General features: G+C 68.4%; 90 protein-coding genes, 2 tRNA genes and 1 pseudogene. 49 read left to right on the plus strand and 44 right to left on the minus strand.

Going from position 1 to position 95,515, the window contains the following annotated elements; genetic code table 11:
• Window positions 1–41: 41 nt before the first annotated feature.
• From G5C66_RS19890 to pknB, 7 genes are read left to right on the plus strand one after another with little or no spacing between them, the layout of a single operon-like run.
• Entirely contained in the window at window positions 42–749 is a 708-nt protein-coding gene (locus tag G5C66_RS19890; RefSeq protein WP_165112673.1) for an FhaA domain-containing protein, read from the plus strand.
• On the plus strand, window positions 746–1,222 hold the full coding sequence (locus tag G5C66_RS19895) for an FHA domain-containing protein FhaB/FipA (RefSeq protein WP_165112674.1): 477 nt from the start codon (window positions 746–748) through the stop codon (window positions 1,220–1,222). The genes G5C66_RS19890 and G5C66_RS19895 overlap by 4 nt, the downstream gene beginning before the upstream one ends.
• Complete coding sequence (locus G5C66_RS19900; protein WP_165112675.1) at window positions 1,219–2,553, plus strand: protein phosphatase 2C domain-containing protein; 1,335 nt, start codon at window positions 1,219–1,221, stop codon at window positions 2,551–2,553. Before G5C66_RS19895 ends, G5C66_RS19900 begins: the two co-directional genes overlap by 4 nt.
• Window positions 2,550–3,977: an FtsW/RodA/SpoVE family cell cycle protein gene (locus tag G5C66_RS19905; RefSeq protein WP_165112676.1), complete on the plus strand. Its 1,428-nt coding sequence runs from the start codon at window positions 2,550–2,552 to the stop codon at window positions 3,975–3,977. The genes G5C66_RS19900 and G5C66_RS19905 overlap by 4 nt, the downstream gene beginning before the upstream one ends.
• Window positions 3,974–5,440 carry a penicillin-binding transpeptidase domain-containing protein gene (locus tag G5C66_RS19910; RefSeq protein WP_165112677.1) on the plus strand — a complete coding sequence of 489 codons (1,467 nt, stop codon included), beginning with the start codon at window positions 3,974–3,976 and terminating at the stop codon, window positions 5,438–5,440. Before G5C66_RS19905 ends, G5C66_RS19910 begins: the two co-directional genes overlap by 4 nt.
• Entirely contained in the window at window positions 5,437–7,002 is a 1,566-nt protein-coding gene (locus tag G5C66_RS19915) for a serine/threonine-protein kinase (RefSeq protein ID WP_165112678.1), read from the plus strand. The genes G5C66_RS19910 and G5C66_RS19915 overlap by 4 nt, the downstream gene beginning before the upstream one ends.
• On the plus strand, window positions 6,995–8,806 hold the full coding sequence (pknB, locus tag G5C66_RS19920; RefSeq protein ID WP_165112679.1) for a Stk1 family PASTA domain-containing Ser/Thr kinase: 1,812 nt from the start codon (window positions 6,995–6,997) through the stop codon (window positions 8,804–8,806). Before G5C66_RS19915 ends, pknB begins: the two co-directional genes overlap by 8 nt.
• 25 nt (window positions 8,807–8,831) lie before the next feature.
• Here pknB and G5C66_RS19925 read toward each other — a convergent pair whose 3' ends face one another.
• Complete coding sequence (locus G5C66_RS19925) at window positions 8,832–9,620, minus strand: DUF881 domain-containing protein (protein WP_165112680.1); 789 nt, start codon at window positions 9,618–9,620, stop codon at window positions 8,832–8,834.
• Between the two features lie 43 nt (window positions 9,621–9,663).
• On the opposite strand from G5C66_RS19925, the gene G5C66_RS19930 reads away from it, so the two are divergent.
• A complete protein-coding gene (locus G5C66_RS19930; protein ID WP_165112681.1) occupies window positions 9,664–10,125 on the plus strand; it encodes a cell division protein CrgA in 462 nt (153 codons plus the stop codon).
• Window positions 10,126–10,272: 147 nt separating this feature from the next.
• Here the strand turns inward: G5C66_RS19930 and G5C66_RS19935 are convergent, their stop codons facing one another.
• The 7 genes from G5C66_RS19935 to G5C66_RS19965 form a co-directional block, all read right to left on the minus strand.
• Window positions 10,273–11,079 (minus strand): rhomboid family intramembrane serine protease, encoded by an 807-nt coding sequence (locus G5C66_RS19935; protein WP_241248698.1) that lies wholly within the window; start codon window positions 11,077–11,079, stop codon window positions 10,273–10,275.
• 105 nt (window positions 11,080–11,184) lie between these two features.
• Window positions 11,185–11,700, minus strand: coding sequence for a peptidylprolyl isomerase (locus G5C66_RS19940; protein WP_165112683.1), 516 nt, complete (start codon window positions 11,698–11,700; stop codon window positions 11,185–11,187).
• A gap of 78 nt (window positions 11,701–11,778) precedes the next feature.
• A complete protein-coding gene (locus G5C66_RS19945) occupies window positions 11,779–12,111 on the minus strand; it encodes a DUF3817 domain-containing protein (RefSeq protein ID WP_165112684.1) in 333 nt (110 codons plus the stop codon).
• Complete coding sequence (locus G5C66_RS19950; protein WP_165112685.1) at window positions 12,108–12,917, minus strand: SURF1 family protein; 810 nt, start codon at window positions 12,915–12,917, stop codon at window positions 12,108–12,110. Before G5C66_RS19950 ends, G5C66_RS19945 begins: the two co-directional genes overlap by 4 nt.
• 67 nt (window positions 12,918–12,984) lie before the next feature.
• Window positions 12,985–13,887, minus strand: coding sequence for a hypothetical protein (locus G5C66_RS19955; protein WP_165112686.1), 903 nt, complete (start codon window positions 13,885–13,887; stop codon window positions 12,985–12,987).
• Between the two features lie 115 nt (window positions 13,888–14,002).
• Entirely contained in the window at window positions 14,003–15,007 is a 1,005-nt protein-coding gene (locus tag G5C66_RS19960) for a TauD/TfdA family dioxygenase (RefSeq protein ID WP_165112687.1), read from the minus strand.
• A 302-nt stretch (window positions 15,008–15,309) separates the two neighbouring features.
• Window positions 15,310–15,729, minus strand: a complete 420-nt coding sequence (locus G5C66_RS19965) for a MarR family winged helix-turn-helix transcriptional regulator (protein ID WP_338144247.1) — start codon at window positions 15,727–15,729, stop codon at window positions 15,310–15,312.
• 171 nt (window positions 15,730–15,900) lie between these two features.
• On the opposite strand from G5C66_RS19965, the gene G5C66_RS19970 reads away from it, so the two are divergent.
• The 5 genes from G5C66_RS19970 (at window position 15,901) to G5C66_RS19990 (ending at window position 18,703) form a co-directional block, all read left to right on the plus strand.
• Complete coding sequence (locus tag G5C66_RS19970; protein WP_165112688.1) at window positions 15,901–16,299, plus strand: DUF1304 family protein; 399 nt, start codon at window positions 15,901–15,903, stop codon at window positions 16,297–16,299.
• Between the two features lie 36 nt (window positions 16,300–16,335).
• Window positions 16,336–16,896 (plus strand): hypothetical protein, encoded by a 561-nt coding sequence (locus G5C66_RS19975; RefSeq protein ID WP_165112689.1) that lies wholly within the window; start codon window positions 16,336–16,338, stop codon window positions 16,894–16,896.
• Window positions 16,897–16,943: 47 nt separating this feature from the next.
• Window positions 16,944–17,282: a metalloregulator ArsR/SmtB family transcription factor gene (locus G5C66_RS19980; protein WP_165112690.1), complete on the plus strand. Its 339-nt coding sequence runs from the start codon at window positions 16,944–16,946 to the stop codon at window positions 17,280–17,282.
• Entirely contained in the window at window positions 17,279–17,878 is a 600-nt protein-coding gene (locus G5C66_RS19985; RefSeq protein WP_165112691.1) for an SRPBCC domain-containing protein, read from the plus strand. Before G5C66_RS19980 ends, G5C66_RS19985 begins: the two co-directional genes overlap by 4 nt.
• Window positions 17,879–18,181: 303 nt before the next feature.
• Complete coding sequence (locus tag G5C66_RS19990; RefSeq protein WP_165112692.1) at window positions 18,182–18,703, plus strand: hypothetical protein; 522 nt, start codon at window positions 18,182–18,184, stop codon at window positions 18,701–18,703.
• A 537-nt stretch (window positions 18,704–19,240) separates the two neighbouring features.
• On the opposite strand, the gene G5C66_RS19995 is transcribed toward G5C66_RS19990, so the two are convergent.
• From G5C66_RS19995 to G5C66_RS20015, 6 genes are all read right to left on the minus strand, one after another.
• Window positions 19,241–19,426, minus strand: a complete 186-nt coding sequence (locus G5C66_RS19995; protein WP_165112693.1) for a hypothetical protein — start codon at window positions 19,424–19,426, stop codon at window positions 19,241–19,243.
• Window positions 19,427–19,663: 237 nt separating this feature from the next.
• Window positions 19,664–19,972, minus strand: coding sequence for a hypothetical protein (locus G5C66_RS20000; RefSeq protein ID WP_165112694.1), 309 nt, complete (start codon window positions 19,970–19,972; stop codon window positions 19,664–19,666).
• 183 nt (window positions 19,973–20,155) lie between these two features.
• Window positions 20,156–20,926: a protein phosphatase 2C domain-containing protein gene (locus G5C66_RS20005; RefSeq protein WP_338144248.1), complete on the minus strand. Its 771-nt coding sequence runs from the start codon at window positions 20,924–20,926 to the stop codon at window positions 20,156–20,158.
• A gap of 212 nt (window positions 20,927–21,138) precedes the next feature.
• A tRNA-Ala gene (locus G5C66_RS20010) sits at window positions 21,139–21,211 on the minus strand.
• Window positions 21,212–21,228: 17 nt separating this feature from the next.
• On the minus strand, window positions 21,229–21,348 hold the full coding sequence (locus G5C66_RS26145; RefSeq protein ID WP_241248699.1) for a DLW-39 family protein: 120 nt from the start codon (window positions 21,346–21,348) through the stop codon (window positions 21,229–21,231).
• 80 nt (window positions 21,349–21,428) lie between these two features.
• Window positions 21,429–22,376: a hypothetical protein gene (locus G5C66_RS20015; RefSeq protein ID WP_165112695.1), complete on the minus strand. Its 948-nt coding sequence runs from the start codon at window positions 22,374–22,376 to the stop codon at window positions 21,429–21,431.
• Between the two features lie 72 nt (window positions 22,377–22,448).
• On the opposite strand from G5C66_RS20015, the gene G5C66_RS20020 reads away from it, so the two are divergent.
• Together G5C66_RS20020 and G5C66_RS20025 are read left to right on the plus strand one after the other, a co-directional pair.
• On the plus strand, window positions 22,449–23,378 hold the full coding sequence (locus G5C66_RS20020) for an MBL fold metallo-hydrolase (protein WP_165112696.1): 930 nt from the start codon (window positions 22,449–22,451) through the stop codon (window positions 23,376–23,378).
• Window positions 23,379–23,493: 115 nt separating this feature from the next.
• Complete coding sequence (locus tag G5C66_RS20025; protein ID WP_165112697.1) at window positions 23,494–23,826, plus strand: hypothetical protein; 333 nt, start codon at window positions 23,494–23,496, stop codon at window positions 23,824–23,826.
• A 124-nt stretch (window positions 23,827–23,950) separates the two neighbouring features.
• Here G5C66_RS20025 and G5C66_RS20030 read toward each other — a convergent pair.
• Window positions 23,951–24,024 (minus strand) — tRNA-Ile (locus G5C66_RS20030).
• 153 nt (window positions 24,025–24,177) lie between these two features.
• Here G5C66_RS20030 and G5C66_RS20035 point away from each other — a divergent pair.
• Window positions 24,178–25,161, plus strand: a complete 984-nt coding sequence (locus G5C66_RS20035) for a type IV toxin-antitoxin system AbiEi family antitoxin domain-containing protein (RefSeq protein WP_206444348.1) — start codon at window positions 24,178–24,180, stop codon at window positions 25,159–25,161.
• A 65-nt stretch (window positions 25,162–25,226) separates the two neighbouring features.
• Here the strand turns inward: G5C66_RS20035 and G5C66_RS20040 are convergent, their stop codons facing one another.
• The 5 genes from G5C66_RS20040 to recF all read right to left on the minus strand — a co-directional run bounded on the left by G5C66_RS20040 (window position 25,227) and on the right by recF (window position 32,693).
• Window positions 25,227–25,805: a DUF3566 domain-containing protein gene (locus G5C66_RS20040; RefSeq protein WP_165112698.1), complete on the minus strand. Its 579-nt coding sequence runs from the start codon at window positions 25,803–25,805 to the stop codon at window positions 25,227–25,229.
• Window positions 25,805–28,504: a DNA gyrase subunit A gene (gene gyrA / locus G5C66_RS20045; protein WP_165112699.1), complete on the minus strand. Its 2,700-nt coding sequence runs from the start codon at window positions 28,502–28,504 to the stop codon at window positions 25,805–25,807. The genes G5C66_RS20040 and gyrA overlap by 1 nt, the downstream gene beginning before the upstream one ends.
• Window positions 28,505–28,553: 49 nt before the next feature.
• Entirely contained in the window at window positions 28,554–30,617 is a 2,064-nt protein-coding gene (gene gyrB / locus G5C66_RS20050; protein WP_165112750.1) for a DNA topoisomerase (ATP-hydrolyzing) subunit B, read from the minus strand.
• A gap of 356 nt (window positions 30,618–30,973) precedes the next feature.
• Window positions 30,974–31,552, minus strand: coding sequence for a DciA family protein (locus G5C66_RS26150; RefSeq protein ID WP_338144249.1), 579 nt, complete (start codon window positions 31,550–31,552; stop codon window positions 30,974–30,976).
• Window positions 31,545–32,693: a DNA replication/repair protein RecF gene (gene recF, locus G5C66_RS20060; protein ID WP_165112700.1), complete on the minus strand. Its 1,149-nt coding sequence runs from the start codon at window positions 32,691–32,693 to the stop codon at window positions 31,545–31,547. The genes G5C66_RS26150 and recF overlap by 8 nt, the downstream gene beginning before the upstream one ends.
• 29 nt (window positions 32,694–32,722) lie before the next feature.
• Between recF and G5C66_RS20065 the strand changes: the two genes are divergently transcribed.
• Window positions 32,723–33,169 carry an NINE protein gene (locus G5C66_RS20065; RefSeq protein ID WP_165112701.1) on the plus strand — a complete coding sequence of 149 codons (447 nt, stop codon included), beginning with the start codon at window positions 32,723–32,725 and terminating at the stop codon, window positions 33,167–33,169.
• A complete protein-coding gene (locus tag G5C66_RS20070; RefSeq protein WP_165112702.1) occupies window positions 33,144–33,590 on the plus strand; it encodes a DUF2752 domain-containing protein in 447 nt (148 codons plus the stop codon). The genes G5C66_RS20065 and G5C66_RS20070 overlap by 26 nt, the downstream gene beginning before the upstream one ends.
• Before the next feature lie 66 nt (window positions 33,591–33,656).
• On the opposite strand, the pseudogene gnd reads toward G5C66_RS20070, so the two are convergent.
• The 3 genes and pseudogenes from gnd to dnaA all read right to left on the minus strand — a co-directional run.
• Window positions 33,657–34,577: pseudogene (gnd, locus tag G5C66_RS20075) on the minus strand (phosphogluconate dehydrogenase (NAD(+)-dependent, decarboxylating)); the annotation flags it as partial.
• Window positions 34,578–34,619: 42 nt separating this feature from the next.
• Window positions 34,620–35,759, minus strand: coding sequence for a DNA polymerase III subunit beta (gene dnaN / locus G5C66_RS20080; RefSeq protein WP_141791053.1), 1,140 nt, complete (start codon window positions 35,757–35,759; stop codon window positions 34,620–34,622).
• A gap of 608 nt (window positions 35,760–36,367) precedes the next feature.
• Window positions 36,368–38,098: a chromosomal replication initiator protein DnaA gene (gene dnaA / locus G5C66_RS26155; protein WP_165112703.1), complete on the minus strand. Its 1,731-nt coding sequence runs from the start codon at window positions 38,096–38,098 to the stop codon at window positions 36,368–36,370.
• A gap of 543 nt (window positions 38,099–38,641) precedes the next feature.
• Between dnaA and rpmH the strand changes: the two genes are divergently transcribed.
• From rpmH to G5C66_RS20110, 5 genes are read left to right on the plus strand one after another with little or no spacing between them, the layout of a single operon-like run.
• Window positions 38,642–38,779: a 50S ribosomal protein L34 gene (rpmH, locus tag G5C66_RS20090; RefSeq protein ID WP_165112704.1), complete on the plus strand. Its 138-nt coding sequence runs from the start codon at window positions 38,642–38,644 to the stop codon at window positions 38,777–38,779.
• Window positions 38,780–38,804: 25 nt separating this feature from the next.
• Complete coding sequence (gene rnpA / locus G5C66_RS20095) at window positions 38,805–39,158, plus strand: ribonuclease P protein component (protein WP_165112705.1); 354 nt, start codon at window positions 38,805–38,807, stop codon at window positions 39,156–39,158.
• Window positions 39,155–39,433 (plus strand): membrane protein insertion efficiency factor YidD, encoded by a 279-nt coding sequence (gene yidD / locus G5C66_RS20100; protein ID WP_165112706.1) that lies wholly within the window; start codon window positions 39,155–39,157, stop codon window positions 39,431–39,433. Before rnpA ends, yidD begins: the two co-directional genes overlap by 4 nt.
• Window positions 39,434–39,482: 49 nt before the next feature.
• Window positions 39,483–40,472, plus strand: a complete 990-nt coding sequence (gene yidC, locus G5C66_RS20105; RefSeq protein ID WP_165112707.1) for a membrane protein insertase YidC — start codon at window positions 39,483–39,485, stop codon at window positions 40,470–40,472.
• 11 nt (window positions 40,473–40,483) lie between these two features.
• Complete coding sequence (locus G5C66_RS20110; RefSeq protein ID WP_338144250.1) at window positions 40,484–40,978, plus strand: Jag family protein; 495 nt, start codon at window positions 40,484–40,486, stop codon at window positions 40,976–40,978.
• A 153-nt stretch (window positions 40,979–41,131) separates the two neighbouring features.
• Here the strand turns inward: G5C66_RS20110 and G5C66_RS20115 are convergent, their stop codons facing one another.
• Window positions 41,132–41,884 (minus strand): L,D-transpeptidase family protein, encoded by a 753-nt coding sequence (locus tag G5C66_RS20115; RefSeq protein ID WP_338144251.1) that lies wholly within the window; start codon window positions 41,882–41,884, stop codon window positions 41,132–41,134.
• Window positions 41,885–42,281: 397 nt separating this feature from the next.
• Window positions 42,282–42,587 carry a GIY-YIG nuclease family protein gene (locus G5C66_RS20120; RefSeq protein ID WP_165112709.1) on the minus strand — a complete coding sequence of 102 codons (306 nt, stop codon included), beginning with the start codon at window positions 42,585–42,587 and terminating at the stop codon, window positions 42,282–42,284.
• 330 nt (window positions 42,588–42,917) lie between these two features.
• Between G5C66_RS20120 and rsmG the strand changes: the two genes are divergently transcribed.
• The 4 genes from rsmG (at window position 42,918) to G5C66_RS20135 (ending at window position 45,931) form a co-directional block, all read left to right on the plus strand.
• Window positions 42,918–43,655, plus strand: coding sequence for a 16S rRNA (guanine(527)-N(7))-methyltransferase RsmG (rsmG, locus tag G5C66_RS20125; protein WP_338144252.1), 738 nt, complete (start codon window positions 42,918–42,920; stop codon window positions 43,653–43,655).
• A gap of 279 nt (window positions 43,656–43,934) precedes the next feature.
• The gene (locus G5C66_RS20130) at window positions 43,935–44,741 is read left to right on the plus strand and encodes a ParA family protein (protein ID WP_165112755.1); all 807 of its coding nucleotides are present in this window, start codon (window positions 43,935–43,937) and stop codon (window positions 44,739–44,741) included.
• Window positions 44,738–44,872, plus strand: coding sequence for a hypothetical protein (locus G5C66_RS26580; RefSeq protein WP_277602207.1), 135 nt, complete (start codon window positions 44,738–44,740; stop codon window positions 44,870–44,872). The genes G5C66_RS20130 and G5C66_RS26580 overlap by 4 nt, the downstream gene beginning before the upstream one ends.
• An 18-nt stretch (window positions 44,873–44,890) precedes the next feature.
• A complete protein-coding gene (locus G5C66_RS20135) occupies window positions 44,891–45,931 on the plus strand; it encodes a ParB/RepB/Spo0J family partition protein (RefSeq protein WP_165112710.1) in 1,041 nt (346 codons plus the stop codon).
• A 120-nt stretch (window positions 45,932–46,051) separates the two neighbouring features.
• Here the strand turns inward: G5C66_RS20135 and G5C66_RS20140 are convergent, their stop codons facing one another.
• Entirely contained in the window at window positions 46,052–47,368 is a 1,317-nt protein-coding gene (locus tag G5C66_RS20140; RefSeq protein WP_165112711.1) for an aminotransferase-like domain-containing protein, read from the minus strand.
• A 67-nt stretch (window positions 47,369–47,435) separates the two neighbouring features.
• On the opposite strand from G5C66_RS20140, the gene G5C66_RS20145 reads away from it, so the two are divergent.
• Complete coding sequence (locus G5C66_RS20145) at window positions 47,436–48,092, plus strand: GNAT family N-acetyltransferase (protein ID WP_165112712.1); 657 nt, start codon at window positions 47,436–47,438, stop codon at window positions 48,090–48,092.
• 225 nt (window positions 48,093–48,317) lie between these two features.
• Here the strand turns inward: G5C66_RS20145 and trxA are convergent, their stop codons facing one another.
• The 5 genes from trxA to G5C66_RS20170 form a co-directional block, all read right to left on the minus strand.
• Entirely contained in the window at window positions 48,318–48,647 is a 330-nt protein-coding gene (gene trxA / locus G5C66_RS20150) for a thioredoxin (protein ID WP_045547254.1), read from the minus strand.
• Between the two features lie 95 nt (window positions 48,648–48,742).
• Window positions 48,743–49,720 carry a thioredoxin-disulfide reductase gene (gene trxB / locus G5C66_RS20155; protein WP_165112713.1) on the minus strand — a complete coding sequence of 326 codons (978 nt, stop codon included), beginning with the start codon at window positions 49,718–49,720 and terminating at the stop codon, window positions 48,743–48,745.
• Between the two features lie 91 nt (window positions 49,721–49,811).
• The gene (locus G5C66_RS20160; protein ID WP_165112714.1) at window positions 49,812–51,551 is read right to left on the minus strand and encodes a protein kinase family protein; all 1,740 of its coding nucleotides are present in this window, start codon (window positions 51,549–51,551) and stop codon (window positions 49,812–49,814) included.
• A 55-nt stretch (window positions 51,552–51,606) separates the two neighbouring features.
• On the minus strand, window positions 51,607–53,244 hold the full coding sequence (gene murJ / locus G5C66_RS20165) for a murein biosynthesis integral membrane protein MurJ (RefSeq protein ID WP_165112715.1): 1,638 nt from the start codon (window positions 53,242–53,244) through the stop codon (window positions 51,607–51,609).
• The gene (locus G5C66_RS20170) at window positions 53,241–55,418 is read right to left on the minus strand and encodes a DUF6049 family protein (protein WP_165112716.1); all 2,178 of its coding nucleotides are present in this window, start codon (window positions 55,416–55,418) and stop codon (window positions 53,241–53,243) included. The genes murJ and G5C66_RS20170 overlap by 4 nt, the downstream gene beginning before the upstream one ends.
• A 101-nt stretch (window positions 55,419–55,519) precedes the next feature.
• On the opposite strand from G5C66_RS20170, the gene G5C66_RS20175 reads away from it, so the two are divergent.
• The gene (locus G5C66_RS20175) at window positions 55,520–56,926 is read left to right on the plus strand and encodes a CCA tRNA nucleotidyltransferase (protein ID WP_338144254.1); all 1,407 of its coding nucleotides are present in this window, start codon (window positions 55,520–55,522) and stop codon (window positions 56,924–56,926) included.
• 111 nt (window positions 56,927–57,037) lie between these two features.
• Window positions 57,038–57,493 carry an SRPBCC family protein gene (locus G5C66_RS20180; RefSeq protein ID WP_165112717.1) on the plus strand — a complete coding sequence of 152 codons (456 nt, stop codon included), beginning with the start codon at window positions 57,038–57,040 and terminating at the stop codon, window positions 57,491–57,493.
• A gap of 7 nt (window positions 57,494–57,500) precedes the next feature.
• Here the strand turns inward: G5C66_RS20180 and G5C66_RS20185 are convergent, their stop codons facing one another.
• Window positions 57,501–58,715 carry a helix-turn-helix domain-containing protein gene (locus G5C66_RS20185; RefSeq protein ID WP_165112718.1) on the minus strand — a complete coding sequence of 405 codons (1,215 nt, stop codon included), beginning with the start codon at window positions 58,713–58,715 and terminating at the stop codon, window positions 57,501–57,503.
• Window positions 58,716–58,867: 152 nt separating this feature from the next.
• Between G5C66_RS20185 and G5C66_RS20190 the strand changes: the two genes are divergently transcribed.
• The 3 genes from G5C66_RS20190 to G5C66_RS20200 are packed head-to-tail and all read left to right on the plus strand — an operon-like array spanning window position 58,868 to window position 61,910.
• Window positions 58,868–59,986 carry a permuted SH3 domain-containing protein gene (locus tag G5C66_RS20190; RefSeq protein ID WP_165112719.1) on the plus strand — a complete coding sequence of 373 codons (1,119 nt, stop codon included), beginning with the start codon at window positions 58,868–58,870 and terminating at the stop codon, window positions 59,984–59,986.
• Window positions 59,987–60,015: 29 nt separating this feature from the next.
• Window positions 60,016–60,690 (plus strand): ATP-binding cassette domain-containing protein, encoded by a 675-nt coding sequence (locus G5C66_RS20195; RefSeq protein ID WP_165112720.1) that lies wholly within the window; start codon window positions 60,016–60,018, stop codon window positions 60,688–60,690.
• Window positions 60,687–61,910, plus strand: a complete 1,224-nt coding sequence (locus tag G5C66_RS20200) for an ABC transporter permease (protein WP_165112721.1) — start codon at window positions 60,687–60,689, stop codon at window positions 61,908–61,910. The genes G5C66_RS20195 and G5C66_RS20200 overlap by 4 nt, the downstream gene beginning before the upstream one ends.
• 46 nt (window positions 61,911–61,956) lie before the next feature.
• On the opposite strand, the gene G5C66_RS20205 is transcribed toward G5C66_RS20200, so the two are convergent.
• A complete protein-coding gene (locus G5C66_RS20205) occupies window positions 61,957–63,039 on the minus strand; it encodes an inositol-3-phosphate synthase (protein ID WP_165112722.1) in 1,083 nt (360 codons plus the stop codon).
• 48 nt (window positions 63,040–63,087) lie between these two features.
• A complete protein-coding gene (locus tag G5C66_RS20210) occupies window positions 63,088–63,738 on the minus strand; it encodes a PadR family transcriptional regulator (protein ID WP_165112723.1) in 651 nt (216 codons plus the stop codon).
• 564 nt (window positions 63,739–64,302) lie between these two features.
• Here G5C66_RS20210 and G5C66_RS20215 point away from each other — a divergent pair.
• Together G5C66_RS20215 and G5C66_RS20220 are read left to right on the plus strand one after the other, a co-directional pair.
• The gene (locus G5C66_RS20215) at window positions 64,303–66,858 is read left to right on the plus strand and encodes a transglycosylase domain-containing protein (RefSeq protein ID WP_165112724.1); all 2,556 of its coding nucleotides are present in this window, start codon (window positions 64,303–64,305) and stop codon (window positions 66,856–66,858) included.
• A complete protein-coding gene (locus G5C66_RS20220) occupies window positions 66,855–68,300 on the plus strand; it encodes a glycosyltransferase 87 family protein (protein ID WP_165112725.1) in 1,446 nt (481 codons plus the stop codon). The genes G5C66_RS20215 and G5C66_RS20220 overlap by 4 nt, the downstream gene beginning before the upstream one ends.
• Here the strand turns inward: G5C66_RS20220 and G5C66_RS20225 are convergent.
• Complete coding sequence (locus tag G5C66_RS20225) at window positions 68,258–69,310, minus strand: alanine racemase (protein ID WP_165112726.1); 1,053 nt, start codon at window positions 69,308–69,310, stop codon at window positions 68,258–68,260. The two genes, G5C66_RS20220 and G5C66_RS20225, sit on opposite strands and share 43 nt — an antisense overlap.
• Before the next feature lie 7 nt (window positions 69,311–69,317).
• Complete coding sequence (locus G5C66_RS20230) at window positions 69,318–70,481, minus strand: peptidoglycan bridge formation glycyltransferase FemA/FemB family protein (RefSeq protein WP_165112727.1); 1,164 nt, start codon at window positions 70,479–70,481, stop codon at window positions 69,318–69,320.
• A gap of 207 nt (window positions 70,482–70,688) precedes the next feature.
• On the opposite strand from G5C66_RS20230, the gene G5C66_RS20235 reads away from it, so the two are divergent.
• The 4 genes from G5C66_RS20235 to G5C66_RS20250 all read left to right on the plus strand — a co-directional run bounded on the left by G5C66_RS20235 (window position 70,689) and on the right by G5C66_RS20250 (window position 75,781).
• Window positions 70,689–71,288, plus strand: coding sequence for an RNA polymerase sigma factor (locus tag G5C66_RS20235; protein ID WP_338144255.1), 600 nt, complete (start codon window positions 70,689–70,691; stop codon window positions 71,286–71,288).
• Window positions 71,289–71,362: 74 nt separating this feature from the next.
• A complete protein-coding gene (locus G5C66_RS20240; protein WP_165112728.1) occupies window positions 71,363–71,800 on the plus strand; it encodes a hypothetical protein in 438 nt (145 codons plus the stop codon).
• A gap of 13 nt (window positions 71,801–71,813) precedes the next feature.
• Window positions 71,814–73,334 (plus strand): S8/S53 family peptidase, encoded by a 1,521-nt coding sequence (locus tag G5C66_RS20245; protein ID WP_165112729.1) that lies wholly within the window; start codon window positions 71,814–71,816, stop codon window positions 73,332–73,334.
• Window positions 73,335–73,591: 257 nt separating this feature from the next.
• Window positions 73,592–75,781 (plus strand): CHAT domain-containing protein, encoded by a 2,190-nt coding sequence (locus tag G5C66_RS20250; RefSeq protein WP_165112730.1) that lies wholly within the window; start codon window positions 73,592–73,594, stop codon window positions 75,779–75,781.
• A gap of 581 nt (window positions 75,782–76,362) precedes the next feature.
• On the opposite strand, the gene G5C66_RS20255 is transcribed toward G5C66_RS20250, so the two are convergent.
• Both G5C66_RS20255 and G5C66_RS20260 read right to left on the minus strand, forming a co-directional pair.
• Window positions 76,363–78,402: an acyltransferase family protein gene (locus tag G5C66_RS20255; RefSeq protein ID WP_165112731.1), complete on the minus strand. Its 2,040-nt coding sequence runs from the start codon at window positions 78,400–78,402 to the stop codon at window positions 76,363–76,365.
• Window positions 78,403–78,605: 203 nt separating this feature from the next.
• Window positions 78,606–79,400, minus strand: a complete 795-nt coding sequence (locus G5C66_RS20260; RefSeq protein WP_165112732.1) for a deoxyribonuclease IV — start codon at window positions 79,398–79,400, stop codon at window positions 78,606–78,608.
• 73 nt (window positions 79,401–79,473) lie between these two features.
• On the opposite strand from G5C66_RS20260, the gene G5C66_RS20265 reads away from it, so the two are divergent.
• From G5C66_RS20265 to rplI, 7 genes are all read left to right on the plus strand, one after another.
• Entirely contained in the window at window positions 79,474–79,794 is a 321-nt protein-coding gene (locus tag G5C66_RS20265; RefSeq protein WP_165112733.1) for a metal-sensitive transcriptional regulator, read from the plus strand.
• A 35-nt stretch (window positions 79,795–79,829) separates the two neighbouring features.
• Window positions 79,830–80,033, plus strand: coding sequence for a heavy-metal-associated domain-containing protein (locus G5C66_RS20270; protein ID WP_165112734.1), 204 nt, complete (start codon window positions 79,830–79,832; stop codon window positions 80,031–80,033).
• Window positions 80,034–80,038: 5 nt separating this feature from the next.
• A complete protein-coding gene (locus tag G5C66_RS20275) occupies window positions 80,039–83,209 on the plus strand; it encodes a heavy metal translocating P-type ATPase (RefSeq protein ID WP_165112735.1) in 3,171 nt (1,056 codons plus the stop codon).
• Between the two features lie 103 nt (window positions 83,210–83,312).
• A complete protein-coding gene (gene rpsF, locus G5C66_RS20280; protein ID WP_165112736.1) occupies window positions 83,313–83,600 on the plus strand; it encodes a 30S ribosomal protein S6 in 288 nt (95 codons plus the stop codon).
• 107 nt (window positions 83,601–83,707) lie between these two features.
• A complete protein-coding gene (locus tag G5C66_RS20285) occupies window positions 83,708–84,292 on the plus strand; it encodes a single-stranded DNA-binding protein (RefSeq protein ID WP_165112737.1) in 585 nt (194 codons plus the stop codon).
• A 97-nt stretch (window positions 84,293–84,389) separates the two neighbouring features.
• Window positions 84,390–84,626: a 30S ribosomal protein S18 gene (gene rpsR / locus G5C66_RS20290; protein WP_008355445.1), complete on the plus strand. Its 237-nt coding sequence runs from the start codon at window positions 84,390–84,392 to the stop codon at window positions 84,624–84,626.
• An 11-nt stretch (window positions 84,627–84,637) separates the two neighbouring features.
• A complete protein-coding gene (gene rplI / locus G5C66_RS20295) occupies window positions 84,638–85,090 on the plus strand; it encodes a 50S ribosomal protein L9 (protein ID WP_165112738.1) in 453 nt (150 codons plus the stop codon).
• A gap of 69 nt (window positions 85,091–85,159) precedes the next feature.
• Here rplI and G5C66_RS20300 read toward each other — a convergent pair whose 3' ends face one another.
• Complete coding sequence (locus tag G5C66_RS20300) at window positions 85,160–85,735, minus strand: DinB family protein (protein ID WP_165112739.1); 576 nt, start codon at window positions 85,733–85,735, stop codon at window positions 85,160–85,162.
• A 148-nt stretch (window positions 85,736–85,883) separates the two neighbouring features.
• Here G5C66_RS20300 and G5C66_RS20305 point away from each other — a divergent pair, with 148 nt between their 5' ends.
• Window positions 85,884–86,192 (plus strand): helix-turn-helix domain-containing protein, encoded by a 309-nt coding sequence (locus G5C66_RS20305; protein WP_165112740.1) that lies wholly within the window; start codon window positions 85,884–85,886, stop codon window positions 86,190–86,192.
• 134 nt (window positions 86,193–86,326) lie between these two features.
• Window positions 86,327–86,998 carry a hypothetical protein gene (locus G5C66_RS20310; RefSeq protein WP_165112741.1) on the plus strand — a complete coding sequence of 224 codons (672 nt, stop codon included), beginning with the start codon at window positions 86,327–86,329 and terminating at the stop codon, window positions 86,996–86,998.
• A 34-nt stretch (window positions 86,999–87,032) separates the two neighbouring features.
• Here G5C66_RS20310 and G5C66_RS20315 read toward each other — a convergent pair whose 3' ends face one another.
• Entirely contained in the window at window positions 87,033–88,388 is a 1,356-nt protein-coding gene (locus tag G5C66_RS20315; protein ID WP_165112742.1) for an MATE family efflux transporter, read from the minus strand.
• A gap of 472 nt (window positions 88,389–88,860) precedes the next feature.
• Between G5C66_RS20315 and dnaB the strand changes: the two genes are divergently transcribed.
• Window positions 88,861–90,291, plus strand: a complete 1,431-nt coding sequence (gene dnaB / locus G5C66_RS20320; protein WP_165112743.1) for a replicative DNA helicase — start codon at window positions 88,861–88,863, stop codon at window positions 90,289–90,291.
• A 122-nt stretch (window positions 90,292–90,413) separates the two neighbouring features.
• Here the strand turns inward: dnaB and G5C66_RS20325 are convergent, their stop codons facing one another.
• The 4 genes from G5C66_RS20325 to G5C66_RS20340 all read right to left on the minus strand — a co-directional run.
• Window positions 90,414–91,082, minus strand: a complete 669-nt coding sequence (locus G5C66_RS20325; protein WP_165112744.1) for a class F sortase — start codon at window positions 91,080–91,082, stop codon at window positions 90,414–90,416.
• The gene (locus tag G5C66_RS20330) at window positions 91,082–92,404 is read right to left on the minus strand and encodes a sortase domain-containing protein (RefSeq protein WP_165112745.1); all 1,323 of its coding nucleotides are present in this window, start codon (window positions 92,402–92,404) and stop codon (window positions 91,082–91,084) included. Before G5C66_RS20330 ends, G5C66_RS20325 begins: the two co-directional genes overlap by 1 nt.
• Window positions 92,401–93,906 (minus strand): FAD/NAD(P)-binding protein, encoded by a 1,506-nt coding sequence (locus G5C66_RS20335; RefSeq protein WP_165112746.1) that lies wholly within the window; start codon window positions 93,904–93,906, stop codon window positions 92,401–92,403. Before G5C66_RS20335 ends, G5C66_RS20330 begins: the two co-directional genes overlap by 4 nt.
• A gap of 98 nt (window positions 93,907–94,004) precedes the next feature.
• Window positions 94,005–95,515, minus strand: a 1,511-nt coding sequence (locus G5C66_RS20340) for a hypothetical protein (protein WP_420901749.1), incomplete at its 5' end; no start/stop codon positions are given.

Below are 95,515 nucleotides of genomic sequence, written 5' to 3' on the forward strand. Positions count from 1 at the left end.
CCAACCCGACCCACCCCGGCACCTGAGAGGAGCGCAACAACGTGAGCGGCCTGCAGAAGTTCGAGCAGAAGCTGGAGCAGCTCATCTCAGGCGCTTTCGCCAAGGCGTTCCGGTCCGAGGTGAAGTCGGTGGAGATCGTCGCCGCGCTCCAGCGCGAGATCGACAACAACGCCCAGGTGCTCAGCCGCCAGCGGCGCCTGGTGCCCAACGACTTCTTCGTGGAGCTGTCCTCCAGCGACCTGAGCAAGCTGGAGTCCTACGGACCCCACCTCAAGGAAGAGCTGAAGCGCCAGCTGATGGACCACGCCGAGGCGCAGGGGTTCGTCTTCCCCGGCCGCGTGAACATCGAGTTCGGCGAGGCGAAGGACCTGACCATCGGCCGGTTCCGGGTGCGCAGCCGCGCCCAGGCCGCCGTCTCCGGTGGTGACATGAGCGACACCCAGGTCAGCCGTGCGCAGGCCTACCTGGAGATCAACGGCACCCGGCACCCGCTCCACGGCAACCTCGTCGTGGGACGAGGCACCGACGCCGACCTGCGCATCAACGACCCGGGCATCAGCCGTCGCCACATCGAGTTCCGCTCGAAGCAGGCCGGCGACCGCGTGCGCGTCGAGGTCTACGACCTCGGCTCGACCAACGGCATGCTGGTCAACGGGCAGAAGATGGCGAGTGCAACCTTGGATGACGGCTCTCAGGTGCGCATCGGCACCACCGTCATCACCGCGCACATCGTGGAGGAGCGCCGTTGAGCGAGCTGACCCTTTTCCTCATCCGGGTCGCCTATCTGGCGATCCTGTGGATCTTCGTGCTGGCCGCGTTGTCGGTGATCCGCTCCGACATGTTCGGCGCGCGGGTCACCAACGCCTCCGCCGGCCAGCCGGCGGCGCCGGGTCGCGGCAAGTCTCCTGCGGCGCGGGCACCTCGTCGCGGCGTACCCACGCATGTCGCGGTCACCACCGGTTCCAACGCCGGCGTGACCGTGCCTCTCTCGCAGGCACCCATCGTCATCGGCCGTGGCAGCGATGCCGCGATCATCCTCGACGACGACTACGCCTCCACCCGCCACGCCCGGATCGCCGTCTCCGGCGACCAGTGGTTCGTGGAGGACCTCGGATCGACCAATGGCACCTACATCGGGTCCGTCCGGATCAATCAGCCGACCGCCATCTCTCTCGGAACCCAGGTGCGGATCGGTAAGACAATCCTGGAGCTGCGCAAGTGACCGCTGCGACCGACCCCACCCCCGATCCCGCTCCTGTCCGTGGCTCCGGCGACGGACGCCCGTTTCGCCTCGAGTTCGCGGCGATCTCGGACGTCGGCCGGGTCCGCAAGGACAACCAGGACAGTGGGTACGCCGGCCCCTGGCTGCTGACCGTCTGCGACGGTGTCGGCGGCGCCGCGCGCGGTGACATCGCCTCCAGCACGGCCGTCCAGCAGCTGCGCAAGCTCGACGAGGAGCCGGCTCCGGGCCTGGTCGACGACGACCTGATCGGCCTGGTCTCCCACGCGCTCCACATGGCCCATGACGAGATCGGCCACCTGGTCGACCACGACCCGACGCTCAACGGCACCAGCACGACCTCGACCGTCGGTCTCTTCGACGGCTCCAAGCTGACCGTCGGACACGTCGGCGACAGCCGTGCCTACCTGCTGCGCAACGGCGCGATCCACCAGGTCACCCACGACCATACCTTCGTGCAGACGCTGCTCGACGAGGGGAGGATCACGGAGGAGGAGGCCAAGACCCACCCCCACCGCAACCTGATCCTCAAGGCCCTCGACGGCACCCGCGAGCTCGAGCCCGACCTGTTCATCGTCGACCTCGCCGCCGGCGACCGGCTGATGTTCTGCAGCGACGGTGTCTGCGGCTACGTGGACGACCCACGCATCGCCGACATCCTCGCCACCGGCACCCCGGAGTACGCAGCCGTCGAGCTGGTCCGGGTCTCCCTCGACTCCGGCAGCACCGACAACGTGACCTGTGTGGTCGCCGACGTGGTGCCGAGCGACACCGTCCCGTCCGCCGGCCTCGAGGCCCAGATGGTGGGTGCCGCGGCCGAGCTCAAGAAGAAGACGACCCGCACCGGCCAGATGACCGCCCTGTTCCGCGGTCACCGGATGGGCGACACCGGCGAGCTGGACCCGATCGACGAGGAGATCCCCGACGGCGCGATCGCGGCTGACCCGGAGGAGATGCGCTACGCCCTCCAGGCGCCCGCCAAGCACCCGCGGCTGCGCTGGACGTTCGGCCTGCTGACCGTCCTCGGTGTCGTCTGGATCGCGGTCGCGACCGCCTTCGTCTGGTCGCAGAACCAGTGGTACATCGGCGAGCAGGAGGGCAACGTCACGATCTTCCGTGGCGTGCCCACCACGATGGTCGGCTTCGACCTCTCCGAGCCCTACCAGACCTCTGACCTGAAGGTCTCCGACCTGGCCGAGACCTACCAGAACCAGCTCGAGGACGGGATCCACAGCAAGGACCTGGCCGGCGCCCAGGAGAAGGTGCAGTCCCTTGCCGACCAGAGCGCCGCAGACGCGGGAAGCGGGTCATGAGCGGCTTTACACCGGCGAGCTCGATGCCCGTCTTCGTCCACCGGTCACGCCGAGGGGCTGAGCTGGTCCTGCTGATCCTGGCCCTGGCGGTCGGGATCGGGGCCTACGCCGCGGTCGGCCTCGGGGTGCAGGAGAAGATGCCGGTCGACCTCGTCGGCTACGGCACGTGGCTGGTCGCGCTGCTGGTGGCGGCCCACATCGGCGTACGTCTGATGGCTCCGTACGCAGACCCCGTGCTGCTTCCGCTGGTGGCGATGCTCAACGGGTTCGGTCTGGCGGTCATCCACCGGCTCGACCTGGCCATGAAGGCCGGTGACGGCGTCTTCGCGCGTCAGCAGCTGATCTGGATGACCATCGGCATCGTGCTGTTCCTGATCGCGCTCTTCGTGGTCCCCGACCACCGGATGCTGCAGCGGTTCACCTACACCGCCGGCCTCGCCGCGGTGGTCCTGCTGATCCTGCCGATGCTCCCGCTCATCGGCAAGGAGATCAACGGCGCCCGGATCTGGATCAACATCGGTCCAGTGGGCTTCCAGCCCGGTGAGGTCGCCAAGGTCCTGCTGGTGATCTGCTTCGCCGGCTACCTGGCTGTCCACCGCGACGCGCTCGCCCTGGCCGGACGCCGCTTCGTCGGCATCGACCTGCCCCGCGGCCGCGACCTCGGTCCGCTGCTGATGATGTGGGTGATCAGCCTCGCGATCCTGGTGCTGCAGCGCGACCTCGGCTCCAGCCTGCTCTTCTACGGCCTCTTCGTGGTGACGTTGTACGTCGCGACCGAGCGCAAGGGCTGGATCGTCGTCGGCGGTCTGCTCTTCGCCGGCGGGGTCTTCGCCGCGATCAGTCTCTTCAGCCATGTCCGCGTCCGCGTGCTGACCTGGCTCAACCCGTTCGACTACTACCCGGAGCCGCTCAACGGCACCTCCTCGGGGCAGCTGGTCGAGGGGCTGTTCGGGATGGCCTGGGGAGGCATGATCGGTCGTGGCTTCGGCTCCGGCGAGCCCTGGCGAGTCCCTTACGCCAACTCCGACTTCATCATCCCGGCGATCGGCGAGGAACTCGGCCTGACCGCCCTCCTTGCCCTGCTGCTCTGCTACGGCCTGATCGTCGAGCGCGGCCTGCGCACGGCGATCGTGGCCCGCGACGACTTCGGCAAGCTGCTCTCGGTCGGTCTGGCCACCTCGGTCGCACTGCAGACCTTCGTGGTCGTCGGTGGCGTGACCGGGCTGATCCCGCTGACCGGTCTGACCACACCGTTCCTCTCGTATGGTGGATCCTCGCTGGTCGCCAACTGGGTGATCGTGGCCCTCCTGTTGCGCGTCTCGGACCAGTCCCGCCGCCCGCTGCCGACGGCGCCGTCCGACGAAGACCTCGCTGCTGAGGAGACCCAGATCGTCAAGCTCGACAAAGGGGCGATGACCAAGTGAACCGCCCCATCCGCACGTTGAGTGTCGGCTGCCTGATCCTGTTCGTGGCGCTGATGCTCAACCTGACGTACGTCCAGTTCTTCAAGGCCAGCTGGTACAACAGCCGCGCCGACAACCGACGGGTCACCGAGGAGGCCTACTCCCAGCAGCGCGGCGACATCCTGGTCGGCAAGAAGGCGATCGCCACCAGCAAGCCGAGCGACGACAAGTACGAGTGGCTGCGCACCTACCCCGGCGGCAAGAAGTACGCCCCGATCACGGGTTTCATGTCCTACTCCTACGGCCAGACCGGGATCGAGAGGACTCAGGACTCGGTGCTGTCGGGCAAGGACAACAAGCTCTTCACCAACCGCCTGGTCGACCTGGTCACCAACTCCGAGCCGGCCGGCGGCAACGTCGAGCTCACCATCGACCCGAAGGTCCAGGACGCTGCGTACGAGGGTCTGACCGCGCTCGGCGAGGACGTCCAGGCGGCCGCGGTGGCGATCGACCCGAAGACGGGCCAGATCCTGGCGATGGCGTCCACCCCGACCTACAACCCGGACCGGCTGGCGACCCACGACTTCGGCGCTGCGGGGAAGTCCTACAACCAGCTCTCCAAGGACGACGACGAGCCGCTGCTCAACCGTGCCATCCAGACCGCGCTGCCGCCGGGCTCGACCTTCAAGCTGGTCACCGCCGCGGCTGCGATCGAGAAGCTCGACATGGACGGCGACAGCAAGGTCTACGGCGGCGCTTCCCTCGACCTCCCCGGCACCACCACCGACCTGCCCAACCTCAACGGCAGCAGCTGCGGTGGCGAGGAGATCACCCTCACCCGCGCTCTCGAGGTCTCCTGCAACACCGCCTTCGGCCAGCTCGGCATGGAGCTCTCCGACGAGGAGATGCAGGAGCAGGCGGAGGCGTTCGGGTTCGGCCAGGACTACCTCGACGACCTGCGTCCGCTGGCCAAGAGCCAGTACCCCGGCAACGACGGCAAGGCCGAGCAGGCCCGAGCCGCGATCGGCCAGCAGAGCGTGATCGCGACCCCGCTGCAGATGGCGATGGTCTCCGCCGGCATCGCCAACGGTGGCGAGGTCATGAAGCCCTACCTCGTCGACCGGGTCACCTCCTCGTCGCTCGACGTCATCGACCAGGGCAACCCGACCCCGATCGACAACCAGCCCGCGGTCTCGCAGGAGACCGCCGAGATCCTGACCCAGATGATGGTCAGCACCGTCGACAACGGCACCGCCGAGGCCGCCGCGATCGACGGCGTCAGCGTCGCCGGCAAGACCGGCACGGCGCAGACCACGCCGGACAAGCCGCCGTACGCCTGGTTCACCTCGTTCGCCCCGGCGGAGAACCCGTCCATCGCGGTTGCCGTGATGGTCCAGAAGAGCGGCACCGAACGCAGCGAAATCGCCGGCGGACGGCTGGGCGGCCCAATCGCGAAGGCCATGATGGAGGCAGCGATCTCATGAGTCGTTACGTATTCCACGAGCTCATCGGCACCGGCGGGATGGGCGAGGTGTGGCGGGCGACCGACACGACCCTCAACCGCGAGGTCGCGATCAAGCTCCTCAAGCCCGAGCATGCCGAGGACCCGATCGGACGGTCCCGCTTCGAGTCCGAGGCGAAGCATGCCGCGGCCCTCCACCACCCCAACGTGGTGGCTGTCTACGACGTCGGCGAGATGCCGACCGCCTCTGGCCTGATGCGCCCGTTCCTGGTGATGGAGCTGGTCGACCACAAGCCGCTCTCCGAGCTGCTCCGTGACGGCCGTCCACTGGCCCCCGAGGTCGTACGCGACCTCCTCGGTCAGGCCGGCGACGCGCTGGCCGCCGCCCACCGGGCCGGCATCGTGCACCGCGACGTGAAGCCGGCCAACCTGCTGATCACCCCGCAGCGGAAGGTGAAGGTCACCGACTTCGGCATCGCGCGCGCCCAGGCGTCGACCGGCATCACCGGCACCGGCCAGGTGATGGGCACGCCGCAGTACCTGAGCCCCGAGCAGGCGCGCGGCGAGAAGGCCACGCCGGCCTCCGACGTCTACTCCCTCGGTGTCGTCGCCTTCGAGTGCCTCGCCGGCTACCGGCCGTTCCAGAAGGAGACGCCGGTCGCGACCGCGATCGCCCACCTGCACGACCCGGTGCCGCCGCTCCCCGACCACGTCCCCGCCGACCTGGCCGCGGTCGTGATGCGGAGCCTGCAGAAGGACCCGTCCCTCCGTTACGCCGATGCTGCCGCGTTCACGACCGCGATGATCGGTCACGGTGCCGCCGCTGACGCCGATGCCGACGCCACCACCGTCGTAGCCGCCGCGCCCGGTGACGCGACCGCGACGTCGGTCATGGACCCGGTGCCCTCGCCCACCCAGAACTTCATCGGCATGCAGGGCGGTGCGGGCGGCCCCGAGGGCCCGCCGCCGCCTCGCTACCAGGACCCCTACGACCGCTACGACGAGGACGAGGACCAGCGGCCCTGGTACAAGAAGCCGTTCAACATCGTCGTGCTCGTGATGCTCGTCGCCGTGATCATCGCGATCATCTGGATCATCTCGACCCTCGCCGCCGACCCGGAGACGTCTCCGGCCGACAGCTCCTCGAACACCCCGTCGGTCACCGCTACCCCGACCCCGTCGGAGGAGCCCGAGGAGGAGCCGAAGCCCGTCGAGATCGACGAGGACGACTACATCGGCCGCAACGTCGATGACGTACGTCGTGAGCTCCAGGACCTGGGCCTCGAGGTCGATCCGACCGTGCAGGACAACGACGGCAGCTTCGAGCCCGACACCGTTTCGGGTCTCGACCCGACCCGCAACCTCTACGAGGGCGACACGATCACCATCCGCTACTACGGCGAGCGCCCGGTGGTCGAGCCCACTCCCACCGAGGAGGAGCCTGACGAGGAGGAGACCGACGAGGAGGAGCCGACCGACGGCGAGTCTTCCGGCGACTGGGGTCTCCCGGACCTTCCCGGCGACGAGAACACCGACGGCGGCGGCAACGGGGGCGGCAACGGCAATGGGGGCGGCAATGGCTGATGGAGCGCTCCTCGCCGGTCGCTACGAGGTCGGCGAGCTGCTCGGCCGCGGCGGGATGGCGGAGGTCCGCAAGGGCACCGACCACCGGCTCGGCCGCGTGGTCGCGATCAAGCGGCTGCGGATGGACCTCGCCAGCGATGCGACCTTCCAGGCGCGCTTCCGGCGCGAGGCACAGTCCTCGGCCAAGCTCAACCACCCCTCGATCGTGTCGGTCTACGACACCGGCGAGGAGAAGACCGACGACGGTGTCGCCCAGCCCTACATCGTGATGGAGTACGTCGCCGGCCGCACGCTGCGCGACGTGCTCCGTGAGGGTCGCAAGATCCTGCCCGAGCGGGCGCTGGAGATCAGCTCCGACGTTCTCAGCGCGCTGGACTACAGCCACCGCAACGGGATCATCCACCGCGACATCAAGCCGGGCAACGTCATGCTGACGCCGGCCGGTGACGTGAAGGTGATGGACTTCGGCATCGCTCGGGCGCTCAACGACGCCCAGTCCACGATGACCCAGACCGCGGCCGTCGTCGGCACCGCGCAATACCTCAGCCCCGAGCAGGCCCGCGGCGAGCAGGTCGACGCCCGCTCCGACGTCTACTCGGCCGGCTGTCTCCTCTACGAGCTGCTCACCGGCCGTCCGCCGTTCGTCGGCGACTCGCCGGTCTCGGTGGCCTACCAGCACGTACGCGAGCACGCCCAGCCTCCCTCGGTCCACGACCCGTCGCTGCCCCGTGAGCTCGACGCGATCGTGATGAAGTCGCTGGCGAAGCGGGTCGAGGACCGCTACCAGTCCGCGCAGGCGATGCGCACCGACATCGAGCGCTACCTCGCCGGACGTCCGGTCCAGGCGACCGTGCCGCCGAGCATCGACCAGACCCAGGTCGCCCAGAACCGTGCCGTCGCCGGCGCTCCCTACGGCGACCCCACCAACGGCGGCTACTACCCGCCCCAGGACGACCGGCCCGACGGTCCGCGTCCCTGGGTGCTCGTCCTGCTCGGTCTGGTCATCATCGGCCTGATCGCGGTGGGCGCCTACTTCCTGCCGACCGCGCTCGGTCCGCAGACCACGCCCGCGCCCGACGTCACCGGCCTGACCCAGGAGAAGGCGATGGCCGGGCTCAGCACGGCCAAGCTCAAGGGTTCGGTCAAGCAGGAGTCGAGCGACACGGTCGCGGTGGGCGTGGTGATCTCGCAGGATCCGCCCGCCGGCCAGGACGTCGAGGAGGGCAGCACCGTCACGCTGACGGTCTCCACCGGGCCACCCAACCGGGAGATGCCCAACGTGATCGGATCACCGCAGAAGACGGCCAAGCAGCTGCTGGAGAGCGATCCCTACAACTTCACGGTGAAGATCGAGACGGAGGACTCCGACCAGCCGAAGGGCACCGTCATCGAGTCCGACCCGGTCGACGGGGAGAGCGTCACCACCGGCAAGTCGACCGTGGTCACGCTCACCGTCTCCAAGGGCCCCAACAAGGTCCCGAACGTCGTCGGGAAGACCGCTGAGGAGGCGAAGGAGATCCTCCGTGCCGCGGGCTTCACGCCGGTCGTCAAGGACGAGCCCAACACCGACAAGCCCAAGGACACCGTCGTCGAGCAGTCCCCTGACAAGGGCACTCCGCTCGCGCAGGACGGCGAGGTGATCATCTTCGTCTCGACGAAGGAGGAGGCCCTGCCGAGCTGTCAGACGCTCGTGCCAGGGACGGACCCGGCCAACCCGACGGCCTCGGCCACCCAGACCGCCGAGCCGGGCGACCCGCCGACGTGTGACCCGACGCTGCCGCCGAGCAGCCCCGCGGCCCCGTAGCCCGGACCTCGCCGAAGCCCCTGTCTCACTTCTCCTGAGGCAGGGGCTTCGCGTACTTCACCTCGAGCAGACCGTCGTAGGCCGGCGCGGTGAGGTAGGTCAGCGGCTTGAGGGACCAGCCGATCTGGACGTTGGGGTCGCGGGCGTCGGCCCGGTAGTTCTGCACGTGGTTGTCACGGTCGATCGCCGCCTGCAACCGGTCGGGGTCGCCGACCGCCTCGATGACGTACGGCTGGGGGTAGGGGACGCCGTCGAGCTGCACCGTGCTGCCGGAGCACTTGATGCCGGTCGTGGTGATGATCCGCTTGCCGGCGATCGTGATCGCCTCGGCGCCACCGGCCCACAGCGCGTTGACGACGGCCTGGATGTCCTGCTGGTGGACGACCAGCGAGTTGGGGTCGTCGCCGGTGTAGCTCTCCTGGACGTCCGAGGGCGCGTCGCCCAGCACGATCTGCATGCCCGCTCCGCTGTGGTCGGAGGTGCCGGCCGGATCGGCGAGCTTCGCGGACTGGTTCTGGAGCTTCTTGACGTCCTTGTCGGTGACGCCGCTGGTGAGCTGGTCGACCTCGCCCTGCAGGTCGGTCAGCTGGGCCTCCAGACGGTTGTAGCGGGCCCGCTCGCCGTCGACGAGCGTCGCCAGGTCCTCGTAGCGTCCCGGACGCAGGTCGGTGCCGTCCGCGTTCACGAAACTCACCGCCAGCAGACCGCCACAGAGCAGCACCACGACGGGCGTACCGACCTTCCAGGAGGTGGCACGGGACCAGCGCTTTGGTTTAGAGGTGGGGTTAGCCTGGGTTCCGGAGCTCACGACCATTAGGGTATGCGCAGCAATCACATTTGTCTGAGGAGCATCACCCGTGGCCAAGCTCAAGCTCTCGAAGAAGAGTGATCTCGACCTGCCCAAGGATCCGATCTTCACTCCCCGCTTCGGGATCGCCCTGTTGCTGATCGCCCTCGGCATCGGCTGGATCGCCTACTACTACACCGGGGTGCGCCCCAACGAGGTCGGAGGCGACTTCACCGGGCCGAAGCCGGTGCAGAAGCTCGAGGGGTGGAACTACCTGATCGGCTTCGTCCTGCTCTTCCTGGGCCTGGCCGTCGCCGCCCACCCGAAGACCCCGCTGGGCCGCGGCCGCGGCGTCGTGGTCGGCATGCTCGGCTGCTTCCTGATCGGCCTGGTCTGGATCTGCGTCTTCTACATCTTCGCCAACGACCACCTGGACAAGATCTGGGTCTTCAACGACCTGGGCCAGAAGAACCTTCTGGTCGGTATCGGCTTCATGGCGGTGGGCTTCACCTTCGCCACGAAGTGGGAGTGAATCCCCCGCGGGAGACCACCGAAAGAGGCGCAACCCTTGGGGTTGCGCCTCTTTGCGTTACACGGGTGTAGTTCTCCACAGGGTCTTCCACACCTGTGGATTTGTCCACGCCGTGAAAACGCCCCGAAAACACCTGTTCCGAAGGCGTCAGAACAGCATCATTCGTACGCCGACAGCAGCAAGCAGCAGCAACGCGAACCCGCCCAGGGCAGCCCACTGCAACGGCGCCTTCCGGTCGGCCCGGAACTGGGTGAAGATGCCCGCGACGACGAGACCGCCGACGAAGCCACCGACGTGCCCCTGCCACGAGATGCCGTTGCCGAAGAACGTGATCGCCGCGTTGATCAGGAGGACCGGCAGCAGCGGGGAGAGCGACTGGCCCGCCCGGACGAAGAGCACCACGAGGACACCCAGGAGCCCGAAGATCGCCCCGGACGCGCCGACGGTCGAACCGGCTGGTGCGGCCGCCCACACCACCAGGGCCGAGCCGGCCAGCCCGGAGATCAGGTAGAAGACCAGGAACCGCAGCCTGCCCACGATCGGCTCGAGGAACGAGCCGAGCATGTAGAGCGACAGCATGTTCACGACCAGGTGGATGATCGAGACGTGGGTGAACATCGACGTCACCAGCTGCCAGACCGCGCCGTCGTCGACGCCTGGCATCCAGGTGTAGCCGCTCGCCCCACAGACGCCCTCGGGCACCGCGAAGCCGCCGTCCGGCGTGAGGCAGTAGCCCTGCAGCCGGATCGCGAGGAAGTCGGCGATCCTCGAGCCGGCGCCGCCGGTGAGCATGATGCTCAGCCAGACGAGAACGTTGACGCCGATCAGCGAGAAGGTGACGGGCAGCGCCCGGAAGCCGATCCGCGCGCCGGTGAAGCGCTTGGGCTGGCGTACGGACTTGTGGCCCTCACGCACGCACTCGGGGCACTGGAAGCCGACGGAGGCGCTGGCCATGCAGTCAGGGCAGATGGGACGCCCGCAGCGCTGGCAGCTGATGTGAGTCTCACGGTCGGGGTGGCGGTAGCAGACCGGCACCCCGACCGGGGTCGTCTCGGACAATCAGCCCTCGACGATCTCGACCGTCTCGATGACGACCGGCTCGACCGGGCGGTCCATCGCTCCGGTCTTGGTGCCGGAGATCGAGTCGACGGCCTTCTTCGACGCCTCGTCGGCGACCTCGCCGAAGATGGTGTGCTTGAAGTTCAGCCACGGCGCCTGGCCGGTGGTGATGAAGAACTGCGAGCCGTTGGTGCCGGGGCCGGCGTTGGCCATCGCGAGCAGGTAGGGCTTGTCGAAGGTGAGCTCGGGGTGCGGCTCGTCCTTGAACGTGTAGCCCGGGCCGCCCGTACCGGTCCCCAGGGGGCAACCGCCCTGGATCATGAACCCGTCGATGACGCGGTGGAAGCCGAGACCGTCGTAGTAGGGAACACCGGAGCGGCCAGCGTCGTCCGTGTACTCCTTGGTCCCCTTCGCGAGGCCGACGAAGTTGGCGACCGTCTCGGGAGCGTGGTTGGGGAACAAGGTGATCGTGATGTCACCGTGGTTGGTGTGGAGGATGGCCTTCTGGTCAGCCATGACCTGCCCTTCCGACATTGGGATTGGTACGGGATGTAGCTCCTCGATCCTCCCACAGGGTCGGTCGCATGCCCGAGGTCAGGAGGCCGCGTCAGCGAGCTTCGGAGCGATCCGGTCGGCGACGCGGCGCTCGACCCAGAAGATCAGCCCGGGGATCAGGCCGGCGATCATCATCAGCAGGAACTCGGGGATCGTCCACTTGGCCTTCTGGGTGAGCAGGAAGGCGACGATCACGTAGACGATGAAGATCCAGCCGTGCGCGACCCACAGCGGCGTCATCGCCTCGCCGAACGACTGCAGGGCGGTGCCCTCGGGGAGCAGGTACTTGAACAGCGAGGAGATGGTGCCGACGAGCAGCAGCACACCGACGACGTACGCGAGCACCTTGTAGGTGCCGAACAGCTTGTTCACGCGTCTGAGCGTACGCGCAGATCCTGAGTGGTTTTCTCAGGGTCTTCTTCGCCGGCCTCGTCGCTCTCGTCCACGTCCTCGGGCCGCGGGTGCAGGGTGTCGCGCACGTAGCGCCACCAGACGTAGATCCCGAAGACGCCGAACAGCCACCACTCGATCGCGTAGAGGAGGTTGCGCAGCCCGGTCGTGGCCTCCGGCTCGGGCAGCTGCGGCGCAGGTACGTCGGCGACGTCCGTGGAGCCGTCGTTGACCGGCATCGAGCTGGCCGGCCAGTCGTCCTCGACCGGCGAGCGCACCATGTAGGCGCTGTAGAGGTCGTAGCTGGTGCGCGAGATCAGGTCGGAGACGTCGAGCTGCGGGAAGACGTTGTCGGACTTGCGGTCGTCAGCGACGTTGGTCCAGTCGCTGGGCTGCAGCCAGCCGGTGACGGTGACGTGTCCGCGCGGCGCGGGCGGAGCGGTGCCGACCTCCGGGGTCCAGCCACGGACGACGTAGACGGCCGACTCGGTGTCGTCGACGAGCACCGGCGTGACCGCCCAGAACCCCACCTGAGACCCCCGCTCCATCCCGTCGATGAAGATGGTCTCCTCGGGCAGCCAGATCCCGGAGACGGTCACCGGACGGCCGATCTGCTCCCACGGGAACGCGTCGTTGGGCCCGATCAGGTCGGTGAACGCCTTCGGCTTCGCATGCACCAGCTCGGCGACCTGGTCCTGCTTGTCCTGCTGGCTCGACTGGTACTGCCAGACCCCGAGCAGCACCGCGCCGGTCACGAAGACGACCATCAGCGCGTGGGCACCCCACATCCTGGGAGAGAAGATGCTTCGCGGGGGTCTGGTCTGGGCGGCCATAGCACTCCCAGAGTACGGCCCCTCAATCACAGACGGCGAATGGGACGGGCTCGCTGGTGACCAGCGTGGCCGCCGTCACCGGGTTGGTCACCCGGAAACCGATCCGCCCCGTCGACGGGTCCGCGACGCCGTTGGTGAAGACCTTCTTGTACGCAGCCGCCTGATCACCCAGCTTCAGCCGGTAGAACAGGTCGTCGCGGTCCTCGCCCAGACGGAGCGTCGCCAGCCCGCCGCCGAACTCGACCGAGTAGGCCTCGACCGGCGCCAGCCTGGTCTTCTCCTCGGGCCCGCCCTCGGCGCAGCCCTTGACGACGTACGTCGAGGTGGCGGGGCCTCCGGCGACCGCGATCAGGGACTCCTGGGATGCCCAGTTCTCGGCGTCCGGGGTCGCGGTGTTCTTGGTGATCAGGTGGGTCTTCGGATCGAACTTCGCGCCCTTGAGCGGGCCGACGCCGGCCTTGATCGCCTGGCCCGGCTTGACCCGGTCGGCGACCTTGATGACGAACCCTTCCTTGCCGCCGCCGGTGAACCTGGCCTCCCAGATCACGTCGGCAGCGCCCCACGCGTAGTCGTCGCGCAGGCGCTGGTCGACTCCACGCAGCAGCCCGCCGCTGACCTGGGCGGCCTCCTTGTCGGCCCGGCTCCACAGGTCGCTCTGGTCCGTCGGCTTCGATCTGCTGGTGACGTCGTCGAGCCCGAAGAGCGACTTCACCTCGTCGTAGTCGGTCACCGCCAGCGTCGTCGCGTCGGCAGGCACGAACGTCATGGCGGCCGTGGCAGGGTCCATCGTCGCGGCGTACACGGGGTAGGTCTCCTCCGTCGCCGATGCCTCCGGCTTCTTCGGCTCGCTGTCGTCGCCACACCCGACCAGCGCGAACGCCAGTCCCACGGCCAACGCGCCGATGCCCCATCGCGTCACGTTCACCCCAACGAGTATTCCCGATCCCCGTCACGGTATGCGGTACATCTGTCCCGGCGAGACGAGGCGAAATAGATGGAGGCCGCAGGCAGACTGCCTGCGGCCTCCGGGATCCCGAGCGTCAGCGACCAGCGCCTGTGAGCTCAAGGGATGAGGGGAGCGGCTCGAGCACCGGGTCGATGATCCGCGACGAGGCCTCCGACCGAGCGACCCGGCTGCGGCGCAGGTCCTTGACGGTGGTGAGGCGGCGGAGCCAACGGTCGGTGCCGTCGTAACGAGCCTTGAACGGCTTGCGGCCGTGCAGCGCACGGTGGTTGTCGACGATGAGGACCTCGCCCGGAGCGAGCGCGACGTCCTCGACGTTCGCGGAGAGCTCCATGATCAGCAGCTGGAGCGCCTGGTCGGCCTCGACGTCGCCCGGCAGCGCCTCCATGTAGGGCGGGTCGAGCCGGACGTCGGGGGCCTGCGGCGAACCGGAGAGCACCGCGGTCGGCGCGGCGAGCAGCTCGCCCTCGTTGACGCCCGCCTCGCGGAGGTTGCGCAGGTGCTCGTCGTCGGGGCGGATCACGTAGCGCGGCTCGAACAGCGGCGCGTACTCCGGGCCGGTCACGTCGATCGAGCTGATCCCCACCGCGGTGGTCGGGATCAGGTCGTCGTTGCGCAGCGAGATCAGGCCGAGGTGGTCGCAGCGCAGGTTGCTGAACGCGTCCTCGATGTGCAGGTCGAGCACGACATCGCTGCTGTGGCCGGTCTGCAGGCTCTCCTGCTTCTGGATCGGCAGGATGTTGTTGACCAGCTGGCCGCCCTGCAGCGAGGACCAGGAGACGGCGTCGCCGAGCTGAGCCATGATCAGGGCCAGCCAGAAGTCGGCGGCATGGGGCGCCTGGGCGTCCGGGTGGTTCCAGTGGGGCGGGGTCGGCCCGGCGGTCACCGGAAGACCACTGATCACCAGAGCGTCGGTCGCATCGCCGTAGCGGAACGCGCGGATCGCCCGGGCGACGCTCTCGGGAAGCTCGCCACCGAGAAACGGGGCGGTCTCGAGGAACTCCGAGGAGACCGGGTCTCCGAACCGGGCGAGCAACGACTCCGCCAGCGTGGCTGCGGCCTGGGACTCAGCGGGGGTCATCTCGACCCGGGTGACTACGGACTCTGCGCCCACAACATTGACCTTTCGGACTTTGTGGTGGAGGGGTTCGTCAGAAGCGTTTTCTGTGACCCACACCAAAGGGTTTCCTAAGTTCGGGACCACTTTGTTCCGCCGTACGGAATTCAAACGAGTGATAGGTCCAAATGACGAGACGATAGGTATTAGGCCCCTTGCGCAAACGGCCTGAACCTGTTTAGGGAATGTATCTCTCTTGCGGTATCCCAGTTACCAGAGATTTGCCCGTCCGGCTGGGCTTTCGGAGAGGTCGGCCGGCCGATGATTCACCGGTACGGATCGACGAGCTCGCGCAGCGACGTCAGCGCCTCGCGGAGGCTGGTCGCGAGGTCAGGCCCGAGGTGTTCGTTCCACTCCTCCTCGACGCCCATCACCACCTCCCGCGCGTGGTCGGCGGCAGCCTGACCGGCTGCGGTGAACCTGATCAGCCGCGCCCGGCCGTCGGTCGGGTCGGGGACCCGCTCGACGAGTCCTTCTCGCTCCAGCGCGGCGACGAGGATGCTGGCGGTCTGCTTGGTGACCTGGGCCTGCTCGGCCAGGTCGACCAGCCGTGAGCCGTCCTCCGCGATCCGCTGGGCGAGCCTGGCCTGCGCGACGGTGATGTTGTAGCCGGCGTCCCGCATCGCCGAGATGACGCGCTCGTCCATCGCCCGGTAGGCGATGAGCATGAGCGTTGCGACGTCCACGGAACCCCTTGACACTGCTCGACACCCTGGCCAATATAGTCAGTAAGACTGACTATTATACCGCTCTCCGGTGTCCAGACGACTGTCTGTTCACGGGGCTCCGCCGGACGCGTGTTGCTTCCACCATCTCCACAGTCCTCGCCGGTCGAGGTCCGTCCCGAGCAGGTCACCATGAACGCAGTCGCACAGCTCAGCGCCGGTCTGTCCGCCCTGATCCTCATCGCGGTCTTCCCCTTCGAGGCCTTCTTCATCCACCGCACCGAGGTGCAGCGGTTCCTCGGGATCGAGCCGCACGGCATCCGCAACGTCCACCTGTGGTCCTTCTGCATCGGCGCCCGCAACGCCCTCGCCGGCGTGGGCACGCTCATCGGCCTCTGGATGGTGAACTTCGGCGACCAGTCCACGGGCGTCGTCGTCGTGGTCGCCGCCTGCATCTACATGCTGCTCGCCTCGCTGTTCATGGGCATCGCCGACGCCCTCGGCTACTGGCTCCCGCGCGGCGGCAGCATCAAGGGCACGGTCCTCTCGTCCGTACTGCCCGCGGTCGCGCTGATCGCGATCGCCATCTGACAGCGGGAACCACGCCGGAGCACTACGCTCGAAAGCATGGGCACCGCGATCGTCTCGGGACTCTTCGCCGTCGTGCTCGCCTGCCTCGCCTGGGCTCTGCAGAACGGGAGCCGGCGAGCCCGCCTTCTCTCCCGGATCGAGCGCTACACCCAGATCCTCAAGGACATTCCGGACGGCCACCCGGCGCGACTCCACCTGGATGCCGCCCTCGCCGCCGAGGCCGCACAACTGGAGGCACTGATCGGCTCGAAGGTCCCGCAGAACCAGACTCCGCCGGTGCCTCCAAGTCCTCGGTACGCCCCGGCACCGATACCCGACGGAACTCACTCTCCTCCCGCGGACACCGGCCCGTCGACGATGGACGACATCTTCGGGACGGACAAGCGCCGACCGACCACCCCCGGCCTACCGCCCCAGGCGCAACCGCCACCGCCGCCACCATCGACTCCCGTGCCCACTGAGCCCGCACAGCCCGCGCCGACACTTGCTCGCTCTGCTGCACCGCTCCGGCCGTACGCTTCGGTGGTCCTGGGCCTGCTGGCCGCCGGATTCGCGGTCCTCGCGCTCTGGCTCACCATCGACCAAGTGCTGAGGTAAGCACACATTCCTTGACAGACATATTCCCGGTAAGGAATATTAATGGTGTGCCCACCCGCGACGTCTTCAGCGTGATCGCCGACCCGACCCGCCGGCAGATCCTCGACCTGCTCTGCCAGCGCGAGATGGCGGTAGGAGAGCTGGTGGAGACCCTCGGTCTCGCGCAGCCGAACGTCTCCAAGCACCTGCGGACCCTGGGCGAGGCGGATCTGGTCCACGTACGCATCGACGGACCGCGCCGCCACTACCGCCTGCGCCCCGAACGACTCCGGGAGCTGGAGGAGTGGCTGGCGCCGTACCGCCGGATGTGGGCCGACCGCCTCGACGCCCTCGAGCGCCACCTGGACCAGCTCGACGACCCTGACCACGAGAGGACTGAGAGATGACCGCGACGACCGGACCCCTGGGCGAGGTGCTCAGCGACGGTGAGCGCACAGGCCTTCGTTACGTACGCCTGCTGCGCCACTCGCCCGAGAAGGTGTGGCGGGCGCTCACCGAGTCGGACGGCCTGCGCCACTGGTTCCCCGCCGACATCGTCGGCGAGCGTGCCGCCGGGGCGCGGCTGAGCCTGCCGTTCTGGCCCGAGGGCCTCGAAGACGAGAAGGCGGTCGAGGCGATCCAGGAGATGGGCGTCGACCCGAACAGCTACGTCTCCGAGGGTGAGCTGCGCGTGTGGGACCCGCCCCGGGTCTTCGAGTTCACCTGGGGCATGGATGGCCGCGAAGACCTGACCGACCTGCTCCGCTTCGAGCTCGAGCCGACCGACGACGGCACCCGCCTCACCTTCACCACCTGGCTCGGCGGCCCCGCCCAGAACGCCGACACCGCCGTCGGCTGGCACGTCTGCCTGGACGAGCTCACCGACCTTCTCGACGACGGCCCCACCGCCCCGACCGACGAAGCCGCCGCCCTCGTCGTCCAGCGGGTCAAGGCCCGCACCGAGGGACTCGGACCGAAGTACGCCGCTCTGATTCGGTCCTGACATGCAGCACTGTTGGGGTTCTGTGTGCCGAATTCACTGACGGATACGTACGGGGGTGTTTCAATGCAAGCGCGCCGCAGGTCGCAGCGCCTCGACTTCGAAAGAAGACCCCCATGCTCCGCAAGTTCACGCTTGCTGCCGCCGCCCTCGCGCTCGGCGCAGCGCCCCTGTCACTCGGTGGTTCAGCGCAGGCTGCGACCACCCCTTCAGTCAATGTGACCAGCGCCTGTCAAGGCGGCGCTGGCTGGTGTCATCACCGTCGGCGCCCGGCGCTCGCCCACCGGTGGCACCATCGGAACGACCGTGATCCGTGACGTGAAGAGGGCCAACTGGTCCGGGTTCACGACGGTCGGCAACAGCGAGCCATCCGGTCCGTTCCCTGAATCAGCGACGCTCCACCCGGTCGACGGCGTCGTACGCGACACCACGAAGTCCACCCTCGCCTGGCCGAAGCCGGTCACCGGTGTGTACTTCTCGGGCGACTACTCGGTCTTCTGCGTCGGAGGTGTCGACCAGAACCCCTACCGAGTCATCGGCATGGGCCCGACCTCCCAGATCACCGTACGCCGCGACTCCGGCGCCGTCCGGGTCGTGGGCGAGGCGAACCGGCTCGGCAAGTACCGCCTCACCGTACGCCTGTGGACTCCGGCCGGCTTCCAGGAGAAGTCGAAGGTCGTCAACGTGGGCGTCGACACGAACATCGGCGAGTTCCGGCACCGCTTCACCGGCTTCCAGCGGACCAACAAGTTCACCAAGGCCGTACTGATCGCAAAGCACATCCGAAGCGGCAAGTCCACCACGTCCACAGTGCGCCGCACGTTCTGATCTTCAAATGCTGCTCGTGGCCCCGTCGATCCGGCGGGGCCACGATGTCTGAGAAGCTGCGTCGGTATCGGCGGCGGATCAGAACTGCCGAGTGCCGGGTGCCCTCGCAAAAGCCCTAGCCTATCCGCCCCTGCCCAGCGCTGGCAGATTCAGGGGGCCGAGAACCGGAAACCGGCCTCTGATCTGGTGGAGCGTAGGGGACTCGAACCCCTAACCCCCTGCTTGCAAACGACAATCTGTTCGAATGGCGACCTACTCCGTACGCTGCCGAACGTCCGTGTTCGTCCATCGCCGGTGGCTCCTGGTGCCGAGCGTTGTCAGGCAGTTTGTCAGGCACGAGCGCTTGTCCGTATCGCGGGGGCGGAGCGCAACCCACGCCGGCACCTAGCCCCATTGGCGGGGGTCTGGGGGCTTGCCCCCACGCTGCCCAACACCACCGATCCTAGAAGTGTCGCGGGGAGTGTCCCTACCGGCAGCAGCGCCCCCTCCCCCTCGTCATCAGCCAAAGAACTGGATTGGGATGGATGGTGCGGTGGCCTACTTGGCTCGTCGGAGCTGGTGGCGCACGTAGCGCACGAGGAAGATGATTGCGACGGCTACGCCAGCAAGGAGCGTGGCTGTGACGACGAGCCCGAGCAGCAATTCGGGCACGTGCGGCGTCAACGGCGAAGGCTCCGGCGAATACGGACCCAAGGGCGAGGGCTCGGGGACGGGCGGCGTCATGGCCGGAACGATAACGCTCGGTGGTTGCGGTAACAGATGATCGCGTTGGGCAGCTCGTCCGCGGGGAGAGTGAGCGCTTGGTCTACGGACTGGGCGCTCTTCTTCATTTGCGCGGCACGTAGGGGGACCGGCCGCCAGGCCGCACGCCCCCGGAGGCCGCGCACGCGGCCGGAGGCCGCCTTGAGTCAGTAGAGAAAGTTCTCACGCGATCATGGCGACCGCACGTGGGCACGCCGTTTACCGGAGCACCATGCCAACCAGCTCCATGAGGATCCGCACACAGCCCGACAGGCCCGCGACGAGGACCATTGCGGCCATCGCTCCGAGGAATACGGCGCCGAAGGTCTGATTCAGCTTCTCGCCCGGATTCAACTCCTGCCACTCAAGGCGTCGCCACTCGAACTGGACGGGCCACCTCGAATGAACCTCTTTGTCGAACAGTCGTCGGTTGTACTGGACGATCCAGCGCCACCACATCAGTGACAACCAGGCAAGAAGTGCACCGAATGCCAGCATGGCCCCAGCACCGACGATGAGCGCGACCACCAGACCCCGGTCCTTCCGACAAAATGTTCGCGCCAAAGTTAGCCGGGGGGAGACCGCCTCGTCAGGGATTCGGCGATGCGGGCGCGCAACTGGCCAACTCCCAACGATCGACGGAAGAACTGGAGCGGCGTCGTGTCCAGTCCCCCTACGGTCAATCGAACGTATGCCGTATCGCGATCTGGTCTAGGTGCAGAGCTGCTCCGTCGCCGGAGGCACGAAGTGGCACAGGACCGCGGTCGCGTCGTCGTGCCGCTTTCCGCGAGATGCTCCCGTCCCAGCCTCGTCTGCTTCGCGGGTGCGGCGCACCAGATCCTCCGGCCCGGACTCAAGGATGCGGAAGAGGTCTTCCCAGCTCTGTTGGTGTCGCTCGACGAGCGTGGCGGCTCCGTCCGTCAGTACGGCGGCAGCTCGGACCGGCTGAGCAGCATAAGAGACGCTGCCGGCGACAGCATGGCGGGCCGCTTCGGGCTTGGTACTGGCAACCCAGAATCCATCAGGGGTGTTCCGAACCGCGCCGATTCCGGCGACGGAGTAGTCCTTGAGGTGATCGAGCCGGTCGTCGGTGATCGGAAGCACGCCTCCATCGGCCATGTGGAACACGACCGATGAGTCTGCGAGGGCGAGATAGTCGATACGGTCACCGTGCAGTCGAAGCAGGGCAACCGTCGACGAGGGGCTGTTGGGGTCCTCGAGGTCGCAGGTATCCGCATGCGCATCGCACACCTGCTGAATCGCACGCTCGAGGATCGCGGACAGGCTCCAGGAACTCGGCGTCGTAAGTCCTTCAGCAAGACGCAGGCCGAGCTGGCGGACCAGCCACGGCACGTCATGGATGCATCCGTTCTCGAGGCCCGGGACAGGTGTCGCTCCGTCGAGCACGATCACGAAGTCGTTGCCCACGAGTACGAAATCCTCGTTGTGCTCATGGGTCGGCGACGTCTCGGTGTAGCTCACGGCGCTAATACGGATGCTCACTCAGGGGCCTCGAGTTCGTAGGCGAACGGGTGCCTGTCGCTAGCGAGTACGGATCAGAAACACCTCGACTGGACCCGAGGCAGCGTACGCGATGCGGTGTAGCTCGATGACCGGAACGCCTGGCTCAGGCGACGGCCTCTGGCCGCCGATCCCGGCTTACTCGCTTTCGCGTTTTGCCTGGTCAGAGTGGGTGGAGCGTAGGGGACTCGAACCCCTAACCCCCTGCTTGCAAAGCAGGTGCGCTACCAATTGCGCCAACGCCCCGGACGGGTGTCCGTCGGTCAGTTCACCTTGTCGGTCGCCGCGGCCCAGTGACCCTTCTCGGGGTTGGACTGGTCGAGCTTCTTCTTGGCGAGGACGATGCCAGCCGCGGCCAGCAGTACGAGGACGAGCTTCTTCATGTCTTCTCCTGCGAGTCGTGGTGAGCATCGCTGCCCGTTAGACCAGGAAAGCGTACCGGCCCGCCGTGAAGCGTACGAAATCAACCGGCCTCGGGGTCGGGCGCCAGGCCGAGGGAGGCGATGGGGGTGAGGGTCATGTGGGTGCTCGCCCACATCCGGCCGGTCAGTAACCCGAACCCGTACGCCGACGGCCGGCTGTAGGGGGAGGCGCCGGACTCGTAGGTGGTGATGAGCTCGCCCGAGACCTCGACGATCGCCTCGGCCATGTTGGGGAAGCGGTACTTGCGCTGCACCGCGCCGACGCCGCCGTCGGCCCTCCGCTCGCAGATGAAGATCGTGCTCGGCCGGTGGCGGCCGAACGAGGAGGAGAAGACGTACTCGTCCTTGCGTACGACGATGCCCTGGACCTTCGGCGGGGTGGTGGTCGAGAGGACCGGTTCGGAGAAGTCCCACGCCCCGTCCGCGCCCTTCTCGTAGGCGAAGAGCGTCTGGTTGCCGAAGCCGCCGACGTAGAGCTGGTTGCCGCGGATCCGGCAGTACGAACCCGCAGCCACCTTCACGGGCGCCTCGATCGGCGCGATCTCGGCGGCCTTCGCCGACTCCCGGATCGCCGAGAGCGAGTAGCGGTAGAGCCGACCGGTGCCGCCGCCGGCGCCCTTGGAGACCCACACGTCGTCGCCGTCGATCGCGACCCCGCCGGCGTGGCCGGGACCGACCTTGCCCTGGTAGCCCACCAGCAGCACCTCGGCGACGGACTGCCCGCTCTTCAGGTCGACCAGCACCAGCGCCGAACCCTTGTCGTGGGAGTAGTAGCTCTGGGCGAGCACGTTGGTCTCCGGCCCGTACCCCAGCCCCTGCGGCGTCCAGTCGTCGGTGCCCCCGGTGGCCAGGGTGTTGGGGATGAGCGGGCCGACGCGGCCGCCGAGCCGCTGCCCCCACCTCTCGGTGCGCTTCATCCCGCCCTTGACCCACCGGCGCGTACGTCCGGGGATGGAGTCGAGGTCGAACGGAAGGTCGATCTTGGTCATGACGGTGATGTTCGCACGCGGTTCCTACCGTGGTCGGATGGCGCACGGTCCCTGGGCCGATACGTTCCTGGTGTGACGAGCGATCTCACGGACACTCCTGCCACGCCGACACCCCGCGAGCTGGCCGGCGCCTTGGCCGGATTCGGCCGCGGCCTGCTGCGGCCTCGGCGTCCCGACCAGCGCCTGCTCGCGTCGATCACCGATGTCGGCCTTCCCGAGGGCGACCGCACGGTGACCGTACGCACCATGCCGCAGGTGGCGCGCAGCCTGCCCGCCGGCGGGCTCATCGAAGGTGCGGGCCTCCGTCGACGCGTACGCAACGCGATGACCTGCTTCGTCATCACGCACCCCGAGGCGACGTTCGTCGTCGATCCGTCCTACTGCCGCGACGCCCCCGATCGCGCCCTGGGCGAGCTCCCCGGGATGCTGCGCCGGCTCGTGACGCCGCCGTCCGACACCGTTCCCACCGTCGACTCGCTGCGGACGGCGCAGGTCCAGCCCGACTTCGCCCTCCCCACCCATGCCCACTGGGACCACGTCTGCGGCCTCCTGGACCTCCCCGGTCTGCCGGTACGCATGCGGGGCATCGAGCGCGACTGGATCCTCGGCCCCGGCCGGCCACCCGTCGGGGGAGTGCGCGCGGCTCTGACCGATGGGCGGCCGGTGGAGACGTACGACCTCGACGGCCCGCCCGTCGCCACCTTCACCGCCTCCCACGACCTCTTCGGCGACGGCTCCGTCCTCCTGGTCGAGCTCGCCGGCCACACCCCGGGCAGCGTCGGCGTCCTCGCCCGCACTGCGTCCGGCTGGGTCCTCATCGCCGGCGACGCCGCCTGGCACTACGACCAGATCGACCTGATCAGGCAGAAGCCCGCCTTCCCCGGCGACCTCGTCGACGAGGACCGGGACGCCGCCTTCGCCACCCTCCACCGCCTGCACCTGGCGCGTCATCTGATGCGTGTCGTCCCGACCCACGACCACGACGCGTCCAGCCGGCTGTGACGAGGAAGAGGCTTCGTTGGGAGCCTGAAGCACCGCGAGTGCCAGGCTCGCGGGCTGAAGGTCGGTCCCAGAAATTCCCAGGCGCCCCACGACTGCGCGTCCTTACAGTGTGGCAATGACCCTCTTCCATGTGACGTCGAGCTTGAACCGGGCCTCGATCACCGAGCACGGGCTCGACTGGGAACGCATGGGGCTGGCGTGCGGCATCGCGGGCAGCAAGACGCCCGAGGTCCCGGGCGTGTTCTTGTGCATCGATGAGGGCGATGTCGACTGGTTTGCTTTCACCATCAACAACACGGGCGGCCCCGTCGACGTATGGGCCGTCGACGGGGTCGACCCGAGGTCGCTGCGCGACAACGGAAACGGCTACGGGTACCTCGCGGAGAAGATTCCGGCATACCTCCTGACCCTGGTTCGCACCGACCTCGCAGCACCCACCGTTCGATGAGAAACCGTCGAGCGAGTCAGGTGACCGGCTCGACAGGGCGAGACTCGACCACCGCCCCGCGAGGGGCAGATAACCCGCCCTGGCATGCAGAAACGCCCCGGACCGGAGTCCAGGGCGTGTGCTGTGCGCTTAGGAGGACTTGAACCTCCGACCCCCACATTATCAGTGTGGTGCTCTAACCGTCTGAGCTATAAGCGCAGGCGCCAACTGGGGGTGGAAGCCCCACCAGCAGGCGAGAGGAAACATTACCCGGCCGCCGCCCGTGGAACCAAAACGGTGACACCCTGCCCACCCTGGGGAGGTCGGTCCGAACCTGGTTCGGATGAGTCTCCCCAGGGTTAGGGTTCGAGCATGTCCGACTCGGAGGACCTGCAGGCGATCCACGCGCGCGAGGATGCGGCGCGCCTGCTCGATGCGCAGCGGCGGATGCAGGGCGGCGTCGCGACCCACGCGCAGCTCACCGCGGGCGGGTTCAGCAGGATCGACATCGAACGGGCCGTACGCCGCAACGAGCTCCGCCGCGTCCACCCGCGCGTCTACATCGACCACACCGGACCGCTCACCTGGGAGCAGCGTGCCTGGGCCGCGGTGCTCTATGCCGGCCCGGCCGTGCTCTGCCGAGGCAGCCTCGAGGCTCCGCGAGGCCGCGACGACGGGCGGCCGATCCACGTCGCCATCGATCACTCACGCAAGGTCATGCCTCAGCCCGGCATCGTCGTCCACCGGATGCGCAATCTCGAGCTCAAGGCGTACGGAGGTACGCCGCCACGCCTCAAGGCCGAGGACAACGCGTTGGCGATGGCGAACGAGGCGAGGTCGGAGATCGACGCGATCGCCCAGGTTGCCGAGGTGGCGAGCAGGTCGTACGTCACTGCCGCCAGCCTCCAGGCGGCCCTGGACCGCGCGCACTCCCTACGCCGCCGCAAGCTCATCCAGGGCTTGGTGGACGACCTCGCGACGGGCACGCACTCCGTGCTCGAGCACGGCTATCTCACCAAGGTCGAGCGACCTCACGGCCTGCCAGAGGGTCGGCGCCAGTCTCCACGGACGACCGCCTCGGGAAACCAGTTCCGCGATGTCGAGTACGAGGCGTACGGGCTGGTGGTCGAGCTCGACGGTGCACTCGGCCACGAATCCTGGCGAGACCAGGCTCGTGACGCGGACCGCTCGTTGGACGATCTGGCTCGGTTGGGGTCGGTCACCGCCAGGCTGAGGTTTCATCAGGTCTTCGGCACTCCGTGTCAGACAGCGGCCCGCGTAGGAGAGATCCTCATCAGGAACGGCTGGACCGGACCGATGCGAGACTGCGGCCCGAGCTGCCACCTGCGTCAATGAACCTGGGGAGGGCTGTCCGAACCGTGTTCGGACAGCCCTCCCCAGGTTGTAGAAGCGAGTGCGGCTCAGTTCTCGGTGAGCTCGACCTCGACGCCGCCGAGCAGCGCCGCAGCCATGTTGTAGAGGAACGCCGCGAGGGTGGCGACGGCGGTCATCAGGACGATGTTGACCACCGAGACGACCATGGTGAAGCCCATGACACGCGCGAGGCCGAGGTAGTCCTGCACGTTCCAGCCGGCGCTGGAGTCACCGACGACGTCCTGCACGGCCTGGTTGATCGCGTCCCAGACACCGGCGGCGCCGAGCACCGACCAGATGACGAAGACGGCGACGATCACCACGACGCTGAGCGCGATCGAGAGGAGGAAGGACATCTTCATGACCGACCACGGGTCGATCCGGCTCAGGCTCAGCCGGGCCCGGCGCACCGATCCGCCGGCCGCGGCCCGCTCCGCGCCGGCTGGGCCGGAGGTGCGGGCGGTCGAGGCCACGGCGGAGGCGGCTGCCGAGGTCGTACGCTTGAACTCACTGGCGGCGTTGGCCACCGTGTCGGTGATCCGCTGGGTCACCGGCTGTGCTGCGGTCTCGTTCCGCTCGGTCATCGCGACTCCCCCAGTCGTGCTGTCGGCGGTGCGGTCCGTCATCAGGATTCATCTTCCGTAGTCGTCTCGGACGGCGCTCCGGGCTCGCCCTCTTCCCCGATTGTTACATCATCCGCAACCTCTGTCCCGGGGACGACGTCTTCGTCGACCTCGCGGGCCTCGACGGAACGGGCCACGACAGCGACCGAGTCACCCTTCTTGGGGGAGACGAACTTGACGCCCTGGGTGGAGCGACCGGTGGCTCGGAAGTCCGAGTTGATCGGGCTGCGTACGACCTGGCCGGAGGCGGTGATGGAGAGGACCTCGTCACCGTCGACCACGATGAACGCACCCACCAGACCGCCACGGTCGGCGTTGGTCAGGGCCATCGTCTTGATGCCCAGACCGCCGCGGGACTGCAGTCGGTACTCGGAGATCTTCGTACGCTTCGCGAAACCGCCGTCGGTGATGGTGAAGACGAACTGCTCCTTGACCTCGTCCGGCGACTCCGAGCCCGAGACGGGAGCCGCGACGTCCGCGGTGTCCTCGTTGGCCTCGGAGAGCCCGGCCGCGATCTCGGCGGCGACGTGCTCGGCGCGGATGACCGACATCGACAGCAGCGAGTCGCCGTCGCGGAACTTCATGCCGGTGACGCCGGAGGTCGCCCGGCCCATCGGCCGCAGCTGGTTGTCGTCGGCGCGGAACCGGATCGCCTGGCCCTTGCGGGAGACCAGCAGGATGTCGTCCTCGGAGTTGACCAGCTCGGCGCCGATCAGCTCGTCGTCGTCCTCGCGGAAGTTGATCGCGATGACGCCGGCCTGACGGGGCGAGTTGTAGTCGCCGAGGCGGGTCTTCTTGATCAGGCCGGAGCGGGTCGCCAGCACGAGGTAGGGCGCCTGCTCGTAGTCGCGGATCGCGAGCACCTGGGCGATCGACTCGTCCGGCTGGAACGAGAGCAGCCCGGCCACGTGACCACCCTTGGCGTCACGCGCCGCCTCGGGCAGGTTGTAGGCCTTGATCCGGTAGACCCGGCCGGCGGTGGTGAAGAAGAGCAGCCAGTGGTGGTTGGTGGTCGCGATGAAGTGCTCGACCACGTCGTCGCCGCGCAGCGTGGCGCCGCGTACGCCCTTGCCACCGCGCTTCTGGGTGCGGTACTCACCCGCGAGGGTGCGCTTGGCGTAGCCGCCGCGGGTGATCGAGACGACGAGCTCCTCATCGGGGATGAGGTCCTCCATGGAGAGGTCGCCGTCGGCGGCGATGATCTGAGTGCGCCGGTCGTCGCCGTACTTCGCGACGATCTCGTCGAGCTCCTCGCCCACGATCGAGCGCTGGCGGGCGACGTTGGCGAGGATGTCCTCGAGGTCGGCGATGATCCGCTCGAGCTCGGCGAGCCTGTCGATGATCTTCTGCCGCTCCAGCGCGGCGAGGCGGCGCAGCTGCATGTCGAGGATCGCGTTGGCCTGGATCTCGTCGATCTCGAGCAGCCGGATCAGGCCCTGACGGGCGTCGTCGACCTCGGGGGAGGAGCGGATCAGCGCGATCACCGCGTCGAGCTGGTCCAGCGCCTTGACGAGGCCGCGCCAGATGTGGGCGTCCTCCTCGGCCTTGCGCAGCCGGAATGCCGTACGCCTCCGGATGACGTCGATCTGGTGCTCGACCCAGTTGGAGATGAACTGGTCGATCGAGAGCGTGCGCGGCACACCGTCGACCAGCGCCAGCATGTTGGCGGAGAAGTTGGTCTGCAGCTCGGTGTGCTTGAGCAGGTTGTTGAGTACGACCCGGGCGACCGCGTCGCGCTTGAGCACGACCACGAGCTGCTGCCCGGTGCGGGAGGAGGTGTTGTCCTTGACGTCCGCGATGCCCTGCACCTTGCCGGTGTCGGCCAGGTCGGCGATCTTCTGGGCGAGGTTGTCCGGGTTCACCATGTAGGGGAGCTCGGTGATGACCAGGGTGGTGCGGCCCTTGCTGTCCTCGTCGACGTCGATCACCGCACGCTGCGTGATCGAGCCGCGGCCGGTGCGGTAGGCCTGCTCGATGCCCTCACGGCCGACGATCAGCGCGCCGTTGGGGAAGTCGGGACCCTTGACCCGCTCGATCAGCGCGTCCTGGAGCTCCTCACGGGTGGCGTCGGGGTGCTCGAGCGCCCACTTCGCGCCGGAGGCGACCTCACGCAGGTTGTGCGGCGGGATGTTGGTCGCCATGCCGACCGCGATGCCGGCGCTGCCGTTGACCAGCAGGTTCGGGAAACGGCTGGGCAGGATGCCCGGCTCCTGGGAGCGGCCGTCGTAGTTGGGCCCGAAGTCGACGGTGTCCTCGGTGATGTCGCGGACCATCTCCAGGGCCAGCGGCGCCATCCGGCACTCGGTGTAACGCATGGCCGCGGCCGGGTCGTTACCGGGCGAGCCGAAGTTGCCCTGGCCGTGGATCAGCGGGTAGCGCAGCACCCACGGCTGCGCGAGGCGGACCAGGGTGTCGTAGATCGCCGAGTCGCCGTGGGGGTGGTAGTTACCCATCACCTCACCGACGACGCGGGCGCACTTGGAGAACCCTCGGTCGGGGCGGTAGCCACCGTCGTACATCGCGTAGAGCACACGCCTGTGGACGGGCTTGAGGCCGTCGCGTACGTCGGGCAACGCGCGGCCGACGATGACGGCCATCGCGTAGTCGATGTAGCTGGCCTGCATCGAGGACTGCAGCTCGACGGTCTCGATCCGGCCGCCGGCGTGGGTCTGCCCGGTGCCTTCCGGAGGAGTCTCGGTCACGATTTCACTTTCTGCGTGCGTCTATCGGTATCTAGCGTCTGGAACAGACTCAGATATCGAGGAATCGGACGTCCTTGGCGTTGCGCTGGATGAAGGAGCGCCGTTCGGCGACGTCCTCACCCATGAGGATGGAGAAGATCTCGTCGGCGTGGGCTGCGTCCTCGAGGGTGACCTGCAGCAGCAGCCGCTGCGAGGGGTCCATCGTGGTCTCCCACAGCTCGTCGGCGTTCATCTCGCCCAGACCCTTGTAGCGCTGGACCGGGTTCTCCTTGGGGAGCTTCTTGCCCTGCTCCAGACCGTCGCGCATGAGCGCGTCGCGCTCGGCGTCGGAGTAGACGAACTCGTGCTCGGCCGGCTTGTTCCAGCGCAGCCGGTAGAGCGGCGGCTGGGCGAGGTAGACGTAGCCCTGCTCGATCAGCGGCTTCATGAACCGGAACAGCAGCGTCAGCAGCAGCGTGTTGATGTGGTGACCGTCGACGTCGGCGTCAGCCATCATCACGATCTTGTGGTAGCGCAGCCGGTTGATGTCGAAGTCGTCGTGCACGCCGGTGCCGAGCGCGGAGATGATCGCCTGGACCTCCTGGTTGGCGAGCACCTTGTCGATCCGGGCCTTCTCGACGTTGAGGATCTTGCCTCGGATCGGGAGGATCGCCTGGATGCGCGGGTCGCGGCCGGACTTGGCCGAGCCACCCGCGGAGTCACCCTCGACGATGAAGATCTCGCACTCTTCAGGGTTGGTCGACTGGCAGTCGGCCAGCTTGCCGGGCAGACCGCCACCGCCGCCGATGCCCTTGCGGTTGCGGGCCAGGTCGCGTGCCTTGCGGGCGGCGATGCGCGCTGAGGCGGCGGCCATCGACTTGCGGATGATCTCCTTGCCCTCGGCCGGGTTCTTCTCCAGCCAGTCACCGAGCTGGTCGTTGACCGCGCCCTGCACGAAGCCCTTGACCTCGGTGTTGCCCAGCTTGTCCTTGGTCTGACCCTCGAACTGCGGCTCGCCGATCTTCACGGAGATGATCGCGGTGAGACCTTCACGGATGTCGTCACCTGTGAGCCGGTCCTCCTTCTTCTTGATCAGACCCCACTCCTCACCCCAGCGGTTGACCAGGGTGGTGAGCGCGGCGCGGAAGCCCTCCTCGTGGGTGCCGCCGCCGGGGGTGTTGACCGTGTTGGCGAAGGTGTGGACCGACTCGTTGTAGGACGAGGCCTGCCACTGCATGGCGATCTCGACGCTCATCGGGTTGGGCGCCTTGTCGTCGGTCTCGGCCTCGAAGGCGATGATGCTGGAGACCGGGGTCTTGCGCTTGTTGAGGTGGTCGACGTAGTCGGCCAGACCGCGCTCGTAGTAGAAGGACTGCTCGAGCACCCGCTCGCCGTTGCCGGAGCTGTGCAGCTCGTCGGCACCGCCGGTGTCCTGCTCCACGGTGCCGTCCTCGACGGCCTCGGCGATCGCGGAGGCCTGCGGACGCTCGTCGCGCAGCTCGATCCGCAGCCCCTTGTTGAGGAACGCGGTCTCACGGAAGTGGCTCGAGATGGTCTCGAGGTTGTAGTCGGTCGACTCGAAGATGTCGGCGGAGGCGTTCCACGAGATCGTGGTGCCGGTGCGCTCACCCTCCTCGAGCTCGCGGACCTCACGCAGGTCGTAGTCCGGTACGCCGAGGGTGAACTCCTGCTCCCACAGGCGTCCCCGGTTCTTGATCTCCATGCGGAGGTTGGTGGAGAGCGCGTTCACCACGGAGGAGCCGACGCCGTGCAGACCACCGGAGACCTTGTAGCCGCCGCCGCCGAACTTGCCGCCCGCGTGCAGCACGGTCAGCGCCAGGGTCGCGGCGGGGATCTCCTGTCCGGGCGCGGTGTCGGTCGGGATGCCGCGACCGTTGTCGGAGACGCTCACCCAGCCGTCCTCGCGCAGCGTCACCTTGATGGTGTCGCAGTAGCCGGCGAGCGCCTCGTCGACCGCGTTGTCCACGATCTCCCAGATCAGGTGGTGGAGACCGCGGGCTCCCGTCGAGCCGATGTACATACCCGGTCGCTTGCGGACCGCTTCGAGCCCTTCGAGAACCTGGATGGCAGACGCGTCGTACTCGACTCCGTCTGCGGTCTGGTCGTCCGGCATGGGAGTCGTCTGGTCGGCAGCGGTCACCGGTGCGATCCACCTGTCATTTCGGTCCGGAATCGGACGTGGTGTCGGTCGGGCATGCAACGGGCCGACCAGCGCCGGGGAACAGAAACCTAGGACGATCGACCCAACCCCTATGTTACCCCGTAGAACCCCGGATTCCACGCACGCGGGCTTTCCTGAGGGGGAACTGTGACGGAAATGAGCGTCTGTGCGTCTCCTGACGGTGTCTCTGCGCCCTCAGCAGGGGGCTGGGTGAGTCCCTATACGTCCGGAGGGCGCCCAGAGCGGCAGATCGCGGCTCAGGCGACAGGCCTCGAACACCTGTTCACCGGTGCGATCGGGACGGCTTCTCAGCCGTAGGTGTCGCGTGGTCCGCGACCATCCCGAAGACCGCGGGGGCCCTTCTTCCACGAAGGGAGATGCGGGCCGAGCACCTCGATGACGAGGACGGTTCCGTGGCCGAGCTCCTCGTTGAGCCGCTTGACCAGATTGGGTGCGAGCAGCTTGAGCTGGGTCGCCCAGGCGGTCGAGTCGGTGCGCACGGACAGCTTGCCGTCGGCGTACGACTCCGGGGTGGTGTGGTCGGCGATCTCCTCGCCGACGATGTCGGGCCAGCGGGCCATCACGCCGTGCACCCGCAGCGAGGTGTCCCAGCCGTGGTCGTTGACCATCCGGCTGACCACGGAGTCGATGAGCTGGGGGTCGCGGTCGTCGGGGCGGGCGCCGGAGACCATGCCGCGTCGCGTGGTGCCGTCGGGCGTACGCCGCTTCTTCCTCATGCCCGCCTTGGGCGCGGGCATCTTGGCGGTCGCCCGGGTCAGGGAGCGGGCGAGGTCGAGGCCGTCGGGGCGCTTCTCGGGTTCTTCCTCCTCAGGGGTGGTCTCGACAAGCTCGACCACCGGCTCGACCACCGGCTCTTCGTCACTCACCGCGGGTCACCTCGCCGGCCTTGACGTGGTAGCGGGCACCGGCCAGAGCCTCGGGTACGTCCTCGGGGACCGCGGCGGTGACCAGGACCTGCTCGGCGCCGGCGACCAGCTCGGCCAGCTGGACCCGGCGCTGGCTGTCGAGCTCGGCGAAGACGTCGTCGAGGATCAGGATGGGGTCGTCGCCGTCGGCACGCAGCAGGTCGTATGCAGCCAACCGGAGCGCCAGCGCGAACGACCAGGACTCGCCGTGGCTGGCGTAGCCCTTCACCGGGAGCCGCTCGGTGCCGGCGCTGATGTGGAGGAGCAGGTCGTCGCGGTGAGGGCCGACCAGGCTGATGCCGCGGTCGAGCTCGTCCTTCTGGCGTCGCGCCAGCTCCTCGAGGATTGCTTGGCGGAGGGTCCCTACGCTCGGGGTGGTGGTCTCGACAGGCTCGACCACCGGTTTGTAGGTGATGTCGGCGTCGTCGCGGCTCGCGCCGCGGGCGACGGTCTCGTAGGCCTTGCCGACGTACGGCTTGAGCGCGTCGACGAGGGCGAGACGTTGGGCCAGGATCTCGGCGCCGGTGCGGGCGAGGTGGTCGTCCCAGACGGCCAGGGTGGCGAGGGCGCCCTCGCGTGCCGAGCCGCGGGCGAGGCCGGCGGTCTTGAGCAGCGAGTTGCGCTGCTTGAGGATGCGGTCGTAGTCGCTGCGTACGCCTGCCAGACGGGGGCTGCGCAGGATCATCAGGTCGTCGAGGAAGCGCCGCCGGTCGGAGGGATCGCCCTTGACGAGGGTGAGGTCCTCGGGGGAGAAGACGACGGTGCGGACCAGGCCGACCAGGTCGCGGGTGCGGGGGAGCGGGCTCCGGTTGATCCGGGCCTTGTTGGCGCGGCCGGCGTTGATCTCGATCTCGAGCGTGGCGGTGCGGCCGTCGCGTACGACCGCCGCGCGCACCACGGCCTGGTCGGCGCCGGCCCGGACCAGCGGGGCGTCGGTGGCGACCCGGTGGGACTGCAGGCGGGATAGGTAGTCGATCGCCTCGACCAGGTTGGTCTTGCCCTGACCGTTGCGGCCGACGAACGCGGTCACACCCGCTTCGAGGGGGACCTCGATTGTGGGGTAGGAGCGGAAGTCATGGAGAGAGAGGTGGGAGACGTACATCGTGTTTCCTCTCTCGTTAAGGTGCCTGTATGACCCAGTCTCCCAACCCTTACGGCCCGCCTCCAGGGCAGCCCGCCTCCGGCGGGTCGGCCGGACATCTCGACAGGCTCGATACATCGCCTTTCTACCTGTCGGTGATGGGCCAGGTCCACGGGCCCTACCCGGTCCAGCAGCTCGCTCAGATGGCTGCCGCCGGGCAGATCAAGTCGGACACCCCGGCCAGCCTCGGCACCGACCAGCAGTGGTTTCCCGTGAAACAGATCCCGGGCGTCTTCTCGAGCCGGGAGTGGCTGATCACCCTGCTGCTCTCGATCTTCCTGGGTTCCCTCGGCGTGGACAGGTTCTACGTCGGGCAGATCGGTCTCGGGATCCTGAAGCTGGTCACCTGTGGTGGGTTCGGGATCTGGACGATCATCGACATCATCCTGGTCGCCGTGCGAAAGTTCCCGGATGCCGACGGTAAGCCCCTCTCCTGACCTGCGTCAGCGCGCCGCGGCGGTGAGCTCCACGGAGGTCACCGCCGCGATCGGCGTCGGCGGGATCGTCATCGCGGCGCTCCTGCCCGCCGGCGGCATCGAGGACGGCCCGGTGATCTGCCCGTTCCGCGCGCTCACCGGTCTGCCCTGCCCCGGCTGCGGTCTGACCCGGTCGTGGGTCTACCTGATGCACGGTGACGTCGGGTCCTCGCTGGCGAGCAACTGGTTCGGACCGGTGCTCATCGCGGCGATCGTCGTCCTCGCCGTGGTCGCGGGGCGATCCCGCCTCTCCGGGAGACGCCCCGCTGACCTCGACAAACTCGTGAAGAACCCGGTCGTCCTGGGCCTCTTCGCACTCTTCGTCGCCCACGGCGCCGTGCGTCTGATCCTCACCATGACCGGAGTCATCGACCCCATCTAGATGGTGGTCGAGCCTGTCGAGCGGTGTATCGAGCTTGTCGAGATGACCACCCGCGAAGCGGGTGGATCAGGCCTCCGACTCCGAGATCACCGCGTGCCCGCCGAACCCGTTGCGCATCGCGGCGATCGCCTTCATGGCGTGGTCGTCCTCCTGCCGGGAGACGAACCGCGCGAACAGCGAGGCCGAGATCGCCGGCATCGGGACGGCGTTCTCGATCGCAGCCTCGACGGTCCAGCGGCCCTCGCCCGAGTCGTCGGCGTAGCCCTTGATCTTGTCGAGGTGCTCGTCGGCGCGCAGCTGGTCGACGAGCAGGTCGAGCAGCCAGGAGCGTACGACCGTGCCGGTGCGCCACGAGGCGAAGATCTCCGGGACGTTGTCGACGATGTCCACCTTGTCGAGGAGCTCCCAGCCCTCGGCGTAGGCCTGCATCATGGCGTACTCGATGCCGTTGTGGACCATCTTGGAGAAGTGGCCGGCGCCGGGGGTGGTGCCGCAGTGGACCAGGCCGTCCTCGGTGCCGGACGGCTTGAGCGCCTCGAAGGCCGGCATCACCTTGGCGGCGTCCTCCTCGGACCCGCCGTACATCAGGGCGTAGCCGTTCTGGAGACCCCAGACACCGCCGGAGACACCACAGTCGACGAAGCCGATGCCCTTCTCGGACAGGCTCTCGGCGTTCTTGGCGTCGTCGGTGTATTTCGAGTTGCCGCCGTCGACGACGAGGTCACCCTCGCCGAGGAGCTCCTTGAGCTCCGCGATCGTGGAGCGGGTCGGGTCGCCCGCCGGCACCATCACCCAGACCACCTTCGGGCTGGGCAGCGCCTCGACCATCTCCGCGAGGCTCGCCACGTCGGCGAGGTCAGGGTTGCGGTCGTATCCGACGACGGTGTGACCGGCCTCCCGCAGGCGGGTGCGCATGTTGCCACCCATCTTGCCGAGGCCGACGAGTCCGATGTGCATACGAGATTCCTTCAGATCCGGTGGTCGAGCCTGTCGAGACCACCCTACGAGCGAGGTGTGAGCGGGAGATGGTCAGGAAAGCAGGCGGCGCGGCATGAGCAGGTAGCGGAAGCCCGGCTCCTCGCCGCCCTCGGCCGGCTTGCCGCTGATCACCACGGGCTTCGGGGCCTGGGTGAACGCGAGCTCGACGACCTGCTCGTCGATGGCCTGCAGCCCGTCGAGGAGGAACTGCGGGTTGAACCCGGTGGTCAGGCCCTCACCCTCCATGGTCGCCTCGATCGACTCGGAAGCCTGGGCCTCGTCGCCGGAGCCCGCGTCGAGAGTGAGCACGCCGTCCTCGAAGACCATCTGGACCGCGGTGTTGCGCTCGGCGACCAGGGCCACGCGCTTGACCGACTCGACCAGCGACGCCTTGTCGACCAGCGCGGTGGTGAGGTGCTCGGCCGGGAACAGGCTGCGCACCTTCGGGAACTCGCCGTCGAGCAGGCGCGTCGTGGTGCGGCGTACGCCACCCGCGGCCGCGCCCTCGAAGCCGATGATCCCCTCGCCCGTGCCGGTGGTGGACAGCGCGAGGGTGACCTCGCTGCCGCTGGTCAGCGACTTGGCGGTGTCGCCGAGGACCTTCGCGGGCACCAGTGCCGCGAGGCTCTCGTCGGGGGTGGCCGGGTTCCACTCGAGCTCGCGGTGGGAGAGCCGGAAGCGGTCGGTGGCGAGCAGCGAGATCGTGGAGCCCTCGATCTCGAGCCGCACGCCGGTCAGCACCGGCAGCATGTCGTCACGGCCGGCGGCGGTCACGGCCTGGGCGACGGCGTGGGCGAACAGCTCCGACTTCACCGTGCCGGCAGCGGTCGGCATCTCCGGCAGGGTCGGGTAGTCCTCGACCGGCATCGTCTGCAGGCTGAACCGCGCGCTCCCGCAGGTGAGCGAGACGCGGGAGCCGTCGGTCACCATCTCGACCGGCTTGGCCGGGAGGCTGCGGCAGATGTCGGCGAGCAGCTTGCCCGAGACCAGCGCCTTGCCCTCGTCGGCGACCTCGGCGGACAGCGTCGCTCGCGCGGAGGTCTCATAGTCGAACGTCGAGAGCACCAGGCCCTCGTGACCCGCCTCGATCAGGAGGCCGGAGAGCACCGGGGTGCTCGGGCGTACCGGAAGGCTGCGGGCAGCCCAGGCGACAGCATCCGCGAACACGTCGCGGTCGACGCGGAACTTCACGATGACCTGTCCTTCTTCTAACTCGACATCGGGCGTATGAGGACATGCGCTCCGGGCTGTGCTCAACCCTTGAGGGGAGACGACACCGGTTCCGGAACGCCCCCGCGTTGACATGACCTGGAGTACGCATCCTGCCACGGACCGCCGACAACCGGTAAGCGCTCATCGGTGTCGGCTCTTCACAGGCCTATCTGTGCACTCGAGGCGCCGAGCGGGTTGTCCCCAGGGAAGGGCGTTCGTGGAATTTCACCGAGGATCCATGGACGTAAATAGTTTCGTACGTCATAAGAGCATCTGTGGGAAATGTGGATGAGGCGCGTTGTCGCTGGTCAGCCCGGAAAATGTGATTCCACAGGGGATGTGGACGCCCTGCTGAAATGACGCACGTCACTGTGGGCTGTGGAGAGTTGTCGGCCCGGTCCGGTGTTTTGTGCACAGGCCATCCCCTTTTCCATCCCATTTGAACCGCCGGTTCTCCACAGGTTCCACCCAGCCTGTGGGCTGTGGACAACCTGGGAAATCTCGTCCTGTGGGTTTTGCAAATCCCAAAACGCGAAACGGCCGCCGCCCCGGTCGGGGTCGGCGGCCGCGTACGAACGCGGGTGCTGTCAGCCCTGGCGGGCCTGCATCTTGACGCGGTTGGTGAGCTCGGAGACCTGGTTGAAGACCGCCCGGCGCTCGGCGAGGAGCTGGTTGATCTTGCGCTCGGCGTACATCACGGTGGTGTGGTCGCGGCCGCCGAAGTGCTTGCCGATCTTCGGCAGGGAGTCCTCGGTGAGCTCACGACACAGATACATGGCGATCTGCCGGGCCATGACGAGGTGGCGCCCACGCGAGGGTCCGGTGAGCTCGTCGATCGACAGCCCGAAGTAGGCGGCGGTCTGGGCGATGATCAGGCCGGCGGTGATCTCGGGCTCGCCGCCCTCGGGGATCAGGTCCTTGAGCACGATCTCGGCCAGGGTCAGGTCGACGTCCTGGCGGTTGAGGTTGGCGAACGCCGTCACCCGGATCAGCGCGCCCTCGAGCTCACGGATGTTGGTCTGGATCTTGCTCGCGATGAACTCGAGCACGTCCGGCGGCGCGGTGAGCCGCTCCATCGCTGCCTTCTTACGGAGGATCGCGATGCGGGTCTCGATGTCGGGCGGCTGGACGTCGGTGATCAGACCCCACTCGAACCGGTTGCGCAGCCGGTCCTCGAGCGCCTCGAGCCGCTTGGGCGGACGGTCGGAGGTGAGCACGATCTGCTTGTTGGCGTTGTGGAGCGTGTTGAAGGTGTGGAAGAACTCCTCCTGCGTCTGGGTCTTCCCCTCCAGGAACTGGATGTCGTCGATCAGCAGGACGTCGACATCGCGGTAGCGCCGCTTGAACCGGTCCTGCCGGTCGTCGCGGATCGCGTTGATGAACTCGTTGGTGAACTCCTCGGAGCTGACGTAGCGCACCTTCGCCCCGGAGTAGAGGCTGCGTACGTAGTGACCGATCGCGTGCAGCAGGTGGGTCTTGCCCAGACCGGACTCGCCGTAGACCAGCAGCGGGTTGTAGGCCTTGCCCGGCGCCTCGCTGACCGCGACCGCGGCCGCGTGCGGGAACCGGTTGGACGACCCGATGACGAAGGTCTCGAAGGTGTACTTCGGATTGAGCCGGGTCTCGAGGACGTTGTGGCTCGGCTCGCTCGCCCGCGTCGGCGGGCCGGGCACGAGCTGCCGCGGCGGGGGCGGCTCCTCGACGGGCGCGACCGGCGGCGCCGGGGGATTTGTCGACATGTCGGCATAGTCGGGACGTACGTCCTCACGGCCCGCGGGCGGAGCCGGCTGCGACGAGGGCGGCGGGGTGAGTGGAGCCTGCGGCCCCGCGTACGCGGGGGGAGCCGTCGGCTCGCCGGGAGGCTCGGTCGCCGCGGGCACGCCGGGGATCAGGCCCGGCGGGGTGGTCGGGTAGACCGACTGGTGCGGGAAGGCCGACTGGTTCGGGAAGGCGTTCTGCTGCTGGAGGGCCGCGGCAGCGGCAGCATCCGCAGCGGCGATCTCCCGCTCGGAGATCATGATCGCCTGGGTGTCGGGGTCGGGCGTGACCTCGATGTCGGGGTTGACGGTGACCGCGATCCGGATCTCGCGGGCGAAGATCTCACCGAGCGACTTCTCCAGCGTGCCGCGCAGGCGGCCCTCGATCTGGTTGCGGATGAAGTCGTTGGGGACCTCGACGATCGCGGTCGACCCGTGCAGGGTCAGCGGCTCACTGTCCCGGAGCCAGGCGCGCTGGTTCGGCGGAAGCTCGGCGACCACCCGCGTCCATGCGGACTGGAGATCTGGCTGTGGTTCTGGCGCGAGGCCGGAGTGCTCCACAGATTCCTGCCTTCCCTGATGGCTCGGGTGGTGGTCGGTATTGATGCAGCCTGGATCGGTGCAGCGGTCTGGTCTACATCCTCCACAGACTTTTCCACAAGCTGTGGAGCATCCCCGAATGTAGGCATCGGAGACCAACCGAGACACGTCGCCGTCCTCGAGAATCCGACCGTTCCGGCAGGTCAGGCGGGAAAAATAGATCCCAGCGTGGCATCCCCCCGAATGCGGCCGACGCTCCTGACGATGTGCAGGGAAACCTCGGTAGAGGACGAAGTTACCGGCAGGCGACCATCACGGGCAACCCGTCCTCCACAGGTTGAGGGCGAATCACAGGTGTGTGATAGGGCGCGAGTTTGACCGTGGTTTCACCGTCCACGTACCGTTGCTAGGTCCGTCGAATCTACGGGCGCCGCATGTCCACGCCTCGGTCGCCGAGGCGCGGACGGGCGGTGTTTGTTGAAACGGCCCGCCTGGAACCACCGAGGGCGACCCATCAGACCAGCCGGAAGAGCAGCCGGCCCCACACAACTAAGGAAGCACCCCGTGAGCAAGCGTACTTACCAGCCGAACAACCGCCGCCGTCACAAGACGCACGGTTTCCGCCTGCGCATGCGCACCCGTGCCGGCCGTGCCATCCTCGCGGCGCGCCGCCGCAAGGGTCGCAAGAGCCTGACCGTCTGAGGCCCCGGCCTCAGCCACCACGCGCGTGCTGCCACGTCGCCATCGACTGATCGATTCGTCGGGCTTCAAAGAAGCGGTACGACGAGGCAAGCGCGCGGGCTCGAAGAGCCTGGTGGTCCATCTGCTCGTCCCCGGTGCCGGCATTGACGGCGACCGGGCGACCGAGCCACAGGTGGGCTTCGTGGTGAGCAAGGCCGTCGGCCCGGCCGTCGTCCGGAATCGCGTGAAGCGCAGACTGCGTCACCAGGCCCGGGAGTCCCTGAGCGGACTCCCGGGCTCTGCTGTGCTTGTGGTCCGTGCGCTTCCTGCTGCCGCGGACGCCGGCTACGACGAGCTGGGTGCCGATCTGCGGCGCTGTCTGGAGCGAGTGCTCCGATGACGGCGGCAGTCCGCGTCGTACGCGGTGCTCTCGACAAGCTCGACCGCCTCCTCGCGTCGGTGCTGATCGGGCTGCTCCACGTGTGGCGGACTCTCGTCAGTCCGCTCTACGGCGATGTGTGCCGCTACTACCCGTCGTGCTCGGCGTACGGGCTCGAGGCCGTCAAGACGCACGGCCCCTGGCGCGGGAGCTGGCTGACGGCGCGCCGTCTGGCCCGCTGTGTCCCCTGGGCCAAGACGCGGGGCTTCGATCCCGTACCCACCAAAAACCCCTGAAGACCTGGTCCGTGTAAGTGCGGACTCCCCAAACCGAGGAGCCTGATCCGTGGGAGCCATAGGCGATCTGTTCGGATGGATCGCAACACCGCTGTATTACGCCATCTCGGGCATCCTGCTCGTGTGGCAGAAGGCGTTCGCGTACATCATCCCGTCTGAGGGCTGGCAGTGGGCGCTGGCCATCGTCGGCCTGACCGTGACCATCCGCGCGCTGCTGATCCCGCTGTTCGTGAAGCAGATCAACTCCAGCCGCAACATGCAGCTGCTGCAGCCGAAGGTGCGGGAGCTGCAGAAGAAGTACGGTCACGACCGCGAGAAGCTCGCCAACGAGACCATGAAGCTCTACAAGGACTCGGGCACCAACCCGTTCGCGTCCTGCCTGCCGCTGCTGCTGCAGATGCCGATCTTCTTCGTGCTGTTCCGGATGCTCGAGCACGCCTCCGACGGTGTCGGCAAGGGCTTCCTGAGCGACGAGGCTGCCCACGAGTTCGCCACCTCGACCTGGCTCGGCTCGCTGCTCTCGGACCAGTTCACGACGGCCGACCACATGAGCACCTACTTCCTGACCGGGTTCCTGGTCGTGGCGATGATCGCCACCACCTTCCTCACCCAGCGTCAGCTGATGTCGAAGAACATGCCGCCCGACGCCATGACCGGTCAGTACGCCCAGCAGCAGAAGCTGCTGCTCTACGTGCTGCCCGTCGTGTTCGCCGTCGGTGGTATCGCCTTCCCGGTCGGAACGATCCTCTACTGGACCTCCTCCAACCTGTGGACCATGGGTCAGCAGTTCTACGTGATCCGCAACAACCCCGCGCCCGGCACGCCTGCGTTCGACGCCAAGCAGGAGCGCGACAAGGCCAAGCGCCGCAAGAAGGGCCTGACCGACGCGGAGATCGACATCGCCGAGGCCAACGAGGCGCAGACGGAGAAGCGTCCGGCGCAGCGTACGCAGCCCAAGAACCAGACCCGGAGCCAGCGGAAGAAGGCCGGCACGACCGCCGGTCGCTCCACGACCCAGAAGAACGGGGGAACCAAGTGACGACCCAGGACGTGAGCGAGAACGTCGAGGCGGTCACCGACGAGACGCGCCTCAAGCAGCTCGAGCAGGAAGGTGACATCGCGGCCGACTACCTCGAAGAGCTCCTCGACATCGCCGACCTCGACGGTGACCTCGACATGGACGTCGAGGGCGACCGTGCCGCCGTCTCGATCGTCGGGGGCGACCTGCAGCAGCTGGTCGGCCGCCACGGGGAGGTCCTGGACGCGCTCCAGGAGCTGACCCGCCTCGCTGTCTACCGCGAGACCGGCGAGCGGTCCCGGCTGATGCTCGACGTCGGCGGCTACCGCGCCAACCGTCGCTCGACGCTGATGGCGCTCGCTGAGGAGACCGTCGAGAAGGTCAAGGAGTCCGGCGCCCCGGTCTCGCTGAAGCCGATGTCGCCGTTCGAGCGGAAGGTCGTCCACGACGCCGTCGCCGCCGCCGGCCTCACCTCGGAGTCCTCCGGTGTGGAGCCGCGACGCTACGTGGTCGTCCTGCCTGAGTGACGCTGAGACAAAGAGATCGCCCCTCGTGCCGTGTGGCACGAGGGGCGATCTCTTTGTGCGGATGTTTCACGTGGAACGTGGTGGTGGTCGAGCCTGTCGAGACCACCGGTTTGCAGGGCTGGGGGTCTCGACAAGCTCGACCACCAGGAGGCCTCAGGACCAGTAGACGACGACCCGGTCGCCGATGCGGATCTGGTCGAAGACCCACGCGATCGACGACTTGTTGCGCACGTTCACGCAGCCGTGGGAGCAGCCGTTGTAGCCACGGGCGGCAAAGTCGGAGGAGTAGTGCACCGCCTGGCCGCCGTTGAAGAACATCGCGTACGGCATCGGGGTGTTGTAGATGGAGGAGACGTGGTTGCGGCTCTTCCGGTAGACCTTGAACGCGCCCTCGCGGGTCTTGGTGTCGGAGCAGCCGAAGCGGGCATCCATCGCGCGGACGATCTTGCCGGCGCGTACGTAGCGCATCCGGCGGTCGGTCTTGTCGACGCAGAGCACGCGGCCGGTGAGGCAGCGACGGTCGAGGTTGTAGAGCGCGGCGTCGGTCGGCGTGCTCGTCAGCGAGCGGAGGCGGTCGAGGGTGCGCTGGTTGACCTTGCCGGTGATGGCCAGGCGCTGGTTGCGCTGGAAGACCTTGACGGCACCGGTGGTCTTGGAACCGTAGTTGCCGGTGACGCGGCCGGTGTAGATCCGCCGCTCCTTGAGGCGAGCCTGGATCCTGCGCACCCCGATGCCGGTCGAGCCCTGCTGGTAGAGGACGGTGTACGCCGTGTGGAAGCCGGTCTGGCCGACGGAGGCCGCCGGGGTGGCCTGGGCGCTGCTCGGCGCCGCGATCGAGCCCAGGGAGAATCCCAGGGCAAGGATGGTGGTGAGGAAGATCGCCACCGGGGTTCTACGGACGTTCACATCATCTCCGTGGGGTCAGGGAAGGTGGCCCGATCGCGCGGGCCGCTGGGGTCGCACTCGAGGTGCGACGATCTACGACTAAGACGTTCGAGCAGCGTGCGCGGTTGCATCAGATTCGCGCGAGGCTGCTCGCGGACTTTAGCGCACCCGGCACCTGGAAGGCCTCTTTACGGACCCGCTCGCGGGACCGTTGGCGAAGGGTTCATCGCAGGGTGTGTTTCACGTGAAACGGGGAGGTGGTCGAGCCTGTCGAGACCACCGGATTCTGCTCATCGAGCCTGTCGAGATGAGTCTGGTTGCGTGGGTGGTCTCGACAAGCTCGACCACCGGTCATCGAGCCTGTCGAGATGACCATGTGTCGGGCGAGCGGCGGTCATCGAGCTTGTCGAGATGACCTTCACTCCGGAGGCGGCAGCGGATGGGGTGTCCGCGACGTGTTCGCGAGACGGGGAAGATCGCCGAGCTGCCCTCTGATGAGAGCGAGGCGTTTGGCGCGGCTCCAGTTCTGGATCTGCTTCTCCCGGTCGAAGGCATGGGTGACGTCGTCGTACTGCTCGTACCAGACCAGCTCGACCGGAAGGCGATGTCGGGTGTACTCCGACCCGAGGCCGACGCGATGCTCGGTCATCCGGCGTTCGAGGTCGGTCGTGCTGCCGACGTAGAGGGTTCGGTCTGCGCAGAGAAGCATGTAGGTGTAAGCCATGTCCTCATCATGAGCGCGAGCACCGACAGTTTCAGAGGGCGAGCAAGGAGGTCGAGCCTGTCGAGACCTCTTTGCAGGGTGTGGTGGTCTCGACAAGCTCGACCACCGGTCATCGGGTCCGGCGAGGTGACTCTGGTCGGCTGGGTGGTCTCGACAAGCTCGACCACCGGTCGGCGAGTCATACGGAGGTCGAGCTTGTCGAGACCTCTTCATGTGCAGGAGCGGTGGTGGTCTCGACAGGCTCGACCACCAGGAGCTCGACCACCAAGGAGGCTCGACCGGCGGTGCGGGGAGTTCTTGGATGCGCGTTTCACGTGAAACAGTTTGGGTGTGAGCGAGGAACGTGAGGGCGTGGAGGGGGTCGGGGGGATCGACCCGCGAGCGGAGAAGGTGTTTCCGGCCGACCGGTTGGAGCTCGCGGAGAAGTACGCCGCCTGGCTGGCCGACGCGGGAGTGGTGCGGGGGCTGATCGGGCCGCGGGAGGTTCCGCGGCTCTGGGATCGGCACATCCTCAACTGCGCGGTGCTGGGGGAGGTGATCCCTGTGGGGGTGGCGGTGGCGGACATCGGGTCCGGCGCCGGGCTCCCGGGACTGGTCCTCGCGATCGCTCGCCCGGATCTCCAGATCACCCTGATCGAGCCGCTGCTGCGGCGTACGACTTTTCTCGAGGAGGTCGCCGAGGATCTCGGTCTCGAGAACGTGACGGTGCTGCGGGGGAGGGCGGACGCCTTCCACGGGGAGCTCGGGTTCGACGTGGTGACCTCGCGGGCGGTGGCCGGCCTGGGGAAGCTGCTCGACTGGTCGATGCCGCTGGTGGTGCCCACCGGTGCGCTGGTCGCGATGAAGGGGTCGAGCATCGAGACGGAGATCGAGGAGGCGGACGCGACCCTGAAGAAGTGGGGATGCGCGCCGCCGTCCGTCTCGGAGCTCGGTGTAGGCGTTTTGGAGACGACAACTGTCGCGGTTCGGGTGGTTTGGTCCGATCCCGCACGGGTAGATTGGCCGCCGGTCCCGAAGGGCGGGCAGAAGGGGTCCAAAGGCGGATCCCGCAAGAAGAAGCGCCGCTGATTGGTGGTCGCGCCCGTCGAGACCACGACAGCTCGTTTCGACCGAGTGGTCTCGACAGGCTCGACCACCGGCTATGGAGGGTTAGGAACTATGCCGTACGAGGACGAGAGCACGCAGAGCGCCGTTTCACGTGAAACCGACGAACCGGTGTCGATCAGGCTCCGTACGGCCGGCGACATCGCCTCCTTCGACAACGACTTCGCCACGGAGGCGACGCCGCTGGCCGCTGCCGCCGAGCACACGCTCCTGGCGCGCGGTGCCGCGAGCAACCGGCCGCCGATGCCGCGTCCCGCGAGCACGCGGGTGATCGTCTCCGCCAACCAGAAGGGTGGCGTCGGCAAGACCACGTCCACGGTGAACATCGCCGCGGCGCTGGCTCAGCTCGGCCAGAAGGTGTTGGTCATCGACCTCGACCCGCAGGGCAACGCCTGCACCGCGTTCGACGTCGACCACTACCAGGGGACGCCGGGGACGTACGAGGTCCTGGTCGAGGGCGCCGCGCTCGAGGACGTCGTGGTGCCCGTGCCGAAGCTCGACGGTCTCGAGCTGGTGCCGGCGACGATCGACCTGGCCGGCGCCGAGGTCGAGCTGGTCGAGGAGGAGGGACGGGAGCAGCGCCTGAAGACCGCGCTGGCGAGGTCCCCTCGTGTCGGCGATGCCGAGGACCGCTGGGACTACGTGCTCATCGACTGCCCGCCGTCTCTGGGCCTGCTGACGGTCAACGCGCTGGTCGCGAGCACCGAGGTGATGATCCCGATCCAGGCGGAGTACTACGCGCTGGAGGGTCTGGGCCAGCTCCTCAAGACGGTCGAGATGGTGCGCGCCGCGCTCAACCCGTCGCTGAAGGTCTCCTCGATGCTGATCACGATGTACGACGCCCGCACCCGCCTCGCCTCCCAGGTCGCCGAGGAGGTGCGCGAGCACTTCGGCGACACCGTGATGCGCACGTTCATCCCCCGCGCCGTGCGCGTGTCCGAGGCGCCGTCGTTCGGGCAGACCGTGATGACGTACGACCCCGGCTCGCCGGGTGCGCTGAGCTACCTCGAGGCGGCGAAGGAGCTCGCCAAGCAGGGCGAGCAGCGGTGATCGAGCTTGTCGAGATCACCGGCAGGCCAGGCCGAACATCGGTGGTCGAGCCTGTCGAGACCACCCGCGAAGCCGGCGGAACATCGGTGGTCGAGCCTGTCGAGACCACCCGCGAAGCAGCAAGAAACTGACATGGGGGACACCGAAATATGAGCAAGCAGCCGCCGAAGCGTGGTCTCGGACGCGGTCTGGGATCGCTGATCCCGACCGCTCCTGCCGCGAGCGGAAACGAGTCGACGGACGGCGCCGCTGTCCAGTCGGACGTCCGCCATTCGGACCTTTCCGCTGGAGCGACTTCTGGCCCATCCGTGGACCCTGGGTCCACCGACTCGACGGAAGGCCGCCAGATCGAGAATTCGGATCTGGCGCCCGTCGACGGGGCATATTTCGCCGAGCTTCCGGTGAAGCAGATCCACCCGAACCACGTGCAGCCTCGGCAGGTCTTCGACGAGGAGGCGATGGCCGAGCTGGTCCACTCGATCAGTGAGATCGGCCTTCTCCAGCCCATCGTCGTCCGGAAGGTGGCGACCGACTCCTACGAGCTGGTCATGGGTGAGCGCCGCTGGCGCGCCACCCAGAAGGCCGGCCTCGATGTCATCCCGGCGATCGTCCGCGAGACCGATGACACCGACATGCTCCGCGACGCGCTCCTGGAGAACCTCCACCGCTCGCAGCTGAACCCCCTCGAAGAGGCGGCCGCCTACCAGCAGCTGCTCAACGACTTCGCGTGTACGCACGACGAGCTCGCCCAGCGGATCGGTCGCTCACGCCCGCAGATCTCCAACACGATCCGGCTGCTGAAGCTGTCGCCGTCGGTGCAGCGTCGGGTCGCCGCGGGCGTGCTCTCCGCCGGTCACGCCCGGGCGCTGCTCGCGGTCGACGGCGAGGCGCAGCAGGACAAGCTGGCGCAGAAGGTCGTCGCCGAGGGCATCTCGGTGCGCGGTCTCGAGGAGATCGTCGCCCTGGGTGACCCTGACGGCGACGCCTTCGCCACTCCTCGCGTGCGCCGGGCCAAGCCGACCGCACCAGGGCTCAAGGAGATCTCGGACCGGCTCTCGGACCGCTTCGACACTCGCGTCAAGGTCGATCTGGGACGCTCCAAGGGAAAGATCACCGTCGAGTTCGCCACCTTGGACGACCTGCGTCGGATCGTCGACCTGATGTCACCGGCAGCAGACGAATCCATTTAGAGACCAAGCGCTAAAGCGTTTTGTCGACAAATAGGTAGAGAGATTTCAGGTGGCCATCTCGACAGGCTCGACCACGGTCATCGAGCTTGTCGAGATGACCCCTGGGGCGTAGTTGTCGAGCTACTGCGTGTTCGTCGACGGGTGCTCGGCACCGCGGATCGGCAGACCCGGGATCGGGCCGGTCGCACCAAACGTCTCCAGGAGCTCCATCTCGGCCTCGATGACGCCGGCCAGGCGACGTACGCCTTCCCGGATCCGCTCCGGGGTGGGGTAGCAGTAGGAGATCCGCATCGAGGAGGCGCCGAAGCCGTCGGCGAAGAAGCCGGTGCCGGGGACGTACGCGACGCGGGCGGTGACCGCGCGGGGCAGCATCGCCTTGCAATCGATGCCGGCAGGGAGCGTCAGCCACACGAAGAAGCCACCGTCGGGCTTGGTCCACGTGCAGGCCGCGGGCATGTAGTCCTCGAGCGCGTCGAGCATGGCGTCGCGGCGCTCGCGGTACATCTCCCGCATCTCCTTGATCTGGCCCTGCCAGTCGTGGTTGGAGAGGTAGGCGGAGACGGCCATCTGGTTGAACGGTGGCGGGCAGAGCGTCGCCGACTCCTGGGCGAGCACCAGCTTCTCGCGGATCGCGGAGGGGGCCAGCGCCCAGCCGACGCGCAGGCCGGGGGAGAACGTCTTGGAGAAGGAGCCGAGGTAGATGACGCCGGGGTCCTGGGCTCGCATCGCCGGGCGGGGCTCGTCGTCGAAGCCGAGCAGGCCGTAGGGGTTGTCCTCGAGCACCAGGATGTCGTGGCGCCGACAGATCTCCAGGATCTGGGTGCGGCGCTCGGCGGTCATGGTGACGCCGGTCGGGTTCTGGAAGTTCGGGATCGTGTAGAGGAACTTCACCTTGCGGCCGGAGGCCTTGGTGGAGACGATCGCCTGCTCCAGGGCATGCGGGATGAGGCCCTCGGAGTCGACCTCGGCGTGCACCACGTCGCACTGATAGCCCTTGAAGACACCAAGGGCCCCGACGTACGAAGGGGCCTCACAGATCACGACGTCGCCGGGGTCGCAGAAGACGCGGGTGACCAGGTCGACGGCCTGCTGGGACCCGACGGTGACGACGACGTCGTCGGGGTGGGCCTCGATGCCCTCCAGACGCATGACCTCGCAGATCTGCTCGCGGAGCACGGGGTCGCCCTGGCCGCCGCCGTACTGCAGCGCGGTCGGGCCCTGGCTCAGCACGAGATCCTTGATCGAGTCGCCGACCACGTCCAGCGGGAGGCTGGAGATGTTGGGCATGCCGCCGGCGAGCGAGACGACCTCCGGGCGCGCTGCGACTGCGAAGAGAGCTCGCACCTCCGAGACCGTCATGCCTGCCGTGCGGGCGGCGTATCGGTCGGCGTAGGGGTCGAGGCGGGATGATGTTGCGCGCTGGGGAAGATCAGTCATGGTGTCACCATCATGAAGGATCGCATACGCTGGTGACAGACCCTTAACCGATGATCAAGGGTGAGACATGGCACGCCGGATCCTGCCGCTGACGCTGGACCTCTTCGCCGAGGTCCCGGCGCCGTGCCGTGCCTGTCTGTTCTGGGAGCGCGATCCGGTCGGCCATCGCCGCGTGGCCTCCTCACAGACGATCGCTGCCAAGGAGGCGTGGATCTCCGAGGTGCTCCGCGAATGGGGGTCGTGCGGTCGGGTCGCCGTCGTCGACGGCAAGCCGGTGGGGTTCGTGCTCTACGCGCCACCGGTCTTCGTCCCGCGGGTGGCCTCGTTCCCCTCCGGGCCGGTGTCTGCCGATGCGGTCCTGATGACCACCGTGTGGATCGATCCGCGCCACGTCGGTGGCGGGATCGGCCGGATGCTGGTGCAGGGAATGGCCCGTGACCTGGTGCAACGGGGTGAGTGCCGGGCCATCGAGGCCTTCGGTGACGTCGGGCCGATGAGCGGGATCCACGGCCGCCGCTGTGCCGCTCCTGCCGACTTCCTGGGCCGCGTCGGGTTCAAGACCCATCGCGAACATCCCACCGTGCCGCGGATGCGGATGGACCTGAAGCAGACCATCACCTGGATCGACGACTTCGAGTCCGCGTGGGAGCGGATCCGGGAGGTCGTACGCCCTCGCACTCATCCGTCTCCCGCCTCCACCGAGCTCCACCGCGACGGCGAGTGAAATGTTTCCCGTGAAACGGTCCGGTGGTCGAGCCGGTGGTCGAGCTTGTCGAGACCACAAGTCGCCACAACTCCAATCTCGCCGCCCACAACTGCCAACTCGCCCGCCACAACTGACGTCTCGGCCGGCAGAAGTGCCGTCTCGGGCGACGGGGCCGACGGCTCGGCGAAAAATGACGATGGCGCGCCACTGTGACAGTGGCGCGCCATCGTGTGACAGCTGGTGTCAGCCGATGAACTCCTGCAGCTCCTTGAGGAGCGCGGCCTTCGGCTTGGCGCCGACGATGGACTTCACGACCTCGCCGTTCTGGTAGACGTTGATGGTCGGGATGCCGGTGACGCGGTAGGTGGAGGGGGTGACCGGGTTCTCGTCGACGTTCATCTTGGTGAAGGTGACCTTGTCACCGTGCTCGCCGGCGAGCTCCTCGAGGATCGGGGAGACCTGGCGGCACGGGCCGCACCACTCGGCCCAGAAGTCGACCAGTACGGGCTTGTCGGACTTCAGAACGGTCGAGTCGAACTCGGCGTCGGTCACGGCGGTCATGTTGTCAGCCACGATGGGTTCCTTCTCGGTAGGGACGGGGTATCGGGAGGTCTGTGGTCAGAACGCTGGGCTTGTGCGGCACATTCCCGGAGAAAACGTACGAGACGTCACGCCGAGACGGTGGCAGCGGCCTCGGCGTGGGCCTGGTGAGCCAGGAACTTCTCCGCGTCGAGCGCGGCCTGGCAGCCGGTGCCGGCGGCGGTGATCGCCTGGCGGTAGACGTGGTCGACCAGGTCACCGGCGGCGAAGACGCCCTCGATGTTGGTGGCGGTGGAGCCCTCCTGGGTGAGGACGTAGCCGTCGTCGTCGAGGTCGACCTGGCCCACCAGCAGCTCCGACCGCGGGATGTGGCCGATGGCGATGAACAGGCCGTTGCACTCGAGGTCGCGCAGCTCGCCGGTCTTGGCGTCCTTGACGGTGATGCTCTCCACGGACAGCTCGCCGTTGATCGACTCGACCACGGAGTTCCAGGCGATCTCGAGCTTCGGGTCGGCGAAGGCACGCTCCTGCATGATCTTGGAGGCGCGCAGCTCGTCGCGGCGTACGAGCAGGGTGACCGAGGAGCCGAAGCGGGTCAGGAAGAGGGCCTCCTCCAGGGCGGAGTCACCGCCGCCGACGACCACGATGGGCTTCTGACGGAAGAAGAAGCCGTCGCAGGTCGCACACCAGGAGACGCCCTTGCCGGAGAGCTCGTCCTCGCGGGGCAGGCCGAGCTTCTTGTAGCCCGAGCCGGTCGCGAGGATGACGGCCTTCGCGTAGTGGGTGTCGGTCGCGGTCTTGATGACCTTGACCGGCCCGGTGAGGTCCATCTCGACGACGTCGTCGGGCTCGAGCTCGGCACCGAAGCGCTCGGCCTGGGCACGCATGTTGTCCATCAGCTCCGGGCCCATGATGCCGTCACGGAAACCGGGGAAGTTCTCCACCTCGGTGGTGTTCATCAGGGCACCGCCGGCGGTCACCGACCCCTCGAAGACGAGAGGCTGCAGTCCGGCGCGGGCGCTGTAGACCGCTGCGGTGTAGCCCGACGGGCCGGAACCCACGACGATCACGTTGCGGGGGTCGGTCGGGGACGACGGGGTCGGCATCAATGGCTCCTCAGGTGTGGCTGGCGAACTGCACAACAGATCGTAGGCCACGTACATTCCTCGGCCCTGAACGCCGAGACGTCGACTCCGGTCAGGAGACAGGGGCGCCGAGGACCTGGACCTCTTTGACCTCGGTGCGGTAGCCGCCGGGAACCTGGGGCAGGCCGGTCATCCACACGAGTACGTAGCTGCCTTCGGGGGCGTCTTCGACCTTGATCTCGCCCTCGGTGCCGACGCTGCCCTTGGCGGCAGGGGCACCACTCGGGTCGTCGGTCCACGGGGAGTCACCGACGAAGATCTCGATGTCGGTGGGCTCCCCGACCATGTTGAACTTCAGGGAGTCGATGGCGTACTCGCCCTTGAGGTTGAGGACCAGGCCGACACCGGGCTTGAGCGAACGCGGACGGTCGCCGATCTGGTCGTTGTAGCGGGCCGTACGCCACGCCAGTCCGTTCGGATCGCCATCGACGACGAGGTCGACGAGGTCGGGTGTCTCGGTGGGCGGGTCGCCGTGGGGGTCGAGGTCCTTGGCGGTGATGTCCTTGATCGGCGCCGGCTTGGTCTCGGCCGGGGTGTCGCCGCCGTTGTTGCCGGTGCCGGGGTTCTCGGCGGTGGTGTTGGGGTCGTCGCCGACGATGTTCCAGGCGATCGACCCGGCGATGAGGACCAGGACCACGAGGGCGACGCCCATCGCAATGCGGAGCCAGTTGGCGCCGGGCTTCTGGTTGTAGTCGGGCTCCTCGGCGATCGATACGTTGGCGCCGGTCCACGGGCCCTGCCAGCCGTTGTAGGAGGCGTCCGGGGCCACCGGGCGGCGGGCGGCCGGAGGGGCCTGCTGCGGACGCTGCGGCGGTACGTAGCCGGGGGTCTCGTCGGCGAAGAGCGGCTTCGACGGGGTCGGGTCCTGCATCGGCGGCGGCGTGGACGGACGCTGGCGCTGGGGACGTACGACCTCGGGGGCGACGCCGATGGCGTTGGACACGGCCGGCGCCTCGGCGGGCTCGAGCTTGGCGGGCGGGGCCATCGCCTGGGTGTCCTCGTCGACCGTCGAGGGCCGGTTGAGGGGCGCGGTCGGCTCGCCGGAGAAGCCGGCGAGGGCGGAGTGGAGCTCGGCGGCGGTCAGCGGCGGCATGTCGGCGCCGCTGCCCAGCACCCGGTCGCAGAGGTCGTCGAGCGGCCGTGGCACGCCGGCGCGTACCTGCCGGGGACGGAGCACGCGGCCGTGGTCGCGCGGCGCCGGCGGCATCGAGGACAGGGTCTCGCCGGCCCACTTGCCGGTCAGGGCGGCGTAGAGGACGCCGACGGCGTCGACCCGGTCGCGGCGCTGGGAGTCGCGGGTGTCAGGGTCGATCCCGTGCAGCGCGGCGTCGACACCGAAGCCGATGATGCGCACCGCGCCGAGGTCGTCGAGCAGCACGGCCTCGGGGTTGAGCCGGCCGTGGGCATGGCCCTGGTCGTGGGCCACCACCAGCAGGTCGGCGACCTCGGAGGCGATCCAGGCGGCCTGCTGCGGAGGCAGCGGACCACCGGCTGCCAGCGCGTTCTCCAGCGACGCACCCTCGCCCCACTCGTTGACGACGTACGCCACCTGGTCGGTCTGGGCGGCGTCGAGGACGCGCAGCATCCGGGGGTCACCGACGGCGGCGGAGTTGCGGGCCGCGGCCATCAGGCGGGGCGCCCGCTCGTCGTGGGCGTCGAGGACGTGCACGGCAACCGGGCGGCCGAGCACCGCGTCCTGGGCGCGCCAGAAGCGTCCCTCGCGGGACTCGCTCAGCAGATCCGTCAGCTGGTATCTGCCGGCGAGGACGTCGCCTGATTGCGTGAACTCCATATCGGACCCATTCTTTCAGACCTTGCCAGACAGTGCGGTGGCTGTCCGATGGTGGTCAACGACGCAACCGTCGGGCAACCTGTTGCACCATCGTGGTCAGCTCCTTGACCTGGGCAGCCTGCGCCCCGAGGAGCAGCATGCCGAGATGCAGCGCCCCGACGATAGCGGCACCGATCAAGGCCAGCACCATCGTCGGCTCGTCGTTGATCAGGCCCAGCCCGGTGCGCAGCAGCCAGGCAGCGGCAGCGGCGACCACGGTCACCATGACCAGGCGGGCGAGGAAGGCCAGCAGCCCGCGACCGTCGAGGTCGCCGAGGGTGCGCTTGAGCACGACGTACGAGACCACGGAGCCGACCAGGTAGGACAGCGAGTAGGCGCCGGCCAGGGCGGCGGCGGTGTATTCCGCCGGGAACGCCCTGGTCAGCAGCACCGCCGCGACGATGTTCGTGGCCGCGACCGAGCACTGGATGAAGAAGACGGTGCGGTTCTGCTCGAGCGAGTAGAAGCCGCGCAGCAGCAGGTAGTGGATGGTGAAGAAGACCAGCCCGGCGGCGAAGACCGACAGCGTCGGGGCGTAGTCCTTGAACGCGTCGGCACCGGCGCCGTAGCCGAACAGGAGGTGGGCGATGTCCTCGGAGAGCACCGGGAGCAGCGCGGCGATCGGGATCACGATGGCGAGCGCGTTGCGCAGCTGCCGGGACAACGTACGTCCCAGCTCCGGCAGCTCGCCGGCGGCGCCGTGGCGCGACAGGATCGGGAGGATCGCCGTCGCCAGCGAGACCGTGATGATCGAGTGGGGCACCTGGGTGACCAGGAAGCTGTTGGAGTAGACCGTGTAACCGGTGCCCTCGGCGGCCGAACCGGTAGAGGCGAGCCGTGTCACGATCGTGTAGGCGATCTGGTTGACCACCACGAAGAGCACCGTCCACATGCCCAGCTTCGCGGTCTGGGAGAGGCCCGCGCCGCGGAAGTCGAAGCGGGGTCGGAAGCGTACGCCAGCCTTGCGCAGCACCGGGAGGAGCAGCAGGAACTGCAGCGCGATGCCGAGCGTGGAGCCCAGGCCGAGCAGCGTCTCCTGGCCGGTCGTGTAGCCGCCGGAGTTCGAGGGGCCGAAGACGACCAGGTAGAGCACCAGGGTGGAGATCGCGATGATGTTGTTGGCGATCGGCGCCCACATCATCGGTCCGAAGCTGCCGCGGGCGTTGAGCACCTGCCCGACCAGCACGAACATCCCGTAGAAGAAGACCTGCGGCAGGCACCAGCGGGCGAAGTCGACGGCCGACTCGAGCTGGGCCTTGTTGTCGGCCGTGTACCAGTCGGCGCCGAGGTAGAGGCGCATCAGCAGCGGCGCCCCGAGGACGAGAAGGATGGTGACGACGCCGAGGAAGAGCCCGGCGAGCGTGATGATCCGGTCGGTGTAGGCAGCCCCGCCGTCCTCGTCGTTCTTCTGCGCCTTCACCAGCTGCGGGACGAGCACCGCGTTGAAGACGCCGCCCGCCAGCAGGATGTAGAGCATGTTGGGGACGGTGTTGGCGATGTTGAAGACGTCGGCGTGAAACCCGGAACCCAGGGCCGCGACCAACAGGGCGGACCGGAGGAACCCGCTGAGCCTGGAGAACATCGTCCCCGCGGCCATCACCGCGCTGTTGGCCAGGACCGAGCTTCCGCCGGACTTCTGCTCGGTGGCTGTCACATCGCTCCTGTGGACGTACGGACTTTCTTGGCCTTCATGATGCGCCGGGTGAGTCGCACGGCGATCGCCGCGAAGAGTAGCGCGCAGCCGGTGCCCACGAACCACCAGATCACCCCGCTCACCTGCGAGGGGCGGATCGGGACGGAGGCGTGGGCGCCCAGCGGGTTGCCCTTGGTGTCGGTGACGACGATGAGGGCGGTGTGGGTGCCGGTGTCGTGCATGCTCGCCGCGAGGTTGAAGCTCGCCTTCGAGTTGGCATCGAGCTGGACGGGCTCGGAGGTCGCGACCCGGAGCGAGTCGTCGGTGATGGCGTCCAGCCGAACCGTGACCGGTTCGTCGAGCTCGTTGCTCAGGGTGACCTGGAACTCGCCGCCCTTCATGCTGGACAGGATGACCTTCGGCGGGACGCTGACGGTGATCGAGCTCAGCTCGGAGCTGATGTGGTCGAGCGCGTTCGCGGCCGAGTCGGTGTCGCCCTTGCGGGCGGAGTAGGAGGTCGTGGTCAGGGCCTCGCTGACGACGTCGTCGGCGACCTCGTCGTTGTGGGTCAGTACGCGCTGCAGCAGCTCGCCTGCTCCGATGAGCTCCTTGGCGGCGCTGATCCGGTCGGCGGAGACCTCCGCCTTCATCTCGCGGCGCGGGTAGCGCAGCCGGTCGACGGTGACCGAGGTCGGCTTGTGTCCGGCGACGGCCTCGGACAGCGTCGACGACGCGATCCAGGGAGCCTTCTCCCACGGGGTGACGAACGATGCCGCGGTCTGCGGCGGGTGCCAGCCGTCGGGGATGACCGCCACGAGCGGCTTGCCGGAGCCCCGGCGCAGGGCGGCCTCCGCGACGATCCGCTGGCGCACGGAGACGGCGTCGACGGGGTCGTTGGGTCCCGGCCCGCCGGCGGCGGCCCCCGACGAGGTCACGATCATCTGGTGGCCGTCGAGGTCGGCGACGACCGGCGCGGAGCCGCGGAACATCCGGTCGCTGACCAGGTTGACCGAACCCGGCTCGAGAAGGTTGACCGCGGCGCGGTCGAGATAGCCGGTCGGCGGGGCGACGGCCGAGGTCGCCTTGATGCCGAGCTCGGTGAGCGCCTGGGCGGTCTTCTCCCGGGCGGTGGCGAGCAGGTCGGGGTCGTTGGTCGCGAGCGCGGACAGGTCGGGGTCGGCGTACGGGAGCGCCAGCAGGTTGTGGCCGGCGAGTGCCTTCTCGAGGCGGCCCAGCCAGACCTTCGCGGCCTTCTGCGCGGCCTCCGTCTCCTCGTCGGTCTTCGCGGCGGCGGTGTCGGCACTGGCCGGCGCGCTCGGCAGCAGCGCGGAGACGGACGGCGAGGCGCTCTGGCTCCCGCTCTCCTCCGGCTCCTCGCCGCTCCCGTCGGTCGGCGACAGGTCGCGGGGCGGGTTGCCCTCGGCGAGGTTGCGTACGGCATCGATCAGCGCGGGGTCGATGGCCCAGGTCAGACTGGGGATCTCGGTGCCGGTCTCGAGCATCCGGAAGAGGCGGCCGCCAGCGCTCAGGTCGCGGGTCCAGCCGCGAAGGTAGTTCACGCTGCCGTCGGCGTTGTAGACCACGCTGCGTCGCAGCGGCATGACCAGCGAGACCTTCTGGGCCTTGGCCTTCTTGTTGGGCTCCTTGACCAGCGGGAGGAAGGTGCGCGCGCGGCCGTCGGCGGTGGTGGGACTGGGCGCGCCGAGCGCGTGCACGCCGAACCAGTAGACGCCCGCCTGGGTGACGTGCAGGAGCTTGCGGGGCAGCTTGAGCGACCACGAATAGGTCTCGCCGGGAGCGAGGTCGGGGACCGTCGCGTACGCCCCCTCGGCCACGATCCGCTCGCCCACCAGCGCGTCCGCGGGCATCTTCGCCGCCTCGGCCAGCTCCTCGGAGGTGGTCATCGGCGTGTCGCCGATGAACGGGTAGATCCTGACCCCGTTCCACTCGTCCTCGGTGGTGTTGACGACCTTGCCGCGCACCGTGATCCGGCCCTTGGTGCGGCCGTCGAGGCTCACGGTGTCGAGCTCGTCGATGCTCACCGCCAGCGGGTCGGTCTCCGCGGGCTCGTCCACAGCGTGGGCGGGCGCCGGGGACAGCCACAACAGCAGGGGTGCCAGCAGCGCCAGGACGAGTGCGGCGGCGGCTCGCCCGCGTGGCCGCGGCGGCCTCGCCTGATGCTGGCGGACTGGCATGACTTCGAGAATATCTTTCCGGGGGTGCGGTCCTCGTAGACTGCGGCGTTGTGTCCGACAGCCAGCTTCCCCCGATCAGCGTCGCCGATGTTCAGCGATCGGTGACAGCTGAACTGGACCGTATCGCACCGGTGATCGACTCCCTCGGCGAGGCCTTCGCTGCGGACGGCCACGAGCTGGCACTGGTCGGTGGCCCCGTCCGCGACGCGATGCTCGGCCGTCCTCACAACGACCTCGACTTCACCACCTCGGCCCGTCCCGAGGAGACCGAGAAGATCCTGCGTACGTGGGGCGAGGCGCTGTGGGACATGGGCCGCGACTTCGGCACCATCGGCACCCGCAAGGGCCCGTGGCAGGTGGAGGTCACCACCTACCGCTCCGAGGCCTACTCGGCCGACTCCCGCAAGCCGGAGGTGGCCTACGGCACCTCCCTTGCCGACGATCTCGTACGCCGCGACTTCACCGTCAACGCGATGGCGGTGCGCCTCCCGGGCCGTGAGGTCGTCGACCTCTACGGGGGTGTCGTCGACCTGGCGACCCGGGTTCTCCGGACGCCGGGCACGCCCGAGGACTCCTTCTCCGACGACCCGCTGCGGATGATGCGGGCGGCCCGCTTCGCCGCCCAGCTCGGCTTCGAGGTCGCCCCCGAGGTCGTCGCGGCGATGAAGGACATGGCCTCGCGGATCTCGATCATCTCCGCCGAACGGGTCCGCGACGAGCTGGTGAAGCTCATCTGCGCGCCCTACCCGCGCCGCGGGCTCACGCTGCTCGTCGAGACCGGGTTGGCCGACCTGGTGCTGCCCGAGCTGACCGCGCTGCGGATGGAGCGCGACGAGCACAACCGCCACAAGGACGTCTACGAGCACACCCTCACCGTGCTCGAGCAGTCGATCGACCAGGAGTCCCGCCTGGGTGGAGGACCTGACTTCGTGTCGCGGTTCGCGGCGCTGATGCACGACGTCGGCAAGCCCCGCACCCGGAAGTTCCACGACGACGGCACCGTCTCGTTCCACCACCACGACGTCGTCGGCGCCAAGATGACCCGCAAGCGGATGAAGGCGCTGCGCTTCTCCAACGACGAGATCGAGGCGGTCTCGAAGCTGGTCGAGCTGCACCTGCGCTTCCACGGCTACGGCGACGGCGACTGGACCGACTCCGCGGTCCGTCGCTACGTCCGCGACGCCGGCGACCAGCTCCAGCGGCTCCACGTCCTCACCCGCGCCGACTGCACCACCCGCAACCGCCGCAAGGCCGACCGCCTCGCCCGCACCTACGACGCCCTCGAGGCCCGCATCGAGCGGATCTCCGAGGAGGAGGAGCTCGCCGCCCTCCGCCCCGCGCTCGACGGCAACCAGATCATGTCGCTGCTCGACATCCCTCCGGGTCGTGACGTCGGGGCTGCGTACAAGTTCCTCATGGACCTGCGTCTCGACGAGGGCATCCTCTCCGAGGACGAGGCTGCCAAGCGGCTCCTCGACTGGTGGGCCGAGCGCGACTCGATGCGTTGAGGAAACCCTCCGACGTACGCCCTGGGCGATCCGTCCGATGACGGCGCAGCCCATCTGTTGACATCTGGGCGACCTCTGTCCATCAAGCCATACTGACGGTACGGTTCCGGCATGACGACGATCACAGATCTCGAGGCGACGACCACGATCAACGCGACGCCGGCGCAGGTGTGGGCGGCGATCACCGACCTGCCGCGGATGGCTTCGTGGAGCCCGCAGGTGGTGAAGACGGTTGTGTTCGGCCAGGTCAAGGAGGGCACCCGCTTCTTCAACATCAACCGTCAGGGCTGGAAGCACTGGCCGACCAACGCCAAGGTCGTACGTTTCACCCCGCACTCCGACTTCGCGTTCCGGATCACCGAGAACACCACGGTGTGGTCGTTCCGGCTCGAGGAGAGCGCCGAGGGGACCGTTGTGACGCACCGCCGGGAGACCCCGACCGGGATCTCCGCGCTGTCCCGCTCGCTGACGAAGGTCGCGCTGGGCGGTCAGGAGGACTTCACCGAGGAGCTGCGTATGGGCATGGCGACCACGCTCGCGAAACTCAAGGCCGACCTCGAGGGCTGAGCCCTGGTCAGGCGCGCGCCTTGACCCAGCGGCGGACGGTGCTCTGGGAGACCCCGAGCTTGTCGGCCACCTTCGCGACCGGCGCACCGGCTCGCACCAGGATCCGGGCCGCCTCGGTGCGGTCGGAGGGCAGGTTGTTGAGCAGGTCCTCCTCCTCGTCGGGGAAGGTGTCCGGGTAGTCCATCTCCGGCTCCGGGTCGGGGATGTTCTCCGGGAACGAGATCCGGTCCAGCAGGGTGCCGTCGGCCTCGGACGCCCTGGTGGCCGTGCGGCCGTTGCTGAACTGCGGGGCCATGACGGCAGCGGGGGCCGCATCGGCGGCGGTGCGGACGGCTTCGGTCACCCGGCTCGAGACGCGACTGCGGGTGTCGGAGGTGGCGAGTGCGGAGGACATCTCGCGGGTGCGGTGCTCACGGGGCGGCAGCACCTCGCGCGGCATGTCGGCGAGGTCGTTCGGAACCTGCTCCACGACCGGCACGCTGAGCGCCTCCTGCACGTCGGGCAGGGTGATCGGCAGCCGGTCGGCCTGGCGGGTGCCCTCGGCGACCGCGGCGAAGGCGTCGACCCACTGGGTGATCTGGTCGCGCATCGCGCCCGGGGCGACCGACCGCAGCGCGACCGCCTCTGCGCGCCAGTAGCGCTTCTGCGCGCGCTCCAGCCTCCGGCGTGACGAGGCCGTACGCTTCCGCAGCGCCGTGTCGCGGGCCCGCCGCCACTCGACGCGGGTGGCCAGGAGGGCGTGCATCCGCGCACCCATCCGCAGGTCGGACCAGGAGCGCTCCATGGCGAGGTGGCGGTCGCCGACGAGCGCCAGGTGCCACATCAGCGCGGCCAGGAGCGGCACGATGAACCGGAACGCCGCTGCCGTCACAGCGTGACCGAGGTGGATCTCGTGCCAGCCGGCGAAGAACCCGGACGCGGCCGACAGGAGCCAGGTCAGGGTGAGGAGCGTCTGCGCCGGCCGGTCCTGCTGGGCCGCCTCCCGCGCCATCAGCGCGACGGTGACCAGGGAGAGCTCGAAGACGCCCGCGAACGCATAGGCGTTGCTCGCGCCCATCGCGAGCACGTCGCGTCCGAAGCCGACCATGGCGACGTACGCGGCGGCCGTCGAGATCAGCGCGACCGAGACGGCGCCGAAGAGGATGAGGCCCCGACCGGACCCAGCCGAGCCCTTGCCTGTGGGGGTCGTCCGTTCGCGGGTCGTGTCGTTGTCGGGACGCATCGTGGGGGTCTCCCGTGCCTGAGGCGATCGATCGTGCGGGCCCCGGAGTCTAGGGGATGGAACACGTGTTCGATAGCCACGTGGATGGAGTGTTGCCGAACCGGGAGGAAATTCGGCCGCCGCGACCCGTCGCCCGGGGCTACAGTCCGGTCATGTCGAAGACGGCGGTGCGCCGCGTACTTTTCAAGTCGTTCTGGGCGGTGATCGGTCTGGTCATCGCGGTCAGTCTCTTCAAGCTGGCCTTCACCGGTTCGACGCAGGATGCCGACGGGGCTCCGTTGACGCCGACCGGGCAGATCCCGCCGGAGGAGGTCGTCGCCGAGAAGGGCACGATCTCCAACTCCCTCACGATCGACGGGACGATCGTGATCGACAAGCCGGTCTCCGCCACCAGCTCGGTCAGCGGCGTGCTGGCGCACCGGTACGCCGAGACGGGCGCCAAGGTGAGGAAGGGCGACAAGCTCTTCCAGGTGCGTGCCGAGGAGGAGCCCGCCGAGGAGCCGGTCGAGGAGGAACCCGTCGAGGAGCCCGGGAAGGTCGACGACGCCGCCGGCGACGGTGATCGTGACGACGCCCCGGTCGCGCCGCCGGCACCCAAGCCGGTCTACCACTGGTACACGGTCGTCGCTCCCGCGACCGGCATCGTCGGCAACTACGCCGTCGACATGATGGCCGACGTCGCCGAGGACGGCGTGGTCGTCTCGATCCGCCCCACCACCTTCCACGCGGTCGGCGCGATCTCGCCGCTGGACCGCTACCGGCTGGCCGGCAACCCCGAGAAGGCCACGGTCGCCATCGAGGGCGGCCCGAAGCCGTTCACCTGCACCGACCTGCGCGTCGGCGACGCGGCGACCGAGACCATCGAGAGCGACGTACCCGAGGGCGAGATGATGGAGGGCGGGTCCGGCGGCGAGGGCGAGTCCGGCGCGGGCGCCCGGATCAGCTGCCTGGTGCCGCAGAAGGTGACGGTCTTCGACGGCCTGACGATGACGATGACGATCGAGGCGGGCACGAGCGACGGCGACGTGGTGACCATCCCCGTCACCGCGGTCACCGGCCTGGTCCGCGAGGGCACCGTGTGGGTCGTCGGCGAGGACGGCACCCCCACCGAGCAGCCGGTCAAGCTCGGTCTCACCGACGGCAAGCTCGTCGAGGTCACCAGCGGGCTGAAGGCCGGCGACTCGGTGCTGCGCTACGTCCCGGGCTCGAAGGAGTCGGGCGGCGGGCCGGACGAGGAGATGGTCGAAGAAGTGCCCGCGGGGGAGATGTGAGCGCGGAGGAGCTCCTGAGGCTCAGCGGTGTGGCCCGCACGGTCGAGCTCCCCGACGGCGAGGACCTGCACATCCTGACCAGCGTCGACCTGCACGTACGCCGCGGGGATCATGTCGGCATCGTCGGCCGCTCCGGCACCGGCAAGTCGACCCTGCTGAACCTCCTCGGCCTGCTGGACCGACCCACCGGCGGCACCCTGGAATGGGCCGGCCGCAACGTCACCGACATCAGCAACCGCCAGGCCGCCCGGATCCGCGGGCGCGACGTCGGGTTCGTCTTCCAGCAGTTCAACCTGCTGCCCGGGCGTACGGCGCTGGAGAACGTGATGGCGCCGCTCCTCTACGCCTCCGGCCGGGAGTTCTGGCAGCGGCGGAAGCGCGCGGCGGAGATGCTCGACCAGGTGGGTCTCGGTGACCGGCTCGACGCGATGCCGCAGTTCCTCTCCGGCGGCGAGCAGCAGCGCATCGCCATCGCCCGCGCGCTGGTGCGTACGCCGTCGGTCGTGCTGGCCGACGAGCCGACGGGTGCGCTCGACGTCGAGACCGGCGCGATGGTGATGAAGCTGCTCGACCAGGCGACCTACGACTCCGGCGCCGCCCTGATCACCATCACCCACGACCCGAACGTCGCTGCCCTCGCCCGGCGGAGGTTCCGGCTCGCCGAGGGACGGCTGCACCCGCTGACCGAGGAGGCGGTGGCGTGAGGGCGGCCCTGACGCGCCTCACCACCGGACTGGCCGCCTCGACCGTCGAGGCCTGGCAGGAGCTGCGCATCCACAAGCTCCGGGTGCTGCTGTCGCTGGTCGGGGTCGCGGTGGCGGTCGCCTCGATCACCGCGACCGTCGCGGCCGGCCAGATCGCGAAGCAGATGTTCACCGAGTCCTACGAGGTCGACGGGCGCCCCGCCCACATCTCGGTGATGGCCTACGACGACCGCAGCGGCATGCCGCTCTCCGTCGAGCGCGTCCGCCCGGCGTTCCAGACGGTCGCGGAGCGGTTCGGCGTGACGTACGCATCGGCTCGGATCTCCGCCTACGACATCAAGGCGACCACCGCGAGCCGGAGCAAGCGGGTCGAGCTGATGGGCGTCGACCCCGCGTACGCCGCCATCCACCGCGTCGTGGTGCCGCAGGGCCGCTGGCTGGAGACGTCGGACGCGGATCGCCTCTCGCCCGCGCTCGTCGTGGACGAGACGTTCCTGAAGAAGCTCGGTCTGCAGGGCACGCCCCTGCCGGCCTCGGTGGAGCTGAAGGGTCAGGGCCTGTCGGTGACCGCCACGATCGTCGGCGTCACCAGCCTGCGCGGCTATGGCACGCCGCGCGCGTTCATGCTGGCCGACTCGCTGACGCACTGGCACACCGGAGCGCCGACGGATGCAAGCTACGAGATGTGGGTGCCGGTCGAGGGCGCCGATGCGCTCGCCAACGAGATCGGGATGGCGATGCGAGCCGAGCTCCCGGGGCTCCAGGTCGATGCCCACCGCGACGACTACATGGCCTGGGGCGGCGAGGACCCGATCGGGCCGATCAAGTGGGTGATCATCGGCATCGCCGGGATCATCCTGCTGCTCGGCGCCCTGAGCCTGCTCAACATCGCGCTGGTCACCATCCAGCAGCGGATCCGGGAGATCGGGATCCGGCGCAGCTTCGGCGCGACCACGGGCCGGGTGTTCTTCTCGGTGATGATGGAGAGCGTCGTGGCCACCGTGGTGGCGGGTGTCATCGGGGTGCTCCTCGCCGTGGCCGCCGTCAAGAACCCGATGGTCGAGAAGCTGGTCCTGCAGGGCATCGACGACGTCCCGCCGTTCCCGCTCTCGGCCGCTCTCCTCGGCCTCGCCGTCGCGCTCGTGGTCGGCGCCCTCGCCGGGATCCTGCCGGCGATGATCGCCGCGCGCGTCAAGATCATCGACGCGATCCGCTTCTGAACGCAGAACGGCCCCGAGGGGATCCCCGGGGCCGCTCTGATCAGGTTCACTCGCCGCGGATGAACGCCTCCAGCTGCGCGCGACCCTCGGTGTCCTCGATCTGCACCGGCGGGCTCTTCATGAGGTAGGCCGAGGCCGGGATGATCGGGCCGCCGATGCCGCGGTCCTTGGCGATCTTGGCGGCACGGACGGCGTCGATGATGATGCCGGCCGAGTTGGGCGAGTCCCACACCTCGAGCTTGTACTCCAGGTTGAGCGGGACGTCACCGAACGCGCGACCCTCGAGCCGGACGTACGCCCACTTGCGGTCGTCGAGCCACTGCACGTAGTCCGAAGGACCGATGTGGACGTTGCGGTCGTCGATCTTGTCCGCGAGCTCGCCGCGGAGGTTCGAGGTGACCGCCTGCGTCTTCGACACCTTCTTGGACTCCAGACGCTCGCGCTCGAGCATGTTCTTGAAGTCCATGTTGCCGCCGACGTTGAGCTGGTACGTCCGGTCCAGCGCCACGCCGCGGTCCTCGAACAGCTTCGCCATGACGCGGTGGGTGATGGTGGCACCGACCTGCGACTTGATGTCGTCACCGACGATCGGGACGCCGGCGGCCTCGAACTTCGCGGCCCACTCCGGGTCGGAGGCGATGAAGACCGGCAGCGCGTTGACGAAGGCGACGCCCGCGTCGATCGCGCACTGCGCGTAGAACTTGTCCGCCTCCTCCGAGCCCACGGGGAGGTAGGAGACGAGGACGTCGACCTCCTTGTCCCGCAGGACCGAGACGACGTCGACGGGGTCGAGGCCGGACTCGGAGATGGTCTGCCGGTAGTACTTGCCGAGACCGTCGAGGGTCGGACCACGCTGCACCTCGACGCCCGTGAACGGGACGTCGGCGATCTTGATGGTGTTGTTCTCGGAGGCGTTGATCGCCTCGGAGAGGTCCTTGCCGACCTTCTTGTCATCGACGTCGAACGCGGCGACGAACTCGACGTCGGAGATGTGGTAGTCGCCGAACGTGACGTGCATCAAGCCCGGGACGCTGCCCGCCGGGTCGGCGTCCTTGTAGTACTCCACACCCTGGACCAGGGAGCTGGCGCAGTTGCCGACTCCCGCGATTGCTACACGAACCGAACCCATCGGGGCTCCTTCCAATACTCCTGGCCGGGGTCACCGGCCAGGAGGTCATCACTCGTTCTCTTGGCTGCTCTGCGCTGTGCGCGAGACGTCCGCTTCGTCGCGTACGCCATCGTCATCCCCCAGATCCCCTCGACCCGCCGCCTGCTCGTCGTTCACAGGCTTGGGGTTGCGCTCGGCATCGATCAGCGAGGAGAGCCATCGGACCTCCCGCTCGACCGACTCGACACCGTGACGCTGTAGTTCGCGGGCGTAGGAGTCGACCTCTTTCTGGGTCATGGCAAGCTCGCGTTGCACCCGGTCGAGCCGCTCCTGGAGCCGGCTCCGACGTCCTTCGAGGACGCGCAGCCTGATCTCCATGTCGGTGCGACCGAAGAACGCGAACCTGATGTCGAAGTTGTCGTCCTCCCAGGCCATCGGACCGACCTCGGACATGAGCTGGGTGAACTCACGCTCGCCGGCAGGCGTCAGCTGGTAGACGATCCGCGGCCGCCGGGTCACCGGGGTCACGGTCTGCGCCACCTCCTCGATGAGGTGCTTGCGCAGCATCTTCTTCAGGGCCGGGTAGAGCGAGCCGTACGACAGCACTCGTCCCCAGCCGAGCATCAGATTGAGCCGCTTGCGCAGCTCGTAGCCATGCATAGGCGACTCGTGCAGCAGTCCCAGGACTGCGAGCTCGATCGTCTCTGCGCGACGTGCCATACGACCTATCGTACCGATATATCCGTGACGGCAAATAGAGACCTAAGTCTTGTCTGATGACGCTCGAGGCAGGCATTCCGATGCAACCGTCACCGAACTGTTGACGTCAGGTGACTAGAGGCACGCTGGGCGTGGATGCAGGGGCGCTAGCGTCGATTGCGTACGCTGATGGCTGCCGTTCGCTCACCCGAGGAACCACCCGGGGAGATCGCGAGGCTAGCGTCGCGTCAGGTTGATGGGATTTCCTCGGGGGGATCCAGCGACGTCGGGGGATTGTCAGTGTCAGCCCGTCCGGTCACGTGCCGGGCAGTCACAGGAGCAGTAACACCCGTGAGCGACCCATCCGGCGCCTTTCCCCATGGACCCAGTCCCCAGAGGCCCAGTCCGCGCAGCGCCAGTCCCCGTCGATCCAACGTCGGTGGGCTGCAAGGACGACCCCAAGGCGGACCACGCCCTCCGCAGGGTGGCCCAGGCGGCCGTCCGCCGGCGCCCCGTCGTCCTCAAGGTGCTCCGCAGGGACCGGCCTCCGGTGGCCGCCCTCCGTCCCGGGGCGCCCAGCGCCCGATGCCTCCCGGCGGTCCGCGCCCCGGCCAGCGGCCGCCCTACCCGGGTCCCCGCCGTCCCGGCGAGCCCCCGGTCGACCGGCTCGGCCAACGTCCGGCGGGCCGCGAGCGCGGTGGCCCCGGCCGCCCGCGCCGTGACCCGAAGGCCGCCTTCGGCGCGGCCATGGACCGGTTCAACGACCCGGAGATGGACAAGAAGGGCCTGGCGATCCGGATCGCCAAGATCGTGGCGATCTGCGGGCTGGTCCTGGCGCTGATCGGCAGCGCCGCGGTGATCGTCTCCTACCACATGATCTCGATCCCGAGCGCCAACGCGGCGTTCCAGGCCGAGTCGAGCTTCGTCTACTACGCCGGTGGCAAGAAGGAGCTCGGCCGCTTCCAGGCGGGCGACCAGAACCGCGACGCGCTGAGCGTCGACGAGATGCCCGACCTCGTGAAGGACGCGGCCGTGGCGGCCGAGGACCGCAGCTTCTACGAGAACAACGGCATCGACCTCAAGGGCATCGCGCGCACGCTCTTCTCCAACGCCACCACCGGCAGCCAGGGCGGCGCGTCCACGATCACCCAGCAGTACGTCAAGAACCTCTACCTGACCCAGGAGCGCACCTACACGCGTAAGGTCAAGGAAGCGGTCATCTCGCTGAAGATCAGCCGGCAGAAGTCGAAGGACGAGATCCTCACCGGCTACCTCAACACCGTCTACTTCGGTCGTGGCGCCTATGGCGTGCAGGCCGCGGCGAAGACCTATTTCCGCAAGGAGGCCAAGGACCTCGACATCAAGGAGGCCGCGGCCCTCACCGCGATCCTCAACAACCCCAACGGGTTCGACCCGGAGAAGTCCGGCGAGGACGCCGGCGGCACCGAGCTGCTGGGCCGCTATCAGTACGTCCTCAACGGCATGGCCGAGCTCAAGAGCCAGGGCAAGGCGCTCAGCGACTACGACGAGGCCACCCTCGAGAAGGCGAAGGCGGCGCTGCCCAAGTTCCCCAAGCCGAAGGCCGACAGCCGTCTTGGTGGCCAGAAGGGTCATGCGCTCACGCTGGTCAAGAACGAGCTCAAGTCACTCAAGGACGAGAACGGCAACCCCCTCTTCACCGAGGAGGAGATCGACAGCAAGGGGCTGAAGGTCACCACCACGCTCAGCGCGAAGGCGATGAAGGCCGCGGAGCAGGCCGTCAACGACGTACGTCCGAAGGACAAGAAGGCAGTCAATGAGAAGCGCCCCGAGAACGAGCTGCACGTGGGTGCCGCCACGGTCGATGTGAAGACGGGCGCGCTCAAGGGCTTCTACGGTGGCCAGGACTACCTCGACTCCCAGATCAACTGGGCGGCCTCGGGCGGCATGGCCGGCTCGACAATGAAGCCGTTCACCCTGGCCGCGGCCCTCGAGGTGGGCTACTCGCTCAAGGACACCTGGACCGGTGAGGGTGGTCTGGAGATCCCCGGCACCGACCGCGTCGTCCGCAACTCGGGCCAGACCGACGCCGACCCGACCGGTCATGGCTACGGCGAGCACATCACCGGCATCAAGGCGATGGAGGAGTCGGTCAACACCTCCTTCGTCCAGATGTCGACCGCGCTGCCCAACGGCAGCCAGGACGTCTACGACATGGCGGTCAAGGCCGGTCTGCCGCCGGACGAGCAGCACGCCGAGAACGCGCCGGCCGACTACCGCTCGATCCCGGCCTACTCGATCGACTTCGACCCGAAGAACTACCTGCTCACCCTCGGTCGCCAGGCGATCAGCCCGATCAACATGGCCAACGCCTACGCGACGATCGCCAACGGCGGCGTACGCAACACCGTGCACCTCGTCTCCAAGGTGGTCAACGCCGAGGGAGAGGTCGTCTACGAGTGGGACCAGCGTGACGGCGAGGAGCGGGCGATGTCCGAGGACGCCGCCGACGACACCTCCTACGCCCTGCAGCAGGTCGTCGAGAACGGCACCGGCAAGATCGCCGGCGTGATCAACCAGCCGGCCGCCGGCAAGACCGGCACCGCGACCAACGCCGATGACGACGTCTCCTCGGCGTGGTTCGCGGGCTACACCCCGCAGCTGTCCACGGCGGTCATGTACGTCCGCGGCAAGGGTTCGGGCAAGCTCGACGGCTGGCTCGACTCCTACTTCGGAGCCGGCTACCCCGCCGAGACCTGGGCCAAGATCATGGGCACGCTGACCGACGACCTCGAGATCGAGGAGTTCCCGGAGCCCGCCTGGATGGACGGTGTGGCCCCGCAGGACGGTCACGAGCCGTCGCTGACCGCGACCCCGGAGCCGACCCCGACCCCGTCGGAGGACTGCTCCAAGAAGGACGAGCGCAAGGGTCTCTGCATCCCGATCGAGGAGCCCACGCCGACCGAGCAGCCCACCGACGGCGCGACGGAGGGTGAGCCGGGCGAGGGCACGACGCCCGACCCGTCCGAGTCGACGGAGCCCGACGCCACCGCGACTGCGTGTGAGTGGTTCGGTGACTGTGAGTCGTCCTCGCCGCCCGCCGATGGCAATAATGGCGGAGGCAACAACGACACAGGCACTGCGGAGGGCACCACTCAGTGACAGATGGCCCAGTGACCGCCCCGGCGGCGGAGGATCCGGTCGTCAGGACCGCCTCCGCCGCGGTGGGCGGTCCTCTCGGGGGACTCGCACACGGCCGACGGCGCTGGTTCAGCGCGGTCGGCCTGTTGCTGCTCCTGACCTCGCTCACGTTCGCGATCGGGATGGTCTCCAAGCAGACCTGCTACAACGCCACCTGGACCAACGGCGACACCAGATACACCCACTTCTGCTACTCCGACCTGCCCTATCTCTACGTCGACCGGGGCCTGGCCGAGCACGAGTGGCCCTACTCCTCCGACCCCGAGGTGCGGGCGCGCTACCCGCAGGTGATGGAGTACCCGGTCGGCATCTCCTACTACGCCTGGGCGACGTCCCACGTCACCGACTGGCTGGCCGACACCCCCGACGAGGACGAGCGTCACCTCGCGGAGACCTCGACCTTCTGGGGCATGCCCGGCATGCACCACGAGATCCGGGTCTTCATCATCGTCAACGTGATCGGCTTCGCGATCGCCGCGCTGCTCTCGGCCTGGTTCCTGGCACGTACGCATCGCCGACGGCCCTGGGACGCGGCCGCGTTCGCGCTCGCCCCCGTGCTCGCGGCGACCGGCATCATCAACTGGGACATGCTGGCCGTGGTGCTCGTGGCCGGTGCGCTGTGGGCGTGGTCGCGGGACCGGCCGCTGCTGACCGGCATCCTGATCGGCCTCGGCTGTGCGACGAAGCTATATCCGCTGTTCCTCCTCGGCGGGCTGGTCGTCATCTGCATCCGGCACCGTCGCTACTACGACCTGGCCGTCGCCTCGCTGGCCACGGTGCTCGCCTGGGTGCTCGCCAACCTGCCGGCGATGGCGACCGGCCTGGAGGAGTGGAAGGTCTTCTGGAGCTTCAACTCCGAGCGCGGCCCCGACCTCGGCTCCCTGTGGCTCGTCGTCCAGCAGGCGACCGACGCGACGATCTCCGCACAGACGGTCAACCTCGTCTCCTGGGCCTTCTTCATCGCCTGGTGCAGCGGCGTACTCATCATCGGGCTGACCGCGCGGGAGACGCCGCGCCTGGCGCAGCTCGGCTTCCTGATCGTCGCCGGGTTCCTGCTGGTCAACAAAGTGTATTCACCGCAGTACGTCCTCTGGCTGCTGCCGCTGGCCGTCCTCGCCGTGCCGCGCTGGCGTGACCAGATCATCTGGCAGGCCGGTGAGCTCTTCTACTTCGTCGCGGTCTGGTGGTACCTCGCCGAGGTGCTGGCCAGCAGCGGTGGCGACCAGCCCGTCTACTGGTTCGCGATCCTCGCCCGGGTCGCCGTCGAGATCTATCTGATCGTGGTCGTCGTCCGGGAGATCTACGAGCCGTGGCGCGACCCGGTGCGCTGGACCGAGGCCCGAGCGGAGTCCGAGGGGCCTCAGGAGTCCAGGATGATCTCGTCGAACGAGGTCGCGGTGTAGCGCACCCGCACCTCGAGCTCCTCGCCGACCTCGGGCACCCGAGCGCCGGAGGGGAGCATGAGCATCGACTCCTGCATGTGCGGCGGCTCGGCGAACCACAGCGCCTTGCCGTCGAGCGTATAGGGCGAGCGCGACTGGCCCATGGCGTCGAGGCCACCACGGGCGACCGCGAGCGCGCGCGAGCGCAGGTGGGTGTCGCCCAGCGGCGCCTCCAGCCCGATCCCGTGGGCGGTGCCGCCGGAGGCGACCACCAGGTGGCCGGAGCGCAGGGCGGTGCGGCCGCGGTAGCCGTAGGAGTAGCCCCGCTCCAGCGGGTGCACGTCCTCGACGGTCGCGGTCACGGTGAGGGCGCCGCGGTCGCCGAGCCACAGCCCGGTGCCGATCCGCGGGCGGAAGACGATGTCGCCGTACGAGGCGCGCAGCTGGGCCAGCTCGTTGGCGCTCAGGTGGGAGACCCACACCGTCTTCGCCTCCGCGCCGACGACGGCGTCCATCTGGGCGCGTACCTCGGCCAGCGAGCCGCCATCGAGGCCGAAGTGCATGGTGATGCCCTCGAAGCGGGCGTGCTCGTGGGCGATCGCGGCGGTCGGCCACAGGTCGCTCGGCGTCATCCCGTGACGGCGCATCGAGGTGACCAGCTCGAGGATCACCCGCGCGTTGGGCTGCCGCTCGAGCAGCAGCGGCAGGTCCTCGGGCCGGCTGATCGTGTGGATGATCCGGTCGGCGATCTCCGGGTTGATCTCGGGCGAGTAGGGGCGCCACGGGGTGAGGACGTAGATCGAACCGCTGAACCGGGTCGCGACCTCCCACACCTCGTTGTAGGTGCCCACCGCGAGCGTGTCGACGCCGGTGCCGAGGCCGGTGAGCCACTCGGTCTGGTGGGCGAGCTTGCGCAGGGTCAGGCCGTAGCCGTTGCCCTTCGCGACCGGGACCAGGCCAGGGGTCGCCTCGGCGAAGGTCTGGACGTGCTTGCGCCAGCGGTCGGCGTCAACGGTCAGTTTCAGCGGCATACGGAGATCAGCGCCTCTTCATGTAGACATCGAAGGCCGTGTAGATCGGCTTGTTCAGCGGCAGGTCCCACTCGCCGGCGTACTCCACCGCCTGGCCACCGGTGCCGACCTTGAACTGGATCAGCCCCACGTGGGAGTCGTCGGTGGAGAGCGTCGGGGTGATGCCGCGCAGGTCGTAGGTGGTCGCGCCCGCGGCCATGGCGTCCTGGATCATCGCCCACTGGAGGGCGTTGGAGCCACGTACGTCTCGCTTCTCGGTCGAGGAGGCGCCATAGGAGTACCAGGCGTGCCGGCCGACGCGGACCATGATGGTCGCGGCGACCAGATCGCCCTCGTGCCGCGCCAGGAAGAGCTTGATCCGCTCCGGGTCCTCGGAGGACATCGCCCAGAACATGGTGCTGAAGTAGCTCCGCTGCCGAGGCGTGAAGTGGTCGCGCGCGGCGGTGTGGACGTAGAGGTCGTGGAACGCGCTCAGGTCACCCTCGAAGTCGCCCTCGGCGGGGTTGGTGGGGGAGGTGACGGTCACCTCGACGCCCATCTTGGCCGACTTCTTGATGTTGCGGCGCCAGAGCTGGTTCATCCCCTTGAGGACCTCGTCCTCGGTCTTCAGGGTGCCGTCCCCGTGGGCCAGCGGGATGATGAAGTTGTATTGCGGCTGTCCCGCGCCGAAGCCGTCCTCGGGGGACTGGAGGCGCCAGCCCGCCGCCCGCAGCTGGCTGACCACCCGCGCGCCGGTCGCGTCGCGGTGGGTCGGGGTGAGCTGGTTGAGCCGCTGGACGGTGTCGTCGGCGATGCCGTCCTTGACCTGGCTCGCGTCCCAGGTGGCTGTCGTGACCGGCGGGCCGATCCGGATGCCGAAGGCGCCGTTCTTCTTCAGGTACGCCGCCAGCGGCTGCAGCCACGGAGCGAGGTCACCCGACCAGTCGATGCTCGGACCCTCCGGCAGGTAGGCGAGCGTGAACCGCTCCAGCTTCGGCACCGGCCGGTGCAGCACCAGCGCGGCCCCGACGAGAGCACCGCCCTGCAGGCTGTCGAACCAGCCGACCGACTCCGAGCGCCACTCGGTCTTGACCCGAGCCCACGCAGGGGTCTGGAGGAAGCTCACGCTGGGTTGCTTCTCGATGAAGGCGAGATGCTCCGCAGCGGTGATGGGGCGCACGGTGAGACTCACCCGCAGAAGGCTACCGCCTGGTCCTTTGCCACTGCTGTCGTGGTTGAGGTTGCGCTATTGTCAGCGACCAGATGTATCACGGCTTGGGGCCCGGGCCTCCTTGTAGCCGTGACAGCAACTATGACCACCACGATGGCGCGTCCGCGCGTCATCTGGCCCCCCACCGGCTCGGCGCCGATCCGGAGGCCGCCGGTCGAGGAGGGGACTGTGACACGGGTGCGACGCGGGGCGGGGCATACCGACGCGCCTGCGACCGTGTGGTCCCGGGCCACCGCCGACTTCGACCGCTGGCTCAGCGGTGACTCCGCCGCCCTCGACGAGCTGGTCGCCACGATGACCCCGGTCCTGTGGCAGGTCGCCCGTTCCTACCGGCTCTCTGCCGAGCAGGCAGAGGACGTCGTCCAGAACACCTGGCTCACCTTCGTACGCAAGCACTCCTCGATCCTCGACACCGCAGCCGTCGGCGCCTGGCTCACGCTGACCACGCGCCGTGAGGCCTGGCGGGTCGCGAAGCGGTCCGGGCGTGACGTACCCGTGGAGGACGAGGCGCTCGAGTCCCGCGTCCCCACCCAGCGCTCGGCCGAGTCGCTGGTCGTCGAGGGCGACCGCAACTCGCTCATCTGGGCGGCCGTGGAGTCGCTCCCCGAGCGGTGCCGGCGGCTGCTGCGCGTGGTCGCCTTCTCCGACCGGCCCGACTACGCCGGCCTGGCCGAAGAGCTCCAGATGCCCATCGGCAGCATCGGCCCCACCCGCGGCCGCTGTCTCGGGAAGCTGCGGGACGCGCTCAAGGACGAGGGGGTGTCGTGATGGGTCGCTCGGAGGAGCCCACACGCGAAGAGCTTTTGGGCCTGGTTCGACAGGCTTACGTCGCCGGTGACCCTGTGCCCGGCGGCTTGATCTCCCGGATGCAGGCGGCTGCCGCCGGAGCCGCCGAGGAGTCCGGTCTCGGGCTCGACCTGGAGTTGATGCTCCTGGTCGAGTCGTCCGCTGGTGCGGAGGCCGCCGGCGTACGCTCAGCCGCCCCCGCCTCGGCCCGCTCCGCCTATACGTTGCGCTTCGCCCAGTCGGGCGTCGACGTCCTCGTCCGTGTCGCCTCCGACACCGACACCACGGCCCGCCTCGACGGCTGGGTCGTCCCCGGTTCACCCATGACCGTCCGCGCCATCCGCGCCGACGAAGTCCGTACGCCGATCGTCGCCGTCACCCTCGGCGCCTCGGGCCGCTTCGAGCTCACCTCGCTGCCTGCCGGTCTCATCCGGCTCCGCTTCGAGCCCGCCGACGGCTCCGCCGCCTTCCTGACCCCCACGTTCGAGATCTGATCCAGGAGTAACGATGGTCCACCGCCCCACCCGGAGAGAGCGCGAGCCGCTTCTGTCGGTCGCCTACGGCTCCACCGAGGCGCGAGTCCTCGACCCGACCAACGCGGTCGCGGTCGACGGCGTCAACGCACGCTCGACGATCTACTCATCGTCTGTCCTGCTGATCTCCAAGTCGGTCGACTTCGAGGACACCTTCAAGCGCATCGAGAAGGCGGCCAAGGGTCTCGGCTGGCGCGCCGTCGCCGAGGACGAGCCCGAGTGTGCTGTCGGACTTCGGTTCGGCGTACGTCGCGTGCGAATTGGGGTTCGAGCAGGTCATGCCGCCCAAGCACCCGACGCTTGGGCCGTCCTGCAGACTCTTCGCGCCGACAGCCCGAGAGCCACGCGTGGCATCAGCCTCGAGCATGTCTTGGTGCCACATCCGCACAACAAGCCGAATCCGCACAACAAGCCCAACCCGCACAACAAGCCCAACCCGACCGACGGTTATATCGACGACGGATACGACCCGCTCGGGGTCGGCGGCCGGCAGCCCGTCGCATATGTCGGTCAGCGCCCGCACAGAACGCCTGATGCCGAGATCGCAGATGGGGAGCGTCCGGTGGTTGCTGTGCTGGACACCGGCTGCGGGCCGCATCCGTGGCTCGACTTCGTCCAGCGGGATGTGCGGTTGGACGGACACCCGATCGGCTGGCCGTCGAGTGTTCCGGACTCTGAGGTCGATCCGGACCAAGCGGGTGCGCTGGATGGGTTGATTGACCCGTACGCGGGCCACGGCACGTTCATCGCCGGACTCATTCATCAGACCTGCCCTGATGCAGACATCCTGTCATGGCGAATTGTCCCGCCGCACAGGTCTATCGCCGAGACGGACTGGATCACCGCGCTCGCTCAGATCGCCGAACTGGTGCGGCTCTACCGGGCCGGTGATCCGCGAGGTCGTCGCATCGACGTCCTGAGCCTGTCGATGGGCTACTACCACGAGACCCCGTTCGACCAGCTCTTCGACGGAACGCTCTACGAAATCCTTGCAGACCTATCCGCCAACGGGACCGTGGTCGTCTGCTCTGCGGGCAACGATGCAACCAGTCGCCCGTTCTTTCCGGCGGCGTTCGCGCCCTGGACTGACGGTGGTGGTCCAGTAGACACCGATCCCGACTCGCTTCCGGTGGTCTCCGTGGGGGCGCTCAACCCTGACGGCGAGACCGATGCTCTGTTCAGCAACGACGGTCCCTGGGTGCGCGCCCGGGAGATCGGCGCCGGAGTGGTCAGCACGTTTCCTACCACGTTCGACGGTGGCTATCAGGCCGCTGCGGCGACCACCCACGAAGGTCGCCAACGCTCGTCGATGGACCCGGACGACTTCACTGGCGGATTCGGCACGTGGAGTGGGACTTCGTTTGCGGCGCCGATCCTGGCTGGGCGGATCGCTCAGCGGTTACTCGAGGCAGGTAGTGGCCGTGACCTCCAGCAGGATCTCAAGGTTGCGCGCACGGTGTTGACTGAGCTGACCACGCTGAGCGCTTCCGACTGAGATCCACGATGGCAAGCGGGGCGGAGCTGCACCGGCAAGGCGTAGTCGAGTTGACGCTCGGCCACGCTGCCGAGGCGCAAGCCTTGCTCGAACAGGCAAAAGCTGCGGCGATCTCGACCGGTGACTCCGCTCTTCTGGCACGAGCTGAGTCGACCCTCGCGTACATGGCCGCCGATGAGTCGGACCTCGACGACGCGCTCGGGCTTCTTGATCGTGCTCTTGCCGCTGGCGGTCTCAGTCATGAGGTCCGTGGACTCATGTTGCAGCAACGTGCCACGCTGCTGCGCAGAGCGGGACGTACAGCCGAGGCGCTCTTCACCTTCGGTGAGGCGATCGAGGCACTGCAGGGCCGGGGTTCGGATCTGGCTGATGCTTACCTCAACCGTGGCACGGCCTACCTCGACCAGCACGATCTCGAGTCGGCGGTCAATGACTTCTCCGCCGCCGCGGTGAACTTCCGCGCGGAAGGAGATGACGTGGCGGCGGCGATGGCCGACCACAATCGCGGCTACGCGCTCTTCTTGGCCGGTGACCTTGTCGGTGCGCTGGAGGTGATGGCTGATTGCTACGACGTGCAGGCTGCTGCGGGCCCACTTTTGAAGGCGGTGTGTGACGCCGACCGGGCAGAGGTGCTGATGGCGGCGGGTCTGACCCGCCAGGGCGGGGAGATGCTTCGGCAGGCGGCAGAGGCGTACGGATCCAAGAAGCAGCGCCAGCGGCAGGGGGAGGCTGAACTGGCGCTGGCGTCGCACCTGCTTGCGACCGATCCTGTCGAGGCGGATCGAGTGGCGCGCTCGGCGCTGGGCTGGTTCGAGGAGGCACGGGCGACAGGGCTGGCACTGCGGGCACGGGCGGTGGCGTTCGAGGCGGCGGTGACGGCAGGCCATGATCCGAGCGAGGATGGCGAGGCGCTGGCGGCCCCGCTCGAGGAGCAAGGGCTGAGCTGGCCGGCGCTCCGGGTGCGCTTGCAAGCTCGGCTGGCGCGGATTCGCTCGGCGGAGAACGCTGGCCTGCCGACGAGGCCGGCGAGCGGCAGGGTCATCGGCCCAGTCCCGCCTGAGGCCCCGATCGACATCCGCCTGCTGGAGAGAGAGCTCCGAGCCGAGCTGGCCGTGGCCGCGGGGCGGACCGCATCCGGACTCCGCGAGCTGCGTGCGGGCCTCGATGACTTTCACCTGTGGCAGAGCTCGTTCGGCAGCCTGGACCTGCAGACGAACGTTTCCGGCCACGGTCGCACGCTGGCCAGGCGCGGCCTGGAGCTTGCCGTCGAGTCGGGCGAGACGGACGTGCTCTTCGAGTGGTCGGAGCGTTCGCGGATGCTGGCCTCACGGGTTCAGCCGGTGCGGCCACCGTCTGATCCGCAGCTCGCCGCCGACCTGGCCGAGCTCCGCGGTGAGGTGACCCCCGAGCGCGAGGCAGAGCTGCGTGAGCAGATCCGCCAGCGTGCGTGGCGGGTCAAGGGATCCGGCCAGGTCTCGGATCCGATCTCCCTTCCTGACCTGCGTGAACGCATCGGCGGCCACGCATTGGTCGCGTACGTCGTCGCCGGAGGACGTCTGGTCGCGGTTGTCGCGACCCACGACGCCGCCACCCGGGTCGATCTCGGTGACCAGGCCGTGCTCGGATCACTCCTCGGCGGTCTGCTTCCTGATCTCGACGTCGCCGCGACCGATCTTCCGGGGCCGCTGGGGGCAGCCGTACGTGGCGACCTGACCGCCCGGCTCCAGCAGCTCTCCGACTTCCTCGTCGCCCCGATCCTCGAGCTCATCGGCGACCGACCGGTCGTCCTGACTCCTTCTGCCGTGCTGGCGGCCGTGCCGTGGACGCTGCTGTCCGGCTTCACCGGCCGACCGGTGACCGTCGCCCAGAGCGCGACCGCCTGGCTGACCCGCTCCGACACCCCGCTGCGCACGGCGACAGCCGGGTTCGTCGCGGGTCCTCGTGTCATGCGAGCCCCCGACGAGGTCGCCAAGAGCGCCACCGCTTGGTCCGGAGCGCACCTGCTCACGGGCAGCGACGCCACGGCGGCCGCCGTCTCCGCGCTGGCGGCCGAGGTCGACGTACTCCATCTGGCCGCCCACGGCCACCATTCCGCCGACAACCCGCTCTTCTCCGGGCTCGAGCTCGCCGACGGCACCTGGTACGGCTACGACATCGACGGCCTGTCCGCCGTCCCCGACGTCGTGCTCCTCTCCGCCTGCGAGGTCGGGCGTTCGACCATCCGCTGGGGCGAGGAGCTCATCGGCCTGGTCGGCGCCTGGCTGCATGCCGGCGCCCGCGCCGTGATCGCCTCTCCTGCCGTGGTGGCGGACGAGGCTGCGTACGAGGTCTTCAGCCGGCTCCACGGAGCCCTGGCGAAAGGCCTGGCCCCTGCGGAGGCCCTCGCCGAGTCCCTCCCCGCGGCAACCACGCACGCTCCGCCAGCACCCTTCGTGTGCTTCTCCTAGCCGCGCAGACACGACGCCGATGGGCGAGGACCGCTGGATCCCAGCCCATCAACACGCACTTGCGCCGACCTAAGGAGCGGAAATCACATCTGGTGTGCGCTGCACTCCTAGGGGTCGTAGCGCCTCGACTCGGACCTGAAAGTCGTCGACAACGCATGCCGCATGCGGACCGGGGATATGCGGCTATTTGAAGTCTGCGGGTCGATCTCGGCCTCGCCGTAGCGGCCCTGCACCAGCGCGCAGATGTGCTCGCTCGCCGCGACGGGAACTCGTCAGAATTTTTCTCGACTCGCACGTATCAGGGCGAGCGCTGCGTACTCCTTGGGGCTGTCCGGGCCGATATTCGGGGGAATTCGGTTCGGACGCTGGCGCCGCCGCCTTGGGGGAGGCAGGCGGTTTCGGGGCCGCTGCGCGGGTTGGGCACTAGGGGGATGCCCAACCTGCGCCAGGCGGCCCGATCGGCGGGGACGTGGGCCGGGCGGGGCGGTGAGGGGACTGACTGCCCCGCCCGGCAGCTTTCGATTGTTCCGTCCCCGGTGCGCGACGGCAATGGTTCCGCGAGCGCAGAACTGAAATGTGTTCTACGCGGAACGGTCCAGCCGGCCGAGGCGCTTGCCGAGGGCCGGGGTGACCCGGTCGACCCAGGTCGCGGTGATGTGCGAGTCGTCGTAGTAGGTGACGACGTCGCCGACGACGAGCGGGCAGCGCTCGGTGCAGACCAGATCGACGATGTCGACGTACGTGGCCTCGGTGCCCTCGAGCGCCTCCTGGGTCACCTCGTTGGAGTCGACCTCGGTGCCGTCGGCCTTCACGACGCAGTCCTCGAGGAGGTTGCGGGCGTCGGAGAGGCACTCGCCGGGGTCGTTGTCGACCGCGGGGACGTCGGCGAAGACGCGTACGTCAGGGGTGATCTTCTCGAAGGACCGGACGCCGTCGCGTACGCCCTGGCGCCACTGCTCCTCGGTCGAGACGCCGTCGCGCTCCTCCATGTCGAGCATGCCGCGGGCGCCGACGACGATCGTGTCGGGGTCGAGCTCGGCGATCTGCTCGTTGGTCCACGTGCGGAAGTCCTCGCACTCCTCGACGGTCATCTTCGAGGACTTCTGCTTGACCCCGTACGCAGCGCAGCCCAGCTTCACGTACGGGACCAGCTTCACGTGCTGGCGCTCGGCGAGGGTGTCGAGGGCCGGCAGCCACATCCCGATGTGGGAGTCGCCGACGACGGCGACGGTGCGGTCGGCCTTGCCGTCGCCGTAGACGCAGTCGCCGTCGAGCTCGGTCTCGCCGTAGCCGGCGTAGCAGTAGCCGCCGCGCTCGGCCCACGAGTCGCTGGCGTCGAACTTGGCCTCGGGCGGCAGCGGCGCGCCGTCCTCGGCGGCCTCGATCGTCGTCTTCAGCACACCGGTGACCGGCTTGTCGTCGGTCTCGAGGACGTCGGGGTTCTCCTTGAACCACTCCTCGGCGTTGGCCTTGGCGACGTCGACCTGGTAGCCGGCGTACGCCTGGGAGCTCGTGCCCGCGACCAGCGCGAGGGCGGCAGCGGCGGGCCAGAGGGCGAGCGCGCGGCGGCCCTTGGTGATGTGGGGGATCTTGTGGCGCTGGAACGGCATCTCGATCCAGTGGTAGCTCGCCGCGGACGCGGCCAGGATGAGCGCGAGCATGATCAGCAGCTGGCGTACGCCGCCGCCGGGGATCGCCTCGGGGGCGAGGATCAGGATCGGCCAGTGCCACAGGTAGAGGCTGAACGAGATGTCGCCGAGGTAGCGCAGCGGCTGCTTGGAGAGCAGCCAGCCGGTCGGGGTCGCGGGGCCGGCGACCAGGAGCGCCACCGTGCCGAGCACCGGCACCAGCGCGTGCCAGCCCGGGAAGTGGGTCGCCTCGCTGAAGCTGGCCGTGGCGTAGACGAGGGTTCCGACGCCGACGAAGCCGAGGGCCGCGGCGTACGGCTTCTTGATGCGCGTCAGGCGTCCCGCGACACAGGCGAGCAGCGCACCGGCGGCGAGCTCGAACGCCCGGGCCGGGGTGGAGAAGTAGGCCGTGGTCGGGTCGGAGGCGGTGACGTGTAGCGACCAGGCGAGGCTGACCACCGCCACGAGCGCGGCCAGCCCGGTGATCGCCCGGCGGCGGTGCTGCTTCGGGATCCACAGCGCGACCGCGAGCACCAGCAGCGGCCAGACGACGTAGAACTGCTCCTCGACCGAGAGCGACCAGTAGTGCTGGAACGGCGACGGAGCGGCGTTGTTGAAGTAGTCGACGGCCTCGCCAGCGAAGTGGACGTTGGCCAGGAAGACCGCCGCCCAGCCCGCGTCGCCCGCGATCTGGTCGGTGCGGGTCTGGGGCAGGACGATGGCGCTGTAGGTGAGGACGACCAGCATCGTCGCGGTCGCCGCCGGCAGGATCCGGCGGGCGCGGCGGGCGTAGAACTGGCTGATGCTGACCGTGCCGGTGCGGTCGGTCTCACGCAGCAGCAGGGTGGTGATCAGGAAGCCGGAGAGGACGAAGAAGACGTCGACTCCGACGAATCCACCCTCGAACCCGGAGAGTCCCGCGTGTCCTGCGATCACCAGACCGACAGCGACGGCACGGAGACCTTGAACATCGGCGCGCCAGTTCGAATTCATTCGAAGGAGAATATGTCAATGGCCCGGTTGGGTCATAGCTGACGGTCCCGCTGGGTGGTCCAATTCTCAGCCGAATCTTCACCTGTGGTGGCCGAGACCGCAGTTGTGGCGAACGAATCTTCGGTTGTGGTGGACGAATGTGCCGTTTCGTCCGCCAGAACTCAAGACTCGGCTGACAGACGTGAAGATTCGGTGAGAATCGGTCAGAGTCGCTCGCGGAGCCATGCGAAGTCGCTGGTGTGCTCCGCCGCGCCACCCGGGGTCTCGCAGATCACCGGGGCGCCGGCATCGCGGACCACGCCGGCCAGGAGGTCGGGGTCGATGCGGCCGGCGCCGAAGTTGGCGTGGCGGTCGGCGCCGGAGTCGAACTCGTCGCGGGAGTCGTTGCAGTGGACCAGGTCGATGCGCCCGGTGATCTTGCGTACGTCCTCGACCACCGTCTCGAGCGGGTTGCCGCCGGCGTGGGCGTGGCAGGTGTCGAGGCAGAAGCCGACGTTGTCCGCGCCCTCCGCGGTGGAGATGGCCTCCCAGACGCCGGCGATCCGGTCGAGGTAGCGCGTCATCGCGTTGTCGCCGCCGGCGGTGTTCTCGATCAGCAGCGGGATCTTGAGGTCGGTCGCCTCGATCGCCTTGCGCCAGTTGTCGAAGCCCTTGGCCGGGTCGTCGTCCTTGTTGACGTGACCGCCGTGGACGATCAGGCCCTTGGCGCCGACCTCGGCCGCGGCGTCCATGTGCTGTTGCAGGAGCTTGCGGCTCGGGATCCGGATCCGGTTGTTCGTCGTGGCGACGTTGATGATGTAGGGCGCGTGGACGTAGAGGTCGACGCCGGCCTCCTCCGCGCGGGCCTTGAGCGCTGCCGCGCCCTCGGCGTACGTCACCACAGGTCCCTTGTAGGACTGCGGGTCGCCGAGGAAGAACTGCACCAGGCTCGCCCCGCGCGCGGTCGCCTCGGCGACGGGGTCGGTCTGGTCTACGTGGGCACCGATCGCAACAGCCATGGGGTCAGTCTAGGACGCCGCACCGACAGTCTTCGGGGTTGACTTCATACCTTACGGGGGTATGGTAGACGGCATGGACGAGCACAGCGGGCACGAAGGCCACGCAGATCACGGATATCTCCACAACAAGAACAAAGAGGCCTATCTGAAGCGCCTCAAGCGCATCGAAGGTCAGGTGCGCGGGCTGCAGCGGATGGTCGAGGACGAGGCCTACTGCATCGACATCCTCACCCAGGTCTCCGCCTCCACCAAGGCGCTCCAGGCGGTCGCCCTCGGGCTGCTCGACGAGCACCTCGGTCACTGCGTCGCCGGCGCGGTCCAGAACGGTGGTGCCGAGGCCGACGAGAAGCTCGCCGAGGCCTCTGCTGCCATCGCTCGCCTCGTTCGATCCTGATTGTCAACAATCCAACAACCCTGGAAGAGATTCTCATGAGCACCCAGAACTTCACCGTCGTCGGCATGACCTGTGGCCACTGCGTCGCCTCCGTCACCGAGGAGGTCACCGAGATCGCCGGCGTGAGCAACGTCGACGTCGACCTCGCCTCCGGCAACGTCACCGTCACCTCCGCCGAGCCGATCTCGGACGACGCCATCCGCGCGGCCATCGAAGAGGCCGGCTACTCGCTGGCCTGATCCCGATGAGCCCCACCGCCGCCACGCCCACCGAGCAGCAGCTCGAGATCGAGGGCATGACCTGCGCCAGCTGCGTGCGCCGGGTCACCAAGGCCATCAGCCGTGTCGAAGGTGTCGAGGACGCCAACGTCAACCTCGCCACCGAGACCGCGCTGGTCCACTTCGATCCCACCCGCACCGACCTCGCCGAGATCAGCGCCGCCATCGAGAAGGCGGGCTATCAGGCCGTCCTGCGATCGTCGACTGTCGACAATCCGCAGGAGCCTGAAGTAACCGAGGACGATCGGGACGTACGCCGCGAGACAGAGCTCGTCCAGCTCAAGCGGCGATGGATCACGGCCCTGGCGGTGGGGCTCGGCCTGATGGCGTTGATGTACGTCCCGCTCCCGGTTGACGCCATGGAGCCGGTCATGTCGATCGTGCTCGTGGTCGCCGCGATCACTCAGTGGTGGGCGGGCCGTGACATCTACGTCGCGGCGGTGCGGGGCATCCGCCACGGCTCCGTCGACATGAACACCCTGGTCACGCTCGGCACCGGCATCGCCTTCGCCTACAGCGCCTTCGTGACCCTCTGGATGGGGCAGGCCGAGGCATGGGGCCTGCCGCTCCACCTCTACTTCGAGACCTCCCTGGTCATCGTCGCGCTGGTGCTGATGGGCCGCTGGCTCGAGGCACGGGCGAAGTCGCGTACGGCTGATGCGGTCAAGGCCCTCGTCGGCCTGATGCCGGAGACGGCCACGGTCGTCCGCAACGGCCGCGACGTCACGGTCCCGGTGGCGAACCTGCAGGTCAACGACCGGATCCGGGTACGCGCCGGGGAGAAGATCCCGGTCGACGGCCGCATCGTCGCCGGGGCGTCCTACGTCGACGAGTCCATGCTCACCGGCGAGAGCGACCCGGTGCGGAAGGTCGAGGGCGACATCGTCATCGGCGCGACCATCAACCAGACCGGGTCGTTCGAGATCGAGGCGACCGCGGTCGGTTCCGAGACGACGCTGGCGCAGATCATCGCGATGGTCGAGTCGGCGCAGGGCTCCGGCACCAAGCTGCAGCGCCTGGCCGACCGCGTCTCCGAGGTCTTCGTGCCCGCCGTCCTGGTCGTGGCCGCGCTGACCTTCGTCGGCTGGCTGGTCTTCGGGTCCGACGCCGAGCGTCTCACCAGCGCCGTCACCGCGGCCATCGCGGTCCTCATCATCGCCTGCCCCTGCGCCCTCGGCCTGGCCACGCCCGCCGCCGTCATGGTCGGCGCCGGCCGCGCCGCCGAGCTCGGCGTGCTGGTCGGTTCGGGCGAGACCCTCGAGCGCGCCCGCTCCGTCACCGCGATCGTCTTCGACAAGACCGGCACGATCACCCACGGCAAGCCCGAGGTCTCCGAGATCGCCCCGGCTCCGGGGTGGACCAGCGACGAGCTCGTCCGGGTCGCGGCCGCTGCCGAGACCGGCAGCGACCACCCCCTCGCCACCGCCCTCCGGGCCCGCGCGGGGCACCATGGCGCTGCCGCCGTCTCGGCGTTCGAGGCCCACCCGGGACGCGGCATCAGCGCCCTCGTCGACGGGCGCCGGGTCTTGGTCGGCAACGCGGCGATGCTGGCCGAGGAGGGCATCGAGGCCGCCGACGACGGCTCGGTCCTGGTCGCGGTCGACGGCGCGTACGCCGGGTCGATCCGTGTCGAGGACCAGGTCCGCGACGAGGCCAGGGAGACGGTCCGGCTCCTGGAGGAGTCGGGCGTCGAGGTGCACATCCTCAGCGGCGACGCGGCCGAGACCGTTGCCAAGGTGGCCGAGCAGGTCGGGGTCAGCCATGCCGCGGGTGCCCTCCTGCCCGAGCAGAAGCTCGCCCGGATCCAGCAGCTCCAGGACGAGGGCAAGGTCGTCGCGATGGTCGGCGACGGGATCAACGACGCCCCCGCGCTGGCCCAGGCCGACGTCGGGATCGCGATCGGCACCGGCACCGACGTCGCTCTGGCCGCCTCCGACATCACCCTGGTCGGCGGTGACCTCCGTGGCGTGGTGACCGCACTGGCGCTCTCGCGGCGCACGGTCGCGACGATCAAGCAGGGTCTGTTCTGGGCGTTCGCCTACAACGTGCTCCTCATCCCGGTCGCCGCGCTCGCACTTCTCGACCCGGTCCTCGCCGGCGCCGCGATGGCGATGAGCTCGGTCAGCGTGGTCACCAACGCGCTGCGGCTGCGCGGCTTCCGGCGTCCCGAGACGCCCGAGGCGTACGCCGGGCGTGGGTTCGGCACCAGGGTCCGCGACGGTGGATATCTGCTGGTCACCGCCGTGATCGCGCTGTCGATCGGCGCCGCGCTGACCTACCTGTCGCGCACCGAGCCGGCCCAGCGGGGCATGAACGGCATCCTGGCCTGGGCGCAGGGGATGAGCCCGATGCGGCCGTCGATGACCGAGATGCACGAGGTCGACATCGCCCCGGTCGCCTCCGAGGAGGCCGGCGTCGACGTGGCGATCACCCGCCGGGACGGCGGCCTCCGCTTCCTGGTGACCGACGCCGCGACCGGCGACCCGGTGACCGACCTCGGTCGCACCCACCAGGCCTGGATGCACGTGATCGTGACCAGCGAAGACCTCTCCTGGTTCCGCCACCTCCACGCCGAGCCGACCGGTCGCCCCGGCGAGCTCGAGACCGACGTGACCTTCCCCGCCGGAGGCACCTACCGCGTCGACACCGAGTTCCGTCGCCGTGCCGACATCGCCGACGTGCTCGACCGTCAGCAGCTCACGATCGACGGTACGCAGCCCCAGGCCGTCCCGCTCGAGCCGAGCCCGAGATCGTCGACTGTCGACAATCTCACGGTGACGCTCGAGGGCACGCTCGTCGCCGACCAGCAGAGCGACCTGCACTTCAGGTTCGAGGACAGCGCCGGAAAGATTGTCGACGATCTACAACCGTATCTCGGTGCCGCCGGCCACGTCGTGGTCATGAGCGCGGACGGCGCGACGTTCGTGCACGGTCACGCAGAGGGCGAGGAGCTGGCGGTTCCCGGGGCCACCTTCGGTCCCGAGCTCGGGCTGCACCTGGACGTACCGAAGGCCGGTCTCTACCGCCTCTGGGCCCAGTTCCGGCTCGGCGACGGCGACGTGATCACGGTGCCGTTCACCGTGGAGGCCGCGGATTCGGCCGAGACCGTGGATTCGGGTGTCGAGGGCACTGGTTGATACGCTGACGCGTCCCTTTCCACAGATGGATACGGGACATCGCATCAGCCCTCCTGCCATGGAGAGACCATGGCCGCCGAGTCCGTAGGAGGTGGAGAACGCTATGCGCGCCTATGAAGTAATGGTGATCCTCGAGCCCAGCCTCGACGAGCGCACCGTCGCCCCGACCCTTGACAAGTTCCTGAAGGTCGTCACCAACGATGGTGGCACCGTCGAGAACGTCGACGTCTGGGGTCGTCGCCGTCTGGCCTACGAGGTCAACAAGAACGCCGAGGGCATCTACGCCGTCATCAACCTGACCGCCGAGCCCAAGACCGTTCTGGAGCTCGACCGCCAGTTCGGCCTCAACGAGCAGATCCTGCGTACGAAGGTCATCCGTCCGTCCAAGTGACGCGGATGTCACCGTCGGAAAATGTCGGTGCAGGGCCCTATGTTGGGCCCACAGGGAACAGCTCCTGAACCGACACCGACACCCAGATCAGACTCAAGGGAGATCTCATGGCAGGCGACACCGTCATCACCGTGATCGGCAACCTCACCGACGACCCGGAGCTTCGCTTCACGCCGTCGGGTGCAGCCGTTGCCAACTTCACGATCGCTTCGACACCCAGCAGCTTCAACCGGCAGACCAACTCGTGGGAGGACGGGGAGACCCTCTTCCTGCGCTGCTCGATCTGGCGCCAGGCTGCTGAGAACGTCGCCGAGTCCCTGCAGCGCGGCATGCGTGTCGTCGCTCAGGGCCGCCTGAAGTCGAGGTCCTACGAGACGCGTGAGGGCGAGAAGCGCACTGTCTTCGAGCTCGAGTGCGACGAGATCGGTCCTTCGCTCCGCTACGCGACCGCCAAGGTCACCAAGGCCAGCCGCCAGTCCGGCGGCCAGGGTGGCGGCGGTTACAACCAGGGCGGCGGCTACAACCAGGGCGGCGGCTACGGCGGCCCCCAGGGTGGTGGCCAGCAGGCCCCGGCCGGCAACGACCCGTGGGCCTCGCCGGCTCCGCAGCAGCCCGCCAACGCGGGCGGCGGCGCGCCGGCCAACGACCCGTGGGCTACCCCGGGCGTGGGCAACGACGAGCCTCCCTTCTGATCGACAGATCCACCCATCCGAATCCCTCAACCATTCCGGCACTCAACCCATAGGCCGCCCTGCGGCGGGGCCGGGCTTCTAGAAAGGAAGCACCACAATGGCCAAGGCAGTGATTCGCAAGCCTAAGAAGAAGGTTTGCCAGTTCTGCAAGGAGAAGGCGACCGGCGTCGACTACAAGGACGCCACCCTGCTCCGTAAGTTCATCTCCGACCGCGGCAAGATCCGCGCCCGTCGCGTGACCGGCAACTGCGTCCAGCACCAGCGCGACGTGGCCATCGCCGTCAAGAACGCGCGCGAGGTCGCTCTGCTGCCCTACACCTCCACCGGTCGCTGAGGAGGATCGACATGGCTACCAAGATCATCCTTCAGCAGGAGGTCACCGGGCTCGGTTCCGCCGGTGACGTCGTCGAGGTCAAGGACGGCTACGCCCGCAACTACCTGATCCCGCGTGGCGACGCGATCCGCTGGACCCGTGGCGCCGAGTCGCAGGTCGAGTCGATCAAGGCTGCGCGCGCGGCTCGCTCCGTGCGCGACGAGGCTCACGCCGCCGAGATCAAGGGCAAGCTCGAGGCCAACCCGGTCAACGTGAAGGTCCGCGCCGGCAAGGACGGCCGCCTCTACGGCGCCATCACCGCCGCCGACATCGCCTCCGCGGTCTCCGAGACCACCGGCGAGTCGATCGACAAGCGCACCATCGCGCTGGGCAACCCGATCAAGACCCTCGGTGCCCACGAGGTCTCCGTCAAGCTCCACGACGAGGTGTCCGCCAAGCTGGCCCTCAACGTGGTCCCCGCTTGATCTAGGGATTCCAGACAGGCCCGCCTCCTCCGGGAGGCGGGCCTGTTCGTTGTCGCCGAGGGTCCTGGCTCAGAACTTCTCGGCGATGGCGGTGAGCTTCGCGACGTACCCCGGCCAGTCGTACTCCGAAGGGATGTTGTCGCCGGGCTTGCGCCAGCCGACCGCACCGTCGACCTCCTCGCGCAGGATGTCGGCCTGTCCGCAGTGTCCGGCCAGGTCGGCGAAGAGATGCACCATCATCTGGTGGAGGGTGACCTCCTCACCGCCCCAGTGCGGTACGTGCCCGATGGCGTCGATCGGCAGCGCGTCGATCGTCTCGTTGCCGTGGGCGATGACGCGACGGTAGCGGTCGATGATCCCGGCGATCGTCTCGTCCTCGGTGGCGTACCAGTCCGCCTGCGGGTCCACCTCGAAGACCTCGTCCGAGACCAGCTCCTCGGGATGCGGGAACGGACGGCCGAACGTCGACCCCAGGTAGACGGCCTCGACGCCGATGACGTGCTTGATGATGCCGAGCAGATTGGTGCCGGTCGGCGTACGCGGCATCCGGGCCTCTCGCTCCGGCAGATCCTCGACCTTGGAGATCAGCGCCTCGCGGCGTGCGTCGAGGTAGCTCTTCAGTGTGCTCTTCGGATCGGCAGGCATGTACTGACCATCGCGCCAAGCGCGATTCGGCGCAACTGAGTATGTGGGACCCGTCGTCTCGAAACCTGATCGAAACATGAGCCGGATCTATAACCTGTTCACTTGCGGATCGCCGGGGATCCGCAGCGGCCATTTCGGGAGGTCCCCCATGTTGACCCATGACGACGGAGCCGTGCTGGGGAAGTTCGAGGGGGTCAAGCCGCACTCCAGATGGATTCTCGGCGAAACCCTCCAGGTCATGCTGCACAACGGCGTCGACCGGCCGGCCGACGTGGCGGTCCGGATGAAGATCCCGCCATCGACGGCTGCCTACCGCGTACGTCTCCTCCGCGAGCTCCTCGGACCGGATCTGCACGACCCGGCCGTCCGGCTGGCGATGATGCGGGCGCTGCGCTCGGCGCTGCCGCGGTGGCGGGCGGAGGCGGCGTACGCGAAGAGGCGCCGGACGAGAAAGTAACCGGGACACATGTTGTTGATATGAACGAAATAGTGCGGGTACGAGCCCTGGACCGGCCCGCACGCGCCCAGCCCCTCCTAGCGTGTTCGTCGGCCGAGAGCTCTCGGCCGACCCCACCACCAGAGGAGCGTGTCATGTCGAACATGTCCAAGCTGGCCAGATTCACCGTCGTACCGGCCGCCGCCGTCGCCGCGATCGGCCTCGCGTCACCAGCAGCATTCGCCGCCTCGAGCTACAACGTCAGTGCCGGATCCGCTGCCGCCGGATCGAGCGTCGCCTTCGGGGCGCAGGGGAGCAACATCACCTTCCACGACGAGACCGCGGGTTCGTCCGTGACCTGCAGCGGCAGCTCGATCTCCGGTTCCACGACCGTGGGCCAGGGCGTCAGCGGCAGCGGGATCGCGGCCCTCAACGGTTCGAGCGTCTCGTTCACCGACTGCACCGGCCCGGTAGGGATCGAGTTCACGGTCACCGGGTCCGGGACCTGGGCGCTCAACGCCACCGGCGACACCGACGCCAACGGCACCACCCCGGGCAACATCAGCGGCATCACCGCGAAGGTGAGCGGGTCGGGCTGCTCGTTCACGGCCTCCGGGTCCGTGGCCGGCAACTACACCAACGGTGCCTCGTCGGGCACCTTGACGCTCACCGGCAGCGAGGCCACCCTGACGCTCGCCAACGTCTCGGGCTTCATGTGCGGCCTGGCCGGGATCGCGAACGGTGACAAGGTCTCCTTTGCGGCGACGTACGTGGTCAACGCGACCGACGCGGCCAACAACCCGATCGCGGTCACCAGCAACGCCTGAGCGAGCTGTTCGTCCGCTCGCTGGTCGTCGACGCTCAGGCCCCGGTGACCAGCCAGCGGTCGCTCCGCGCTCGAAGAGTCAGCACGACGAAGCGCGCCCCCATGAAGCCGATCGCGAACGTGATCCACACCCACACCAGCCCGCCGCCCAGTGCGACGGCCAGCGCGACGAGCGGGACGTACGCGACCAGCGTCCAGATGCCGCCCCACGCGAGGTAGCGCCCGTCGCCGGCGCCGATGAGCACCCCGTCGAGCACGAAGACCACCCCTGCGACGGGTTGAGCCACGGCCGCCACGATCAGCACCGGAACCAGCAGGTCGCGCACCGCTTCGTCCTCGGTGAAGAGGGCGCCGAGGAACGGAGACAGAGCAGCCAGGAGCACGCCGACCGCGACCCCGATCACGACACCCCACCACACCATCCGGGCCGTGATCGCCCGGGTCTCCCGGGTGTCGCCGGCCCCCAGCGACCGCCCCGTCAGTGCCTGCGCGGCGATCGCGATCGCATCGAGCACGAACGCGAGGAACGTCCACAGTGTGAAGGCGATCTGGTGGGTCGCCAGTCCGACGGCCTGGTCGCCCACGGCGAGATGGGTGACCGCGTACGTCGTGACCAGCAGCGCCGCGCGCAGCGTCAGCGTACGCACGACGAGGGCCACGCCGGCCCGCGCGGCGGCGCGGATCCCAGGGGCATCGGGATGCAGCGGCACGTTCTCGCCGCGGGCGGCGCGCACCACAACGTAGGTCAGCATCCCGGCCGCCAGCACCTGCGCGATCACCGAGCCGATCGCCGAACCGGCGATGCCGAGGCCCGCGCCGTAGACGAGGGCGAGGTTGAGCACGATGTTGAGTACGTTGGCGACGACCGCCGCGACCAGCGGCGTCTTGGTGTCCTGGAGGCCGCGGAGCACGCCGGTCGCGGCGAGCATCATCAGCAGCGGCGTCACGCCGAGGACCGCGATCCGCAGATACGTCGTCGCCGGCCCGACCACGTCGTCGCCGGCGCCGATCGCCCGGCTGAGGGGTTCGGCCAGAACCATCACCGGGACGGTGACGACGACCCCGATGATCACGGCGAGCCAGATCCCGTCGACTCCCTGGCGGAGCGCGCCGGCGGTGTCTCCGGCGCCGATCCGGCGGGCGACGGATGCGGTCGTGCCGTACGCGAGGAAGACGCAGAGGCCGACGATCGTCTGGAGAACGACGCCCGCGACGCCGAGGCCGGCGAGCTCTCGGGTGCCGAGGTGGCCGACGATCGCGGAGTCGGCCAGGAGGAAGAGCGGCTCGGCGACGAGCGCCAGGAAGGCGGGGATCGCGAGCCGCCAGATCTCCTTGTCGAGGCCTCGGCGGTCTGCCTTCGAGTGGGTCGTCGCATCCGCCGGGGTCGTCACGCTCTCAAGGTTAAACACCGTCGGCTCCGAGCGTTGTTCAGGGCAGGTGGAAAACCTGTGGAAAACGTCGCTGCGGCGCTATGTCGACAAAACGCCCGGCCGGGGACGGCGATCTCGGGGGTAAAGACGGATGTGGCGCGTACTTTCTTCCGTCCACAACCTATGGACAACAAAATCCCAGGTCAGACGGTCTTTACTGATGGTATTGCACCAGTTATGCACAGGCACTTCCCCAGGCTGTTCACACTGACCCGGGTGTCGTCCACCGTTATCCCCTGGTTATCCCCAGGGCCTGTGGATAACCACCTGTCGCCGATGCGGTCTGCGACGTAAGGTCGCGGAGACTTGAGGTGTCGTCGAGGGTCGGCCCAGATCTGTGGGAGCAGAAACTGTCGGTGCCCGCCCGTAGCGTGGGACCGGATCGACCGAGGAACACACGACGACGGTCCGCAGACCACGGAGGGGCAAGGGAATGAGCGTCACTGAGACCGGTTCGATGGACGGTCCGGGCGACTTCCCAGAGCCGCCGTTCGAGGAGTGGGGCGACGGCCCCGCGGCGTACGAACCGGGCAACGCCCCGCGCGCGGCCAACGACCGCACGCCGCCGCAGGACATGGCCGCCGAGCAGGCCGTCCTCGGCTCGATGCTGATCTCGAAGGACGCCATCGCTGACGTCTCCGAGACGCTGCGTGGCACCGACTTCTACCGCCCCTCCCACGAGTCGATCTACGACTCGATCCTCGATCTCTACAGCCGCGGCGAGCCGGCCGACATGGTCACGGTCGCCGACGACCTGCGCCGCAAGGGCGAGCTGGAGCGCATCGGCGGCGCTCCCTACCTGCACACGCTCGCCTCCAACGTGCCGATCGCCGCCAACGCGGCCTATTACGGCGAGATCGTCCGCGACAAGTCCGTCCTGCGCCGCTTGGTCGAGGCCGGCACCAAGATCGTCCAGATCGGCTACGCCGGCGAGGGCGAGGTCGACAACATCGTCGACGAGGCCCAGGCCGAGGTCTTCAAGCTCACCGACAAGCGCTCGGGTGAGGACTACTCCCCGCTCGCCGACATCATGGACGGCGTCCTCGACGAGATCGAGGCGATCTCCAACCGTGAGGCCGGGCTCTACGGCGTCCCCACAGGGTTCGCCGACTTCGACGAGCTCACCAACGGCTTCCACGCCGGACAGATGATCATCGTCGCGGCTCGACCCGCGATGGGTAAGTCGACCCTGGCCCTCGACTTCTGCCGCGCGGCCTCGATCCACAACAACCTGACCAGCGTCTTCTTCAGCCTGGAGATGAGCCGCTCCGAGATCACCATGCGCCTCCTCTCCGCGGAGGCCAAGGTGCCGCTCAACCACATCCGCAACGGCAACATGTCCGACGACGACTGGAACAAGCTCGCCCGCAAGATGGGCGAGGTATCCAGCGCGCCGATGTTCATCGACGACAGCCCCAACATGACGATGATGGAGATCCGGAGCAAGGCGCGGCGGCTCAAGCAGCGCCACGATCTCCGGCTCATCGTCATCGACTACCTCCAGCTGATGAGTTCCGGCAAGAAGGTCGAGTCCCGTCAGCTCGAGGTCTCCGAGTTCTCCCGACAGATCAAGCTGCTGGCCAAGGAGCTGGAGGTCCCGATCATCGCGCTGTCCCAGCTCAACCGTGGTTCCGAGCAGCGCGCCGACAAGCGCCCGGCCGTCTCCGACCTCCGTGAGTCCGGATCGCTCGAGCAGGACGCCGACATGGTCGTCCTCCTCCACCGCGACGACGTCTACGAGAAGGAGTCGACCCGCCCCGGCGAGGCCGACGTCATCATCGCCAAGCACCGCAACGGCCCCACCCGCGACCTCGTCGTCGCGTTCCAGGGCCACTACAGCCGCTTCGTCGACATGGCCCACTGACTCCCAAGCGGCGGCTGCCGTCGAGTGTGGCGGCGGCTCAACGAGGAATCAGCCCTTCGACGTGATGAACCGGCCCGGGTGCCCCGCGGCCCGGGCCGGTTCGTCTGGGGAGGGTGCGCCGGTCAGGCGTCGTTGAGTGGCCGTTCGAGCTTGGCGAAGACCACCAGGTTCCTCTGGTATCCGCCCCGGTCCTGGTTATAGCCGCCCCCGCAGGTGATCAGCCGCAGCCCGGCGTACCGAATGGGGCCGTAGACCTCTTTGGTGGGGAACCGGCTCTTGCGGACCAGACGCACCTTGGTGACGGTGAAGACCGCGAGCTGACCGTCGGCGCGGTGTACGCGGATGGTGTCGCCCTTGTCGAGCTCACGGAGCCGGTAGAAGACCGCTGGCCCCTCGGTAGTGTCGACGTGACCGGCGATCACCGAGGGACCGATGTCGCCGGGTATGGGGGAATAGCGGTACCAGCCCGGCCGGTCGGCCTGCGCCATGGTCGGGACCTGCAGCTGCTTGTGCTTGTCCAACCCGAGGCGGAGCAGCCGCTGGTCGATCCCGATCGCCGGGATCTCCAGCCTGACCGGAGCGTCTTCGTCCACCCCTTCCCGAGACAGGTACGCCGGGTGTGTCTCGGGCACGCGCGGGTCGGTCGCGCGGGGGGCGGCCGGACCGGACGGTCCCTCTCCGGGGCCAGTGCCGAGCCCGATCGCCAGGCCGGCGGTGATGAGAAGGACGGAGCACGCCAGGCCGAGGTAGGCGAGCAGACCTCGGCCCGGCGCCGGCGCTGGGGTGTTCATCAGCTCTGCTGCTTGGGCTGGAGCAGCTGGACCGCGGTGCCGTAGACGATCACGTTCTTGCCCTTCGTCTTGCCCTTGGTCGGCGTGAAGCCGATCAGTCGCAGCTGCGGGTCATCGGTCATGCCGTACACGGCCTGCGAGGGGAACTGGTCGACCGAGACCGTCTGGACCTTCTTGACCCGGAACTGGATGGTGGTCGAGTCCATCCTGGTGACCAGAACAGTGTCGCCCTTCACCAGCTCACCGAGCTGAGCGAAGATCGCGTGGTGGCCCTGCATCGCTCCCACGATGACTCCGGGCCCGGCCTGGCCGGGCGCTGCCGCCTGTTGGTACCAGCCTGCCTCGGTGCTCTTCTTCGGCGTCTGCAAGGTGCCGGACTCGCTCAGTCCGACGGCCCCGAGCTTCGTCTGCATCTCCAGACGTGGGACGGTGAGGGCGTAGGGGACCACGCTCGCGTTCTTGTTCCAGGTCTTGTACGCCTTGTGGTCGCTCGGCACGGTCCAGCCCACCGGCTGGGATGCCTGTGGCTTGTGTTCCTGGTGGGCGGGAGGTGAGGACGGCTTCGGTGTCGGTGTGCTCGACGGCGTCGACGGGATGGCAGAGGGCTTGTCGACGGCAGCCGTCGGGGCGCGATGGTTCGTGCCCAGATTGGTCACGGCGAGCATCCCGACGACGGCGGCGACGGTGACTGCGGCGGCCAGGCGGGCGCCGCGCCCGAAGACCAGCTGTTTGTGCGGCCGGCTCGAGTTCTTCGGGCGCGACTTCCTGACCGGGGTCGGCTTGCGGACACGTTCAGGTTTGGGCTCCCGCTCGTTGGTGAACATCCCCTCGAGGGGTGATTCGGAGACCTGCGCCGACACCGGTGTCGGCACAGCGGCCGGCGTGGGAGCGGGCAGCAGCGTGGTGGCTGGGCGGCGCTCGAGCAGCCGGGCGCCGTGGAACCGCCACGCGGGGGCGATCACCTTGAGCGGACCCTGCTGGATCGCCCAGATCGCGACCCAGAGCAGGCCGACGTGGAGGGCGAACGTGCCTGCGGACGGCCGTGTCCCGAAGGCGCCCAGCACGGTCCACAGGCCCAGCCCCTCGGGCACTCCCGAGAGGAGCCCGAAGAGGCTGGGCCAGTCCTTGTCCCAGCGCAGCTGTTGGAGCGCGTGGTAGACCAGCTCCCAGCCGAGGCCGAGAACGGACATGATCAGCACGGTGAGCAGGCCGCCCACCAGCGTGATCCCAGGCAGGAGCGCCAGCAGCAGCGTGAGCGGCACGGCGACCAGGGCCATGAGGGCCACTCGTGTCTGTAGCCGGCCCGAGAGCGTCGGCGTCATAGCGATTTCCTTCCCATCCACTTCCACCACTGGCGTACGGAGCGCGCCGGGGTGAGTCGCTTGCCCAGGCCGTGGTCGGCGAGGACGTCGGCGATGCTGAGGGCGGCGCTCTGCAGTCCGAGGAACGAGTCCACCGGTGCCAGCGGGCCGCCGCGTGCGTTCATCCCCGAGGCGAAGATCGCCCCGGACTGGTTCTCGGAGTGGCTCTCGGAGCCGACGACCATGAAGTTGTCGTCGACTCGGAGGCAGCCGAGGTCGTTGACGTCGGCGATGCCTTGCTCGACCAGGTCGTGGATCAGGGGGTGGTTCTCCGCCTGCTGGTCCATCCCGGTGGCATCGATGACGTAGTCGACATCGAGCTGGTAGGTCTCCTTGTTGGCGAGCCGGATCTTCGCCCTGACCTGGTCCTTCCCATCGCGCTGCAGGGCGACGAACTCGTGAACCTCGCCGGCCAGGGCGTCGTACCAGCCTTCGGCACGGGCCTCGCGCAGCGGCCTGGCCCACTCGGTCCGGTAGGGAGTCGAGGTGGCGCCGAGCTTTCGGGACAGCGCGATCCGGTCGCTCTCGTCGCGCCGCTTCATCGTGTCGCGGAGCTGTCCGCCGTAGGCGGCCTTGGGGTAGTCGTAGGGCTGGTGGGCGTACCCGTAGCCCGCGTCCCTGCGCCCGAGGAGCGGCCCGGTCGGCTGGTCGTGGTAGTGCCGGAAGAGCTGCCAGATGTGTATGTCCTGGCCGGATCGTTCGCGGTCCTCGAGCAGCCGCTGGATCACCCTCGAGGACGCGATCCCGGAGCCGCGTACCAGCACCGAGCCGCCGTGCTCGGCGAGCTGGTCGTAGACCTCGGAGTGCTGTTCGTAGGCATGCACCAGCCGCTGTGGGTAAGGGTGCTTGAGGCGGAAGCTGACCGCCTCCGGGGTGAGCTTCGGGCCGAAGGGGCCGATGGCGAGATGTACGTAGTCGCACACCAGCGCCAGGTCTCGTCGGTTGCCGCGGCGCCGGACGATGACCACGTAGCCCCCGTCGGGTTGCCGCTGCACGCGCAGGGCCATGCCGCGTACGGTCATGTGGTTCCAGCCGATCCGCGCAGACTCCTCCTTGACGGCATGCTGGACCAGGCCGACGGTCGGTGCGTAGGGCTGGGCCAGGACCGGCTCGACGAGCGAGCGGAGCATCAGGCTGGGGCGCTTCGTCTCGCGCGCCTCGCGGGCGGCGTAGCCGGGGAAGCCCCAGAGATTGTCGATGCGTGCCGAGGAGTCGGAGCGGAGCCGGTCGCGCGGACCCATGCCGGAGTCGCGGCAGGCGTCGGCGAAGGCCTGTTCAGGCTGCCGGTGCAGCGAGACGACCCGGATGTCGTCGGCGCTGACGCCGCCGATCCGGAGCCGGTCGACCAGAGCGAAGGATCCCAGGCCGCCTCCGATCGACACGATCGGCACGTGCTGGAACTCCATGTCCTTCAACAGGTCGTCGGGGCTGTGTGTGGGCAGATCGTTCTGCGTAGTGGTCATCGGGGCTCCTGCAGGTTCGTGATGGAGCAGGGGATCGGGGCAGGTGGTGCGGCACGGCGGGTGAGCCGTACCGCACCACCTGGGTGGGCCGGTGAGCGTCAGCTCACGCGGCTCCGGAGGCGACTTGCTGCCGCCGCGGTGGCCAGCCCGAGGGCCAGCAGCCACAGCCAGTCAGCGTCGTTGTCGGAGGGGTTCTCGACGTGCGCCTTGGCAGCTGTGCCACCGCCGCCTGCACCGACACCCCCCATGGGTGTGACGAACACTCCGTTCGGAGCAGCACCGACGACGCCGGTGCTGTGGCCTCCGAGGTGGGTGCTGGTTGCGCCCAGGTCCCCGAAGCTCGTCGTGGCCGGAAGGCCCCCGAACTGAGTGCTGGTCGTCGGCATGTACATCCCCGAACCCGTGGTCGACCCACCGGGGAAGTACACGGCCGGGCTCCCGGCCGTCGACGAACCGGGGTAGGTGACCCCGGCATGGCCGCCGGCGGTGTGGCCACCGCCACCGCTACCCGTCGGCATGGTCGACCCCGGCGTCGACCCGGAGGTCGACCCTCCGGTCGAGCCACCGGCCGTTCCATCGGTGGATCCGTCGGAACCCGTCGAGCCATCGGTCGAGCCATCGGTCGAGCCGCCGGTCGAGCCGCCAGTCGAGCCATCGGTCGAGCCATCGGTCGAATCACCGTCCGTCGTCGGCAAGGCAGTCGCTGAACGCCCCACCAACGAGGTGACCGGGGCCAGCAGCGAATCCGTCGAGCCGAGCGCGCCCGTGACCGGCTCGACCAGGCGCGTCACCGCGGCCAGCGGGCTGGACTCCGAGGACCCATCAGAGGAGCCCCCGGTCAGACCACCGGTGAGCCCGTCGGTCACACCCGTCAGGCCATCGGTCGAACCGCCGACGGAACCGTCAGCCGAGCCGTCGACCGGGGTCACGGTGCCGTCGGAGGACACCTTGTAGGTGGTGCCGTCGAGCTCGATGGTGAAGGAACCGTCGGCACCCGGGGTGACCTGGGGTGCGTTCGGCAGATCCGAACCTGAGGGGCTCGTGACCGAGCCGTCGGGCTGAATCTTGTAGGTGACGCCGTCGTAGACGATCGTGTAGGAACCGTCGGCACCGCGGGTGACCTGCGGCAGTTCAGCACCACCGTCGGTCCCGTCATTGCCGTCGATGCCGCCGATGTCGTCGACCGGGGTCACCGTGCCGTCCGGAGACACCTCATAGCTGGCACCGTCGAACTCGATGGTGAAGGAACCGTCGGCACCCGGGGTGACCTGGGGTGCGTTCGGCAGATCCGAACCAGACGGGCTCGTGACCGAGCCATCGGGCTGAACCTTGTAGGTGACACCGTCGTAGACGATGGTGAACGAACCATCGGCGCTCGGGGTGACCTGGGGTGCGGTGGGCAGAGCCGGAGCCGTCGGTGTGGTGACGGATCCGTCGGGCTGGACCTTGTACGTCACGCCGTTGAAGACGATCGTGTACGAGCCGTCCGCGCCCTTGGTGACCTGCGGCAGCTCAGCACCGTTGGTGCCGTTGACCGGGGTCACGGTGCCGTCGGAGGTCACCTTGTAGGTGGTGCCGTTGAGCACGATGGTGAAGGAACCATCGGCGC

Origin of the sequence: Nocardioides turkmenicus, from assembly GCF_011045035.1 — a bacterium.
Classification (GTDB): Bacteria; Actinomycetota; Actinomycetes; order Propionibacteriales; family Nocardioidaceae; genus Nocardioides; species Nocardioides turkmenicus.

Coding starts and splice junctions, on each gene's coding strand:
- G5C66_RS19905 (WP_165112676.1), top strand. CDS start 2,550: ATGAGCGGCTTTACACCGGCGAGCTCGATGCCCGTCTTCGTCCACCGG.
- G5C66_RS19915 (WP_165112678.1), top strand. CDS start 5,437: ATGAGTCGTTACGTATTCCACGAGCTCATCGGCACCGGCGGGATGGGC.
- pknB (WP_165112679.1), top strand. CDS start 6,995: ATGGCTGATGGAGCGCTCCTCGCCGGTCGCTACGAGGTCGGCGAGCTG.
- G5C66_RS19925 (WP_165112680.1), bottom strand. CDS start 9,620: ATGGTCGTGAGCTCCGGAACCCAGGCTAACCCCACCTCTAAACCAAAG.
- G5C66_RS19935 (WP_241248698.1), bottom strand. CDS start 11,079: ATGGCCAGCGCCTCCGTCGGCTTCCAGTGCCCCGAGTGCGTGCGTGAG.
- G5C66_RS19940 (WP_165112683.1), bottom strand. CDS start 11,700: ATGGCTGACCAGAAGGCCATCCTCCACACCAACCACGGTGACATCACG.
- G5C66_RS19950 (WP_165112685.1), bottom strand. CDS start 12,917: ATGTGGGGTGCCCACGCGCTGATGGTCGTCTTCGTGACCGGCGCGGTG.
- G5C66_RS19960 (WP_165112687.1), bottom strand. CDS start 15,007: ATGACCCCCGCTGAGTCCCAGGCCGCAGCCACGCTGGCGGAGTCGTTG.
- G5C66_RS19970 (WP_165112688.1), top strand. CDS start 15,901: ATGAACGCAGTCGCACAGCTCAGCGCCGGTCTGTCCGCCCTGATCCTC.
- G5C66_RS19975 (WP_165112689.1), top strand. CDS start 16,336: ATGGGCACCGCGATCGTCTCGGGACTCTTCGCCGTCGTGCTCGCCTGC.
- G5C66_RS19985 (WP_165112691.1), top strand. CDS start 17,279: ATGACCGCGACGACCGGACCCCTGGGCGAGGTGCTCAGCGACGGTGAG.
- G5C66_RS19995 (WP_165112693.1), bottom strand. CDS start 19,426: ATGACGCCGCCCGTCCCCGAGCCCTCGCCCTTGGGTCCGTATTCGCCG.
- G5C66_RS26145 (WP_241248699.1), bottom strand. CDS start 21,348: ATGAAGAAGCTCGTCCTCGTACTGCTGGCCGCGGCTGGCATCGTCCTC.
- G5C66_RS20015 (WP_165112695.1), bottom strand. CDS start 22,376: ATGACCAAGATCGACCTTCCGTTCGACCTCGACTCCATCCCCGGACGT.
- G5C66_RS20025 (WP_165112697.1), top strand. CDS start 23,494: ATGACCCTCTTCCATGTGACGTCGAGCTTGAACCGGGCCTCGATCACC.
- G5C66_RS20035 (WP_206444348.1), top strand. CDS start 24,178: ATGTCCGACTCGGAGGACCTGCAGGCGATCCACGCGCGCGAGGATGCG.
- G5C66_RS20040 (WP_165112698.1), bottom strand. CDS start 25,805: ATGACGGACCGCACCGCCGACAGCACGACTGGGGGAGTCGCGATGACC.
- gyrB (WP_165112750.1), bottom strand. CDS start 30,617: ATGCCGGACGACCAGACCGCAGACGGAGTCGAGTACGACGCGTCTGCC.
- recF (WP_165112700.1), bottom strand. CDS start 32,693: ATGTACGTCTCCCACCTCTCTCTCCATGACTTCCGCTCCTACCCCACA.
- G5C66_RS20065 (WP_165112701.1), top strand. CDS start 32,723: ATGACCCAGTCTCCCAACCCTTACGGCCCGCCTCCAGGGCAGCCCGCC.
- G5C66_RS20070 (WP_165112702.1), top strand. CDS start 33,144: ATGCCGACGGTAAGCCCCTCTCCTGACCTGCGTCAGCGCGCCGCGGCG.
- yidD (WP_165112706.1), top strand. CDS start 39,155: ATGACGGCGGCAGTCCGCGTCGTACGCGGTGCTCTCGACAAGCTCGAC.
- G5C66_RS20120 (WP_165112709.1), bottom strand. CDS start 42,587: ATGGCTTACACCTACATGCTTCTCTGCGCAGACCGAACCCTCTACGTC.
- G5C66_RS20130 (WP_165112755.1), top strand. CDS start 43,935: ATGCCGCGTCCCGCGAGCACGCGGGTGATCGTCTCCGCCAACCAGAAG.
- G5C66_RS20135 (WP_165112710.1), top strand. CDS start 44,891: ATGAGCAAGCAGCCGCCGAAGCGTGGTCTCGGACGCGGTCTGGGATCG.
- G5C66_RS20140 (WP_165112711.1), bottom strand. CDS start 47,368: ATGACTGATCTTCCCCAGCGCGCAACATCATCCCGCCTCGACCCCTAC.
- G5C66_RS20145 (WP_165112712.1), top strand. CDS start 47,436: ATGGCACGCCGGATCCTGCCGCTGACGCTGGACCTCTTCGCCGAGGTC.
- trxB (WP_165112713.1), bottom strand. CDS start 49,720: ATGCCGACCCCGTCGTCCCCGACCGACCCCCGCAACGTGATCGTCGTG.
- G5C66_RS20160 (WP_165112714.1), bottom strand. CDS start 51,551: ATGGAGTTCACGCAATCAGGCGACGTCCTCGCCGGCAGATACCAGCTG.
- G5C66_RS20170 (WP_165112716.1), bottom strand. CDS start 55,418: ATGCCAGTCCGCCAGCATCAGGCGAGGCCGCCGCGGCCACGCGGGCGA.
- G5C66_RS20180 (WP_165112717.1), top strand. CDS start 57,038: ATGACGACGATCACAGATCTCGAGGCGACGACCACGATCAACGCGACG.
- G5C66_RS20185 (WP_165112718.1), bottom strand. CDS start 58,715: ATGCGTCCCGACAACGACACGACCCGCGAACGGACGACCCCCACAGGC.
- G5C66_RS20190 (WP_165112719.1), top strand. CDS start 58,868: ATGTCGAAGACGGCGGTGCGCCGCGTACTTTTCAAGTCGTTCTGGGCG.
- G5C66_RS20205 (WP_165112722.1), bottom strand. CDS start 63,039: ATGGGTTCGGTTCGTGTAGCAATCGCGGGAGTCGGCAACTGCGCCAGC.
- G5C66_RS20210 (WP_165112723.1), bottom strand. CDS start 63,738: ATGGCACGTCGCGCAGAGACGATCGAGCTCGCAGTCCTGGGACTGCTG.
- G5C66_RS20215 (WP_165112724.1), top strand. CDS start 64,303: ATGCCTCCCGGCGGTCCGCGCCCCGGCCAGCGGCCGCCCTACCCGGGT.
- G5C66_RS20225 (WP_165112726.1), bottom strand. CDS start 69,310: ATGCCGCTGAAACTGACCGTTGACGCCGACCGCTGGCGCAAGCACGTC.
- G5C66_RS20245 (WP_165112729.1), top strand. CDS start 71,814: ATGGTCCACCGCCCCACCCGGAGAGAGCGCGAGCCGCTTCTGTCGGTC.
- G5C66_RS20250 (WP_165112730.1), top strand. CDS start 73,592: ATGTTGCAGCAACGTGCCACGCTGCTGCGCAGAGCGGGACGTACAGCC.
- G5C66_RS20255 (WP_165112731.1), bottom strand. CDS start 78,402: ATGAATTCGAACTGGCGCGCCGATGTTCAAGGTCTCCGTGCCGTCGCT.
- G5C66_RS20260 (WP_165112732.1), bottom strand. CDS start 79,400: ATGGCTGTTGCGATCGGTGCCCACGTAGACCAGACCGACCCCGTCGCC.
- G5C66_RS20265 (WP_165112733.1), top strand. CDS start 79,474: ATGGACGAGCACAGCGGGCACGAAGGCCACGCAGATCACGGATATCTC.
- G5C66_RS20270 (WP_165112734.1), top strand. CDS start 79,830: ATGAGCACCCAGAACTTCACCGTCGTCGGCATGACCTGTGGCCACTGC.
- G5C66_RS20275 (WP_165112735.1), top strand. CDS start 80,039: ATGAGCCCCACCGCCGCCACGCCCACCGAGCAGCAGCTCGAGATCGAG.
- rpsF (WP_165112736.1), top strand. CDS start 83,313: ATGCGCGCCTATGAAGTAATGGTGATCCTCGAGCCCAGCCTCGACGAG.
- G5C66_RS20285 (WP_165112737.1), top strand. CDS start 83,708: ATGGCAGGCGACACCGTCATCACCGTGATCGGCAACCTCACCGACGAC.
- rpsR (WP_008355445.1), top strand. CDS start 84,390: ATGGCCAAGGCAGTGATTCGCAAGCCTAAGAAGAAGGTTTGCCAGTTC.
- rplI (WP_165112738.1), top strand. CDS start 84,638: ATGGCTACCAAGATCATCCTTCAGCAGGAGGTCACCGGGCTCGGTTCC.
- G5C66_RS20300 (WP_165112739.1), bottom strand. CDS start 85,735: ATGCCTGCCGATCCGAAGAGCACACTGAAGAGCTACCTCGACGCACGC.
- G5C66_RS20305 (WP_165112740.1), top strand. CDS start 85,884: ATGTTGACCCATGACGACGGAGCCGTGCTGGGGAAGTTCGAGGGGGTC.
- G5C66_RS20310 (WP_165112741.1), top strand. CDS start 86,327: ATGTCGAACATGTCCAAGCTGGCCAGATTCACCGTCGTACCGGCCGCC.
- dnaB (WP_165112743.1), top strand. CDS start 88,861: ATGAGCGTCACTGAGACCGGTTCGATGGACGGTCCGGGCGACTTCCCA.
- G5C66_RS20325 (WP_165112744.1), bottom strand. CDS start 91,082: ATGAACACCCCAGCGCCGGCGCCGGGCCGAGGTCTGCTCGCCTACCTC.
- G5C66_RS20330 (WP_165112745.1), bottom strand. CDS start 92,404: ATGACGCCGACGCTCTCGGGCCGGCTACAGACACGAGTGGCCCTCATG.
- G5C66_RS20335 (WP_165112746.1), bottom strand. CDS start 93,906: ATGACCACTACGCAGAACGATCTGCCCACACACAGCCCCGACGACCTG.